Origin of the sequence: Aminipila butyrica (assembly GCF_010669305.1) — a bacterium.
Taxonomy (GTDB): domain Bacteria; phylum Bacillota; class Clostridia; order Peptostreptococcales; family Anaerovoracaceae; genus Aminipila; species Aminipila butyrica.
Genome location: NZ_CP048649.1, coordinates 692057 through 805542 on the forward strand (window position 1 = coordinate 692057; position 113486 = coordinate 805542).

The 113486-nt window shown below is 45.8% G+C and carries 121 protein-coding genes (1 of these 121 cut by a window edge); 102 read left to right on the top strand and 19 right to left on the bottom strand.

The window, feature by feature from the left end; all coding sequences use genetic code 11:
- Positions 1-99: 99 nt before the first annotated feature.
- Positions 100-1167, bottom strand: a complete 1068-nt coding sequence (locus Ami103574_RS03335) for a late competence development ComFB family protein (protein WP_163065276.1) — start codon at positions 1165-1167, stop codon at positions 100-102.
- Between the two features lie 3 nt (positions 1168-1170).
- Positions 1171-1932: a ParA family protein gene (locus Ami103574_RS03340; RefSeq protein ID WP_163065277.1), complete on the bottom strand. Its 762-nt coding sequence runs from the start codon at positions 1930-1932 to the stop codon at positions 1171-1173.
- A 212-nt stretch (positions 1933-2144) separates the two neighbouring features.
- Between Ami103574_RS03340 and fliD the strand changes: the two genes are divergently transcribed.
- The 12 genes from fliD to Ami103574_RS03400 all read left to right on the top strand — a co-directional run bounded on the left by fliD (position 2145) and on the right by Ami103574_RS03400 (position 13784).
- Positions 2145-4538 (top strand): flagellar filament capping protein FliD, encoded by a 2394-nt coding sequence (gene fliD / locus Ami103574_RS03345; protein ID WP_163065278.1) that lies wholly within the window; start codon positions 2145-2147, stop codon positions 4536-4538.
- Positions 4539-4644: 106 nt separating this feature from the next.
- Positions 4645-5076, top strand: coding sequence for a flagellar export chaperone FliS (fliS, locus tag Ami103574_RS03350; protein ID WP_163065279.1), 432 nt, complete (start codon positions 4645-4647; stop codon positions 5074-5076).
- Between the two features lie 14 nt (positions 5077-5090).
- Positions 5091-5522: a hypothetical protein gene (locus Ami103574_RS03355; protein ID WP_163065280.1), complete on the top strand. Its 432-nt coding sequence runs from the start codon at positions 5091-5093 to the stop codon at positions 5520-5522.
- Between the two features lie 31 nt (positions 5523-5553).
- The gene (locus tag Ami103574_RS03360) at positions 5554-6126 is read left to right on the top strand and encodes a xanthine phosphoribosyltransferase (RefSeq protein WP_163065281.1); all 573 of its coding nucleotides are present in this window, start codon (positions 5554-5556) and stop codon (positions 6124-6126) included.
- 221 nt (positions 6127-6347) lie between these two features.
- Entirely contained in the window at positions 6348-7460 is a 1113-nt protein-coding gene (locus Ami103574_RS03365; protein WP_163065282.1) for a BMP family ABC transporter substrate-binding protein, read from the top strand.
- Positions 7461-7599: 139 nt separating this feature from the next.
- Positions 7600-9177, top strand: a complete 1578-nt coding sequence (locus Ami103574_RS03370; protein ID WP_330587164.1) for an ABC transporter ATP-binding protein — start codon at positions 7600-7602, stop codon at positions 9175-9177.
- Positions 9164-10249 (top strand): ABC transporter permease, encoded by a 1086-nt coding sequence (locus Ami103574_RS03375; RefSeq protein ID WP_163065283.1) that lies wholly within the window; start codon positions 9164-9166, stop codon positions 10247-10249. Before Ami103574_RS03370 ends, Ami103574_RS03375 begins: the two co-directional genes overlap by 14 nt.
- 2 nt (positions 10250-10251) lie before the next feature.
- Positions 10252-11178, top strand: a complete 927-nt coding sequence (locus Ami103574_RS03380) for an ABC transporter permease (RefSeq protein WP_163065284.1) — start codon at positions 10252-10254, stop codon at positions 11176-11178.
- Between the two features lie 91 nt (positions 11179-11269).
- Positions 11270-11944 carry a hypothetical protein gene (locus Ami103574_RS03385; RefSeq protein WP_163065285.1) on the top strand — a complete coding sequence of 225 codons (675 nt, stop codon included), beginning with the start codon at positions 11270-11272 and terminating at the stop codon, positions 11942-11944.
- A 10-nt stretch (positions 11945-11954) separates the two neighbouring features.
- Positions 11955-12503, top strand: coding sequence for a DJ-1 family glyoxalase III (locus tag Ami103574_RS03390; RefSeq protein WP_163065286.1), 549 nt, complete (start codon positions 11955-11957; stop codon positions 12501-12503).
- Positions 12493-13308: a PHP domain-containing protein gene (locus Ami103574_RS03395; RefSeq protein WP_163065287.1), complete on the top strand. Its 816-nt coding sequence runs from the start codon at positions 12493-12495 to the stop codon at positions 13306-13308. The genes Ami103574_RS03390 and Ami103574_RS03395 overlap by 11 nt, the downstream gene beginning before the upstream one ends.
- Before the next feature lie 191 nt (positions 13309-13499).
- Positions 13500-13784 (top strand): YdbC family protein, encoded by a 285-nt coding sequence (locus Ami103574_RS03400; RefSeq protein WP_163065288.1) that lies wholly within the window; start codon positions 13500-13502, stop codon positions 13782-13784.
- Positions 13785-14171: 387 nt separating this feature from the next.
- Here the strand turns inward: Ami103574_RS03400 and Ami103574_RS03405 are convergent, their stop codons facing one another.
- Entirely contained in the window at positions 14172-14369 is a 198-nt protein-coding gene (locus Ami103574_RS03405; RefSeq protein WP_163065289.1) for a DUF378 domain-containing protein, read from the bottom strand.
- Between the two features lie 133 nt (positions 14370-14502).
- Between Ami103574_RS03405 and Ami103574_RS03410 the strand changes: the two genes are divergently transcribed.
- The 38 genes from Ami103574_RS03410 (at position 14503) to trmB (ending at position 37967) form a co-directional block, all read left to right on the top strand.
- Positions 14503-16071 carry a nucleoside kinase gene (locus Ami103574_RS03410; protein ID WP_163065290.1) on the top strand — a complete coding sequence of 523 codons (1569 nt, stop codon included), beginning with the start codon at positions 14503-14505 and terminating at the stop codon, positions 16069-16071.
- Positions 16068-17000: a PfkB family carbohydrate kinase gene (locus Ami103574_RS03415; protein WP_163065291.1), complete on the top strand. Its 933-nt coding sequence runs from the start codon at positions 16068-16070 to the stop codon at positions 16998-17000. The genes Ami103574_RS03410 and Ami103574_RS03415 overlap by 4 nt, the downstream gene beginning before the upstream one ends.
- A 551-nt stretch (positions 17001-17551) precedes the next feature.
- The gene (gene rpsJ, locus Ami103574_RS03420) at positions 17552-17863 is read left to right on the top strand and encodes a 30S ribosomal protein S10 (protein WP_163065292.1); all 312 of its coding nucleotides are present in this window, start codon (positions 17552-17554) and stop codon (positions 17861-17863) included.
- Between the two features lie 124 nt (positions 17864-17987).
- On the top strand, positions 17988-18623 hold the full coding sequence (gene rplC, locus Ami103574_RS03425; protein ID WP_163065293.1) for a 50S ribosomal protein L3: 636 nt from the start codon (positions 17988-17990) through the stop codon (positions 18621-18623).
- Between the two features lie 29 nt (positions 18624-18652).
- The gene (gene rplD, locus Ami103574_RS03430) at positions 18653-19276 is read left to right on the top strand and encodes a 50S ribosomal protein L4 (protein WP_163065294.1); all 624 of its coding nucleotides are present in this window, start codon (positions 18653-18655) and stop codon (positions 19274-19276) included.
- The gene (gene rplW, locus Ami103574_RS03435) at positions 19276-19566 is read left to right on the top strand and encodes a 50S ribosomal protein L23 (protein WP_163065295.1); all 291 of its coding nucleotides are present in this window, start codon (positions 19276-19278) and stop codon (positions 19564-19566) included. Before rplD ends, rplW begins: the two co-directional genes overlap by 1 nt.
- Positions 19567-19581: 15 nt before the next feature.
- The gene (rplB, locus tag Ami103574_RS03440) at positions 19582-20415 is read left to right on the top strand and encodes a 50S ribosomal protein L2 (RefSeq protein ID WP_163065296.1); all 834 of its coding nucleotides are present in this window, start codon (positions 19582-19584) and stop codon (positions 20413-20415) included.
- Between the two features lie 15 nt (positions 20416-20430).
- The gene (rpsS, locus tag Ami103574_RS03445; RefSeq protein ID WP_163065297.1) at positions 20431-20709 is read left to right on the top strand and encodes a 30S ribosomal protein S19; all 279 of its coding nucleotides are present in this window, start codon (positions 20431-20433) and stop codon (positions 20707-20709) included.
- Between the two features lie 19 nt (positions 20710-20728).
- Complete coding sequence (gene rplV, locus Ami103574_RS03450; RefSeq protein WP_163065298.1) at positions 20729-21064, top strand: 50S ribosomal protein L22; 336 nt, start codon at positions 20729-20731, stop codon at positions 21062-21064.
- A 17-nt stretch (positions 21065-21081) separates the two neighbouring features.
- Positions 21082-21972 (top strand): 30S ribosomal protein S3, encoded by an 891-nt coding sequence (gene rpsC, locus Ami103574_RS03455; RefSeq protein WP_163065299.1) that lies wholly within the window; start codon positions 21082-21084, stop codon positions 21970-21972.
- Positions 21973-22050: 78 nt separating this feature from the next.
- On the top strand, positions 22051-22485 hold the full coding sequence (gene rplP, locus Ami103574_RS03460; protein WP_163065300.1) for a 50S ribosomal protein L16: 435 nt from the start codon (positions 22051-22053) through the stop codon (positions 22483-22485).
- Positions 22485-22688: a 50S ribosomal protein L29 gene (gene rpmC / locus Ami103574_RS03465; protein WP_163065301.1), complete on the top strand. Its 204-nt coding sequence runs from the start codon at positions 22485-22487 to the stop codon at positions 22686-22688. The genes rplP and rpmC overlap by 1 nt, the downstream gene beginning before the upstream one ends.
- 18 nt (positions 22689-22706) lie before the next feature.
- Positions 22707-22967 (top strand): 30S ribosomal protein S17, encoded by a 261-nt coding sequence (gene rpsQ / locus Ami103574_RS03470; protein WP_163065302.1) that lies wholly within the window; start codon positions 22707-22709, stop codon positions 22965-22967.
- A 15-nt stretch (positions 22968-22982) separates the two neighbouring features.
- Positions 22983-23351 (top strand): 50S ribosomal protein L14, encoded by a 369-nt coding sequence (gene rplN, locus Ami103574_RS03475; RefSeq protein WP_163065303.1) that lies wholly within the window; start codon positions 22983-22985, stop codon positions 23349-23351.
- Positions 23352-23365: 14 nt separating this feature from the next.
- A complete protein-coding gene (gene rplX, locus Ami103574_RS03480) occupies positions 23366-23671 on the top strand; it encodes a 50S ribosomal protein L24 (protein WP_163065304.1) in 306 nt (101 codons plus the stop codon).
- 17 nt (positions 23672-23688) lie between these two features.
- The gene (gene rplE / locus Ami103574_RS03485) at positions 23689-24231 is read left to right on the top strand and encodes a 50S ribosomal protein L5 (protein WP_163065305.1); all 543 of its coding nucleotides are present in this window, start codon (positions 23689-23691) and stop codon (positions 24229-24231) included.
- A gap of 85 nt (positions 24232-24316) precedes the next feature.
- The gene (locus Ami103574_RS03490; protein WP_128744720.1) at positions 24317-24502 is read left to right on the top strand and encodes a type Z 30S ribosomal protein S14; all 186 of its coding nucleotides are present in this window, start codon (positions 24317-24319) and stop codon (positions 24500-24502) included.
- Between the two features lie 61 nt (positions 24503-24563).
- The gene (rpsH, locus tag Ami103574_RS03495) at positions 24564-24962 is read left to right on the top strand and encodes a 30S ribosomal protein S8 (RefSeq protein WP_163065306.1); all 399 of its coding nucleotides are present in this window, start codon (positions 24564-24566) and stop codon (positions 24960-24962) included.
- A gap of 12 nt (positions 24963-24974) precedes the next feature.
- Positions 24975-25517, top strand: coding sequence for a 50S ribosomal protein L6 (gene rplF, locus Ami103574_RS03500; protein WP_163065307.1), 543 nt, complete (start codon positions 24975-24977; stop codon positions 25515-25517).
- 17 nt (positions 25518-25534) lie between these two features.
- The gene (gene rplR, locus Ami103574_RS03505) at positions 25535-25900 is read left to right on the top strand and encodes a 50S ribosomal protein L18 (RefSeq protein ID WP_163065308.1); all 366 of its coding nucleotides are present in this window, start codon (positions 25535-25537) and stop codon (positions 25898-25900) included.
- A gap of 15 nt (positions 25901-25915) precedes the next feature.
- A complete protein-coding gene (gene rpsE / locus Ami103574_RS03510) occupies positions 25916-26422 on the top strand; it encodes a 30S ribosomal protein S5 (RefSeq protein ID WP_163065309.1) in 507 nt (168 codons plus the stop codon).
- Between the two features lie 13 nt (positions 26423-26435).
- The gene (rpmD, locus tag Ami103574_RS03515; RefSeq protein WP_128744725.1) at positions 26436-26618 is read left to right on the top strand and encodes a 50S ribosomal protein L30; all 183 of its coding nucleotides are present in this window, start codon (positions 26436-26438) and stop codon (positions 26616-26618) included.
- Positions 26619-26637: 19 nt separating this feature from the next.
- Positions 26638-27078, top strand: coding sequence for a 50S ribosomal protein L15 (gene rplO, locus Ami103574_RS03520; protein WP_163065310.1), 441 nt, complete (start codon positions 26638-26640; stop codon positions 27076-27078).
- A gap of 7 nt (positions 27079-27085) precedes the next feature.
- On the top strand, positions 27086-28360 hold the full coding sequence (gene secY / locus Ami103574_RS03525) for a preprotein translocase subunit SecY (protein ID WP_163067908.1): 1275 nt from the start codon (positions 27086-27088) through the stop codon (positions 28358-28360).
- Positions 28361-28386: 26 nt separating this feature from the next.
- Positions 28387-29031, top strand: coding sequence for an adenylate kinase (locus Ami103574_RS03530; protein WP_163065311.1), 645 nt, complete (start codon positions 28387-28389; stop codon positions 29029-29031).
- A gap of 3 nt (positions 29032-29034) precedes the next feature.
- Positions 29035-29781 carry a type I methionyl aminopeptidase gene (gene map, locus Ami103574_RS03535; RefSeq protein WP_163065312.1) on the top strand — a complete coding sequence of 249 codons (747 nt, stop codon included), beginning with the start codon at positions 29035-29037 and terminating at the stop codon, positions 29779-29781.
- A gap of 23 nt (positions 29782-29804) precedes the next feature.
- Positions 29805-30023, top strand: a complete 219-nt coding sequence (gene infA, locus Ami103574_RS03540) for a translation initiation factor IF-1 (RefSeq protein ID WP_128744730.1) — start codon at positions 29805-29807, stop codon at positions 30021-30023.
- Positions 30024-30037: 14 nt separating this feature from the next.
- Positions 30038-30151, top strand: a complete 114-nt coding sequence (gene rpmJ / locus Ami103574_RS03545; protein WP_128744731.1) for a 50S ribosomal protein L36 — start codon at positions 30038-30040, stop codon at positions 30149-30151.
- A 100-nt stretch (positions 30152-30251) separates the two neighbouring features.
- Positions 30252-30623 carry a 30S ribosomal protein S13 gene (gene rpsM / locus Ami103574_RS03550; protein WP_163065313.1) on the top strand — a complete coding sequence of 124 codons (372 nt, stop codon included), beginning with the start codon at positions 30252-30254 and terminating at the stop codon, positions 30621-30623.
- A 14-nt stretch (positions 30624-30637) separates the two neighbouring features.
- A complete protein-coding gene (rpsK, locus tag Ami103574_RS03555; RefSeq protein WP_163065314.1) occupies positions 30638-31036 on the top strand; it encodes a 30S ribosomal protein S11 in 399 nt (132 codons plus the stop codon).
- A 22-nt stretch (positions 31037-31058) separates the two neighbouring features.
- A complete protein-coding gene (rpsD, locus tag Ami103574_RS03560; protein ID WP_163065315.1) occupies positions 31059-31679 on the top strand; it encodes a 30S ribosomal protein S4 in 621 nt (206 codons plus the stop codon).
- A 47-nt stretch (positions 31680-31726) separates the two neighbouring features.
- The gene (locus Ami103574_RS03565) at positions 31727-32674 is read left to right on the top strand and encodes a DNA-directed RNA polymerase subunit alpha (RefSeq protein ID WP_163065316.1); all 948 of its coding nucleotides are present in this window, start codon (positions 31727-31729) and stop codon (positions 32672-32674) included.
- A 144-nt stretch (positions 32675-32818) separates the two neighbouring features.
- Positions 32819-33160: a 50S ribosomal protein L17 gene (gene rplQ, locus Ami103574_RS03570; RefSeq protein ID WP_163065317.1), complete on the top strand. Its 342-nt coding sequence runs from the start codon at positions 32819-32821 to the stop codon at positions 33158-33160.
- A 386-nt stretch (positions 33161-33546) separates the two neighbouring features.
- The gene (locus tag Ami103574_RS03575; protein WP_163065318.1) at positions 33547-34386 is read left to right on the top strand and encodes an energy-coupling factor transporter ATPase; all 840 of its coding nucleotides are present in this window, start codon (positions 33547-33549) and stop codon (positions 34384-34386) included.
- Positions 34371-35216 (top strand): energy-coupling factor transporter ATPase, encoded by an 846-nt coding sequence (locus Ami103574_RS03580; protein ID WP_163065319.1) that lies wholly within the window; start codon positions 34371-34373, stop codon positions 35214-35216. Before Ami103574_RS03575 ends, Ami103574_RS03580 begins: the two co-directional genes overlap by 16 nt.
- Positions 35213-36013: an energy-coupling factor transporter transmembrane component T family protein gene (locus Ami103574_RS03585; protein ID WP_163065320.1), complete on the top strand. Its 801-nt coding sequence runs from the start codon at positions 35213-35215 to the stop codon at positions 36011-36013. The genes Ami103574_RS03580 and Ami103574_RS03585 overlap by 4 nt, the downstream gene beginning before the upstream one ends.
- Positions 36014-36167: 154 nt before the next feature.
- Positions 36168-37235 (top strand): L,D-transpeptidase, encoded by a 1068-nt coding sequence (locus Ami103574_RS03590; protein ID WP_163065321.1) that lies wholly within the window; start codon positions 36168-36170, stop codon positions 37233-37235.
- Between the two features lie 93 nt (positions 37236-37328).
- On the top strand, positions 37329-37967 hold the full coding sequence (gene trmB, locus Ami103574_RS03595; protein ID WP_163065322.1) for a tRNA (guanosine(46)-N7)-methyltransferase TrmB: 639 nt from the start codon (positions 37329-37331) through the stop codon (positions 37965-37967).
- Between the two features lie 78 nt (positions 37968-38045).
- Here the strand turns inward: trmB and Ami103574_RS03600 are convergent, their stop codons facing one another.
- Positions 38046-38717: a M23 family metallopeptidase gene (locus Ami103574_RS03600; protein ID WP_163065323.1), complete on the bottom strand. Its 672-nt coding sequence runs from the start codon at positions 38715-38717 to the stop codon at positions 38046-38048.
- 94 nt (positions 38718-38811) lie between these two features.
- Between Ami103574_RS03600 and Ami103574_RS03605 the strand changes: the two genes are divergently transcribed.
- From Ami103574_RS03605 to Ami103574_RS03660, 12 genes are all read left to right on the top strand, one after another.
- Entirely contained in the window at positions 38812-40047 is a 1236-nt protein-coding gene (locus Ami103574_RS03605) for a pyridoxal phosphate-dependent aminotransferase (RefSeq protein ID WP_207710520.1), read from the top strand.
- A gap of 9 nt (positions 40048-40056) precedes the next feature.
- The gene (locus tag Ami103574_RS03610) at positions 40057-40770 is read left to right on the top strand and encodes a lysophospholipid acyltransferase family protein (protein WP_163065324.1); all 714 of its coding nucleotides are present in this window, start codon (positions 40057-40059) and stop codon (positions 40768-40770) included.
- Positions 40771-40816: 46 nt separating this feature from the next.
- Positions 40817-41587, top strand: coding sequence for an IclR family transcriptional regulator (locus Ami103574_RS03615; RefSeq protein ID WP_163065325.1), 771 nt, complete (start codon positions 40817-40819; stop codon positions 41585-41587).
- Positions 41588-41871: 284 nt separating this feature from the next.
- Positions 41872-43239, top strand: a complete 1368-nt coding sequence (locus Ami103574_RS03620) for an amidohydrolase family protein (RefSeq protein WP_163065326.1) — start codon at positions 41872-41874, stop codon at positions 43237-43239.
- Positions 43240-43408: 169 nt separating this feature from the next.
- A complete protein-coding gene (locus Ami103574_RS03625; protein ID WP_163065327.1) occupies positions 43409-44821 on the top strand; it encodes a YfcC family protein in 1413 nt (470 codons plus the stop codon).
- Positions 44822-44959: 138 nt separating this feature from the next.
- A complete protein-coding gene (locus Ami103574_RS03630; protein ID WP_163065328.1) occupies positions 44960-46129 on the top strand; it encodes a M20 family metallopeptidase in 1170 nt (389 codons plus the stop codon).
- 81 nt (positions 46130-46210) lie between these two features.
- Positions 46211-48331 carry a PTS sugar transporter subunit IIC/EAL domain-containing protein gene (locus tag Ami103574_RS03635; protein WP_163065329.1) on the top strand — a complete coding sequence of 707 codons (2121 nt, stop codon included), beginning with the start codon at positions 46211-46213 and terminating at the stop codon, positions 48329-48331.
- Between the two features lie 345 nt (positions 48332-48676).
- On the top strand, positions 48677-49981 hold the full coding sequence (locus Ami103574_RS03640; protein WP_163065330.1) for a 4Fe-4S binding protein: 1305 nt from the start codon (positions 48677-48679) through the stop codon (positions 49979-49981).
- 18 nt (positions 49982-49999) lie between these two features.
- A complete protein-coding gene (gene nifJ, locus Ami103574_RS03645; protein ID WP_207710521.1) occupies positions 50000-53542 on the top strand; it encodes a pyruvate:ferredoxin (flavodoxin) oxidoreductase in 3543 nt (1180 codons plus the stop codon).
- A 1-nt stretch (position 53543) separates the two neighbouring features.
- Positions 53544-54392, top strand: a complete 849-nt coding sequence (locus Ami103574_RS03650; RefSeq protein ID WP_163065331.1) for a sulfide/dihydroorotate dehydrogenase-like FAD/NAD-binding protein — start codon at positions 53544-53546, stop codon at positions 54390-54392.
- On the top strand, positions 54385-55779 hold the full coding sequence (gene gltA / locus Ami103574_RS03655) for an NADPH-dependent glutamate synthase (protein WP_163065332.1): 1395 nt from the start codon (positions 54385-54387) through the stop codon (positions 55777-55779). The genes Ami103574_RS03650 and gltA overlap by 8 nt, the downstream gene beginning before the upstream one ends.
- A gap of 51 nt (positions 55780-55830) precedes the next feature.
- Positions 55831-57495: an MBL fold metallo-hydrolase RNA specificity domain-containing protein gene (locus Ami103574_RS03660; RefSeq protein WP_163065333.1), complete on the top strand. Its 1665-nt coding sequence runs from the start codon at positions 55831-55833 to the stop codon at positions 57493-57495.
- Positions 57496-57621: 126 nt separating this feature from the next.
- On the opposite strand, the gene Ami103574_RS03665 is transcribed toward Ami103574_RS03660, so the two are convergent.
- Both Ami103574_RS03665 and Ami103574_RS03670 read right to left on the bottom strand, forming a co-directional pair.
- Complete coding sequence (locus tag Ami103574_RS03665) at positions 57622-58146, bottom strand: transcription repressor NadR (RefSeq protein ID WP_163065334.1); 525 nt, start codon at positions 58144-58146, stop codon at positions 57622-57624.
- Between the two features lie 224 nt (positions 58147-58370).
- Positions 58371-59504, bottom strand: a complete 1134-nt coding sequence (locus tag Ami103574_RS03670) for a M20 metallopeptidase family protein (RefSeq protein ID WP_163065335.1) — start codon at positions 59502-59504, stop codon at positions 58371-58373.
- Between the two features lie 220 nt (positions 59505-59724).
- Between Ami103574_RS03670 and Ami103574_RS03675 the strand changes: the two genes are divergently transcribed.
- The 4 genes from Ami103574_RS03675 (at position 59725) to dapB (ending at position 62798) form a co-directional block, all read left to right on the top strand.
- Complete coding sequence (locus Ami103574_RS03675; protein ID WP_163065336.1) at positions 59725-60657, top strand: DUF5685 family protein; 933 nt, start codon at positions 59725-59727, stop codon at positions 60655-60657.
- A gap of 106 nt (positions 60658-60763) precedes the next feature.
- Complete coding sequence (locus tag Ami103574_RS15930) at positions 60764-61351, top strand: J domain-containing protein (protein ID WP_163065337.1); 588 nt, start codon at positions 60764-60766, stop codon at positions 61349-61351.
- 29 nt (positions 61352-61380) lie between these two features.
- Positions 61381-61905 carry a hypothetical protein gene (locus Ami103574_RS03685; RefSeq protein WP_163065338.1) on the top strand — a complete coding sequence of 175 codons (525 nt, stop codon included), beginning with the start codon at positions 61381-61383 and terminating at the stop codon, positions 61903-61905.
- Between the two features lie 149 nt (positions 61906-62054).
- Complete coding sequence (gene dapB / locus Ami103574_RS03690; protein WP_163065339.1) at positions 62055-62798, top strand: 4-hydroxy-tetrahydrodipicolinate reductase; 744 nt, start codon at positions 62055-62057, stop codon at positions 62796-62798.
- A 204-nt stretch (positions 62799-63002) separates the two neighbouring features.
- Here the strand turns inward: dapB and Ami103574_RS03695 are convergent, their stop codons facing one another.
- From Ami103574_RS03695 to Ami103574_RS03705, 3 genes are all read right to left on the bottom strand, one after another.
- Positions 63003-64691: a S8 family peptidase gene (locus Ami103574_RS03695; RefSeq protein WP_246213187.1), complete on the bottom strand. Its 1689-nt coding sequence runs from the start codon at positions 64689-64691 to the stop codon at positions 63003-63005.
- Between the two features lie 49 nt (positions 64692-64740).
- Complete coding sequence (locus Ami103574_RS03700) at positions 64741-66432, bottom strand: S8 family peptidase (RefSeq protein ID WP_246213188.1); 1692 nt, start codon at positions 66430-66432, stop codon at positions 64741-64743.
- 110 nt (positions 66433-66542) lie between these two features.
- Positions 66543-68270, bottom strand: coding sequence for a S8 family peptidase (locus tag Ami103574_RS03705; RefSeq protein WP_163065342.1), 1728 nt, complete (start codon positions 68268-68270; stop codon positions 66543-66545).
- Between the two features lie 57 nt (positions 68271-68327).
- On the opposite strand from Ami103574_RS03705, the gene Ami103574_RS03710 reads away from it, so the two are divergent.
- The 3 genes from Ami103574_RS03710 (at position 68328) to Ami103574_RS03720 (ending at position 72046) form a co-directional block, all read left to right on the top strand.
- Positions 68328-69629 (top strand): peptidoglycan-binding protein, encoded by a 1302-nt coding sequence (locus Ami103574_RS03710; RefSeq protein ID WP_163065343.1) that lies wholly within the window; start codon positions 68328-68330, stop codon positions 69627-69629.
- 389 nt (positions 69630-70018) lie between these two features.
- Positions 70019-70768: a LytR/AlgR family response regulator transcription factor gene (locus Ami103574_RS03715; RefSeq protein ID WP_163065344.1), complete on the top strand. Its 750-nt coding sequence runs from the start codon at positions 70019-70021 to the stop codon at positions 70766-70768.
- 9 nt (positions 70769-70777) lie between these two features.
- Positions 70778-72046 (top strand): sensor histidine kinase, encoded by a 1269-nt coding sequence (locus Ami103574_RS03720; RefSeq protein ID WP_163065345.1) that lies wholly within the window; start codon positions 70778-70780, stop codon positions 72044-72046.
- Here the strand turns inward: Ami103574_RS03720 and Ami103574_RS03725 are convergent.
- Together Ami103574_RS03725 and Ami103574_RS03730 are read right to left on the bottom strand one after the other, a co-directional pair.
- A complete protein-coding gene (locus Ami103574_RS03725; protein ID WP_163065346.1) occupies positions 72038-72172 on the bottom strand; it encodes an AgrD family cyclic lactone autoinducer peptide in 135 nt (44 codons plus the stop codon). The genes Ami103574_RS03720 and Ami103574_RS03725 overlap by 9 nt on opposite strands.
- Positions 72165-72746: an accessory gene regulator B family protein gene (locus tag Ami103574_RS03730; RefSeq protein WP_163065347.1), complete on the bottom strand. Its 582-nt coding sequence runs from the start codon at positions 72744-72746 to the stop codon at positions 72165-72167. Before Ami103574_RS03730 ends, Ami103574_RS03725 begins: the two co-directional genes overlap by 8 nt.
- Positions 72747-73011: 265 nt before the next feature.
- Between Ami103574_RS03730 and Ami103574_RS03735 the strand changes: the two genes are divergently transcribed.
- From Ami103574_RS03735 to Ami103574_RS03795, 13 genes are all read left to right on the top strand, one after another.
- A complete protein-coding gene (locus Ami103574_RS03735) occupies positions 73012-73449 on the top strand; it encodes a hypothetical protein (RefSeq protein ID WP_163065348.1) in 438 nt (145 codons plus the stop codon).
- A gap of 162 nt (positions 73450-73611) precedes the next feature.
- A complete protein-coding gene (locus Ami103574_RS03740; RefSeq protein ID WP_163065349.1) occupies positions 73612-73908 on the top strand; it encodes a hypothetical protein in 297 nt (98 codons plus the stop codon).
- A gap of 195 nt (positions 73909-74103) precedes the next feature.
- The gene (locus Ami103574_RS03745) at positions 74104-74733 is read left to right on the top strand and encodes a CYTH domain-containing protein (RefSeq protein WP_163065350.1); all 630 of its coding nucleotides are present in this window, start codon (positions 74104-74106) and stop codon (positions 74731-74733) included.
- A 325-nt stretch (positions 74734-75058) separates the two neighbouring features.
- On the top strand, positions 75059-76342 hold the full coding sequence (tig, locus tag Ami103574_RS03750; protein ID WP_163065351.1) for a trigger factor: 1284 nt from the start codon (positions 75059-75061) through the stop codon (positions 76340-76342).
- A gap of 159 nt (positions 76343-76501) precedes the next feature.
- A complete protein-coding gene (clpP, locus tag Ami103574_RS03755; RefSeq protein WP_163065352.1) occupies positions 76502-77086 on the top strand; it encodes an ATP-dependent Clp endopeptidase proteolytic subunit ClpP in 585 nt (194 codons plus the stop codon).
- Between the two features lie 13 nt (positions 77087-77099).
- Complete coding sequence (clpX, locus tag Ami103574_RS03760; protein ID WP_163065353.1) at positions 77100-78377, top strand: ATP-dependent Clp protease ATP-binding subunit ClpX; 1278 nt, start codon at positions 77100-77102, stop codon at positions 78375-78377.
- A 332-nt stretch (positions 78378-78709) separates the two neighbouring features.
- Positions 78710-81001 carry an endopeptidase La gene (gene lon, locus Ami103574_RS03765; protein WP_163067911.1) on the top strand — a complete coding sequence of 764 codons (2292 nt, stop codon included), beginning with the start codon at positions 78710-78712 and terminating at the stop codon, positions 80999-81001.
- A 57-nt stretch (positions 81002-81058) separates the two neighbouring features.
- On the top strand, positions 81059-81664 hold the full coding sequence (yihA, locus tag Ami103574_RS03770) for a ribosome biogenesis GTP-binding protein YihA/YsxC (protein WP_163065354.1): 606 nt from the start codon (positions 81059-81061) through the stop codon (positions 81662-81664).
- A 22-nt stretch (positions 81665-81686) separates the two neighbouring features.
- A complete protein-coding gene (locus tag Ami103574_RS03775) occupies positions 81687-82037 on the top strand; it encodes a YkvA family protein (RefSeq protein ID WP_163065355.1) in 351 nt (116 codons plus the stop codon).
- The gene (gene hpt, locus Ami103574_RS03780) at positions 82027-82563 is read left to right on the top strand and encodes a hypoxanthine phosphoribosyltransferase (protein WP_163065356.1); all 537 of its coding nucleotides are present in this window, start codon (positions 82027-82029) and stop codon (positions 82561-82563) included. The genes Ami103574_RS03775 and hpt overlap by 11 nt, the downstream gene beginning before the upstream one ends.
- 99 nt (positions 82564-82662) lie before the next feature.
- A complete protein-coding gene (gene pduL / locus Ami103574_RS03785) occupies positions 82663-83235 on the top strand; it encodes a phosphate propanoyltransferase (RefSeq protein ID WP_163065357.1) in 573 nt (190 codons plus the stop codon).
- Between the two features lie 288 nt (positions 83236-83523).
- Complete coding sequence (locus Ami103574_RS15795; protein ID WP_246213190.1) at positions 83524-84099, top strand: hypothetical protein; 576 nt, start codon at positions 83524-83526, stop codon at positions 84097-84099.
- 23 nt (positions 84100-84122) lie between these two features.
- Positions 84123-89081, top strand: a complete 4959-nt coding sequence (locus tag Ami103574_RS03795) for a VWA domain-containing protein (protein ID WP_163067913.1) — start codon at positions 84123-84125, stop codon at positions 89079-89081.
- A gap of 103 nt (positions 89082-89184) precedes the next feature.
- On the opposite strand, the gene Ami103574_RS03800 is transcribed toward Ami103574_RS03795, so the two are convergent.
- Positions 89185-89736, bottom strand: a complete 552-nt coding sequence (locus tag Ami103574_RS03800; RefSeq protein ID WP_246213191.1) for a class D sortase — start codon at positions 89734-89736, stop codon at positions 89185-89187.
- 313 nt (positions 89737-90049) lie between these two features.
- Here Ami103574_RS03800 and Ami103574_RS03805 point away from each other — a divergent pair, with 313 nt between their 5' ends.
- The gene (locus Ami103574_RS03805; RefSeq protein WP_163065359.1) at positions 90050-91261 is read left to right on the top strand and encodes a BTAD domain-containing putative transcriptional regulator; all 1212 of its coding nucleotides are present in this window, start codon (positions 90050-90052) and stop codon (positions 91259-91261) included.
- A 71-nt stretch (positions 91262-91332) separates the two neighbouring features.
- On the opposite strand, the gene Ami103574_RS03810 is transcribed toward Ami103574_RS03805, so the two are convergent.
- Positions 91333-92973, bottom strand: coding sequence for an exosporium glycoprotein BclB-related protein (locus tag Ami103574_RS03810; protein ID WP_163065360.1), 1641 nt, complete (start codon positions 92971-92973; stop codon positions 91333-91335).
- 118 nt (positions 92974-93091) lie between these two features.
- On the opposite strand from Ami103574_RS03810, the gene Ami103574_RS03815 reads away from it, so the two are divergent.
- The 8 genes from Ami103574_RS03815 (at position 93092) to murA (ending at position 99674) form a co-directional block, all read left to right on the top strand.
- On the top strand, positions 93092-94051 hold the full coding sequence (locus Ami103574_RS03815; RefSeq protein ID WP_163065361.1) for a transglutaminase domain-containing protein: 960 nt from the start codon (positions 93092-93094) through the stop codon (positions 94049-94051).
- Between the two features lie 147 nt (positions 94052-94198).
- A complete protein-coding gene (locus Ami103574_RS03820; protein WP_163065362.1) occupies positions 94199-95227 on the top strand; it encodes a type II secretion system F family protein in 1029 nt (342 codons plus the stop codon).
- An 18-nt stretch (positions 95228-95245) separates the two neighbouring features.
- Positions 95246-95533 (top strand): hypothetical protein, encoded by a 288-nt coding sequence (locus tag Ami103574_RS03825; RefSeq protein ID WP_330587181.1) that lies wholly within the window; start codon positions 95246-95248, stop codon positions 95531-95533.
- A gap of 9 nt (positions 95534-95542) precedes the next feature.
- Positions 95543-96040 (top strand): DUF4860 domain-containing protein, encoded by a 498-nt coding sequence (locus Ami103574_RS03830; protein WP_163065364.1) that lies wholly within the window; start codon positions 95543-95545, stop codon positions 96038-96040.
- Entirely contained in the window at positions 96033-96431 is a 399-nt protein-coding gene (locus tag Ami103574_RS03835; protein WP_163065365.1) for a hypothetical protein, read from the top strand. Before Ami103574_RS03830 ends, Ami103574_RS03835 begins: the two co-directional genes overlap by 8 nt.
- Positions 96421-96918: a hypothetical protein gene (locus Ami103574_RS03840; protein WP_163065366.1), complete on the top strand. Its 498-nt coding sequence runs from the start codon at positions 96421-96423 to the stop codon at positions 96916-96918. Before Ami103574_RS03835 ends, Ami103574_RS03840 begins: the two co-directional genes overlap by 11 nt.
- A 23-nt stretch (positions 96919-96941) precedes the next feature.
- Positions 96942-98009, top strand: a complete 1068-nt coding sequence (locus Ami103574_RS03845; protein WP_163065367.1) for a type IV pilus twitching motility protein PilT — start codon at positions 96942-96944, stop codon at positions 98007-98009.
- Between the two features lie 402 nt (positions 98010-98411).
- Positions 98412-99674 carry a UDP-N-acetylglucosamine 1-carboxyvinyltransferase gene (gene murA, locus Ami103574_RS03850; RefSeq protein WP_163065368.1) on the top strand — a complete coding sequence of 421 codons (1263 nt, stop codon included), beginning with the start codon at positions 98412-98414 and terminating at the stop codon, positions 99672-99674.
- A gap of 183 nt (positions 99675-99857) precedes the next feature.
- Here the strand turns inward: murA and spoIID are convergent, their stop codons facing one another.
- Positions 99858-100862, bottom strand: a complete 1005-nt coding sequence (gene spoIID, locus Ami103574_RS03855; RefSeq protein ID WP_163065369.1) for a stage II sporulation protein D — start codon at positions 100860-100862, stop codon at positions 99858-99860.
- Positions 100863-100935: 73 nt separating this feature from the next.
- Between spoIID and Ami103574_RS03860 the strand changes: the two genes are divergently transcribed.
- Positions 100936-101778, top strand: coding sequence for a fumarate hydratase (locus Ami103574_RS03860; RefSeq protein WP_163065370.1), 843 nt, complete (start codon positions 100936-100938; stop codon positions 101776-101778).
- Between the two features lie 11 nt (positions 101779-101789).
- Positions 101790-102362 carry a Fe-S-containing hydro-lyase gene (locus Ami103574_RS03865; protein ID WP_163065371.1) on the top strand — a complete coding sequence of 191 codons (573 nt, stop codon included), beginning with the start codon at positions 101790-101792 and terminating at the stop codon, positions 102360-102362.
- A gap of 70 nt (positions 102363-102432) precedes the next feature.
- On the opposite strand, the gene Ami103574_RS03870 is transcribed toward Ami103574_RS03865, so the two are convergent.
- Positions 102433-103650 carry an EAL and HDOD domain-containing protein gene (locus tag Ami103574_RS03870; RefSeq protein WP_163065372.1) on the bottom strand — a complete coding sequence of 406 codons (1218 nt, stop codon included), beginning with the start codon at positions 103648-103650 and terminating at the stop codon, positions 102433-102435.
- Positions 103651-103955: 305 nt separating this feature from the next.
- On the opposite strand from Ami103574_RS03870, the gene Ami103574_RS03875 reads away from it, so the two are divergent.
- From Ami103574_RS03875 to Ami103574_RS03905, 7 genes are all read left to right on the top strand, one after another.
- Positions 103956-104168, top strand: coding sequence for a FeoA family protein (locus Ami103574_RS03875; RefSeq protein WP_163065373.1), 213 nt, complete (start codon positions 103956-103958; stop codon positions 104166-104168).
- A gap of 45 nt (positions 104169-104213) precedes the next feature.
- A complete protein-coding gene (locus tag Ami103574_RS03880; protein ID WP_163065374.1) occupies positions 104214-104435 on the top strand; it encodes a FeoA family protein in 222 nt (73 codons plus the stop codon).
- A gap of 35 nt (positions 104436-104470) precedes the next feature.
- The gene (feoB, locus tag Ami103574_RS03885; protein WP_163065375.1) at positions 104471-106618 is read left to right on the top strand and encodes a ferrous iron transport protein B; all 2148 of its coding nucleotides are present in this window, start codon (positions 104471-104473) and stop codon (positions 106616-106618) included.
- Positions 106600-106770, top strand: a complete 171-nt coding sequence (locus tag Ami103574_RS03890; RefSeq protein ID WP_163065376.1) for a FeoB-associated Cys-rich membrane protein — start codon at positions 106600-106602, stop codon at positions 106768-106770. Before feoB ends, Ami103574_RS03890 begins: the two co-directional genes overlap by 19 nt.
- A 106-nt stretch (positions 106771-106876) precedes the next feature.
- Entirely contained in the window at positions 106877-107437 is a 561-nt protein-coding gene (locus Ami103574_RS03895) for a DUF3793 family protein (RefSeq protein ID WP_163065377.1), read from the top strand.
- Between the two features lie 40 nt (positions 107438-107477).
- Entirely contained in the window at positions 107478-107903 is a 426-nt protein-coding gene (locus Ami103574_RS03900) for a flavodoxin (protein ID WP_163065378.1), read from the top strand.
- Positions 107904-107929: 26 nt separating this feature from the next.
- Positions 107930-108241: a DUF2325 domain-containing protein gene (locus tag Ami103574_RS03905; protein WP_163065379.1), complete on the top strand. Its 312-nt coding sequence runs from the start codon at positions 107930-107932 to the stop codon at positions 108239-108241.
- A gap of 172 nt (positions 108242-108413) precedes the next feature.
- On the opposite strand, the gene Ami103574_RS03910 is transcribed toward Ami103574_RS03905, so the two are convergent.
- The 3 genes from Ami103574_RS03910 to Ami103574_RS15935 form a co-directional block, all read right to left on the bottom strand.
- Complete coding sequence (locus tag Ami103574_RS03910; RefSeq protein WP_163065380.1) at positions 108414-109685, bottom strand: P-loop NTPase; 1272 nt, start codon at positions 109683-109685, stop codon at positions 108414-108416.
- A gap of 12 nt (positions 109686-109697) precedes the next feature.
- Positions 109698-110108: a DUF134 domain-containing protein gene (locus Ami103574_RS03915; RefSeq protein ID WP_163065381.1), complete on the bottom strand. Its 411-nt coding sequence runs from the start codon at positions 110106-110108 to the stop codon at positions 109698-109700.
- A 238-nt stretch (positions 110109-110346) separates the two neighbouring features.
- A complete protein-coding gene (locus tag Ami103574_RS15935) occupies positions 110347-111129 on the bottom strand; it encodes a PocR ligand-binding domain-containing protein (RefSeq protein ID WP_163065382.1) in 783 nt (260 codons plus the stop codon).
- A 245-nt stretch (positions 111130-111374) separates the two neighbouring features.
- Here Ami103574_RS15935 and Ami103574_RS03925 point away from each other — a divergent pair, with 245 nt between their 5' ends.
- Both Ami103574_RS03925 and Ami103574_RS03930 read left to right on the top strand, forming a co-directional pair.
- The gene (locus tag Ami103574_RS03925) at positions 111375-112055 is read left to right on the top strand and encodes a CoA transferase subunit A (protein WP_163065383.1); all 681 of its coding nucleotides are present in this window, start codon (positions 111375-111377) and stop codon (positions 112053-112055) included.
- Positions 112043-112696, top strand: coding sequence for a 3-oxoacid CoA-transferase subunit B (locus tag Ami103574_RS03930; protein ID WP_163065384.1), 654 nt, complete (start codon positions 112043-112045; stop codon positions 112694-112696). Before Ami103574_RS03925 ends, Ami103574_RS03930 begins: the two co-directional genes overlap by 13 nt.
- Positions 112697-112821: 125 nt before the next feature.
- Here the strand turns inward: Ami103574_RS03930 and Ami103574_RS03935 are convergent, their stop codons facing one another.
- On the bottom strand, positions 112822-113486 hold the 3' portion of the coding sequence (locus Ami103574_RS03935) for a GGDEF domain-containing protein (RefSeq protein WP_163065385.1). It continues 409 nt past the right edge of the window; 665 of the gene's 1074 nt are visible here — the last part of the coding sequence; the start codon falls outside the window, past its right edge; its stop codon occupies positions 112822-112824.

The following is a 113486-nucleotide window of genomic DNA, read 5'->3' on the forward strand; positions in this document are numbered from 1 at the left end:
ATTATAATGATTTTACATAAAAAACCGTCTTTTCAGAAGGTTCCAAGTGGTCGGCAAAGGCAGCCGAACCTTGGAATGGACTGGAAAGACGGTTTTTGTTTATCTAGGTGGTGCCGGATGCCTCGGATGAGAGGGGTCCAGTTTTACTTTGATACAGGCTTTGGCCAACTCGGAGTTTAGCCCTTCGCTGTATTGCTCCTGACAGGCTGTCAGCTTGGCGGCAAACTGTTCCGGCGGTACCATGAAATACAGAGGTTTAATGTTGTTTAGGGCCATAGCTACCACATCGTAGAGGCAGTCTTGACAGATGCACATGTTGAAACTCTGCATAATGGGCGGAGCTTGAGCCAGCAGAATGTCCTCTGCAAAATTGTGGAGAACTCGATTTAGCCTACCGTAGGTGGCTTGCCCATAAGCCGCAGCGTTGCATGGAGCTTGTTGATTTGGCTGGCCGCTTGGAGCTTGAATACCCAACTTCTGATAAGCAGCCGTTGCTTTTGCCTCCGTGTTGGTTGCTTGACGGTCTATGGAGCCAAAGCCAGCAGAACTTGAAGCCACTCGCGTACGGAGAGGTTCAGAGGAAGTTTTTTGGCTAGGCCGCTCATTTTCAGCGTCAAAATCTTCTAGTACATAGGGTTCGCTTTTTACTTGATTCAGGGAAACAGGCGATTCACTCTCAACTCGTTTACGAGATGGCTGGCCCTGATCAGTCTGTTCGGCACCTCTTTTGGTTTGCTCGGATTCGGAGTTGTGCGGCACTTCTTTAGCAGCTGGGTTTTGGCCGGGGCTGTTTTTTTCTGTAGGGAAAGCTGGCACGGTATGCTGACCGAACATGGCCATAAAGGTGGGGGAATAAGGTGGCCGCTGGTGCGGATTGCTGTCTTCCTCTTGGCTGTGAAGCAGGTCCTGTTTGCTGCGAATCTGCTTGTCCAGTTCTTTTTGCAAGTCGTCTTTGATAAGATCAGACAACAAGTCTTCTTCTTCAGAACCGGGCAGCTGGACGAGGACTTCCTTTTTAGGTGGCTCAGCTTTCGGTGGTTCGGCAGTAGTCCGCTGTTCCACCGGCAGCGGTTCCTTGTCAAGGGGCCGCTCCTCTTCGGTTAAGTCACTGGTGCCGTTGGTTAGGAGGCTTAAAACGTGTGCGGTCTTATTGCTTTTTTTAGCCATAAATTATAATCCTCCGTGAATCAGTTCTTTTACGAAGTTGGAATAGTCGATGCAGGCATTGGCCTTGGGGGCATAGTCCAACAAGGCTAGGCCATGAGCTGGAGCTTCAGCTACGGCAACGCTGTTGCGGATAAAAGTTTCCGCAACCTTGGTGCCCAGTTGCGCGGCGATTGCTTCTGTCATATCGCAGACCTCTTTGGTTAAAGAAGCCCGTTTATTGTACTTGGTCAGCAGGATGCAGGCCAGGTTCAGTTTAGGGTTGTAATATTTTTTCACGTTTTCGATGGTCTCTTTAATCTGAGAAATGCCCAGCAAACTGAGAACCTCAGGAATCATGGGGATAATCAGATGATCTGCACAAACGTAAGCATTTACAGTTAAAATGTTTAAAGCAGGGGGGGTATCTATGACAATATAATCATAGATGTCCTTTATGTCTTTGATAGCTTCTGCCAGTAAGAATTCACGACCAGAATGGTTAAATTCCAACTCTGCTGTACTGAGCAGGATATTGGAAGAAATAAAGTGCCCGCAATCAATGGAGCGGACCGCTTCGTTAATAGTAGCTTTTCCTTTGAATACGTCATAGAGGGTAACTCCCTCCTCAATGTTGATGCCTAGGCTAAAGCCCAGACTTCCCTGCGGATCCAGATCGATGCCGAGAACCTTATAGCCCATCTTTGAAAGCCCACCTATGAGGGCGTTACAGGTGGTAGTCTTGGCAACGCCACCTTTTTGATTTGTGACTACGATTATTTTCGCCAATTTCTTTCTCCCTTTACGTTTAGTAGTTATGAATCTATTTTACCACATTTTCCGAGATTTTGGCTTAATTATTTTTCGCCTTTGACGATATATAAATATATAAAAATATATAATATTGAAGTTTTTTCGTGTTTTTATGTAAGATTAATATAATGTCAAGGAGCAGACAGGGATGTCAGCAAAAGATAATCAATGATTAGGGAGGATGAATTATGACAAGCAGCGTAAATAGTACATCTACATCCAGTACCGCTAGCACCTATTCGGCAAAAGGGTATACTGGATTGGCGAGCGGTATTGATACAGAGGCCGTTGTAGAATCCATGACGGCCGACATACAGGCCAAGATTGACAAGGTAAAACAGCAACAGCAGACCTTCACTTGGAAGCAAGATGCCTATAGAGAAGTGATCACGTCTCTATTGGATTTTCAGTCCAAGTACTTTTCCTATGCTTCCAGTACTAACCTGTTGAGTTCAAACTTTTATAAATGCACCAGTATGGTAGCTGGAGGCACCAATGCCAGCAAGATTTCTGTCACGGGACTTTCTAACACGAACACGCCCACCTACAGCGTGACGGGTGTGAGCCAGCTGGCCAAGGCGGCGTCCCAGGTAATGGAAGGCAGCAAGACTAGTGCCGACATTCGTACCGGAGAAATCTCTTTCGATCCCCGCCAAGTGAGCCTTGTCAGCGGCGGCACCATCTCCATCAAGTACGGCGGCAGTAAATACTCGGTGAAGATTGCCGATGACGCGGAGATTACAGATAAGCAATCCTTTGCTGATGCATTGAATGTAGCATTAAAGGAGACCGGCTTGTCCATCGGGGGCACCTTGGGGGACAAGCTGCAATTTTCTGTAGCTGGAGAACGGATAGAACTAGGGTGTGTAGATAGTAAGGATACGAACTCTTTCTCTATTGCAGGCGGTTCCAGCGCGGTCTTGAATGCCCTCCACATGAAAAAGGATGATAAGTCTACTGCAGGTATGATAGTAGGCAGTGAGCCTACTACAGAGAGTGATCTGATGAAAACCGTAGATTTTAGTTTGACAGGTAAGAACATGACTTTCAATCTCAACGGTTTGAGCAAAACCATTACCTTTACAGAGGCGGATAATGCAACGATTACAGGGACGGAGTCGGAAAAGCGGGTCAAACTTCAGACGTTGATTCAGGACAAGCTGGACAAGAACTTTGGTAAGACGGAAGATGGCACAAGCAAAATCAAGGTCAACAGTAATGCTGACGGCAGTTTGTCTTTTGCCACATTGAAGGGGACGGACGGCGAAGGCAAGGGGATACCAGATGAGACCGCTCTCTTGCAGATTAACTCCAGTACCACAGATACCATGGGTACCAAAGGCCTCTTTAATTTAGTCAACGGGGCCAAGAATCGACTGGATACATCCATGACTTTGAAGGACTTAGGCTTTACCGCAGATACTGATGGGGAATACAAGCTGTCAGTAAATGGAAAGGAGTTCGGCTTCACAGGGGATACTACTGTATCTAACCTGATTAGCACCATCAACAGCGACCCCGAGGCAGGAGTAAATATTACCTATTTGAGTACCTCTGGCACTTTCTCTATCTCTGCCGACGAAGCAGGCTTCCAGGGCAAGGTAAATTTGACTCAAGTGGGCGAAGGCAATTTGTTGGAGGGTCTGTTCGGAAAAGTGAAAGCAGGATCTGTAACAGAAGGCCAGGACTTGAAGATGACGATTCGCTACGAGGGAACGAATGAAGACGTAGAGGTCATTCGAAACTCTAATGCTGTGAGCATCGACGGTATCAACTTTACAGCTCAAGGTGAATTTACAGCTGCCACGAAAGACGACTATATCACTTTTACACCAAAAGCGGATACGGACAACATTATCACCGCTATTAAGGGTATGGTAGAGGATTATAATAAAATACTGGATTCCGTCAATTCGCTGGTAACCACCAGTAGCAGAAGCAATAATAAAGGTGCCACAGTATATAAACCGTTGACGGATGCTCAGAAGAAAGAGATGACTTCCGACGAGATTAAGACGTGGGAAGAAAAGGCCAAGAAGGGTATTCTTTTTCAGGACAGCACCTTGTCCCAGCTGGCGTCAGATCTTCGATTTGTTTTCTCTACTGCGATTACGGGCATTGGAGGGGCTTCCTCCATCGGGCTGATAGCTTCCTCTTCTTACAGCGACAACGGCAAGATTACCTTGGATGAAAGCAAGCTGAAGGCAGCACTGGAAAGCGATCCAGAAAAGGTGAAGTCCATCTTTACCGCTACTGCTGAATCTGCCAAGAGCAGCAGCGGCAGCAGCAAGTTGGATGGCGGTCTGGTGACCCGGATGAAGACCATCATGGAATCCTATGCCAAGAGCACCGGCGCAGAAAAGGGTTCCTTGGTAAATTTGGCTGGATTGGCCAATAATGCTACCACGAATAACAACTACGTCAGCAGACAGCAGAAAATTTTGTCTCAAAAGTTGGAGTCGCTTCAGACTTTGCTGAAAACTAGACAGGACCGATACCAGAGCCAATTCACGAAACTGGAGAGTTACATTTCCTCTATGAATGCACAGAGCTCCTGGTTGCAGTCCAGCGTCTCTTCCTAATAAGCCCAAGGGCAAAGAAATAAAAATATTGGGATAGGCAGCGAGTAGTGAACCTATAAAACACGTGTGCGTACAGGCTACTAGAAAGAAAGGAAGTTCGTGCTTTATGATGCAGTACGGTTATCAACAGTATAAGACACAATCCGTAGAAACCATGACGAAGGGGGAGATGCTGATTCTTCTCTATGACGAAATCAATAAACGCCTTTTGCGGGCAGGTGCGTATCTTGAAAAAGAGCAGTTGGACTTGTTTGAGGCAGATATTCAGCGGGCGATTGACATCATTAATTACTTGGCAAAGAGTCTTGACCGAAAGTATCCAATCAGTGCTGAATTATATCGGCTCTACGACTTCATGACTGTCCAGCTGACTCGGGTGAAGAGCGGCCGGAACATCAAGCTGGCCGAAGAAATTTTACCCTTAGTCAAAGAGTTGCGAGAAAGCTTTAAAGAAGCAGACCGGATAACAAAAAAAGACCCAAGCGTAGGAGATGGTATTGGTAGTTCTACCAGCAGTGTGACGTTAGGCGTAGGTTGATGGAGGCAAAAATTTTGGATAGTTTTACAGCGACGACAAAGATTCTAGAAAATCTAAACAAAAAATATAAATTCATGGATAATATTATGAACTTGACAAAGGACTTGGAAAGAGCTATGATGGCAGATGATTCCGTATCCTTTGGGCGAATCCTGGACATGAGAGGAGACGTTATGATTCTGGTAGACGAGCTGGATTTGGATAACCGAGAGATGGTTTCCCGTCTGCCGGGTCCCCTGAAAGAGCGCATGTCGGCAGTTATTTTTCCTAGCAAGGGACAGGCCGCCGAATCCCTCACACTGGACAATCCGCTGGAGACCAATATCTATGACACCAATAAGCGGATAGCGATGTTGCTGTCGAAGATTATTAAGTTGGATCAGGAAATTAATCAACGGGTAAAAGGCGAGAATCAGCCCCGCCGTTTAGGCACTATGAGAGGCTAACATAAAAAACAATAGATACCGAGGAGAAAACATGGAACGTTTAAAGCAGAAAATAGTAGCAGAAGGCCAGGTTTTGGGAGAAGACATCCTGAAGGTGGACGGATTTTTAAACCATCAGATTGATGTAAAGTTTATGGAGGAGATTGGCCAGGAGTTTCGGGCCCGGTTTCAGGATGTGAAGCCTAACCGCATACTGACTGTAGAGTCCAGTGGTATCGCTATCGCTTGCGAGACATCCAGGTATTTTGACTACGTTCCAGTAGTTTTTGCTAAAAAGGCAACACCTAACACCATGGCGGAAGGCTGCTATAGTGCAGAAGCTCGGTCTTTTACTAAGGGTACGGTTTCTAACCTGCGGGTATCCAAACGATTTATCCAGCCGGGAGATCAGGTGCTGATTTTGGATGACTTTCTGGCTTCGGGAGAGGCCTCTATCGCGCTGACGAAGATGGTTCGCAAAGCAGGAGCTGAAGTGGTAGGCATAGGTGCTGTCATTGACAAAGCTTTTCAAGGCGGCGGTGACAAGCTCCGAGAGATGGGCTGCCGGGTGGAATCTTTGGCAGTGATTCGCGCTTTTGAAAAAGGACAGATTATCTTTGGGTAATGTGTTGGCGGACAGAACTGTTGTGCTAATGACAAAACAAACTGAAACACGGATATTAAGATAGAAATAAGAGCAAAATGTTCGCGTGAATGCGAACTTTGCTCTTTTATTTTTGTTTTCTTTACGCAAATTTCATAAAAATGACTTTACTAGGACAAAAAGGCTCATTATAATGAGAGTACCAAATAAAATTGATTGTTTCACAAAGAAGGAGAAGTGCAATGAAAAAGTTTTTTGCTATTTTATTAGCATTCGTTATGGTGTTCGGTCTGGCTGCCTGTGGCGGTTCCGATACCACGGATGAGGATGCAGCTACTGACGCGTTAAAGGTAGGTTTTATCTACATCGGCAGTATTAACGATGGTGGATATACGCAGGCGCAGCATGCGGGCACTGTGGCTATGGAAAAGTATTTCAAAGGTAAGGTAAAGACGCTTTACCAGGAAAATGTCAGTGATTCGGACAAGTCTGCTGCCATGACAGCAGCCATTAACCTGATGGATCAGGGCTGTACTGTTATCGTGGGCACTAGCTATGGCTTTATGGATGCCCTGGACGAGCTGGCTAATTCTGATGAGTACAAAGACATCAAGTTCCTTCATTTCTCAGGAAATAAAATGAACGATACGAACTTTGGCAACTATTTCGGTGCAACGGAAGAACCTAGATACCTGACCGGTATTATCGCTGGTATGATGACAGAAACCAACAAATTAGGTTATGTGGGCGCGTATCCGTATACAGAAGTACAGATTGGTATCAATGCTTTCACGTTAGGTGCTCAATCCGTGAATCCGGATGTAGAAGTAAAAGTAGTTTATATTAACAGCTGGTATGACCCAGAAAAGGAAAGAAGTGCTGCGGACGAACTGCTGGCACAGGGCTGCGACATTATTACTCAGCACTGTGATACGACTGGTCCTCAGGTTGCTGCTGCTGAATCTGGCAAGTACGCTATCGGCTATAACGTGGACAACAGTCAGGTAGAGGCTGTCAAGCCGGCTTACTTGACTTCAGCCATCTGGCACCATGAAAAGTTCTTGATTCCGACGGTTGAGAAGATCCTGGCTGGAACGTGGACACCAGAATCTTATTACGGCACTATGGCAGACGGCTACATGGATATTGCTCCGATGACCGATTTGGTACCGGCCGACGTACAGACTAAGGTCAACGAGGTGAGAGATCAGATGATCGCTGGCGAGTTCCACCCATTCTCTGGAGAGATTTATTATAACGATGGAAAAGTTCTCTGCGAAGAAGGACAGACACTGGATCGGGCAGCTATTTGGAGCATTAACGGTCTGGTAAAGGGAGCTAAAGGCAACAACTAGGAAAATAAAAAATTCTTCAAGGGGATGTTCATAGGAACATCCCCTCTTTATTTTCTTTAAAATCCATGTTATACTAAAGGGTACTATACAATAGTGTATTTTGTCATGGGGAAATATCGCTGAAAGCGGCATGGACAGCATGAAGATTTTAAATGATACAGTAGCGGAGGAATTCATGAGCGAAAAGCGAATAGCTATACAGATGAATGGTATAACAAAGAAGTTCGGCGCACTGAAAGCCAACGAAGACGTAAACCTGACTGTTTATGAAGGAGAGGTTCACGCTCTTTTAGGAGAGAATGGCGCAGGCAAGAGCACTTTGATGAATATGTTATCCGGGATATACACGCCGGATGAAGGGAACATCCAGATTTATGGAAAAGAGGTTCATTTTACGTCACCAAAGGATTCTATCCGAATGGGCATCGGCATGATTCATCAGCACTTTAAGCTGATTGACGTGTTATCGGCAAAAGACAACATTGTCTTGGGGCAGAAGACTGGATTTTTTACTAAAGGTAAGGAATTGAGTGCTAAAGTAGAGCAGATTTCCGACCGCTATGGTTTGGAAATTAACCCGAACAAGAAAGCTTATGATATGTCTGTAGGAGAGAAGCAGACGTTGGAGATTGTCAAGGTCCTATATAGAGGGGCGAAGATTCTCATTTTAGATGAGCCTACCGCAGTGCTTACCCCTCAAGAGATTGAAAAGCTATTTCACATTATCCGCAACATGAAGGCGCAGGGATGTGCGGTGGTTATCATCACCCATAAGTTAAATGAAGTGATGGAAATCAGCGACCGAATTACCGTGTTGCGAAAGGGACATTCTGTGGAGACGGTGAAGACCAATGAGGTGGAGGTTTCCAGCCTGATTGAAATGATGGTCGGCAAGAAGATGGATTTGGCACTGACAAGAGAGCCGATGAAACACGAGAAGGTCTTATTGCGGTTGGAAGACGTGACTGTGCTAGACCGAGAAAAGAAACCGGCCTTGCTGGATGCTACTTTTGAACTGAGAAGCGGCGAAATTTTAGGTGTAGCCGGAGTGGCCGGAAGTGGACAGAAGGAGCTGTGTGAAGCGATTGCTGGATTGGCCGCTACGGAAAAGGGCAAGATTTACTTTGAAGGCGAAAGTTTGACGGGAAAAACACCCAAAGATATTATTAAGCTGGGTATCAGCATGGGCTTTATTCCAGAAGATCGACTGGGTATGGGCCTGGTAGGGAGCATGGACATCGTCCACAACTTGATATTAAAGGATTATCAAAATCAGCCGGGGGTGCTGTTAAAGAGGGGCCCTTGTATCGAAAAGGCTAAGCAGATTGTGGAAGATTTGGACATCCAGACCACCAGTATTTATGCGCCAGTAAAGAAAATGTCTGGAGGCAACATTCAGAAGGTGCTGTTGGGAAGGGAAATTGACCTGGATCCAAAGGTGTTGATTACGGCTTACCCGGTAAGGGGTCTGGATATCGGCGCTTCCTATAAAATATATGATCTGCTCAACGAGCAGAAGAAAAAAGGCGTAGGTGTGCTCTTCATCGGGGAAGATTTGGACGTGCTCTTAGAGCTTTGCGACCGGATTATGGTTATGTGTGGTGGTCAGATTACGGGCATCGTCCATGGCGATCAGGTGAGTAAGGAGGAGCTGGGTTTGCTGATGACCGGAACCCGTTTAGAAGAAGGAGAGGTGGGATTCAATGAACTGGCTTAAAATCACCAAAAGAGACAACTTGAATAAAAAGCAGGAGACCATCATCCGAACGCTGGCTATCGTTTTATCTATCGTTTGTTCTGGCCTGATTCTGGTTATCTTCGGATTGGACCCCATTCGGATTTTTCAATCTATCATAGAAGGGTCCCTGGGCACGGAGCTGCGAATTCAGCAGACCATTATTAAAGCAGTACCCTTGACTATTACCGCACTGGGTATTTTAGTGGCCTTTAAGATGAAATTCTGGAATATCGGTGGAGAAGGTCAAATTGTTATGGGGGCTTTAGCGGCAGCTTTTGTAGCTTTGAATTTCGGAAATCTGCCTAAGCCGATTCTGCTGGTGCTGATGGCCGCAGCGGCCATGGTTGCAGGAGGCTTTTGGGCTTTTATTCCGGCCATATTCAAGGCGAAAATGGGAACTAATGAGACTATTTTTACACTGATGATGAACTATGTGGCTATTAAGTTTGTCACGTATCTGCAATATGGTCCTTGGATGGACCCGAATGCCAACGGGTTCCCTAAGGTGGCACCATTCCCGGAAAATGCTATTCTGCCTACCGTGTTAGGCATACATGCTGGCTGGATTCTAGCTATCCTCTGCACTGTGCTGATTTATTTTCTCATGAAGTCTACCAAGCTGGGCTACGAGATTACCGTCGTAGGGGAAAGTTATGAGACGGCTCGCTATGCAGGCATGAACATCAACAAAATTATTGTGGTAGCTATGTTGATTTCAGGGGGACTTTGTGGCCTGGTAGGTATGATTCAGGCTTCGGCTATTGAGAAAACGCTGGTGGCAGGCATCTCCAGCGGATATGGTTTTACAGCAATTATCACCGCCTGGCTGGCTCGCTTAAATGCGGTTGCCACTCTTTTCGTGTGTTTGGCTTTTGCCATGCTCATTCAAGGCGGTGCCTATTTACAGCTGGCCATGAATGTGCCGAGTGCTGTAGCTAGTGTTGTAGAGGGAACCGTATTGTTCTTTGTTCTGGGTAGTGAATTTTTCCTTCAGTATAAGGTTAATATAGCTGGTAGACCGGGCAAAACGACTGAGAAGGAGGTGGCTTAAGGATGGAAGCTTTTTTAGCAGCCTGCATTGTAGCAGGAACCCCTTTGGTGCTGGCCACCGTAGGAGAATTAATAACGGAAAAATCTGGAAGCTTAAACTTGGGCGTAGAGGGCATGATGCTCATGGGAGCAGTTATGGGATTTTCTGCGGCTTATAACACAGGCAGCCCGTTGCTTGCCGTTTTATGTGCGGCGTTAGCAGGAGGCGGGGGTGCGTTAATCTTTGCTTTGGTAACGGTAACGCTGCGAGCCAATCAGACGGTTACGGGACTGACCCTGACCATCTTTGGCACCGGATTCGCCAGCTTTGTGGGACAGCCGATGATTGGCTTTTCGGTACCAAAGTCTGTAAGCGTGTTTTTTGCCAAGATGTCTTTGCCAGTTTTAGGAGATATCCCAGTGCTGGGGCCGATTTTTTTCCGTCAGGATGTCTTCGTGTATTTTGCTTATGCGGTAGTGGTCCTTTCCTGTGTGTATTTGTATAAGACCCGACTGGGTCTGAATATGCGGGCTGTAGGAGAAAATGCCGCGGCGGCAGACGCTTCTGGCATTCCGGTGACTTTGTACAAATATGCGCATATCGTGGCTGGCGGAGCCTTATGCGGTTTGGGCGGTGCTTATCTGGCTTTGATTCGAGTGCCTATTTGGCAATCGGATGTGGTGACGGGACGAGGCTGGATTGCTGTAGCGTTAGTCATCTTTGCCGCTTGGAACCCGCTTAAGGCTTTGGTGGGGGCCATCTTCTTCGGTGGATTGAGTATATTGGGGCTGCGGCTACAGGCGATGGGCTTTTCACTCTCTCAATATTTAGTGGACATGGTCCCTTATGTGGCTACAGTGGTTATTGTTGTCATCAGTTCACATAGAAAGAAAAAGGAGAATCAGCCACCGGCAGATTTGGGTAATAATTATTTTCGGGAGGAACGCTGACAAAAATTTTTACAGGCCCGTGGGGTTTGTATCATAGGATAAACAATATATAGGAATACTATATGGGGGATTAAATTAGGGGAATAGAAATATGAGACTTTTAATGAAGACGCTTTCGGTGGCGTTGACAGTGGCTATACCGCTGACGGTATTTTGCCTGGGAGCTAACATTGCGACCAGGATGCCTGATGTATATCAGTACCAGTTTAAGGCTACCGATTCGCTGAAGAATATTGATTTGAACAAGAATGATGACGAGATGGGCGAGTTCATCTCGGATTTTATGATGGGCAAGGAGGCAGAATTTCAGCTGGCCTTGGACGACGACGACCGCCCGCAGATGATTTTCAATGAGAAGGAGATGGCTGCTGCCGCTCAAGCTCGAAAGGATATGAATGTGGTGGGTATCATTGGATTCATCTCTCTCATTCTTATGGTGGTTGCTTTTGTCATGCTGAAACGGTATGGTTTGGAAAAAGAAATCCGCAAGCGGTTTAAATGGGGAGCCATCATTTACGTGGGCTTACTTATAGCCTACCTAGGGGGATTCTTTGCTGCTGCCAAGACGGGCCACACTTTGCCAGATATGTTAGGCTATGTACCTCAAGAAGAGGACATACTGCCGCAGATTATTACGGCAGAGCTGAGCAGGGGGCTTTTGCTGTCGGTGGCAGCAGTGTCCACTGTAATGATGGCAATCTTATGGTATATTATGTATAAGATTACGGAGCCGAAAAAGATTTTTTCCCGGAGCTACTATGGATGAGGTGAGTTTTATGGTATACGTACATTTGGCAGAAGGTTTTGAAGAAATTGAGGCGTTGGCGTGTGTCGATATCCTACGGAGAGGGGGCATCCAGACACTGCTGGTCAGCGTCAGCGGTGCGCAGCTGGTTCGCAGCGTCCGGGGCGTTGGCGTGGAGGCGGATTTGCTGTTTGAAGAGGCCGATTATGAGGCTTGTGAGATGCTTGTTTTACCGGGGGGAATGCCAGGTGCCAAGAATTTGCAGGAGCATCAGGGGCTGACAAGGCAGATTCACAGGTTTGCGGAAGCGGGCAAAGGAATTGCTGCTATCTGTGCAGCTCCGATGATACTAGGTCATGCTGGGCTGCTATCGGGGCGCCGGGCTACTATCTATCCGGGCATGGAGGCTCATTTGCAAGGGGCATCCATATCAGCGGATCGGGTGGTGGCAGACGGTAATTTGATTACGTCTAAGGGGCCGGGTTCGGCTATGGAGTTCGCTTTGGCTATTGTAGCCGCTCTGAAAGGATCAGAGACGGCAGAGATTTTGAAGAAGGATTTGGTGATGTATGAACAATAAAGTAGATTATCATTTGCATACGTATTATTCTGACGGTTCCTTATCGCCGGTAGATGTGGTTAAGAGGGCTAAGGATTTGGAATATGCAGAGATTGCCATTACAGATCACGATGGGGTGGACGGCGTACGAGAGGCGCAGATTGCAGGAGAAGCTCTAGAGGTTCGGGTTATAGCGGGTATTGAGCTGGCGGCAGCTTATTCTTGGAAGGAAGAGCAGCAGTTGGATTTGCACATTCTCGGCTACCGCATTGACATTAAGAACAAGGAGCTGAAACGAGAGTTGGAGCAGATTCGGCAGAATCGCCAAAATCGTAACGATAAATTGTTGGCGGTGTTAAAGAATCTGGGTTATGAATTATCTGAAGATGATTTGGACTTTGAAGAAAATCAGGATTATGTAGGTAAGCCGTTGATTGCCAGAGCAATGGTTCGGCGGGGTTATATCAGTCATGCCAGCCAAGCCTTTGAGCCTGGGCGATTTTTAGAGGCCCCAGAGGCCAAGGCAGTAAAGAAAGAAAAGATTTCGCTAGAGCGGGCATTAGAGCTCATAAAAGGTGCCGGAGGCATTTCGGTATTGGCTCATCCCATGAAAATCAAAGGACTGGGTCAGCCGGCTACGGAAGAATTTTATGAGAATCTGGACCAATTGTTACGGGCTTTAAAAAAGCAGGGGCTGAAAGGTTTGGAATGTTTCCATCCTTCCTGTGAGAAAGAGGACAGCCTGCGGTTAGTAGATTTGGCGGAAAAATACCATTTACATATTACACAGGGCTCAGACTACCACGGGCCAGAGTTCGAGAAGTGACGGAATATTTTTTATTCCGTCTTTTTTATTATCTACACTGAATTATTTTGATTTTTTCCCATGGGGGTTGTTAGGAACATAAAAGGACTATTGTTAAAAATGGATTGACATATTATTACATATATATTAAAATATAGTAAAATAAAATCAGTTGTAGTCTAAGGCAACAGAAGAAGAAAGGGGATATGAATATGACAGGGAACGAGAAGAGAAGCAATGAGAAAAAGAACGAAGAGATCACTTTTGAGGTAACTGAACACATTGGGGTGATTGCTACTTATAGCAACCGCTGGACGAAGGAGTTGAACAAAATCTCCTGGAACGGCAGTAAGCCGAAATTTGATATTCGGGACTGGGACGAGCAGCACCAGCACATGTCCAGGGGCATTACTTTGAGGGAAGAGGAGATGGCAGCTTTGTTTGATATTTTAAAAGATATTTTGCCAGAAACCTTGAACGGAGAGCAAGCGGTGTAGAACGTTACGACGGGCTGGTGCATATAGTGTAAGGAGTTCAGAGATTGAAGCGGCATGAGCCGTAAGAATTCATTCGCTATCTCGCAGAGTGGCCGAAAGTACCTCTGGAGATAGAAAAAGCCAATCGGTAAATCCCATTTGCAGATTGGTAGAAACATGTATTATAAAGGAGGTAACAAGATGGGACGCTGTGGATGCGATAATAATGTTGGTGGAATTGACGCCAGCTTACTTTTCTTTTTCTTAATTCTGGTATTAATGTTCTGTATGCCAGGTGCCTTTGGATGTGGCAATACATCGTGCGGAAGCTGCTAAGATCGAATAAGAATAGTGGCTACAAAAAATATCTCTGCCTTGAGGCAGAGATATTTTTTCGCTTATTCAAGATCATCCATGAGTAGTGCGCTGGCCTTTAAAGAAGGTGATGGCATAGAGTCCTGAAAGTCCTACCAGGCCGAAAATAATCCGGCTGATGATTTCCAGGTTGGTGCCGAAGATATTGGAAATTAAGTCGTATCGGAAAAATCCGATGAGGCCCCAGTTAATGGCGCCGATAATAATAAGTGCAAGTACCAGTTGTTTCAAAGCTATCACTCCTTTCTGAAGAGTATTTTGCCCATTTGCAGAAAAAATATGTTAATATATATATTACCATACAAGGCACATAGCAAAACTTGCAGATTTATAAACATTATGGATAAAGGGAGGCATAGATTTGATGAAAATTTTGCTACAGACTGGACCGAGAGAAGAAGTGCAAAACGTGGAGGTAGAAAGAGGATGCACTTTGGCAGAGCTGGCAAGTGCATGGCAGGAAAAACTGCCGTATCCGATTTTGGCTGCGCGAGTGGACAATGAAATTGCTGACTTAAACTGGAAAATTGATGGTCCATGCCGAGTCGAACTATTGGATTTGCGGAACCCGTCGGCCAACTTAACCTATCAAAACAGCCTGTCACTCATTTATTTGAAAGCGGTGCAGGATGTGTTAGGGGAAGGCAGCGTGGAAATACAAAATTCCATTAATAAAGGGCTGTATACGATGATTCGTCGGAAGAATCCGGTGACACAGGCCGAGGTGGATGGCATTGATCAACGGATGCGGGAAATCGTGGAAGCGGATTTGCCTATTGTCAAAACGGAAGCTGGTTATCAGCTGGAAGACTTTCAAGCTTTTTTTTGCGGGCTGATGGTTCCTTCCACCAGGTACATTCAGCTGTTTGAGTTGAGAAAGTATCGACGAGGAGTGTTATTGCGGTTTTCTCATCCGAAAAATCCCAACCAGATTCCAGAATATTTGGATGAAGTCAAAATGTACGAAGCCTTTGGCGAAGCGACTAATTGGGGAAAGCTCATGGAAGTTTCTTACGCGGAAGACCTGAATGCTAAGGTGCGAAGCGGAGAATACCGGGAGCTGATTCAACTATCGGAGGCCCTCCATGAAAAAAAGGTGGCAGAATTAGCAGACTTGATTAAGCGAGAGAAAAAACGAATTATTCTCATCGCGGGTCCATCCTCTTCGGGCAAGACTACTTTTGCTAATCGTCTGCGTATTCAGCTTAAAGTGAATGGCTTAAAGCCCATTTACATGGGCACCGACGATTATTTTGTTGAACGAGAGGATACGCCTTTAGATGAAAACGGCGAACCAAACTTTGAGGACTTGGAAGCTATTGATATTGAGTTGTTCAACGCTAATATGAACGCCCTGCTAGCCGGGGAAGAGGTAGACCTGCCTCGTTTTGATTTTATGGATGGACATAAGAAGTTTGGTCACCGGAAATTGAAGATTACGGCCAACCAGCCGATGATTATTGAGGGCATTCATGCCCTGAACGAAGAGCTGACAGCGCTGATCCCCGATTGCGAAAAGTTCAAAATCTACATCAGCCCGCTGACACAACTAAATATCGACGAGTATAACCGCATTCCCACTACCGACTCCAGGATGCTTCGAAGAATGGTGCGGGATTATAATTTTCGAGGGCACTCTGCCAAAAGTACTATCAACGCCTGGCCAAAAGTCCGGGCAGGGGAGGATAAAAACATCTTTCCTTTCAGCAACGAGGCGGATGCGCTGTTTAATTCAGTACATCTATATGAAATATCCGTGCTGAAAAAATATGCAGAGCCTTTGTTACAAGAGATTGGTAAGGAAGAGCCAGAATACAGTGAGGCTCAGCGAATGCTGAGGCTGCTGTCCTTCTTTGAAGTGATAGAGGATGATTCCATGATTGCCAACAATTCTATTTTAAGAGAGTTTATCGGAGGAAGTGTTTTAGTATGAGCGACATAACAGTAATCGGCGGTATTGCAGCAGACATTGAAGGCCACCCTTATGAGGAATTGAAGAAAGGGGAGTCCAATCCCGGGAAAATCTCGGTGGCTTATGGCGGCGTAGGCCGGAATATTACAGAAAATTTGGCCAGGCTTCAGGCGGAGGTGACCTTTGTGTCCGCGGCAGGGCAAGACTTTGCAGGGCGGATGGCAGTTCAGGAGCTGGCAGCTCTGGGCGCCGATGTAGAGCATGTACACTTACTAGAGGGGGAAAATACAGCAATGTATCTGTCCATCTTGAACAGCGTCGGCGATATGGAGATGGCGTTGTGCAACATGGATGTGCTGGAGCGCATTTCCGGGCATATTATCGACAGAGCGCTGCCTCGGATGCGAGCTTCTAAGATTGTGGCCTTGGATGCCAATCTAACCGAGGATGTTCAGGTTTATGTGATGGAGCAGCTGGCAGAGGTGCCACTGTTTTTAGACCCCGTATCAGCGCCCAAGGCAGAGCGTTCCAAAAATCATATTGGCCGTTTCCATACCATTAAGCCAAATGTAGGGGAAGCAGAGATTTTATCTGGATTGGAAATCAGCAGTGAAAAGGATTTGGCAGAGGCTGGGCGGTATTTCCTGTCTCAGGGGGTGAGGCGAGTATTTATTACCTTGAATGCCCGCGGTGTATATTATAAAGATGCGTCTACAGAGGGGATTCTTCGCCCGGGGACGGTGGAACTGATCAGTGCTACTGGGGCTGGAGACGCCTTTTCAGCAGCTATTTTAGATAGTTTTGTCCGGGGGCTTTCTGTGGAGGCGACAGCTCGCTATGGTATGGCGGCTTCGGGGGTGGCTATGGCGTCCAAGACGGCAGTGAATCCACAAATGAGCCGAGAAACCTTGGAAGCGAAGCTGAAGCTTTTGGCACAGGAAGACAAGTGATGTGGCGACCTGCCATAGCTTTCTGTTAATAAAAAACGGAACAATTGAAAAGTATTGAATATAAAGACCTGATAAACCTTGGTTTATCAGGTCTTTTAGTGAGTTAAACAAAAAAATAAAAAAATAATTTTATAAAAAGAAGAAAAAAACAAAAATCGTCAGCTTTTGACTGTGAAACACCAGGAGCAGTGTGCAGATACCGTTTGCTGTGAGCATTGAAATAGGCCAAAAGCAGCAGTAAAAAAACTTCAAAAAACCCTCAACTATTTTTGAAAAAAGTCTTGCAATGAGAAAAAAAATGGTATATAGTATAAAGGCTTGCTTAAGGCGATGAAGTAGGAAGTTGCTGAGCTATCAGGTAATTTCTACGGAGAATTGTCCCCACAAGATGGGGGCGAAGGGATTCGCCAGCTTTTCGTCTGTGCTGATAAAATGAAACACACGGACACGTGTGCAAAGTGAGCAAACATGGGCATGCGTTGAAAAAGCGGGAGTTTGAACCCCTTGTACAGGCATAGCGAAAACGTACAAAAAATTAGGAGGAAGAAAAAATGAGCGAACAACAAAAAATCAGAATCAAGCTTAAGGCATACGATCACAAATCACTGGATCTGTCTGCAGCTAAGATTGTTGAGACAGCTAAGAAGACTGGTGCTGATGTATCAGGACCGATTCCGCTGCCAACAGAAAAAGAAGTGGTGACCATCTTGAGAGCGGTACACAAGTACAAGGACAGCAGAGAGCAGTTCGAACAGAGAACTCACAAGAGATTGATCGACATCACAAACACTACACCGAAGACGGTAGATGCTTTGATGAAGCTTGACTTACCGGCTGGCGTAGACATCGAGATCAAATTATAAGAGTAAGGGTACTCCCCTTAGAAAGATTGCATGAGAGTGAGATCGGCTGGAGACTGCGTCCTGTGTTGCAGAAATAAGCCGCGATTAAAACCAGGGCAATCCGCTGTAAGAAAAGGAGAAAAATATGAAAACAATCTTGGGAAAGAAAATCGGCATGACACAGATTTTCTCAGAAGCAGGAGAAGTAATTCCTGTAACAGTTATTGAAGCTGGCCCTGTAGTAGTAACTCAGGTGAAGACAGTTGAAACAGACGGCTATGAAGCTGTACAGGTTGGATTTGGCGATACAAAGCCTCACCGGGTGAACAAACCCCAGACTGGACACTTCAACAAGAACGGTCTGGCTCTGAAAAAGCACTTGGCTGAATTCAGACTGGACGAAGGCGAAAGCTACGAAGTTGGACAGACCATCACGGCTGCTGACTTTGAAATCGGCAAGAAGCTGGACGTTACAGGTACTTCAAAGGGTAAGGGAACTCAGGGTAACATCAAGAGACACGGACACCACAGAGGTCCTACAACTCATGGTTCCAAGCACAAGAGACTGGCTGGCGCGTTGGCGGCAGGTACCTATCCTTCCAGAGTATTCAAGGGCAACAAAGGTCCGGGAAGAATGGGTCGTGACACGGTGACTGTACAGAACGTGGTTCTGGTAAAGGTTATCGAAGAGAGAAACCTGATGCTGGTAAGAGGCGCTGTACCGGGGCCTAAAGGCGGTCTGGTACGCGTTCAGTACGCAGTAAAAGGTCAGGACAAATAGATAAAACTTCAGAAAGGAGGAAGTAGAAAATGGCAAAAGTAACTATGCTAAACATGGCAGGAACAGAAGTTGGCAGCATTGATTTAAACGATGCGATCTTCGGTATTGAACCGAATCAGAACGCTGTTCATGCAGTAGTAAAAAATTATCTGGCTAACCAAAGACAGGGTACACAGTCAGCTAAAAATAGAGGCGAAGTTCGGGGAGGCGGTAGAAAGCCTTTCAGACAGAAGGGAACCGGTCGTCACAGACAGGGAAGCACCACAGACCCATCACAGGTTGGCGGTGGTGTAGCTTTCGCTCCGAAGCCGAGAGACTACAGATATACCGTTCCTAAGAAGCTGAGAAGACTTGCAATGAAGTCCGCTCTTTCCTCAAAGGTGCAGGAGAAAGAAATCATCGTATTAGATACGCTGAACTTTGAAGCTCCGAAGACAAAGGAAATGATTAAGGTGCTGGGCAACGTAAACGCTGCAAAGAAAGCGCTGATCATCCTGGCTGAGAAGGACGAAAACGTGATTCGTTCCGCAGCTAACATTCCGGGAGTAAGAACTGCTTTAGTAGGCACGATGAATGTATACGAGATTATCAATTACACTAGCTTCATCGTAACGAAGGAAGCAATCAATAAGATTGAGGAGGTGTATTCCTAATGAGAACAGCTTACGACGTAATAATCAAGCCGGTTATCTCTGAAACAAGCATGGATAACGCCCAGGCAAAGAAGTACACTTTCAAAGTTGCTACCAACGCTAACAAGACTGAAGTGAAGTTAGCTGTTGAAGAAATCTTTGGTGTAGAAGTAGAAAAAGTAAACATCATGAATGTTCAAGGTAAAGTAAAGAGAATGGGAAAAAACATTGGCAGAACTGCGGCTTCCAAGAAGGCGATTGTCACCCTTACAGATAACAGTAAGGAAATCGAGTTTTTCCAGGGTCTATAAGGAGGGACGAAAAATATGGGAATCAGAAAGTATAATCCGACCACTCCTGGCTTAAGAGGAATGACGGTTTCAACATTTGAAGAAATTACAACCAGCACGCCAGAAAAGTCTCTGACTGTAACTCTTAAAAAGCATTCCGGAAGAAATGTAAGAGGTAAGATTACAGTAAGACACAGAGGTGGCGGATACAGACCGAAGTACAGAATTATCGACTTTAAGAGAACTAAAGACGGTATTCCAGGCAAGGTTACAACGATCGAATACGATCCGAACAGAAGCGCAAACATCGCCCTGATCGTTTACGCAGACGGTGAAAAGAGATATATCATCGCACCGAACAAGCTTCGCGTAGGAGATGTAATCGTGTCCGGCGCTGACGCAGATATCAAAGTTGGAAACGCGCTGCCGCTGGCTAACATTCCAGTAGGTACCGTGATTCACAACGTTGAACTGAAGAGCGGCAAGGGGGCACAGATGGTTCGTTCCGCAGGAAACGGCGCTCAGCTTATGGCAAAGGAAGGCAACTACGCTCAAGTAAGACTGCCGTCCGGCGAAGTTCGGAAGGTCCGCATCGAGTGCAGAGCTACTATCGGTGAAGTAGGAAACGGCGATCACTCCAACATCCAGATCGGTAAGGCCGGAAGAAAGAGACACATGGGTTGGAGACCGACTGTAAGAGGTTCCGTAATGAACCCGAATGATCACCCACACGGCGGTGGTGAAGGTAAGACAGGAATCGGTCGAGTTAGTCCGGTTACTCCTTGGGGTAAGCCTGCTCTTGGCTTGAAGACGAGAAAGAAGAAAAAAGCTTCTAATCAGTATATCGTAAAGAGAAGAAATGAAAAGTAGGAAGGAGCATAGATAATGGGTAGATCACTTAAAAAGGGCCCTTTCGTAAACGCTAAGCTTTTAAAAGCTATCATAGCGATGAATGACGCGAATGAAAAGAAAGTAATCAAGACATGGTCAAGGCCATCTACAATATTCCCACACATGGTGGGACACACCATAGCAGTTCATGACGGTAAGAAGCACGTTCCTGTATACATTACAGAGGACATGGTAGGACATCGGTTAGGAGAGTTCGCTCCGACTAGAACCTACAGAGGCCACGCTGCCGACAAGACTACGAAGAGAAAATAAGTAAAGGAGATATAAGAAGATGGAAGCAAAAGCAATTGCAAAATACGTAAGAATGTCTCCTATCAAGCTGAAGCCTGTTACTGATTTAGTAAGAGGAAAAGACTTAAACGAGGCACTTACCATTTTAAAGTTCACGCCTGGTAAGGGTTCTGAAGTAATTGAAAAGGTTGTTAAGTCTGCTGCTGCAAACGCTGAAAACAACTTCGATATGAATCCGGATAACCTATATGTTGCTGAGGTTTATGCTCACCAGGGACCAACTATGAAGAGATGGAGAGCGGGAGCACAAGGTAGAGCATCAGTAATCCTTAAGAGAAGCAGTCACATTGGTGTCACTCTTAAGGAAAGAAACTAAGATAGGAGGTTCGTTGAATGGGTCAGAAAGTAAGTCCACATGGTTTAAGAGTGGGCATTATAAAAGACTGGGATTCTAAGTGGTATGCAGGAAAGAATAACTTTTCAGATTTTCTTGTAGAAGACCAGAAGGTTCGGGAATTTACAAAGAAAAAATTATATGTTGCAGGCGTTTCTAGGGTACTGATCGAAAGAGCAGCTGCAAACAAGATTAAGGTAATCGTGCTGACGGGTAAACCAGGTATGGTTATCGGAAGAGCTGGAGACGGCATCGAAGCCCTGAAGAAGGACTTGGTAAAGCTGACTGGCAAGGAAGTAGAAATCAGCATTGTGGAAATCCGCAAGGTAGAGATGGATGCGCAGCTGACAGCAGAGAGCATTGCTCAGGCATTAGAAAGACGTATCTCTTTCAGAAGAGCGATGAAGCAGGCTATCGGACGGACCATGAAGTCTGGTGCTAAGGGTATCAAAGTTCTTTGCTCTGGAAGACTGGGTGGAGCTGAAATCGCTAGAAACGAAAAGTACAGCGAAGGAAATGTTCCTCTGCACACTTTGAGAGCTGATATCAACTACGGCTTTGCTGAGGCGGATACCACTTACGGCAAGATTGGTGTCAAGGTTTGGATTAACCATGGCGAGATCCTGGAAAAGGGCTTGAAGAGTGCTATTCCGGCTGAAAAAGAAGGCAGAAGAGACCGAAACGACAGAAGAGACGGTGACAGAAGACCGAGAAATGACCGAAACGACAGAAGAGACGGTGACAGAAGACCGAGAAGAGATCGGGACGCTAAGCCGGAACTGCCAAAGGCTGTAAACCCAAGAGTTCGTAAGACTCCGAAAGTAACAGCTGCTCCTGTAGCGGAAGCTGCTGAAGCTCCTGCAGTAGAAAACGTAGAAGTGACAGAATAATAGATAGAAGAGCCGGGTGCGGCGAAAGCCTTAGGCTGACACCGTGCTTGCGGCGCATGAGAAGGGAGGAAGACAGCGATGTTAATGCCAAAGCGCGTTAAACGCAGAAGAGTCCATAGAGGAAGAATGAAGGGCGTTGCAACTAAGGGCAACAAAATTGCTTACGGTGAATACGGTCTTGTTTCAGAAGAATGTGGTTGGATCACCTCAAACCAGATCGAGGCTGCCAGAATAGCTATGACCAGATCGATCAAGAGAGGTGGTAAAGTATATATCGATATTTTCCCACACAAGCCGGTTACAAAGAAGCCTGCTGAAGTACGAATGGGTTCTGGTAAAGGTGCTCCGGAGTATTGGGTAGCTGTTGTTAAGCCAGGCCGGGTAATGTTCGAGATCGCAGGGGTCTCCGAAGAAAAGGCCAGAGAAGCTATGCGACTTGCTATGCACAAGCTACCGGTAAAGTGCAAGTTTGCCATCAAGAGCCAAGAAAACACAGAGGGTGGTGAAGCATAATGGAATTAAAGAAGATGAGAGAGATGACAGATACTGAGCTGACTGCTGAGTTGAAGAAGATGAAGAACGAACTGTTCAACTTGAGATTCCAGCACGTTACTGGCCAGTTAGAAAACCCGATCAAGCTGAGAGATACAAAGAAGCAGATCGCACGAGTTAAAACTATTATCAGAGAAAAAGAACTTACAAAGGTTCAGGGCTAATAGAAAGGAGGATGTAATATGACAGTTGAGAGAAACAGAAGAAAGACTAAGGTCGGTATCGTGGTTAGCGACAAGATGGATAAGACTATCACTGTTGCGATGGAAGACTTCGTAAGACATTCCCTTTATGGAAAAGCCGTAAAGAGAACGAAGAAAGTCAAGGCTCACGATGAAAGCAACGAGTGCAATATCGGAGATAAAGTAAGAATTATGGAAACAAGACCTCTGTCCAGAGACAAGAGATGGAGACTTGTGAACATTATTGAAAAGGTTAAATAAAGGAGGCACCAGATTATGATTCAGACAGAAACTAGATTGAAGGTTGCTGACAATTCAGGTGCGAAGGAACTGTTATGTATCCGTATTCTTGGCGGTACTAGCCGCAAGTCTGCGAATATTGGAGATGTAATCGTTTGCGCTGTTAAGGAAGCAACACCCGGCGGCGTTGTTAAAAAAGGCGACGTTGTTAAGGCTGTAATAGTTAGAACGAAGACTGGCGCCAGAAGAAGTGACGGTAGCTATGTAAAGTTCGATCAGAATGCAGCTGTGATCATTAAGGAAGATAAGAACCCAGTTGGAACTCGTATCTTCGGACCAGTAGCCAGAGAGCTGAGAGATAAGAGCTTTATGAAGATCGTGTCATTGGCACCAGAAGTACTATAGGAGGTGTTCTAAGGATGCATATTAAAAAAGGCGATACAGTGTTAGTAATCACTGGTAAAGATAAAGGCAAGAAGGGCAAAGTTCTCAAGGCTATGCCGAAGGAGAACAGAGTCATCGTAGAGGGAATCAACATGCAGACCAAGCATCAGAAGCAGACCAGAACGGCTAAATCTGAAATCAAGCATGTAGAAGGACCAGTTCACGCATCTAACGTGATGTTCTACGACAGCAAAGCAAAGGCTCCTACGAGAGTTGGATATAAGATCGAGAACGGTAAGAAGGTTCGCGTATCCAAGAAGACCGGAGCAGTAATAGATTAAGAAAGGAGGAGACGATTTTGACAGCTAGACTGAAAGAAACATACAAGAACGAAGTATTTAAGGCCATGATCGAAAAGCATGGATATAAGAATGTAATGGAAGTTCCTGTTCTCGAAAAGATTACCATCAATATGGGTCTGGGAGAAGCGAAGGAAAACGCTAAGATTCTGGAGACTGCCGTAGAGGAATTAGCCCTCATCAGCGGACAGAGACCGGTTATCACCAAGGCAAAGAAGTCCATCGCAAACTTCAAGGTTAGACAGGGCATGCCTGTTGGCGCAAAGGTTACTCTGAGAGGAGATAACATGTATGAGTTTGCTGACAAGCTCTTTAATGTCGCTCTTCCTAGAGTAAGAGACTTTAAGGGTGTAAGCAAGAACTCCTTTGACGGCAGAGGAAACTACTCCATGGGTATCAAGGAGCAGTTGATCTTCCCAGAGATGGAGTACGACAAGATTGATAAGATCAAGGGTATGAATATCGTATTTACGACAACAGCTAAGACCGACGAAGAAGCAGCTTCCCTGCTGCAACTTATGGGATTGGCGTTTGAGAAATAGGGAACCGAAGTTTGGACGGCGTTGCCGAGGAGAAGCTTTTAAAAGCTTCCTGGACTTCGCCCAGAGATCATAGTAGGAGGTTAAGATGGCAAAGACATCTCTCAAAGTAAAACAGGCTAGAAAACCGAAGTTTTCTACTCGTGCATATACAAGATGCAAGATTTGCGGAAGACCACATTCTGTATTAAGAAAGTATGGAATCTGCCGAATCTGTTTCAGAGAACTTGCTTATAAGGGAGAAATCCCAGGCGTTAAAAAGGCAAGCTGGTAATTTTTAAAATTGATTGCGGAGGCCCCCAGGGGAACCTCGCAAGGAAAGGAGAACATTCAGAATGACAATGACAGATCCAATAGCAGATATGCTAACAAGAATCAGAAATGCCAATACTGTAGGACACGCAACAGTTGATATTCCTGCGTCAAAGATGAAAAAGTCCATCGCAGGCATCTTAACTGAAGAAGGATATATCAAGGGCTACAACGTTATTGAAGACGACAAGCAGGGCACCATCCGCGTTCAGATGAAGTACGGTGCTGACAAAGAGAGAGTTATTAGTGGAATCAAGAAGATTTCAAAGCCGGGTTTAAAGGTTTATGCAAAGGCTAACGAAGTACCAAAAGTGCTGGGAGGCCTGGGCATCGCCATCATTTCCACATCCAACGGAGTGATCAGCGACAAAGAAGCCAGAAAATTAGGAGTCGGCGGCGAAGTAATTTGTTACGTTTGGTAGGAGGAATAGAACATGTCAAGAATAGGTAAAATGCCTGTTGCCCTTCCTGCAGGCGTAGAAGTGAAGGTTGACGGCAATAATGTGGTTACAGTAAAAGGTCCGAAGGGCGAGCTTTCCGAAGCAATCAGCAAGCTGATTAAGGTAGCAGTTGAAGACGGCACTTTAGTTGTAACCAGAGATAACGATAATAAGAGCGCCAGAGAACAGCATGGTCTGGCTAGAGCTTTGATTAACAATATGGTAACTGGAGTTACTGCGGGTTATGAAAAGAAATTACAGCTGGTTGGTGTTGGTTACAAGGCAGAGAAGAAGGGCAAGACTCTTGTGATGAACCTTGGCTATTCCCACCCAGTAGAAATGGAAGATCCGGAAGGTATCACTACAGAGGTGACATCTCCTACGGAATTAATCATTAAGGGCATTGACAAGGCTGTAGTAGGAAACTACACCGCTAACATCAGAAAGTGGAGAAAGCCTGAACCATACAAGGCTAAGGGTATTCGCTATGAAGGCGAAGTCATCCGTCGTAAAGAAGGAAAGACTGGTAAGAAATAAGGAAGGAGTGAGATCAAATGGCAAAAGAAAGTAAGAATGATAGACGACTGGCTAGACATGCCAGAGTAAGAAAAGCGCTGAACGGAACTCCTGAAAGGCCAAGACTTTGCGTTTACAGAAGCCTTAAAAATATTTCTGTACAGGTTATCGACGATGTGAACGGCGTGACCCTGGCAGCAGCATCCACTGCTGACAAGGAACTGAAGGCAAAGTGCGCTTACGGCGGCAACAAGGAAGCAGCTAAGCTGGTTGGAACAGCCATCGCTGAAAAGGCTAAGGCTAAGGGTATTGAAATCGTATGCTTCGACAGAGGCGGATATTTATATCACGGAAGAGTACAGGAATTAGCAGAAGCTGCACGTGAAGCAGGATTGAAATTCTAACAGGAGGAAATAGGAATGCGACAAAATATGATTGATGCATCCAAGCTGGACTTAAAAGAAAACATCATCAACATCAGACGTGTTGCTAAGACTGTTAAGGGCGGTAGAAACATGCGGTTTTCTGTGTCCGTAGTAGTTGGCAACAGTGAAGGTTATGTTGGCGTTGGTCTTGGAAAAGCTCAGGAAATCCCTGAAGCTGTCCGCAAGGCTACTGAAGATGCAAAGAAGAATTTAATATATGTTCCAACGGTAGGAACTACGATTCCCCACAGAACGCTTGGCGTTTTCGGCGCAGGTAATGTGCTGATTATGCCGGCTGCTCCAGGTACCGGCGTTATCGCAGGTTCATCTGTACGTATGGTACTGGAAGCTGCGGGAGTTAAAGATGTTCGTGCCAAGTCCATCGGTTCTAGCAATACGGTGAACATGGCTTATGCTACTATAGAAGGTCTTAGAGGCTTAAAGACTGTTGAACAAATCAGCAGATTAAGAGGAAAGACTAAGGAAGAAATTTTGGGATAGGAGGAAGATACAAATGGCTAAGATGATTAAAGTAACTTTAACGAAAAGCACGATTGGAGCACTTCCTCAGCATAAAAAAATTGTTGAAGCTTTAGGGTTAAAGAAGATGCACAGTTCTAATGAAATGCCGGACTGCCCGCAGGCTCGCGGTGCCATTAAAAAGGTAGAGCATCTTGTGACCGTAGAAGAACTGTAGGATTGGAGGTGCGGGATAAATGAAACTGCATGAATTAAGAGCAGCCGAGGGTTCAACGAAGAACCGAAAGAGAAGAGGTCGTGGTACAGCTACAGGTCAGGGTAAAACCGGTGGTAGAGGTATGAACGGTCAGAACTCCAGAAGCGGCGGCGGCGTAAGACTAGGCTTTGAAGGCGGTCAGATGCCGTTATATAGAAGAATTCCTAAAAGAGGTTTTACTAATATTTGGAGAACAGAATACACTATTTTAAATGTAGATGACTTAAATCGGTTTGATGCTGGCACAGTAATCACGCCTGATCTGTTAAAAGAAATCGGCATGGTAAAGCAGGTGAAAGCTGGTATCAAGATTCTGGGAGAGGGCACTCTGGAAAAGGGTGTTACCGTTCAGGCTCACAAATTTAGTAAAACAGCCATTGAAAAAATTGAGTCTGCCGGAGGAAAGGCAGAGGTGATCTAGGATGAGCATGTTTGGAACAATTGCTCATGCTTGGAAAATTGCAGAAATCAGAAGAAAGATGATTTTCACTCTTCTGATGCTGGTGGTTTTCAGAGTGGGCTCCAACATCCCAGTTCCTGGCATTAACAGAGAAGTCCTTTCTCAGATGTTTGACGGAGGAACAGGATTATTTGGTTTGTTTGACTTATTCTCTGGTGGTTCTTTCAGCAACTTCACTATATTTGCGCTGAGTATCACCCCTTATATCACAGCTTCCATCATATTACAACTGTTAACCATCGCAATTCCTTCTTTAGAGCGACTAGCTAAAGAAGGAACGGAAGGCAAGAAAAAAATAGCTCAGTACACCCGGTATTTAACGGTTGTGCTGGCCTTGATTCAGGCCATAGGCCTGTCTGTAGGTCTGTTCCGAAAAGCCCTGATTAGCACCGACATTTTCTCGGTGGCAGTAATTGTGCTGACGTTGTCAGCCGGTACGGCATTCCTTATGTGGCTGGGTGAGCAGATTAACGAAAATGGCGTTGGAAACGGTATCTCCCTAATTATCTTCGGAGGTATCATCGCTAGAGTGCCAACTGCAATCCACACAAATTGGGCAAAGCTGATAGCAGGTGAACTACATGTAGTTACTGTAATCCTGTTCTTTGTCTTTGCAGCTGTGGTTGTAGTAGGAATCATCGAGATCCAGCAGGGTCAGAGGCGAATTCCAGTGCAGTACGCAAAACGAGTAGTAGGACGAAAGATGTATGGCGGACAGTCTACGCACATTCCGCTGAAGGTAAACCAGGCCGGTGTTATTCCGGTTATCTTCTCTCTTTCTCTACTGCAGTTCCCGCTGACGGTTACTTATTTCGCACCGAACTCCGGCTTTTCAGAGTTTGTAACGAAGTGGTTATCTCCGCAGGGTGACCCAGGCGTATGGTTTTACACGGTATTCGATGTCCTGCTGATCATATTCTTTACCTACTTCTACACGACGGTTACTTTTAACCCACTGGAAGTAGCAAATAATATGAAAGCAAACGGCGGCTTCATCCCGGGCATTCGGCCGGGCAGACCGACGGTTGAATATTTAAATAAAGTAATGACAAGAATTACTTTTGTGGGTGCACTTTTCTTGGCTGTTATTGCAACTATGCCGACGCTGTTGAGCAATTTCACCGCTATCGACGCCAGATTTGGCGGTACGTCGCTGTTGATTGCTGTAGGTGTTGGACTGGATACCATGAAACAGCTGGAGAATCAGATGGTAATGCGTAATTACCAAGGGTTCTTAAAGTAGCACGCATGCAAATGGAGGAGAATTAAATGAATTTAATTTTATTAGGCCCTCCGGGTGCTGGAAAAGGCACACAGGCGACCAGAATAATAGAAAGATATAGCATTCCGCATATATCTACTGGCGATATATTCAGAAAAAATATAAAGGAAGGAACCGCCCTTGGCAAGAAAGCTCAAGAGTACATGAACAAGGGCGAGCTCGTTCCTGACGACCTGGTAATAGAAATAGCTACTACCAGACTGCTAGACGAGGATTGCAAGGACGGTTTTTTACTGGACGGCTTTCCGAGAACAGTGCATCAGGCTGAAAAGCTCGATGAATTTCTGGCAGCTCACAACAAGAAGGTCGACAAGGTTTTGGATATTGCCGTAGAGAAAGAGGAGTTGATGACCCGGCTGATTGGACGGAGAGTCTGCCGATCCTGCGGTGCTACCTATCACGTAGTAAGTATGCCACCGGCTAAGGAAGGCGTTTGTGACGTCTGCGGCGGTGAGTTGTATCAGCGAAGTGATGATACGGAGGCTACAGTAGCTAACCGTATTGAAGTGTACAACTCACAGACCATGCCTTTGGTAGATTATTACACCGAAAAAGGAAACATCGCTCATATCGATGGAGCAGCAGGCCTTGAAAACGTATTTACTGCTATTGTAAATGTGTTAGGAGAATAAGCAATGATCATCATCAAATCAGAACAAGAGATTAACATAATGCGGGAATCCGGTAAGGTGACAGGCTACATTCTCCGGGAATTGGAAAACTTTATTAAGCCAGGTCTGTCTACTATGGATGTGAACAACTTTGTGGAAGAAACTATTTTGAAAAATCATATGATTCCTTCTTTCAAAGGCTATTACGACTATCCGGCTTCGGCCTGTGTATCTGTAAATGAGGAAGTAGTCCACGGGATTCCTTCCAAGAAGCGGATACTGAAGGAAGGGGACATTGTCAGCGTAGACGTAGGGTCTACCTACAAGGGCTACGTTAGTGATGCAGCCAGAACCTATGCCGTAGGGCAGATTAGCGAAGAGGCCGCCAAGCTGATTCGGGTCACCAGAGAAAGTTTCTTTGAGGGACTTAAATTCTGTAAGGTAGGATATCGGTTGTCGGATATTTCTCATGCAATCCAGAGCAAAGCTGAGGGAGAAGGGTTCTCTGTTATCCGGGATTTCGTGGGCCACGGTGTGGGCCGCAAAATGCACGAAGAGCCGCAGATTCCAAACTACGGCAAGCCGGGCCGAGGCCCTAGGCTGGCCAGTGGGATGGTATTTGCCATTGAGCCCATGATCAACCAGGGGACTTATGAGGTGGAAACCCTGCTGGACAACTGGACCGTAGTTACGTTGGACGGCAAGTTGTCAGCGCATTATGAAAATACTGTTGTTATTACAGATGGTGAGCCTGAGCTGCTTACCTTATAAATAAGGAAGGTGTAATTGATATTATGGCGAAAAAAGACGTCATCGAAGTATTGGGTACCGTTGTAGATGCTCAGCCAAACGCGATGTTTGTGGTGAAGCTTGAAAATGGATACGAAGTACTTGCACACATTTCAGGAAAAATAAGAATGAATTTCATCCGCATCCTTCCCGGCGATAGGGTGAAGGTGGAGCTTTCCCCTTATGACCTGACCCGGGGCAGGATTACGTGGAGAGATAAATAAATAGGAGGTTTAAGATGAAAGTTAGAGCATCCGTTAAACCAATCTGCGAAAAGTGCAAGATAATCAAAAGAAACGGCAAGGTCATGGTTATCTGCGAAAATCCAAAGCACAAGCAGAAGCAAGGTTGATCGATAATTATTTAAGTTTAATAAGTTTAAATTGTATTACCCCGTTTATATTACGCTGCCGCAGGGTTTGCGTGACGGAAGATGGGAGAAGGAGGAATTTATGGCTCGTATAGCCGGAGTAGATTTACCTAGAGAAAAAAGAGTAGAGATTGGACTGACATACATTTTTGGTATTGGAAGAAAGTCTTCTAACGCTATTCTTGAAAAAGCTGGCATCAGTCCTGACACAAGAGTTAAAGATTTAACTGAGGACGAGGCTGGTAGAATCAGAAAGATCATTGAACAGGAATACCTTGTAGAAGGTGATTTGAGGAGAGAAGTTTCCTTGAACATCAAGAGATTGATGGAAATTGGCTGCTACAGAGGTATCAGACATAGAAGAGGACTTCCTGTTAGAGGACAGAAGACCAAGACAAATGCCAGAACTCGTAAAGGTCCGAAGAAGACTGTAGGAAGAAAGAAGAAGAAGTAAGGAGGTAGGAAATCATGGCTAAGACTGTAAAGAAGACAGTTAGAAAAAAGAGAAGAGAACGCAAGAACATTGAAAAAGGCCAGGCACATATCCAATCCACCTTTAACAACACTCTTGTTACTCTTACAGATTTAAGCGGCAACGCATTATCATGGTCCAGCGCAGGTTCTCTGGGTTTTAAAGGCTCCAGAAAGTCCACGCCTTTTGCTGCACAGATGGCAGCAGAAGAGGCAGCAAAGGCTGCTATGGAACACGGCTTAAAGACAGTAGAAGTATACGTAAAGGGCCCAGGCTCCGGACGTGAAGCTGCTATCCGAGCATTGCAGGCTGCAGGTCTCGAAATCAATATGATTAAGGATATTACACCAATCCCTCATAATGGTTGCAGACCGCCGAAGAGAAGAAGAGTCTAATTGAAGGGAGGAGTAATTTAATATGGCAAGATATACAGGTGCTAATTGCAGATTATGCAGAAGAGAAGGCCAGAAGCTGTTTTTAAAGGGCGAAAGATGCTATAGCTCAAAATGCGCTATTGAAAAGAGAAATTACGCTCCTGGACAGCACGGGCAGTCCAGAAAGAAAGTGACTGAGTACGGGCTTCAGTTGAGAGAAAAGCAGAAAGCAAAGAGATTCTACGGACTGCTGGAAACACAGTTCAGAAACTTGTTTGAAAAGGCTGCTAAGAAGAAAGGTATCACTGGTGAAAACTTCCTGATTATGCTGGAGACTAGACTGGACAACGTTGTGTTCAGAATGGGCTTTGCATCATCCAGAAAGGAAGCAAGACAGCTGGTAACACACGGACATTTTACCCTGAATGGTAAGAAGGTAGACATTCCTTCCCTAGAAGTAAAGGCCGGAGATGTAATCAAGGTTAAGGAAAAGAGCCAGAGTTCCCCTAAATTCAAGGAAGTGAAAGAGATGTCTATCAGCGTGCCTTCATGGATCAGCGTAGACGTTGAAAAGCTGGAAGGAAAGGTTGTATCTATCCCTAGAAGAGAAGAGATCGATACACCGGTCGCAGAGCATCTTATCGTCGAATTATATTCCAAATAATATCTCATTAGTTTGGTATATTTTGGAAGAAAAGGGAGGGTTTTTTAGTGATAGAAATCGAAAAACCAACAATAGAGTGTATATTCTCAGAAGAAGATGCGAATTATGGTAAATTTGTAGTAGAACCCCTTGAAAGAGGATATGGAACCACGCTGGGAAACAGCTTAAGAAGAATTCTTCTAAGCTCCCTGCCTGGTGCAGCTGTAACATCCGTTAAAATCGATGGAATTCTTCACGAATTTTCAACGATTCCAGGAGTAAAGGAAGATGTTACAGAGATTATCTTAAATCTGAAGAAGTTGGCGGTTCGCCTGAGTGGTGACAACACCAAGCGGGTAATCATCAATGCTGTCGGACCCAAGGAAGTGACTGCCGCAGATATTATCGGCGACATGGACATGGAGATATTCAATCCCGATTTGCATATAGCCACACTGGAAGAAAACGCCACGCTGGTTATGGAGATTAACCTGGCTCGGGGCAGAGGCTACGTCCCTGCTGAGCAGAATAAGACAGAGAGTACCCCGATTGCGGTGATTCCTGTGGATTCCATCTACACGCCGGTAAAAAAGGTAAACTTTACCGTTGAGAATACTCGTGTGGGTCAGGTGACGGACTACGACAAGCTGGTCCTGGAGATTTGGACAGATGGGTCCATCACCCCAGAAGAAGGGGTATCCATTGGAGCGAAGATTATGCAGGAGCATTTGAACCTGTTTATCGAGCTGACGGATGCTACTGATTCTATGGAAATCATGGTGGAGAAGGAAGAAGACCAGAAAGAAAAGGCTCTGGAGATGACCATCGAAGAGCTGGAGCTGTCTGTGCGTTCCTTCAACTGCTTGAAGCGGGCTGCTATCAACACAGTGGAAGAGCTTACTCACAAATCCGAAGAGGATATGATGAAGGTGCGAAACCTGGGTAAGAAGTCCCTGGACGAAGTAAAACACAAACTTGAAGAATTGGGTCTTGGTTTAAGACCTAGTGACGAATAAGCAATGATCGGTGGCGAAGGATTTTTTGCCTAGTGTGGAGAAAGTGACTTGTTAGTACTGTAACATTCATTGAGTGTAGCGTATCAAAGCAAGTTGCATGATCAACAGTAGGCAAAAAAGACAAGCCAGGAAAGGAGAAGAGTTATGCCAGGATACAGAAAACTCGGCAGACCTACTGCTCACAGAAAAGCAATGCTTAGAAACATCGTTACGGATCTTTTCAGAGAAGGACGGATTTCTACGACCGATTGCAGAGCAAAAGAGGCTAGAAGAGAAGCAGAAAAATTGATTACACTTGCTAAGCGTGGAGATCTTCACGCTAGAAGACAGGTGCTTGCATATGTATACGACGAAAACGTGGTAACAAAGCTGTTTGAAGAAATAGCACCAAAGTATGCAGAGAGAAATGGTGGTTACACCAGAATCTTGAAATTAGGACCAAGACAGGGAGACTGCGCAGAAGTAGTATTCTTAGAGCTTGTATAAGAATGAACTGAGAGTGCGCAGGTTACTTGCGCACTCTTTTTTAACAATCTGTCCAGTGCTTCAGCACTGTCGACAGATTTTACACTAGAAAATTCCAAGAGGCGAAGCCGATTGGTAAATTTTCATCGCGTAACAAAAGTGGTCCAGTGCTTTAGCACTGTTGACAGATTTTATAACAGAGGAAATATCGCTTGCGATATGACGACGTTTCAAAAAAAGCTACCGCTTAAATACGAGCAGATGCGAGCTAAGAACGCCTCGCAGAGGCTTTTTTTACACTAAAAATCAAGGAAAATCGTGAAAAGCTAATAGACGATACGCGGCTTGCAGACTGACTTGCAGGCATAATATAGAATAAAACAGGCAAGGCCTGATGGAATAGATAGATGGAAAAAATTATTAAAATAGACAACTTAACTTTTTCTTATATGAGAGAAAGCGATCAGCGGCTGGTGGAAGCCGTAAAAGGCCTGGATCTGGAGATCGAAAAGGGCAGCTTTCTGGCTGTCATCGGTAAAAATGGTTCTGGCAAATCTACCTTGGCTAAAAATATCAACGCCTTGCTGTTGCCGACAGGGGGAGCTGTATATGTTAAGGGGTGGGATACCAAGGCAGATGACCACCTGTGGGATGTCCGCCAAACCGTAGGCATGATCTTCCAAAACCCGGATAACCAGTTGGTGTCCTCCATCGTGGAGGATGACGTTGCTTTTGGTCCAGAGAATCTGGGGGTTCCCCCAGAAGAAATCCGTCAACGGGTAGATGAAGCCTTAAAAGCGGTGAATATGTACCAGCATCGGAAAAAGGCGCCGCACCTGCTGTCGGGTGGTCAAAAACAACGAATTGCCATTGCCGGTGTGGTAGCCATGAGACCCGATTGCATCATCTTTGATGAACCCACCGCCATGCTGGATCCCAAGGGACGAAGGGAAGTGATGGATATTATCCGCAAGCTGCATCAGGAGGGCATCACCGTCTTGCTCATCACCCATTTTATGGAGGAGGCCGCAAATGCAGATCGGGTATTGATCATGGACAAGGGGCAGCGAATTTTAGATGGAACACCTGTAGAAATATTTTCAGAAATTGAGACGATTCGGGAACTGGGACTGGATGTGCCGACAGCGGTAGATATGGCAGATCGGCTTCGAAAGAGGGGTATACCTGTACCCAGTCACATCATCCGTTCGGAGGAAATGGTAGAATATTTATGTCAATACAAATAAGAAATTTGAAACATGTGTACAGTGAAGGGCTTCCCTTTGAATCTGTTGCTTTGGATGACGTGAGCTTTGAAATTGGGGATGGAGAGATTGTCGGCATTATCGGTCATACCGGCTCGGGCAAATCTACTTTGATACAGCATTTGAATGGATTATTGAAGCCTAAGTCGGGGCAGATCCTCGTAGGAGATGTGGATATCACGGGCCCGGGAGTCTCCATGAAGGACATTCGTCGACGAATTGGTTTGGTTTTTCAGTATCCGGAATATCAGCTTTTTGAGGAGACCGTCAAACTGGACGTGGCTTTTGGTCCGCTGAATCTGGGTCTTAGCAGGGAGGAAGCAGAAGCTCGGGCAAAGGAAGCTATAAGTCTGGTAGGACTGGATTATGAAGAAATTGGGGAGAGATCCCCTTTTGACTTATCCGGCGGGCAGAAACGGCGGGTAGCCATAGCAGGGGTCATTGCTATGAAGCCAGAGGTGCTCATTTTAGACGAGCCTACAGCAGGACTGGATCCTAGCTCCCATCGGGAGTTGCTGGCCGTTATTCAGCGGATTTATCGGGAGCAGGGAGGCATTCTGATACTGGTGTCTCACAACATGAGAGACATTGCTAATTTGGCAGACCGGGTGCTGGTCATGGACAAAGGGCGGCTGGCTATGAGCGGAACACCTCGAGAGGTGTTTGCCAGAAGAGCAGAGCTGACGGACATGGGACTCAGCGTGCCCCCAGCAGCAGAAATTTTATACCAGCTGCAAGAGCGAGGTTTTCCAATTGACCCGGAAGTGCTGAATATGGAAGAAGCAGTAGAGGAATTAATGAGGCGGTTATGATTAGAGACATTACATTAGGACAATACTATCCGGGCAATTCCCTCATTCACAAACTGGATCCCCGGATAAAAATCAGCGGCACCTTTCTTTACATTGTGGCATTATTTGTAGTCAGTGATTTTATCGGCTTTGGACTGTCTGCTCTAGCGCTGGCTGCCGTCATCGGCATTTCCAGAGTGCCCTTTGGCTTTATATCCAAAGGACTGAAGCCAGTCTTTCTGATTATTACCTTTACCTTTTTAATCAATATGTTTATGACCGACGGGGAGACTTTGTTTCAACTGGGCTTTCTGCGACTGACAAAAGAAGGGCTGTACAATGCCTGCTTCATGGGTCTGAGACTGGTACTGCTTATCTTTGGTTCCTCTCTGCTGACCTTGACCACGAAGCCTATCAGTTTGACAGACGGCATTGAATACATGCTGAGTCCTTTCAAGCGAATCGGAGTTCCTGCTCACGAGTTGGCCATGATGATGACCATTGCGCTGCGGTTTATTCCCACTTTGCTGGAAGAGACAGATAAGATTATGAAAGCTCAGATGGCCAGAGGCGCAGATTTTGAAAGCGGTAACCTGCTGAAACGAGCTAAAAGCCTGGTTCCTTTGCTGGTACCGTTGTTTATCAGTGCCTTTCGCATCGCGCAGGATTTAGCCATGGCTATGGAGTCTCGTTGCTATAGGGGCGGGGACCAGCGGACTCGTCTTCATGCGATGAAACTAGCAGCTCGGGATGGGGCGGCACTTCTGGCTCTGGTTTTATTCCTGGCATTAATTATTTTCCAATCGCGTATATTGTAATAGGGCACTTCAAGGATCTAGAGGTTTATGGAGCTGCCCCTCATGCAAGTATGTGGCTTCCTAAGAGATAAGGAAGTTGCACAGAGCAAATCGTATGGAAGGAATCACAGCGAAAACCGATTTTCGTTTGTGATTTGTATAAGGGATTGATTAGGTGAAACATTTTAATCTTTTATTGACAGCTCTGTGTCTGGCAGTGGTTTTTGTCTTTCTGCTCATTCTAGGGCCGGATGTGGAAAAGGCGCGGCTGGATAAGGAAAGCGGGACACCTGCTACCGGAGACGCTGTGGTCACTTCTGACCAGGAAACAGAAGAAGCTGCTCTCGTTTCATCAGAGGAGGCAGGGCAAGAGGAGAGTAAGGCACTCTCTTATGGATTTAACTTGAAATATGATAAATATCTGGTGGAAAGGCCGTACACTTATATTGTAAACGGAGAAAAGCGGTACTTTCAGTTTAACCTTATGCGCCAGCGGATTGACACCGTGGAAAAGGCTATGGGCAGCTACCGCATGACGTATATTGATAATTATAAGAATCGAAACGGTCAAGCCCCCCAGTATAAGGGTCGTGATGTGGATCCTCAAGGAGGCAGCCGAGGGGCATCAGCCCCGGCTTACCCAGATATTCGTCAGCCGGAAGAGTTCATTTATTTGGCTGATGGCACGCTAGTTCAAGTATTAGAAGAGGATCAGGATTTCACTTTGGTGGGACTGGTTGGCACTGATGCGGAGTTTTCTGTGCCTAATCGGTATATTCCACAGGAGGACGGGCTGATCTCTCTGAAAAAGGTCATTATCGTAGACCGAAAAAACCAGAATATCGCTACCTTTGAAAAAGAAGGAGAAAGCTGGAATATTACTTCTTACAGTAAGGCCACGACTGGAAAAGAAGGCCGGTACCATCAACTTACCCCACTAGGCTACTATTTCGCCATTGAGAAGAAGCCTAAATTCTATTACTTAAAAGACGGCACAGATCAAATCGAAGGTTATGCGCCTTACGCAGTGCGTTTTACGGCAGGAGCCTATACTCACGGCGTATCCAGTGCTTATACTTATACAGCGGATGGGGGAAGGCTGGACCCTGGCATTCACGAGTTTTCCAGCAGCATTGGCACCGTGCCTTTATCTCATAAATGCGTGCGGAATTATACTTCTCACGCTAAGTTTATATATGATTGGTATGAGCATGGAAGCACTATCGTCATTGTAATCGAGTAACAGTCTCCTACGCTTCTGTTTTGTGGGGAAGCAAAACAGATTGCTATTATTAAGATAGGGATTCGAGCTGAATTCCAGAAGAGGATAAAGAAGATGAGACAACGAAAAGTAAAGAATCTGGAAGAACGGTTAGCTGTCTGTTCCGCCTATGTGGTGGCAGAGGCAAAGGAAAAGAAGGGCTCTTGGAAGAGCCTGTTTGGTAACGAGCAGCCACTGTATATGGAGTTGGGTTGTGGAAAGGGTCAGTTTGTAATCAAACAGGCAGTTCGCCATCCAGAGAGAAACTTTATTGCAGTAGAAGGCCATGATACTGTGTTACTGCGGGCTTTAGAAAAAGCAGCAGAGACTCAATTGCCCAACTTGAAATTTGTTCGGGGCTACATTCAGGACGTTAACGACTATTTCGCAGAGAACGAGCTGGACGGTATTTATTTGAATTTCAGCGATCCTTGGCCAAAGGACCGGCACGTAAAGCGGCGGCTGACTCACGAGCGATTTTTGACAGGCTATCAGACCGTCATTAAAGATAGTGGCACGGTTGAATTCAAAACGGACAATAATGAGCTATTTGAGTTTTCTATTGATGAGATTAAGGCACAAGGCTATGAGATTGTGGAATATACCAGGGACCTGCATAATTCAGCATTTTCAGCCAGACAGGTGACTACAGAATATGAGGATAAGTTCAGCCGACAGAACAAATGCATCAACTATGTAAAGTTTGTCGTGTAGTCATATACAAGTTTATTTTTTAACAAGAAAAAAGTGATAACGCCGGGCGGTTTATCACTTTTTACTTTTTGTACTCATTTAAAAGCTTATATAGTCAGCGGGATTTACTTGGCTGCCGTCCTTTTCCATTTCAAAATGTAAATGAGAGCCGTCAGCTGATTCGAACAGGCTGGTGTCGCCGATGCCTCCGATGATGTCGCCTTGTTTGACTACATCGCCAGATTCCACCAAGATTTTATCGGATAAGTTCGAATAGGTAGTGATGAAACCATTTCCGTGATTAATTTTCACGGACCACCCCAGTCGGTCATCTCGGTAGGTATCTACCACCGTGCCAGCCGCCGCAGCCTGCACTCGACCATCTAAGGTTCCCTGTATATCCACGCCGGAGTGGACCATGTACTGGTTCAGGGTCTTTGAATAAACGGGCATTTCTGTGGAATACTGTAAGGTGACAGGACCATCTACAGGAGCGGTCCACTCAGAAGCACTGGGGGCAGGCGTTTCTCCTTGAGACTGTCCTTCACTTTGCGGATGATCTTTGCTGTCTACCGTGGGTACGCGTTTTGTTACACTTCGCTCTGCTGAATTGCTGTTTTCCGGTACGGACAGACTGTCTCCAGACAGATTGATTTTGTCTAAACTAGATTTTACTGTAAAAACTGAAGCAAGGGCAACCACGCTGAAACAGAGGACCAGGGCGATAGCTGCTTTATCCATTGGCTTTTTCTCTTTTATATGATGTCGCATAATTTACACCTCCTTTATTGTAGTATTGCCGACTTGCAGTTTTTCATACTTTGTAGTATAATATTTTGTGATTTTATATAAGTGAGGTGGCTCTATGAGTGAATTTATAATGGCGCAGAAAAACGGAAGAAGTATTCCGTTAGAAGATAAAATTTTTGGAATCAGTCGGTTGGCCAACGAGATGATTGCCGAAAAAGGAAAAGAATCAGTGATTAATGCCACCATCGGAGCCCTGCTGGACGATCAGGGAGAGCTCGTAGTGCTTTCTTCCGTGGTAGACGTGCTGAAAAATTTAGCTCCAGCAGATTACGCAGCCTATGCGCCTATCGGCGGAACAGCAGAATTCAAAGACAGCATTAAAAAAGCTGCTTTTGGTAAATATGAACCTAAGTGTTTTACAGAAGCGGTGGCTACACCGGGCGGGACTGGTGCTATCCGCAATACAATTTCTAATTATTCTCAAGTAGGTGACCAGATTCTGACATCAGACTGGTACTGGGCTAACTACAGCTCCATTGCTGGAGAACTAGGCAGGGGGTCGGTCACTTTCGAACTCTTCGATGATCAAGGCCATTTCAACATTGGCTCTTTACAGAAGCAAGTCCGCAGCCTGTTGGACAAGCAGGAGAGTCTGGTTTTGATTATTAACACACCAGCCCACAATCCTACCGGCTATTCCTTAACACTGGAGGATTGGGACGATGTACTATCTGTTCTCCAGGCAGAAGCGAAAGGGGACAAGAAGATTGCCCTGTTGGTGGACGTAGCCTATATTGACTTTGCTGGAGATTCGAATGAGTATCGGGCGTTTTTGCCTAAGCTGGAGAACTTGCCAGCCAATATCCTGCCTATCATTTCCTACAGCACATCGAAGACCTTTACCTTATACGGTATGCGGTGTGGAGCGATGATCTGCATGACCCCGGTGAAATCAATTGCTGAGGAGTTTCTGCGAGTCTGCCAATTTTCTTCCCGGGCATCCTGGTCTAACTGTAACAGAGCGGCGATGGTGGTTTTAGCTAAAATTTATGAAGATCCAGCATTACTGTCAAAGGTCGATGAGGAACGGGACTTTTATCGAGAGCTGCTTGTGAAACGAGGCAAGGCTTTTGAAGAGGAAGCAGCTAAGGCTGGTCTAAAGATGGTGCCTTTTGATGCCGGATTTTTTGCCTCTATTCCTTGTAAGGATCCAGATGCTGTCTGTAAAAATCTGCAAAAAGAAGGGATTTTTGCAGTACCTTTGGCAAAGGGGCTACGCGTATCTATTGCTTCCATCAACGAGAATCAGTGCAGGCTGTTGCCGGCTAAAATCGTGGAAGCGCTGGGTTAGGAGCGGTATATGAGAACGATTATATGGTTTATATATTTCTGGTTCTACTTGCTAGGGCTCTATCCTTGGCAGAAATATTATGAAAAGCGTAAGGCCGCAGGGTTGGAGTACATTTCTGGTGTTGACCGAATCGTGCAAAACTGGGCCAAGCGGTTGTTGATGGTGGCAGGTGTGTCCGCAGAGGTTAGCGGGCTGGAGAACATTCCTCGGGACCGGGCAGTGCTGTTTACGAGCAATCATCAAGGCAATTTTGACATTCCGCTGATGCTCACCAGCTTGGATCAGACCCATCCGCTGGTTGCCAAGGACAGTCTGGCTAAGATTCCGTTTCTATCCAGCTGGATGCGGCTATTCGACTGTCTATTTCTGGATAGGACAAACGCTCGACAATCTTTAAAGGTTTTTGCAGAAGCAGAAGCACTTATTAAAGAAGGTAAGTCTGTGATTATTTTTCCGGAAGGAACCAGAAGCAGGAAGGATGAGGCTGGAGAGTTCAAGGAGGGGGCTTATAAAATTGCCCTGCGAACTGGAGCGGCTGTCGTGCCAGTAGCCATCGACGGGTCTTACCGGGCCATGGAGGCCAACAAGGGAATTTGGATTCGTCCGACTAAGGTGAAAATTACCATCCTGCCCCCTGTGGAAACGGCTGATTTAACCAAGGAGGAGTCGAAACACCTAGGGGCTCACATCCGGGAACAAATCATGGCTTGTAACGGTCGCTAAGAAACAGTAAAATTCCCTCTGCCATGCAGAAGAAAAGGAATAAGACATGGATAAAAACGAAGAGGACACCGCCCGAAAAGCGGGAGCCATAGAAAAAACGCTGATGGTGCTGAATACCCTGACGGAAAAACCATATAGCTATTCAGCCAAGGAACTCAGTGCTAAATTGGGGTTTACTAAGCCTACGGTACACCGGATTCTCAATACCCTAGAAGAGGAACGCTATGTAGGACGTACCTACGATGGGAAATATTCCATCGGATACAAGGTTTACCAGATTGGCATGGTGTATGCGAACAATATGGATATTTACCTGGAAATTCGTCGGGTTATTGAAGCTATTGCTACCGCTACCGGTGAACAGGTGGGCTATGCCATTCTGGAGGGGACGGAAGTGGTTAGTCTCTACGAGTCTCAGATGCAGGATTCTCGAATCCGTTACATAGCCGGAGCAACTTATCCCATCAACAGCGGTTGCTATGGCAAAGTACTTATGACCTTTTCTCATACGGAATCGGAGCTTGATCAAATTGTTCCTCACCTGGAGCTGAAACAGGTTTCTCACGGTGCTATCATGGATCACCAGGAACTACGCGAGGAGTACCGACGGATTCGGGAAAGGGGTTACGGTCAGAGCGAGGATGAATACTTGGATGGAACGGTCGGTCTGGGCGTTCCAGTGTTCAAACAGGATGGCAGTCTGGCGGGCTGCATCGCCTTAGGAGCTATTAAGTCGGCCAAGTTTTATCGGGATAAGGAAGACTACGTAAAGGAAATTTTTAAGGGAGCACAGGAGCTGAAAGGCATTCTGGTATAGTGCGCTTGAAATACTGCAAGGAGCAGCTGCATCCGAGCGGTATTTTTTTTATTCAAGAATGGAAACTATGGTGGTTATAAAAATAAGTGATGGCAAATAAAAATACCTATCTAAATTTTCGGAAATTTGTTGACCCAAACAAAGAATAGTGCTATACTTATAAAAAATTTCACTATGGTCCATATTACAAAATCAAGTCCACAATATGGACTTGATTAAGTTTGAGGCAAAAATATAAAAGTGCAGCCACAGACAACTAGTGGGCGGTAAAGGTTGGTAGTAAAATGTTGGATTTATTAATTCGGGGAGGGAAATATCCCGACTATAGAGAAAACAAGTTTGTACAGGCAGACTTGGGCATCCGGGATGGAAAAGTTGTGCAGATTGGTTCTATTACAGAGCCTGCCCAGCAGGAAATTTCTGCGGAGAATCGTATCGTCTCACCGGGTTTTCTGGATATTCACATGCATGAAGAGAACTTTCAGGAAGAAGGGGATCAATTTGTGATTGCAGAGATGATGGTCAAGATGGGGGTTACCACTTGTCTGGGAGGAAACTGCGGCGTGCAGTATCAAGATCTGGCCCTCTTTAAAGATACCATCCAGCGGCTAGGAGGCGCTCCAGTAAATTACTTGATGCTGGCAGGATATAACGCCTATCGGAAAAAGTTAGGTGTGAATACATATGCAAAGGCAACTGGGGAGCAGCAGGAAAAACTGTTAGAACAGATGAAGGCGCAACTGGCAGAAGGGGCCTATGGTTTCTCTTTTGGCATTGAATATGATCCAGGTATGGACGAAGAAGAAATCATGCACCTGTTGAGTCACTTTGAGGACAAGAACCTGTTTGTCTCCGCTCATTATCGCTCTGATGCCACCGAGGCTATTGCTGCGATACAAGAGATGGTGGACATTGCAGAACGTTCTCAGATGAAGTTTCAGATTTCTCATTTGAGCAGTTGCTCCGCTACCGGACAGATGACGGAAGCCTTGGCGTTGATAAACCGAGAGATAGAACGAAACCCTAAGCTAAATTTTGATACCTACCCTTATTGTGCTTTCTCCACAGAGATTGGCTCGGCGGTCTTTGACGAGGGCTGCTTTGAGACTTGGGGCAAGTCCTATGACTGTGTATTGATTACAGACGGAGAATACCAAAATCAATATTGTGATAAAGAAATCTTTGAAAAGGTTCGCAAGGAGCAGCCCCAGATGCTGGTCGTAGCCTTTGTCATGAATGAAGAAGAAATCGCTGAGGCTATTGCCAATCCCACGGGGATGATTGCCAGCGATGGCATCATCAGTCACGGAAAAGGTCATCCTCGGGCGGCAGGGACCTTCCCACGCCTTCTGGGGAAATACGTTCGGCAAGAAAAGGTCCTATCGCTTCTAGATGCCTTACGGAAGATTACTTTGGAGCCAGCCAAGCGGCTGGACCTTCACGGAAAAGGCCAGATTTTCTTAGGCTGTGATGCGGATTTAACGATATTTGATCCAGATACCATCTTGGACAAGGCAGACTTTTCCCAACTGGATCTAGCACCGGAGGGTATCGATTATGTTATTGTAAATGGTCAGATTGCTGTAGAGCATGCTCAACTAAAAAACGGCAAGTCCGGTCGGTTCATCTCATACAATAGAGCAGAAGATTAAGCACTTAGAATATGCAAACTTCTGATTTTCGCTATCAATTTGCAGGATGGGAGGTAAAAAACAGTGACATTCCCGTTAGCGAGGAAAAGAAGGCCAAGACAGGAGCATCCCAATGTACAGGCTCCAGTCTGACATAGATATATTCCACATAGAAGAAAGGAACAACATTATGGGAAACCAACAATCCGCAGAGAATTTAGACTCTAAAAAAGAAAAGAAAAAAGGAATTAATACATTTGTTTTATTATTTGGCGTACTTATCGCCATGGCCATTTTATCGTATATCCTTCCGGCTGGCCAATATGAGCGGCACGAGGTAGATGGCAGAAATGTGGTTATAGAGGGTACTTATCACATTATAGACCGGACTCCGGTTGATGCCTTTCACTTATTTACAGCGATTCATGAAGGCTTGGTAGAAGCGGCACCTATCGTCTTCTACGTTATCATTATCGGTGGTATGATTAACGTGATGAACGCCACAGGTGCTCTAAACGGACTGTTGTCCACCACGGCAGAAAAGCTGGCGAAACAAAGACTGGCCTTTATTGCTATTCTGATGCTCCTGTTCGCCTTAGGTGGTGCCTTTATCGGTATGGCTGAAGAAAGTCTGATGTATATACCGATTATTATTCCGTTTGCGCTGGCATTAGGCTTTGACGCCTTTACAGGCTGCGCTATCGTGCTTATGGGTATGTCCATTGGGTTTACGTCAGCAGTTATGAATCCCTTTACCATCGGTTTGGCTCAAGGGATTGCGGAGCTGCCGTTATTCTCTGGTCTGCATTTAAGACTAGCCCTTTTCGTTGTGTTTTACATGGCTTGTGTCGGTTTTGTTTATCACCACGCTAATCAGGTTGCCAAAGACCCGTCCAAGGGCATCTGGGGTGACCGGAGATATGAGGGCGTGGCCATCATTGACAAACCGCACTTTACCACTCGTCACAAGTTGATTCTATTGGCTTTCGTAGGTGCCATTGCCTGTCTGGTCGTGGGCGTTTTGAAGTATGGCTTCTATATGGGCGAGTATTCTGGTGTATTTATTATCGTATCTATCATCTTTGCCATCATTGGTAAGATGTCTTCTCACGAATATATTGATAAATTCATGGAAGGTGCGCAGGGCATTCTGTCCGGAGCGCTAATCTGTGGTTTTGCTAGAGGTATTGTAGTTGTTCTTACCAACGGAAACATCATTGACACCATCCTAAACGGTGCTGCAACCATTTTGGAACAGACCTCCTCCGCTGTGTGCGCGGCCGGTATGTTCGTCGTTCAGGCTTTAATCCATCTGCTGGTACCTTCCGGCAGCGGCCAGGCGATGTTGACTATGCCAATCATGGTGCCGCTGGCAGACCTGCTAGGCGTAACCAGACAGACTGCTTGCTTGATCTTTACATTGGCAGACGGTATCGGAAACACGATTTTGCCGACTTCCGGGTATTTTATGGCCGCTCTGGCTGTAGCCGGTCTGTCTTGGGGACAGTGGGCTAAGAAAATCTGGCCCTTCGTCCTGGCTGAATATGTGATTTCTATAGTAGTAGTAGTTCTGGCCAATATGGCAGGCTACGGACCGTTCTAAGGCACAGCAAGCCTAGAATGGAGATCAATACAAAATAAATGAATAGGCAGAGTGCAGGTCCAGGGCAGAAAGCTCTGGGCCTGCAATGTTCTGTCTGCAAAAACCTCACGGGACAAAAAAGAAAGGAAGCGGTGCAATATGAGTTTATATGAGAGTTTGAAGAAACAAGCTTATGTAAATGTAGAAAACTATGAAAGTTTGTGCAGAGAATTAAATGATTTTCTGGCTGACAATCCGGAGATTTCCGGGCAGGAGTTTCAATCTTCCCAAAAGCTGGTAGATTTACTGAGGGAACAGGGCTATCAGGTAGAATACCCCTTTGCCGGATACGAAACAGCTTTTAAAGCTGTCTACGGAAAGAGCGGTCACAGCCGCAAAATCGCTATCTTAACCGAATATGATGCTTTACCAGGGATTGGACACGCTTGCGGACATTGTACCAGTGCTGCTATCAGCCTATTGACCGGACTGAGCTTAAAAGATCTTCAAGACCAGCTGGATGCAGACATTCACATCATTGGGACACCCATTGAAGAGACCGACGGGGCCAAGTGCACCATGGTCAAGGGGGGCGTCTTTGATGGCTACGACATGGCTATGATGGTGCATTTATATGGCGAAAACTTACTGGCACCTAAGCTGCAAGCACTAGACTCGTATATGTATACCTTCCACGGGAAGCCAGCTCATGCCTCAGCGGCACCATGGGATGGTAAGAACGCCCTCAATGGCGTTCAGCTCATGCTACACGCTGTGGATATGCTGCGGCAGCATGTAAAGCCCGATGTGCGGATGCACGCCGTAGTTCGGGACGGAGGCCTGGCGCCTAACATTGTACCGGAGACTTCCTCCCTGGAAATCTACATCCGTTCTATGAATCGGGCTTATCTCAATGAATTAGCACAGAAGATTGATGATTGTGCGAAGGGAGCAGCTATTGCTACGCAGACAACCTTTGATAAAGAAGCCACGGCTGAGGCTTATGATAATCTGAAAGCGAATGCCACGGGGGATGCTGTACTGGCAGAGACTTATGAGGAGCTGGGATTAGAGATTGGAGACACGGAAAAAATCTTTGGTTCTTCCGATGCAGGAAATGTGAGCATGGTTTGTCCGACCTTCCATCCGATTTTGCAGATTGCTGATCCGGAGGTAGCCATTCATACCCGAGCTTTTGCAGATATGGTTAAGAGCCCTCGAGCGCATAAAGGTATCCATATTGGAGCTAAAATTTTGATTTTACAGGCATTAAAAATCTTTACAGATTCGGAAAAGCTTGCAGCCATGAAGGCGGATTTCGAGAAATAACCGAAAAGGAACCCAATTCAGTAAGAATTTGGTTCCTTTTTTCGTGATTATTCGCTATAATTATGGAAGAGGTATTTGAATATGAAGGATATTTGTAGAAAAATTTGCCTAAAGATAGGAGAAGCAGAGGTTTTTCAAGGTATCCGCAGCGGCCTGATTCTGCTGATTCCGGTATTGCTTGCTGGTTCTTTTTCCCTCTTACTGACCTCGCTGCCCATGGATTCCTATCAACGGTTTATACGGAATGCTGGCTCTGGTGCTTTACTTGAGTTTTTTGACAGCATTTATCAGGCTACCTTTGGTCTACTTTCCCTGTACATGGTTCTGTCCATTAGCTGCTGTTTAAGCCGCATGAAGGATATGAAAGATACTGCTGCAGGGGTTATGTTGACCTGCTTGGTGTGCTTTGTTCTCATGAGCGGAGCTGGGTTAGATCAGCCGGGACTGTTGCTGGATTGCCTTGGGGTTAACGGTATGTTCACAGCTATCTTCACAGCAGTGGGGGGCACTTATCTATACATATTCTTTAAGAAAAAAATACATGCTAGGCTTCGGTTTGTGGCGGAAGGGGCGGATATAACCTTCAACGACACCATCACCTCCATTTTTCCGCTATTGGCTGTAGTGACTTGTTTTGCTTTTTTTCATCTGCTGCTAGTCCATCTGGTTCAGGTGGATAGCTTTCACATCCTCATAACTAGTGGGGTTAACAGGCTCTTCTTTCACATGGGCAGATCTTTTGCCAGTGCTTTTCTCTTTGTTTTTATGACTACTTTATTGTGGTTTTTCGGTATTCATGGCAGCGATGCCCTGGAAACAGTCAGTACGGCTTTGTTTAAGCCTGCCATTCAAGAAAATATTCAGCAGGTTCTGTTGGGCCAGGTGCCTACCGAAATCTATTCCAAGACTTTTTTCGATGTGTTCGTCTTTATGGGTGGTTGTGGTTCCAGTATCTGCCTGTTGTTAGCCATCTTCTTGTTTGCCAATCGAAAAAGAAATAAGAATCTGGCTAAAATTGCAGCTTTTCCGATGATTTTTAATATGAATGAATTAATGCTGTTCGGGCTTCCAGTAGTCTTCAATCCACTGATGCTGGTGCCTTTTCTCGCGACTCCGCTGGTTTCTTTTCTTCTAGCCTATGCCGCCATGAGCAGCGGCTGGCTGCCTGTGGCTTCCGTCCAGGTGGAATGGACAACCCCCATCTTGTTAGGCGGCTACTTGGCCACTGGTTCTCTAAAAGGCAGTGTGATTCAGTTGCTGAGCATTTTTTTAGGCACGCTGATCTATCGTCCTTTTGTTCGTGCCTACGACAAAGCGATGCTGGCCGATAGCCGTAGAAATTTAGAGATATTGACTAGCTTGCTAAAGAAAAGTCAGGACGATAATCTGCCGGTGACGTTGACTGAATTAGCTGACGCGAGGGGGACTCTGGCTCGGTATCTATCATCTAGCTTAAAATCCACTATCCGCAAGGATGATATCTGTATGTATTACCAGCCCCAGCATGATCATAAAGGGGTATGCATTGGCGTGGAAGCACTGCTTCGGTGGAAGCATCCGTTGTTTGGCATGATCTACCCACCTCTTGCCATTAAGCTGGCAGAGGAAAATCAGCTGCTGGAGGAGCTGGAACAATGCATTTTTCAGACGGTAGCTCGAGACCTAAAAGACCTGCTGCTTCAGCGGGTGCCATCTTGTACGGTCAGCATCAACATTTCCGCCCAGACCGTACAGAAGCAGTCTTTTATTCTTTTCCTGCGACAATTTACCAAAGAACATGGCATTCAAAAAAACCGCATTTGCATTGAAATTACTGAACAAGATACGATTCGAATCAATGAAAGTCTGCAAAATATCTTAGCAGAGATTCACAGATTGGGTTATCTTCTAGCCATAGATGACTTCTCCATGGGCTCTACCTCGGTGAAGTATTTACAAAATAATCTTTTTGACTTGGTGAAGCTGGACGGAAGTCTAGTGCAGCAAATTGATACTAACAGCCGGAGCAGGGATATTGTGGCCTCTATTGTCTATTTAGCTAAGGCCTTAGAAATATCTGTGTTGGCGGAGTATGTGGAGGACCGAGAGAAGCAGCAGGAGCTGGAACGTTTGGGTTGCTTTAAGTATCAGGGCTATTTGTATAGTCCGGCTATCCCAGTAGGGGAATTAAAAGATTATCTAAACAAGGCTCCGATGAAATAAGTTTGGAGGCTTAGAGGATATTAAAAGCTTGATGAAAACCTGTATTTTTGTATACAGCAAATCAGTTCCAATAGCAGTCAATTTAATAGCAAATTAAAGAAAACAGGGAGTGTACTCCCTATTTTTTTTGCAAATACACAGGTTAAAACTTGTGTATTTTTCATTATAACCATTAAAAGGAAAATCTTTTGACGAAAAAAGTTCAGTTGATTTTTGGTAAAGCTATGGTATCCTAGAGGTGTAAAAAATCAGCGATATTGTGCACATTATTATGTATACAGTATTCAAAATAAAAATATAAATGTAGGAGAGTTGCACAGGGAATCTATTGTAGGAGGAAAGGACATGGATAACATTCGGGAAATGAATCGTATTTCTGGGTCAGCCAACCAATCGGTCCAGAAGTGGATTAGCGCAATCCTGGCTCTTTTGCCGGGGAGTAATTGTGGTGGACATGGGGGCTGCGGACTGAAAAGCTGTCAGGAATGTGCGGAATCCATCGCACAGGGGGCTGCCGTGGCACTTTGCCCAGCTTGTTCTCAAGAAGCGGTGGACGCTATTGCCGGCATTGTGGGGACAGAGTCTATGCCTGTGGTGGAACGGATAGCTTACATTCGCTGTAGCGGTGATGCGGCTGGAAAAAAGCGGTTGTCCGGTGAAGACAGCTGTCAACAGGCTAGAGAAAAGGGCTTTCTAAACAGCGAATGCAGTTATGGCTGTATTGGCTTGGGCTCCTGTGTAGAGCGATGTACTTTTGATGCGATGAGTGTGGAAGATGGCCAGGTGAAAATTGATCGAGAAAAATGCAATGGCTGTGGCGCTTGTATAGATTTGTGTCCTCAGCAAGTTATCCTTCTGGTTCCCAGGGAAGCCACCAACTTCATTCCTTGTGCTTCGGAAAACGATGAGGAAACCACCAGAAAGCTCTGCGGCAGCGGTTGCATCGGCTGCGGCGATTGTCAGGAGGTCTGTCCTCAGGATGCTATTTCTATGGTTAATAATTGTGCAGTTATCGACTATGACAAGTGTGTGGGTTGTGTGGCTTGTACGGTTAAGTGCCGCAAGAAGATTATCGTAGATGAGCTTCACGACTTACGAAAGCTGAAAGAGACAGTGGCTTTTGTGCGCTGCCGGGGTGGGAAGAAGGCTCAGGCAAAGTTCAAGGCTTTGGGCGTAGAGACCTGCACTAATGCAGAAAAGATTAGAAGTCGGGCGATGGGATTGTGTCAGGTAGGCTGCATCGGATTAGGGGAATGTGTGGAGGTCTGCCGATATGATGCCATCGCGGTGGTGGATGGAACAGCACAGGTGGACCCGGAGAAGTGTGTGGGTTGCTTAGATTGTGTGGCAGTCTGTCCAAGCAAATTAATAGTAGAAGTTCCTTACGGAGGCAGTAAGCAGGTGGCCTGTGCTTCTACATGGGACTGGGAGGAAAAGCTTCAGGTCTGTGGAAGCGGCTGTATTGGCTGTGGCGACTGCGCAGCTAATTGTCCAAACGGAGCTATCACCATGGAAAACAAGCGGGCGGTGGTAGATAGCCAGCTATGCGAGAATTGCAAGATCTGCTCCTATCTATGCTCTAGAACGGCGTTGGTAGAGCTGGAGGTGCCGGAAGAGACCTACTTGCAGCGGCGGGCCATGGGTATATAAGGGAAAGGATGTGATGATATGAGAATGTTAAAAACCATGGACGGAAACACGGCAGCAGCTCATGTGGCTTACGCCTTTTCAGAAGTTGCGGCCATTTATCCGATTACGCCTTCGTCGGTTATGGCAGAAAATATAGACGAATGGGCTGCAGGAGGCCGCAAAAATATCTTTGGCGAAGAGGTCAAGGTCCTGGAGATGCAGTCAGAAGCCGGGGCGGCAGGAGCTGTCCACGGTTCCCTTATGGCAGGGGCCTATACCAGTACGTTTACGGCCTCTCAGGGGTTGTTGCTGATGATTCCCAATATGTATAAGTTGGCAGGTGAGGAGACGCCTGCGGTGCTTCACGTGGCAGCCAGAGCGCTGGCGTCCCATGCATTATCCATTTTTGGCGACCATTCCGACGTAATGAGTTGCCGTTCTACTGGCTTTGCCATGTTGGCAGCGGCCAATCCTCAGGAAGTCATGGACTTAGCTGCAGTAGCGCACCTGTCGGCCATCGCCGGCAAAGTCCCTATGCTGCACTTTTTTGATGGGTTTCGAACCAGTCATGAACAGCAGAAGATTGAGGTGTGGGATTACGACCAGCTGAGTTCTATGGTGGACTGGCAGGCTGTAGCTGAATTCCGGCGCAGAGCCAATCATCCATTACATCCCCACAGCCAAGGCTCCGCTGAGCAGCCGGAAACCTTTTTCCAGCACCGGGAAGCCAGCAATAAGCGGTATGAAGATACGGTGGGCATTGTGGAAGCTTATATGAATCAGATCAATGAAACACTAGCTACCGATTACAAGCCGTTCAATTACTATGGGGCACCGGATGCAACGGAGGTTATCGTAGCTATGGGATCCGTCTGCGACGCCATTGAAGAGGTGGTGGATTACCTGAATCGCCGAGGCAAAAAGGTGGGCTTGGTAAAAGTACGCTTGTATCGCCCGTTTTCGCCTTCACATCTGCGCCAAGTGCTGCCGGAGACCGTCAAGAGCATAGCTGTGCTGGACCGAACAAAGGAGCCGGGAGCCATTGGCGAGCCTCTTTACTTAGATGTGGCGGCAGGTCTGCGGGATACAGTCTTTGAAAAAGCCTTGCTGGTAGGCGGTCGGTATGGGTTGGGATCCAAAGACACCCAGCCGGGAGACCTGATTGCCGTATACGAAAACTTGTGGTCCGCTGAGCCGAAAAAACAGTTCACCATTTCTATAGAAGATGATGTGACCCATTTATCTTTACCCGTTTCCGGCAATCCCGATACGACGGCAGAAGGCACCGTATCCTGCAAGTTTTGGGGACTGGGAGCTGACGGTACCGTAGGTGCCAATAAGAACAGCATCAAGATTATCGGTGATTACACAGATAAGAAGGTACAGGCCTACTTCCAGTATGACTCCAAGAAATCCGGGGGACTGACTATCAGCCATTTGCGGTTCGGAGACCATCAGATTAAATCCACCTATTACGTAAAACAAGCAGATTTTGTGGCCTGCCACAATCCATCTTACATGAAAAAATACGACATCGTTCAGGACGTCAAACCGGGAGGCTTCTTCCTGCTAAACTGTGCCTGGAGTGATCAAGAGCTGGAAGAACATCTTCCTGGAGGGGCTAAACGGTATATGGCAAAGAACAAGGTCCAGTTCTATACCTGTGATGCCGTGGAGTTGGCTATGGGTATTGGCTTGGGAGCTAGACGAATTAATACCGTTCTTCAGGCGGCCTTCTTCAAACTGGCAAACATTATCCCTATTGAAGATGCAGTAACGTATATGAAAGAAGCCATCAAGAAGACTTATGGGGCAAAGGGAGATAAAATTGTCAATATGAATCTTCAGGCTGTGGACGCGGGCGTGAAAAACATTCATCGGGTAGAAATCCCAGAATCTTGGCTACAGGCCGTGGATAAAGAGGATGAAATCCAGGTACAGGGTCGTGATTCCGCTCATACTGCCTACATACGGGACATCCTGATTCCTACCAACGCCATGAAAGGAGACTCCCTGCCGGTGTCTGCCTTTGTAGAGACGGCCTCTGGTTTTATTCCAGCGGGGACTGCCGCTTTTGAAAAGCGGGGGATTGCGGTAGAGATTCCAAATTGGCTGCCGGAAAACTGCATGCAGTGCAATTGGTGCTCTTACTCCTGCCCACACGGTGTCATCCGTCCCTTTGTTCTGACAGAGGAAGAGGCAGAAATAGCCGGAGCTAAACATATCAAGCTGAAAGGCGGGGAAGAGAAGCTGTTTTCGATAGCTATATCTGCCCAGGACTGCACTGGCTGCGGCTCCTGTGCTAGCGTCTGTCCGGCTCGTATAAAGGCCCTGGAAATGATTCCAGCAGAGGAAGGCATGGGAGAAGCTCAGCAGGTATTTGATTGTGTGTCTAAACAGGCAGAGGAAAAGACAAATCTCTTTAAAGAGGATACGGTCAAAGGAACCCAATTTAAGAAACCTCTTTTGGAGTTCTCAGGAGCCTGTCCGGGCTGCGGAGAATCCCCTTATGCGAAGCTGATTACCCAACTATATGGAGAGCGGATGTTTATTGCTAATGCAACCGGTTGTTCTTCCATCTGGGGGTGCAGCGCTCCTAGTACACCATATACGGTTAACCGTCAAGGCAGAGGACCGGCCTGGGGCAACTCCTTATTTGAAGATAACGCAGAGTTTGGCCTGGGCATTGCTATCTCCATGAAAGCCCGTCGTCAGGCCATGAAATCTGCTGTAACTCGTCTGGCAGAGGAGCCAGAGTTTAAAGAGGCGGCTTGGCACTGGATTCAAGGAATGGAGGAGGCAAAGACGGCCCAGGAAGCTGGAGACGTCCTGCTAAAACTGTGTCAGAGTCAGCCAGACCGGACAGAGGCTAAATACGTCCTTGATAACAGCGACATGCTGCCAAAGCCATCTATCTGGATGTTTGGTGGAGACGGCTGGGCTTATGATATAGGCTACGGCGGCCTGGATCACGTAATCGCTTCTGGGGAAAACGTAAACATCTTTGTCTTCGATACGGAGGTGTATTCCAATACCGGCGGGCAAGCATCTAAAGCTACACCAGTAGGCGCTATCGCTCAATTCGCTGCCAACGGAAAGGCCATTCGCAAGAAGAACTTAGCTCAGATGGCGATGTCCTATGGGTACGTATATGTAGCTCAGGTGGCCATGGGAGCTAACCCGGACCAGACCTTGAAAGCCATTCGGGAGGCGGAAAACTATGATGGACCGTCGCTGATTATTGCCTACGCCCCTTGCATTAACCACGGAGTCAAGGCAGGTATGAACAATGCCATGCTGGAGATGAAAAAGGCTGTTCGCTCTGGGTATTGGAACCTGCTTCGATATAATCCGGCCCTAGTAGCTGCCAGGAAAAACCCACTGTCCGTGGATAGCCCGGTTCCTACAGAAAGCTACAAAGACTTCCTCATGGGTGAAGTCCGCTACAATTCTCTGGCTTTAAAGTTCCCAGAACGGGCTAGCAGCCTGTTCGACGAAGCAGAGGATATCGCCGACCAGCGATATAAGGACTTGATACGCCAGCAGAAAAGTTTGGAGCCGCAAGAAGGAGGGAGCTACTGATATGTATGAGATTATAAGCAAACGCCGTTTAAATTCGACGATTACTTGGCTGGTAATCAAAGCACCGCTGGTGGCAAGGAAGGCCAGACCAGGCCAGTTTATTATTCTGCGTACGGATGAATACGGAGAGCGGATTCCCCTGACCATGGCTGGGCATGATTCAGAGAAAGGGACTATTGATATTATCTATCAGGCGGTGGGCAAGACTACTTTACTATTAGATCAGTTTGAAGTGGGAGATGCTCTTCTAGATGTGGTAGGTCCTTTGGGACGGCCTACAGAGATGGAAGGACTGAAACGGGTAGCCGTAGTAGGCGGCGGCACCGGCAACGCTCTGGCTTACCCTATTGCCAAGGGGATGTACGATACGGGAATCCAGGTAGATATGATTGCCGGATTTCAGACCAAGGATGTGGTCATCCTGGAAGAGGAATTCCGGGCAGGAACCAGCAACCTATATATCACCACCGACGACGGTTCTTATGGGGAAAAAGGGTTTACCACCGACAAGCTGAAAGCTCTTATTGAATCTGGGGAGAAGTATGATGAAGTGGTGGCTGTAGGCCCCCCTGTGATGATGAAATTTGTCTGTCAGCTCACCGCCAAGTACGGCATCAAGACCGTGGTATCTTTGACGGCTTATATGGTGGACGGGACCGGTATGTGCGGTGGCTGCCGAGTCGTCATCGGCGGAGAAAATAAATTTGCCTGCGTGGATGGGCCGGAATTTGACGGCCAGCTGGTCAACTGGGATGAGCTGATTCAGCGGAATTCATTTTATAAGGAGCAGGAGCAAGAAGATATGGTTCATGTTTGCCGTTTGACAGGAGGTGTCCGCTGCCATGATTAACCTGGTAAAAGAAAAGAATCCCATGCCGGAGCAGGACCCAATGGTCCGCAATAAGAATTTTAAAGAGGTCTCCACCGGTTATACGGCGGATATGGCTATAAATGAAGCCATGCGCTGCCTGCAATGCCGGAAAAAGCCGTGTACGGGCGGATGTCCGGTACGGGTACGCATCCCGGAATTTATCGCCAGGATTGCGGCAGGGGAATTTGAAGAGGCCTATCAAGTAATCAGCACCACCAGCTCCCTGCCAGCCATCTGTGGCCGGGTCTGCCCCCAGGAAAATCAGTGTGAGGGCCGGTGCGTTCAGGGTCTCAAGGGGGAGCCGGTGGCTATCGGCCGGTTGGAGCGGTTCGCCGCAGACTGGCATCGGGAGCATGGAAGCGGGGAGGCTGCGGCCCAAGCAGACAGCAATGGCCGCAAGGTAGCAGTGGTCGGTTCCGGACCGGCGGGGCTGGCCTGTGCCGGAGACTTGATTGCCAAAGGTTATGGGGTGACAGTCTATGAGAGTCTCCACAAGGAAGGAGGTGTGTTAGCTTACGGTATACCGGAATTTCGCCTGCCAAAGGATATTGTGTCTTCTGAGGTTTCTGCGTTGAAGGACCGGGGCGTTTGCTTTATCAACAACGCGGTTGTGGGCATGTCTATGACGGTGGATGAGCTCTTTGAAGATGGATTTGAGGCGGTGTTTGTGGGGACGGGTGCTGGGCTGCCACAGTTTATGAACATTCCTGGTGAGAATTTGCTGGGTGTTTATTCGGCCAACGAGTATCTGACCCGAATTAACCTGATGAAAGCCTACAAGCCGGAGTACGACACACCGATTCAGATATCCAGAAAGGTGGCTGTTATCGGCGGAGGCAATGTGGCCATGGATGCAGCCCGCTGTGCGAAGCGTATGGGCGCGGAGGAGGTCCATATCGTCTATCGTCGTTCCATGGAAGAAATCCCTGCCCGTCAGGAGGAAATCCACCATGCTATCGAGGAAGGCATTCATTTTCAACTGTTGACCAACCCGGTGGCTATCCGAGGCACAGAAAAGGGTTACGTCTGCGGACTGGAATGTGTGGAAATGGAGTTAGGGGAACCGGATGCCTCTGGCAGGCGCAGACCGGTAGAAAAAAAGGATTCCAACTTTGTCCTAGAGGTGGATGCGGTGATTATGGCTATCGGTACGAGACTGAATAAGCTGATTTTAGAGACTACGGAGAACCTGTCGGCCAACAGCAGAGGAGGCATTGGCGCAGAAGAAGAGACAGGAGCCACTAGCTGTCCAGGGGTTTTTGCCGGGGGTGATGCTGTCACCGGAGCCGCTACGGTGATTTTGGCCATGGGTGCTGGTAAAAATGCGGCAGACAGTATTGACCGCTATCTGGAAAAAAGGGTATAATTGAATCGTCAATACATTCTGATAATAAGCGATACTAGGAGGTTCCAGAAAATGAAGATTCAATTTTGCGGAGCAGCATCTGGCGTAACAGGGTCCTGCCATCTCATTACCACAGAGAAACATAAAATCCTATTGGATTGCGGACAGTTTCAGGGGGGCAAGGCCATGGAAGCCATGAATTTTGAACCCTTCCCTTTTAATCCGGCAGAAATCGATTACTTGATTTTGAGCCACGCCCACGTTGACCACTGTGGACGGATTCCCCTGTTGGTGAAGAGGGGGTTTAAGGGAGACATCTACTGTACAGATGCTACAGCAGACCTGGTAGATGTTATGCTCAAGGACAGCGGGTATATTCACGAGAAGGAAGCGGAATGGAAAAACCGTAAAGCTGAGCGGGCCGGCAAGCCCCTGGTGGAACCTTTATATACGTATAACGACGCTTTAGATGCCCTTAAATATTTAAAGCCAGTGCTCTATGACCAACTGGTGGAATTAAATGAAGAGATGAAGATCGTTTTTAATGATGCCGGTCATATTTTAGGCTCGGCTATCGTGGAGTTGTGGGTAGAGGAGAATAACAGCGTATCGAAGCTGGTTTATTCCGGAGACTTAGGGGTCGCAGGCCGACCAATCTTGAGAAATCCGACTATTATTAAAAAGGCTGATTATGTAATCATGGAAAGCACCTATGGAAATCGGCTTCATCCACAGAATTCAGCCAGCATCGACCAGCTGATTCAGGTGGTACTAAAGACCATTCAGCGGGGAGGTACGGTAGTGATTCCTTCTTTTGCGGTGGGCCGGACTCAGGAGCTGATTTATCAGTTTAACCGAGTTTATCAAGATAATTCTCAGTATAAGAAGCAGTTGGAAGATCTGATGGTTTACGTGGATAGTCCCATGGCTACCACGGCTACAGAGGTTTTTCGGCGAAATGCCCAGGTCTTTGATGAGGAGACCAAGGCGTATATCCTTAACGGCGACAACCCGTTAGACTTTAAAAATTTAAAGTTTACCAGGAGTACAGAGGAATCGATGTTTCTCAATCTGGATAAACAACCGAAAGTCATTATTTCTGCCAGCGGCATGTGTGAAGCAGGACGAATCCGGCATCATTTAAAGCATAACTTGTGGAATCCAAAATCCAGCATTGTCTTTGTGGGCTATCAGGCAGAAGGGACCCTGGGGCGGATGCTGGTAGATGGAGTCAAAGAAGTGACGTTGTTCGGGGAAGCTGTTCACGTTAATGCAGAGATTCACAATCTGGAAGGGTTCTCCGGTCACGCAGACCGAAACGGGCTTATGTCCTGGCTGGCTGGCTTTCGAGAAAAGCCAAAGCAGATATTTTTGGTTCATGGGGAGACAGAGGCCAAGCACGATTTTGCCGCTTCTATCAAAAAGGAGCTGGGATACGATGCAGTGGCCGTGGATGGGGTATCAGAGTTCATCCTGGAGAATAATCAAATTGTCAACATGGAACAGGCACTTCAGGAGGCGGTTAGCCAAGAGAGTATCATGAACATCAAAAAAAGGATTGCCGACATTCACGACAATCTGGAAACGATTCTCTACCACACTCAACTGGCCGTAGACGACGAAATGTCTGTTCAACGGGTGGCAGAGATCAATAACATGGTGCTGGAATTGGAGAAAATGTCTCTGAATCTGGGTTCTGCTGTTACCCAGCAGGAGCGGGTAGAAGAGTTGAACTAATGAGCCAAGAAAAGAGAAACCCTAAAGGGTAAGAAAACAATAACAATCTTTAGATGACGTCAACTGCTCAAAAGTAGTTGACGTTATTTTTGCATAAAAGGAAAAACCCGGCGTGCGCCGGGAAATTTAGTGAAGCAACAGATGCTTTTCCTCTAGAGCCTTCTTGATCCGTAAAAAGGTGGCTTCATCCCGGCATCCTACTCGATGGAGATGAACTCCTTCCGTCAAGCTGCTCAGGGGCAAGTCGCCTTGGAGTTGAGATTTCTCCAGAAACAAGTCTACCTCGTAGCGGGAAGTCAACTGAAGAGGACCGGAAAGCTGGCCATAAAGAGCATGCTCAATGGTTACATCCAATACTTCTCCCCCAAAATCCACGATGGTGTACAGCTCTTCCTGGAGCTGCTCGTCGGTATGCTTGCAAGCCAAAATTCCTTCAAAAGGATGACCGCTGACAGGCTCCCCATCTCCCGTCAGCACATAGCCCCTAGGCGTGGCAGAAATATCGGCTCCTCCCGCTCGAAGCAGGGCCACATCGCTGACGATAATCTGGCGGCTGACGCCCAACAAACCTGCTAGCCGGGCAGCGCTGACAGGGGTGGAATGAGACTTTAAATGAGAAAGGATGGATTCTCTTCGCTGAGCTGTGTTCATGGTTGTGATACTCCTTGTATGAATTTAATTTAGTTCCATGTGGCATTGGAAGTGTTTCCCTACGGCCATCATATCATCTGAGAAGAGCCGGGTCAATGGGCAAGTGGCTCAAAACATGCTCCTGGATGCGGGTAGAAGGTCTCCGTGAGTGCTCCCGAAAGCAACGTGCAACTGCTGGGATGCTCCATGGGAGGACAAGCCTTTTGGCATCCAAGGGGGCGCTTTTAACTGATATGAGACAGCAGTTTAAAATAGTTATAGCCTGATAGTAGAATTTCTTCATCGAAGTCAAAATTATTGCTGTGCAGCGGGATTTTAGCTCCGGTTCCCAACAGGGCAAAGACGGAGGGGGCTTTGGTACCATAGTAAGAGAAATCCTCAGAAATCATTACTGCTTCCGGCAGCTCCTGATAATAGCTGAGGTCGTTCAGCTGAGGCTTAATCAATTGGTACAGCTCCTTGTCATTCACCACCGGGAGGTATCCGTCAGAGCAATGAACGCTGATTTTACAACCATACCGCTCTTCGTATTCCCCGGCGATAGCCTTTAAACGCATTTCCATAAAGTCGAATGTTTCTAGCTTGAAAGCCCGCATGGTACCCAACAAAGAGGCGCGTCCGGCGATCACATTGCGGGCAGTCCCACTGTTTAATCGGCAGATTTTTAACAAGGTCCGCTGATCGGCAGGAATCTCCTCTGCTTGCATCCGGTAGATGTCAGCGATGTACTGGGTGGCAAGGTAAAGGGCATCAATTCCCTTGTGAGCAGTGGCGGCATGGGTGCTTTTACCCTTTATTTCGATACTAATTTCGGAGGATTTAGGCATCATTGGGCCGCCTTTGGTAGCTATCTGGCCTTTTGGTAGATTCGGCCACAGGTGAAGGCCAAAGGTGCGAATTACCTGATATTTTTCAAAGATACCTGATTGCGTGATAGGCCTGGCTCCGCCGGTAGTTTCTTCGGCAGGCTGAAAAATTAGCAGCACATTGTAGGGCAGATCTGGTGTGCGGTGTACATATTCGGCAAAGCCTAACAACATAGACATATGGGCATCGTGTCCGCAGCCGTGCATTTTACCGGGGTGTTGGGAAACAAAACGATGGGTGTTAACCTCGGGCATGGTGAGGCCGTCCATGTCGCTCCGGTAGGCAACCGTCTCTTCTCTTCCTTTGTCAAAGAATGCACAAATTCCGGTATTGACCACCGTGGTGAACTCGCAGTCCATGTGGCCGATGATGCTCATAATGTATTCCTGGGTCTCAAAGAGCTGGTCACCAATCTCGGGGATCTGATGAAGGGTACGGTGGTGTCGAATCAGGGTAGTCAGCATTTCCTGATCGTTGAATGGGGTGGTCATGGTTGTCTCCTGTCTATAGGAAGCCTCAAGGCTTCAAATATTAGCTTAAAAGTTACATAAAACTCCAACTATGATATACCGTTTTACTTCTTCTGTCAAATGATGGGCTGGAGTATAATTGTAATAAGAATGCAACATAAAAGCATCACAAAGGTGTGGTATTATGGTAGTATATATAGTGCCCATGTTTGGGAAATAGATGAGGAAAAGGAGCGTTTTTATGCTGGGCTATGTAGTTCCCCACAAAGGTGAATTGAAGATACGGGAATACGAGATTTACCGCTCCTACTATTGCGGCATATGCAAAAGCGTAGGCCGTCGATATGGTCAGCTGCCTAGACTGGTGCTGAGCTATGATTTTGCTTTTCTGGCGTTGCTGCTAGCAGCCTTGGAGCCAGAATCGGAAAGTCTCAAACGAGAGCATTGTCTGGTTCATCCGGTTCAGAAGAAACCAGTAACAGAAGAAAATCACGCTATCCGCTATGGGGGAGATGTGATGCTGATTCTAGCTTATTATAAGCTTATGGACGACTATCTGGATGATAACAGCTACAAAGCTCGGGCCGCTGCTTTGGGTCTGGAACCTACTATCCGTCGGATACGAAAAGAGAAAGAGGGCTTGTGCCAATTAACAGAAACCAACCTCCAGGCGCTGGCTCAGCTGGAAAAAGCCAACTGCCCAGAGCTTGACCGAGTAGAGGAACCCTTTGCTCAGATTATGAAGGCTATTTTTCAACAGGGAGCTTTGGAGACGGGAGGCACAGTGGATGTGGCTAATTTGGAAAAGCGCCAGAAATTGCTGGGACACATAGGGTATCATCTGGGCAAATGGATCTACTTGATGGACGCTTATGAGGACATCGATGAAAATATTGCCAAGAAAACCTACAACCCACTCTTATACCGCTTTGATTATGATTCGGATAAGGAATCTATCTCTAGTTTTAGAGAGCGGATTCGGGATGAAGTAGAGTTCAATTTGATACATTACCTGGCAGAGCTCAGCAATGGACTGGATTTGCTGGATATAAAGAAAAACAGAGGGATATTGGAGAACATTGCTTATCTGGGGCTGCGCAGGCGCACAGAGCAAGTGTTAGCCGGTGAAAAACCATCAGAGCCAGATTCCCCTTCAGTCCATGAGGAGCAATAGCGGATTCGGTCTTTAGATAAAAACAGACTTTTAGGGAAAACTATAAAATTGAAGAAATAGAAATCATAAGAAATTTAGATAGACGAAAGAAGAGGAGAAGAAATAGATGAGCAATCCATATGAAGTATTGGGTGTTCGGCAGAATGCCAGCGAGGAGGAAATCAAGGCTGCTTACCGGGAGTTGGTGAAAAAATACCATCCGGATAAGTATCAGAATAATCCCTTGGCGGATTTAGCCCAGGAAAAACTGCAAGAGGTTAACGAGGCTTACGATACGTTGATGAAAAATGGGAGTGGCAGCTATAGCAATTCCTATAGCAGTACTGCCCAGAGCAGTTATCAAAATCAGACGTCACCGGAATACAACGATATCCGCCATATTATTGACTCGGGGAATCTGGGTTATGCAGAACAGAAGTTGGCGCAGGTGCGGAACCGAGATGCGGAATGGTTTTTCCTATCCGGCATGATTTCTTATAAAAAGGGCTGGTACGATGATGCGGTTACCAAAGTACGTACAGCAGCCAGCATGGCCCCTGGCAACTTTGAATATCAGAGTGCTCTCAATAACATCATGAATTCCGGCAGAATGTATCAGAATCAGTCCTATGGCAGAGGGTATGCTAACGACGATATGATGTGTAAACTCTGTCAGGCATATATCTGTGCAGACTGCCTGTGTGACTGTATTTAAGGTATAGGTGAAATATGGAGAAGATGAAAATGGAAACGGATAGAAAGCGGAGCAGCGGTCGGAGAGCAGCCCTGGGAGGCTTGCTGTTGGCACTGTCCTTGATTTGCATCTATGGGGCGTCTTTTGTGCCTGGATTTGAAATCACCCTCTACACCCTCAGTTCCGTGTTTGTTCCCATCATGATGATTGAGACAAAGGGAAAGGGGGGCTGGGCCCTGTATGGAGCCTGTTCTATTCTGGCATTGGTGCTGTTGCCTAACAAGCTGGCGGCTTTCCCATATATCTTTTTCTTCGGTATCTATGGTCTTATCAAGTTTTACGTGGAGAAAATCAAGAATCCCATCTTGCAGCTGAGTCTGAAATTTGTGATTTTTACAGTCATCATGGTAGTGGTCTACCGATTCTTCTATGACCTGTTCTTTAGTGTTATTACACTGAAAGAGGGTCCGGCTATTGTGCTCCTCCTTCTAGGTGAGTTTCTATTCTTCTTATATGATATTTTGCTGACGGGAGCGATTAACTTTTACTACAAACGGTTTTATGGCCGCATATAAATTGATTCATCAGATGCGAAGGAAAATTCTCCGGTTCTCCTTCGCATTTATATTTTTTTGGTTATATTCTGCCCTGCCAAACAATACTTTATTGGGAGTCCGGTCTTCCAAGTCCGGGTCTGGAGTATAGAGAAGCAGGAGGCAGGTATATGAACATAGCTATTGTAGGGGCGGGAGCCATGGGAAAGGTTCTGGAGGATGCCGCGGTTCGTCGGCAGGGCACCCGATGCGTGGGGGTCATAGAGCCCTTGCAGGGGCTGCGTCTGAGAGATATTCGAGAACGGGTGGATGTGGTGGTGGACTTCAGCCATCCGGTGAATTTAAACCGGATTGAAGAATTTGTCCGAGAGGCGGCCTGCGGATTGGTGATGGCCACTACTGGATTCAGTCAAAAGCAGGAGCAGCAGATTCGAGAATTGGCGCAGCTGGTGCCGGTTGTTCAAGCTGCTAACTTCTCTTTAGGCATTGCTGTCATGAAGAGGGCCTTGGAGCAAATTACGCCAGTGCTTCAAGATAGTTTTGACATGGAAATCATTGAAAAACATCACCGCAATAAGGTGGATGCTCCCAGCGGCACAGCCAATTTCTTGGCTCAGATACTCAATCCCGATGGAGCGTACCGCCTAACAGCTGGGCGCCAGGGAGAAAAAAAACGGGGTAAAGAAATTGGCATACACGCTGTGCGAGGAGGAAGCATTGCTGGAGAACATACGGTGATTTTTGCAGGAGAAGATGAGATGCTGGAGATTAAGCACACCGCCTTATCCAAAAAGGTTTTTGCACTGGGAGCGTTGAAAGCTGCTGAATTTCTTTACGAAAAGCTGGAAGTAAGCCGGGCCGGTGGGGAGAAGGCCGCTGGTTTATACAGCATTGAAGAGGTACTGTTCTCGTAGAGCTTGGAGAGACCTTATGAGACAGCAGATTTGTCAGGAGAATAAAAAAGACCGTTCCCGAAGCAGTCAAGCTGAACAGCTTTGGAAACGGTATTTTTGCAGCAAATTTTATGTTTCTAGCTAATGAATTAGCAGGTATTTACAACTTATTTGGTAGCAGACTGTCCTGCCTTTTCTGATTTTGACATAGGTTCGTGCTTATAACTATAGTTCCCGCATGTAGAAGAAGGTTTGCATCAGATTTAGGGTGCCGAAGCCCCATTGGGGGCTGGGATACTGCATGGCGTCTGTACGCCCGCAGCCTCGAATTAAATAGGCCCGGAGCACAGATGTATCAAACCCTAGGTTATTGCCTCCAATTAGGCCCCACTGCATCATCAGAGCACAGGCTCCAGCGGTGATAGCCGTGGCTACACTGGTGCCGCTCATGGTGCCGTAACCGCTTGGATAGTAGCCGCCAATTTGATAGCCAGGGGCTACGAGGTCGGGGATATCAAATGCTGACCGGGTAGGGCCCCAGGAGGATTCTGGATACAGGCTGTTGCGCAGGCTATTATAAGCCCCACAGCGGATACCTCCCGCAGAATTGGCTGGCGAGGTAATGGTATTGTAGGGATTGGCGGAAAGGAACTCCACTTCTGGCGAAACAAATCCTGTCAGCGGTAGCCAGGCGTCAATCCGCCCGCCCAGCAAAATATCTCCGTAAAGGGTGATACTCCAGATACCAGGGGTGGCATCTCGTATGCGCAGAATGGTTGCCTGATCTCCACTGCCGCCGAGAGGGAAGTAATAGGTAATGCTTACTTCGGATCGTTCCAGAACTAACTGGGTGGTGAAGGTCGACATGGATTTAGCAGGAACACGACTGACTAACTCTCCCGTAGGAGAACGGACCGATATGGAGATTCGGTCACTAACGCTATTGGTAATGTTGATGAAAACATTGCCGGCATTCTCTCCTATCTTTACATCAATAGTGTGGGGCAGTTCTGCCAGATAAAGCTGCTCTGCATGATGATGACGGGCTTGGCTTTCGTTGCCTACGGCTATGCAGAGGCAGACACCAGGAATATTGGCGATGTTAAATAAATATTCTTCAATAATGCCAAACCCGTCGTGGCTATCATAATTAGACCCTAGCCCCACGCAGAGAACCACGGGGCGGTTAAGGGCCCTTGCTTTTTCAAGAATGTATTGGACGCCAATCATCAGGAAGGAAGATTCAAAGGCGTTCTGTTGATTTTCTGGCACGAAAAAGCGCTCTAGATAATAGGGATAAGCTTTTTTCAGTTTAACCATGATAATTTCTGCATCCGGAGCAGCGCCAATAAAGGAATCAATCGGATTTCCGGCAGCTACGGAGGCTAGAAAGGTGCCATGCCCATCCAAATCCATGTGGGGGACCAGCGCTTGGGGGTCATCGGAAGCCAGGGCTGCATTAATCTGAGCATTAGTGTATTCGGTGCCCAGAGGAAAGCCTTCAGGCGGCGCCCCGGGAATGCTTTGATCGTAAATATATCTAATCTTACTGGTTCCATCTTCATAGCGGAAGACCGGCAGGGTATAATCAATACCAGTGTCTACGAAGCCTATTAAGACATCTTTTCCTTTCAAGTTTAGGTAAGGCTGCTGCTGAACTTGGATGATACCGGAGGCTTCTAAGCTCTCTCGATCCAGAGTGCCCAATACCTTAGGTGTGCAGTTGATGAAATCAGCACCCAGATAAGGAATCAGTTGTGTGTAGACGTCTATTGTGGTATAGCAGACAATATATATGCCTACCTGATAATGGGCAAGGAGCCCAGGATGATTCAAAATCAAGGGTTCATATGAAGAACCTTTGCGAATGACGAAATCTACCACATTTTCTGAATATAAGATGTTTTCATCCAAAGGGATGTACCTCCTGATTAGCATAACGGGACAGCGGTTGCCTTAGCCTTTATATTTCCCGCATATTGATAAAGGCTCGAATCAGATTGAGGATGCCATAGCCCCACTGCGAATTTGGATATTGGATGGCATCGCTGCGGCTGCAACCACGTATTAGGTAAGCTCGAATAATTGGCGTGCTGAGTCCGAGATCGTTCCCCTCCACAACACCCCATTGTAGCATAAGAGCGCAAGCCCCCGCTGTAATGGCAGCAGCTACACTGGTTCCATCCATGGTGCCGTAGCCGATGGGATAATAGCCCCCGACTTGGTAGCCAGGGGCTACCAAGTCGGGTACGTTGGCAGCCAAGCGGGTAGGCCCCCAGGAAGACCGAGGGTACAGGCTGTCCCGCAGGCTGTTATAAGCACCACATCGAATGGAGCCTGAAGCCGTGGCTGGATAGGTGATGGTCGTATAGGGGTCATAGGACAGAAATTCTACGGAAGGGGATACGAATCCCGTCAGAGGCAGCCAAGCATTGATCTGCCCATCAATGATAATATCTCCGTAAACAGTCAGAGTCCAGACCCCTGGGGTGGCACTCAGTATCCGCACGATGGTCAACTGGTCACCGCTGCCTTCGATAGGAAAGTAATAGGAGATGGAAACGCTGGCTTTTTCTAACACCAAGGAGGTCTCAAAGGTGAAACCGGATTTGGATGGAATCCGATTAATCACCTCTCCTGTAGGGGAGCGAAGGGCTACAGAGATTAAGTCGCTGACCCGATTGGTCAAGGAGATAAACAAATCTCCAGCATTTTCTCCCACCCGGATATCGATGTTTACTGGTGGGTTTTGCGGCATCATTTTGTAAGAAAAATGATGCCGAGACTGACTTTCATTGCCTGCGGCTACGCAGGAGCATATTCCTGGAACGTTAGAAACATTAAATAAATATTCCTCAAAGATACTATAACCATCGTGACTGTCATAGTTGGAGCCCAAACCAATACAAATAGCTACAGGCCGATTTAATTCTCTGGCTTTTTGTACAATATATTGTATCCCCAGCATTAAATTCGTGGAACTGAAAGCATTCTCCTGGTCTGCCGGGACACAGTATCGCTGCAAATAAAAGGGATAAGCTTTTTTTAACTTGACCATGATGATTTCAGCCTCAGGGGCAGCGCCGATGAAATCGTCTACGGCCCGGCCTGCGGCCACAGAAGCCAAAAAAGTACCGTGACCGGCCACGTCCCGCTGTGGCACGATATCGTAAGGGGTAGAAGAGGCTAGGGCGGCGTTAATCTGCTCTTGAGTGTACTCCGTGCCGATAGGGAAGCCTGGAGGTAGAGGTCCGGGTTGAGTTTGATCATATATGCAGCAGATTTTACTGGTGCCGTCTTCATAGCGAAAAACATCCTTGGTATAGTCTATACCCGTATCCAAGAAACCCATGAGAACTCCCCGGCCCTTGAGGCTCAAATAGGGCTGTTGTTGCACTTCTGTAATACCAGAAACTTCTAAGCTGTACCGATCGGTAAGGCCTACTACATTAGGCATGGTATTGACAATATCGGCACCGACATGCTCCCGTATTTCCTGGAAGCTGCTGATTGTGGTGTAGCAGATTTGATACGTGTTAGCTACCGTGTGATGAGCCAGTAACCCTGGATGGTTTAAAATGTAGCTTTCGTAAAAGGAACCGATGCGGATGGTGAAGTCCACGATATCCGGCCCATATAGGAGTTGGGGATCCAAAAATGCACCTTCCTTTCCAATCATTTAAAGTGGTTAAGCTGCAGCCCAACATGGTAGGCCGTTGGCAATAGGTATTGTTTAAGGTCTTCATTGGTGAATAAGCCCAGGGGTTATGTCAGGGCAAATCCGGATTGGTTATATTCTACTAATAGATCCATGGTATCACATAAGCTTAAGGAGCCGTAACCCCATACGGGATTCGGATAAGCCAGGTTGGGCAGCCGTTCTGCTCCTTTCCAGAGAAAAGCTTTAATCCGCTGACCGTATAAAAGGGGATCGTTGCCTTGCAAAAGCCCCCATTCCATCATCAAGGCAGCAGAACCAGTGACAAAGGGAGCAGCTACGCTGGTGCCCGTAAAACGGTCATATCCCCCTCCAGCCTTGGTGGTGAGAATGTTTACCGCAGGAGCAACCAAGTCTGGTTTGATAAAATCAATGTTTCGCAGGGTTCCTTGACCGGAGAAATCCGCCATACTGTTAAGCGTGGAATTGTAACCTCCCACGGAAATTACTTGGTGAGCAGTGGCAGGTATGGTAATCGTATTGGTAACGGTAGGACGCAGGAAATCTGTCTCTTGGCCCACTTCTTCCAAAGGTGGCAGCCAGATGTCAAATAACCCGTATGTAATATCCAGGCCGCGGACTGACAATGCCCACAGGCCGGGTGGCATGGGGCCAGATACGCCGCGGAAGAGGATGTAGATTTCCTGGGCGGTATTGTAGTGGGTAGGCTGGCCGTAGAGCACCGACACCAACACCCCATCCATAGTAAAGCGGGTAACCCGCTGGAATGGAGAAATTTCTCCAGTAGAGCGGCCGCTGGGAGAGATCACTGAAAAGGTCATGGTGTCCACAAAATTTTTCCAGATAGTCATATAAAGACTGGAAATATTATCGGAAATAGAAAATTCTACCCGGTCCGTGGCACCTTGGGTCAGCAGATTGCTATAGTGGTGCCCAGCAGAGGCTTCATTGCCAGCAGCTACACAGATGCACGAGCGCCACCGTTCGGTCATGTTGTCAATATAGCCTTCGAAAAGAGAACTGCCGTCATGAGAGCCGTTATTGGTACCGTAGCTGATGTTGATGGATACCGGCATGTTAACTTCCTGAGCTTTAGCGTAAATGTATTTGATAGCTCGCATGATTTCCGTGGTTCGAGTAAAGGCAGCATGACCGGTATGGCCTAATTTCACCACAATGAGCGAGGCATTGGGGGCTACGCCTTTTTCTACAGAATCGGATCCCCGGCCGTTGCCCGCAGCGACGCCGGCTACAGCGGTCCCATGGCCTTCTGTATCCCGGCTGGGTACAAATTCATAGGGCGTATCGCTGGCTAGGGCTTCGTCAATTTGTGCTTTGGTATATTCTGAACCATTGCGGAAATCCATAGGTGGATTGCCGTCGATGGTTTGATCCCAAAGAAAAAGGATGCGAGTGCTTCCGTCTTGGTTTTGAAAATCGGAGTGGGTGTAGTCAATACCGGAATCAATGATACCGATGGCTACGCCGGCTCCGGTGAGGTTGAAAGAAGTAGGCCGCTGAACTTGAGAAATGCAAGCACTGTTCAAACTTTCTCGTAAAAAATAGGTGAGATTTTTTGGCAGCTCCACGTATTCTACTTCATTATATTGATAAAGCTTGGCCAGATTAGCCAGGGAAATGGTTAGAATGGCATAGTTCACATCTAAGATTTCCACAAAGGCGTCCAGCTCAGCGCCTACGGCCATGATATCCCCAGAGTATTTCACGATGACTTCCAGCATGTCTGAATCGCTGTACTGGTCAGAGGTAAAACGTGTCAGCTGATCAAGGGGTAGGAATGGCTGGTAGATCATAGACATTACCTTCCTTTCTAAAGCATATACATATTATATTGAAAGGGGGTGTAAAATATGAGACATTTTAATCGGTTTAAAAGCCAGCTGATTGATCAAGGGCAGCTGCAAATCAACGTCCGGGAAGAAAATCAGGTCAGGCCCATCGATAACGTAAAGGTGGAAGTCATCCGGAGGGCGGATTCCACTGTGGTGGAAGAGTTATACACCAATTCCTCGGGGCAGACGGAGACTCTGGAGCTGGCTGCGCCGCCCCTGGAATATTCTTTGACTCCGGAAAGCGGCAAGCCTTACAGTGAATATGACTTGGCAGTCAGTGCAGAGGGGTTTGAACCTGTTGAGATTGAAGGGGTGCAGATTTTGCCGGAGACCAAGTCTTTCCAGAATGTGCAGCTGAAACAGAGCCAGCAGCCGGATGAAGCCCAGCAGACGATTCTTATTGATGAGCATACGCTGTGGGGGATTTTTCCGCCAAAGATTCCAGAAGATGAAGTGAAGCCGCTGCCTGACGCAGGGGGATTTATTGTGCTGCCTGAGCCAGTTATCCCAGAATTCATCGTGGTTCATCTGGGGGTACCAGCAGACTCGTCAGCGCAAAACGTGTGGGTACCTTTTAAAGATTACATAAAAAATGTAGCCAGCTCGGAGATCTATTCTACTTGGCCTCGGGAAACCATCACCGCTAATGTGTTGGCCATTCTCTCCTTTGTGCTGAATCGCGTGTACACAGAATGGTATAGAGGAAAGGGCTATGAATTTACGATTACCAATTCCACCGCATATGACCAGGCATTCTTCTATGGTCGGAACATCTTTCAGGAGATTTCCGATGTGGTAGATAATATTTTCAATATGTATATCACCCGACCAGGTATTCGTCAGCCGTTGTTTACCCAGTTCTGTGATGGGGTGCGGACAGTTTGTGAAAAGGGTATGGCACAGTGGGGATCTAAGGAACTGGGTGACCAGGGCTATGATCATCTGAGCATTTTACGCAATTATTATGGGTTTGACGTCTATTTGCAAGAGGCAACCCAGGTAGAAGGGGTTCCGCTGTCATTTCCAGGGGAAGCCTTGGCTCTGGGTTCTACGGGTCCGGCAGTACGGACCATTCAGACCCAGCTGAACGCTATCGCAAATAATTATCCAGCTATTCAGAAGGTTCGGGTGGACGGCGTCTACGGACCGGAGACTGCGGCGGCAGTGACGACATTTCAGCAAATTTTCAATTTGCCGCAGAATGGGGTGGTGGATTTTGCTACGTGGTATCGGATTTCCAACATTTACGTGGCGGTAACCAGAATTGCAGAGCTATCAATGCGGCGAGGGCCGGATATAAATCAGCCTTATCGGTATTGAATAGGCATAGACCGCAACAAATCGGTTAGGAAGAAAGAAAATATACCAAAGTAGTAGGAAAAGAAAAATTTGGGGGAGAAAAACAGAAACGAAATCGTTGAGACCATTGACGTTTCTGTTTTTTTCATGCTTTCTGTCAGTTATTAGGGTTTTATGGTAAGGAAGATTATGGTATAATAAACTTTATAGATTGTATTCAGTATTGACGCAAGGGATGGGTCATTACGCAGAGATACGATGACGCTTATATGATATAATAAATGCGTTGATTGTATATACAGCGTTGCCGCAGAGAGGCATTTAGAGAATCACACGGCGATGCAGCTGGTGTGATATCATAAAAAATTAATTTTAAATATAAACATAATTGATATATATGAGGATAATTAATGATAAAAGTAATGGTTGTAGAAGACGCAGTTGAGGATCTATTACAATATAAAAACACTTTAAGTAAGATTCAGGGGATTCAAGTCCGTTATGCGTCGTCGGCGGAAGAAGCTCTGGTACAGGCTAGGGATGAGTATTTCGATATTTTTATTCTGGATATTGAACTCCCCGGGATTAGTGGATTGGAACTGGCGGCAAGGCTGCGAAAGCGGCCGGAATATCTGTTGACACTTATTTTGTTCATTACAGGCTATGAGAAGAATCAATTGGAAGCATTTCGGCAGTTTCACTGCTACGATTATATATTAAAACCTTTCAATATGAACGAATTTTATAATAAAATTGTATCCCTGATTCAGACACTGGAGGTGGAAAAGCAAGGGCGAACCCGGGTGCGGATGCTTTTATACCCGATGATGAACAGTGAGGTGCTGATTCCTATTCGGGACATTAAATATGCAGAAGTGGTGTACCGAACCTGTCGGCTTTATACGGAGATGCAGGAAGAACCCTTTGAAAGCCATACCCTGTCGTTGAAAGATCTTATCGAGGAGGTGGATGAGCCTTACTTTCTGCAATGCAGCAAATCTTGTGCTGTCAATACGCAGAAGGTTCAAAAATTAGAGAAGATTAATTACCGGACTTGGTCTATAGTACTGCGCACCGGAGAGAGCGTCCGAGTTAGCAGCAAATATTTTAGTTTAGTAGAGGAACAGATTAAGCTATTGTTCATCAGTAAGAAAGTGTAGTGGAGTAGGATGAGTTTTACAGAAGATTTAATTGGTACTTTGGCAGAGGTACTCATGACTGTATTTATAATGAACTTATTTAGCCAGCAATATTTAAGACATAAAGTGAGACTGGCAGCAGCTATTGTTTCCATCGCCTTAATTGTAAGCTGTTTAGATTTATTGGAACTTTCTATTACGACTATCCTAAATTTTGTAGTAGAGGTAATTGTCTTTAGGCTGATTGCGAAACAGCATATTTTTCGCGTGCTATTTGAGGTTATTTTTGCCTCAGCCATTATGTTGTCCATAGAATATGTACTAGCGGTGATTTTTTACAAGATACAAGGTATCGAATCGTTAGACTTTGCAAACAGATGTATTCAATTGGCCATTGGATTGATAATTTGTGGCCTTGCAGGTGGAAATCGGTCTTTGCAAATAAGAGTTTATACTTTTTATAAAAGATATCAGGAAGAAATTTATTTTATATCGGTAACTTTATTTAGCTTTTGTGCGATTAGTTTATATCTATGGAAAAGCGATAGTCATACTATTTTGAATCAATCACCAATCATTTCAGTATACACGGCTATATGGTTTTCCTTAAGTGTGTTTTTGTTAAAGAAATTGATTGAAAATCGAAAGCAACGGGAAAATATTCTTCTGCATGAGCAGTATATGGAAACAACGGAAAACTTACTGGACAGTCTTTACAGCGAAAAACATGATTTTAACAAGCATTTGCAGGCCATTCAAGGCCTTTGCCAATATGGGGATCAGCAGGCCGCCAGTGAAATTGAGCGGTATATAGGGGAGTTAAGAAGTAAAGAGTTGGATAAGAAAAAGAGTACAGTGTCCATCAGTACTGGCAACGGTGTAGTTAATGCTCTGCTTTATTCCAAGGCGAAGGAGGCAGAGAAGCGCAATATCCAGTTTTATTATGTACCTGGAGGCAGCTTTCCGGATTTTCCTTGCGAACCTTACGAGATGGTGCAGATATTAGGCAACCTGTTGGATAATGCCTTTGAGTACCTAGAAGGACTGGAGGAGACTGAGCGGGTGGTCACCCTGGTTATGGACGAGTGGGAAGGAAAGCGGCGAATAGAAACAAGAAATACCTGCCATTTAGAGAAGAGCTTTACGGCAGGTATTTCCTCGAAGAGTAATTGTAGCACAAAGTCCGGTGAGAGACGAGGCTACGGGCTGCGCAACATAAAAACTATTGTTTTGAAACACCATGGAAAGTTGCGCATTTTCCAAGAAGGAGATCAATTCATTGTGGAGGTCTTATTTTAATAAGGCTTCCGGGCACTCTGGTTCTCCATGATAACCCAATGAAGCTACAGAAATGGCCGATGTGGCTACTCCGATTAAAAATAATGCGGTTGTGCTCAATAAGATGGCTTGAAATTTCTTAAACATAATGATGTCCTTCCTTTCTTTTGTACCATTTTAGAAACAGCATTTCGACTGAATGTAAGATTAAAGCCCAAACATTCATGGCCACAAGCACCTCATCCCTTATGACCACCAGCAATAGCACGGCGAAAAAAAATAAATAAACCAAGGAAAAGTATTTGTTTTGCAGATACTTTTTTCTGCTTTTTATAGGCCGCCTTTCGGAAGGGGCCAGAGGGCACAAACCGCTTACCAAGATACCACATCCCAACAGAATCCAGTAGACTTGTATTGGCAGTGCCAGCAAAGGCAGGAGGCATATAGCCGCTAAAAAGTATCCTAGGCTGAATACAAAGCAGGATATATTGTCCTTAAAATGAATGCCGCCGGTGCTGAGCCGGATGGGCAAGATTAAGAACATAACCAACAGGAAAGGCCCTAGTTGGCCGGATAAGGCGAAGATTCCGGTCAACAGTAGCGTCTTTACTAATTCGTTCCGCAAGACAGCTAAGGCATATCTAATCTTCATGATTCCCAACTCATCGATTGTGTTACTTTCCTGTAACCTTGCAATGTAAGCTTCTGAAATACTCTTCATAAATCTTTTACCTTTTTTACTTTTTTTATGTCATTACCCCTTTTTCTTTTGTGCTTGTGATATCATCATAAATTTCCTGCGGAAAAAAGCAATCACTCCTGCGCTAAATGTTGCTTTTAAGACACAAAATGTGCGGAATTCACATTTTGTGAGGCTAAAACGGCATTTCAGGAGGAAATAGTTGAAATATTTTTGTCGACCTATATGATAAGGTTAAATAAAGATTAAATAAAAGTTAAAAAAGAGATAATAAACGCGCCTTAATATGCACCAGATTTATCGTTATCGAAAGAAGGTGAACCTCCTGTTATATGTTTCTTTGATTCTATCGGTGTTTTATATGATGACTTGCCCGCTTATTGCGATTTTAAACCTGGAGGACTTGGAATATGTCTATTCCTTGTACCCGCTCATACAAGCGGCCGCTTTTGGTATGTATGTAACGGATGAACTGATTGTTAGGTGCAACAAAAGGGAGGAGCCAACAGAGGAAGAGTATCGCATTGACTATATGGACAATATTTTTAGTGGTATCTATGTCGCTGTCATCGTGGTTTTGGTGGTTATTGCGTATTGTACCAGAAGTGTGATCCTTTTGAGCTTTGTTCTCTATCCGCTGGGCTTGAAAATGCTTCTCATCGATACGTGGATAGATAGTCATGTTCGTTATAAAATGCTCTTTGAAGAAATCAAAGGGAGGTAGAATGACTATGGGGGAAGGAGATGTTTTATGCTGGAGCGAATTAGATGTCCTAAAATTGTATCTTTTATCTTGTGTTTTCTCCTATGCTATCTTTTAATGTGCAATTTATTGATTAATTCTTTCTATCACTTAAAGGCTAATCAAAAAGTGGAGAGAGTGGTAGTGCGTACAGCGCAAGGAGAGTTCAGTATTACATCAAAGGACCGCATTGAACAGATTAACCGCCAATTTCACATGCAGGTGTTGTTTTCACTGGGCATGGGTAATTTGAAGGAGGATAGCGGTGACAGCGTTCAGATTTTTTTTTACAACAGCCAGAATAAAGAAATGAAGGGATTTGGCTATAACCCAGGCAACAAAAAGGTCTACCCGGGAGAACTCGGAGTGCCGCCTGATACGCAGAAGGTTTTAGATCAAATTGTTCGCCTAGCGGACACCAAGTATTACCATAGCTCATGAGTGTTGTCATGGGCTGTTTTGTTTTTTGAGGGCCGCGTTTCTTACTTTGCTCCTGCCTTGTCAATACCAAAGCACTTGATTTTTCATGAAAAAAGTGGTATCATAACCTCTATGTAGTTTGTATAAGCTTTAAACAGCACACAGGACAGGCATACAGCAGATAAGTGACAAACAGAAGAAGGTAAAGGTACAAAGATGGAAATTGAAATGAAATACGGCATTGGGGATGAAGAGACAGCCGCTAACATTTGGGATGATGAGTATCTTTCAAGTATTGAAGAACCTGATACGAGAGAAAACGTGGGGATGAGGGCTGTATATTTTGATACAGAGGACTTTGTCCTTTCAAAAAACGACATTGCACTGAGAGTACGCATGGAAGGCAGCCGGATTGTTGCTACACTTAAGTGGGGGGGAAAGAATGAAGGCGGGCTTCACATTCGAGGGGAAATTAATGTTCCTGTCAATGATGAAGCATATTTTAGTGTGCCGGACCCGCAGATTTTTAAAGAAAGCGAGATTGGCCAGGAAGTAATCGCTTTGATTGGATTTAAAAAGCTCCATGAGATTATGGAAACCAATTTTGTTCGCAGCCGTTTTCGCATTGATAGTGGTGAAGGCATCATGGAGGTTTCTCTGGACAAAGGAGAAATTATTACAGCTAAGGGCAATGCACCTATCCGGGAAATTGAGATTGAACTGTTTTCGGGAGAGCAGGAAGCCTTGGAGGCTGTGACTGCAACCATTGCAGAAAAGTACAGCTTGCAGCCTGAGACTAGAAGCAAGTACGCTAGGGGGTTGTCCCTTTTAGGTTTCCAGCGTTGAGCAAAAACGGAAGAAGAAATTTAATTTTTATAGAAAATAGGTATAAACGAAGAAAATGGCTTTACAAATGAGCCATTTTTTAGTTTTCAAGTGTTTTTTTGCCCTATTACGTGGTATTTTTAAGTTTTTTATCAGGTATTTTTGTGATAAATCTTTACTTTTAGCCAGTCAAGGGGTATAATAATGTGCATTGTGTGCAGAGATTCTACTGCACTGAATTAAAAGAAAAAGAATGAACTGATTACCCGCTGAAAAAAGAGGTATATATAATGTAGCTTGTCTCGTATGAAGTTTGCGGGTTTGATATGTAGGAGGAAAATATAGAATGAAATCAACATTTATTTCAAGGGAAAAGAATGATGTAAAGTTTACCATGGAGTTCACAGCTGAGGAGTTTGACAAGGCTGTAATCGCAGCTTATCAGGCTAACAAAGGCCGATTTGCCATCGACGGATTCAGAAAGGGTAAGGCACCGAGAACCTTGATTGAGCGGCATTACGGAGAGGATGTTTTCTACGAGGATGCTATTAACGAGATGTTTTCACAGAATTATTTTCAGGCCCTTACCGAGTTGAACATCAATGTGATTGACCGGCCAAATGCAGACTTCAGCGATATTAAAAAGGGAGAGCCCCTCACGGTGGCTATTACGGTGACTGCTTATCCAGAATTTGAAGTAAAAGATTATAAAGGCGTAGAAATTCAGAAGGTAGACAATGCTGTTACTGATGAAGATGTGGATAAAGAGATTGAAGCCTTACAGAAAAGAAATGCCAGAATGGTACTGGCAGAGAGAGCTGCTAAGGAAGGGGACACCGTACTGATCGACTACTCCGGTTTTGTGGGAGAAGACCAGTTTGAAGGAGGAACTGCTGAAAGACAGCCGTTAAAGCTGGGTTCTAACAGTTTCATTCCGGGATTTGAAGAGCAGCTCATCGGTTGCAGTGCTGGCGATGAAAAAGATGTGTTGGTAACCTTCCCGGAAGAATATCATGCACCAGATTTAGCAGGCAAGGAAGCAGTCTTCAAGTGCAAGGTTCATGAAGTGAAGGAAGAAGAGATGCCGGAACTGAATGACGACTTTGCTAAGGATGTCAGTGAGTTTGATACGCTGGAAGAGCTGAAGAAAGATAAGAAAGAAAATCTGGAAAAGGCTGCGCAGGATAGAGCTGTAAACGAAATGAAGAATGCTGTTTTGGAAAAGATTTATGAAGCGAATGACGTTGAGATCCCTCAGGTAATGATTGAGGATGAGATTGATGGCATGGTGCAGGAGTTTGATCAGCAGCTGAGATATCAGGGCATGGATTTACAGACATATATGCAGTATCTGGGCAAGGAAGCAAAGGATTTCAGAGAAGAGCTGAGAGCCGATGCGACGAAGAAGACGAAGACCAGAATGCTGATTTCAGCCATCGCTGATGCGGAGAAGCTGGAAGTTGCGCCGGAAGAGCTCGATAAGGAACTGGCTGCTATGGCGGAGCAGTATAAGATGGAAGTGGAAAAGATTAAGACCATGTTGGGATCAGATAATTTTGCAGCGCTGGAGAAAGACTTGAAGATGAGAAAAGCTGTAGACTTTGTTTATGACAATGCTGTAATTAAATAATAGGTAAAAATATTTATGTGCAGTTGGTTAAAATAGGAATCAACTGCACATAATATCTAAGGTATGTGAAATAATGACAAACACATAGAAATTTTCACCGGATACCTGCAAAGAAGTGGGAACCGAAGTGAAATGACAGAGAAGAAGGGGGTATAGCGAATGCCAATGATACCTTATGTCATCGAGAACACCGGAAAAGGTGAGCGTTCCTATGACATCTATTCCAGATTATTAAAGGACCGGATTATATTTATAGGGGAAGCCATCGATGAACATATGGCCAGCCTGATTGTGGCCCAGTTGCTGTTCTTGGAGGCTGAAGATGCCACAAAAGATATTTCCATTTATATCAACAGCCCAGGGGGCTCTGTTACGGCGGGAATGGCTATTTATGACACGATGCAGTATATCAAGCCGGATGTATCTACAATCTGTATCGGTATGGCTGCCAGTATGGGCGCCTTTTTATTATCCTCGGGAACTAAGGGCAAGCGGTTTGCTCTGCCAAATGCAGAGGTGATGATTCACCAGCCGTTAGGCGGAGTCAACGGTCAGGCTTCCGATATAAAGATTCACGCGGATTGGATATTGAAGACCAGAGAAAAGCTGAACAAAATCTTGAGCAACAACACAGGACAGGATTTGACTAAAATTGACCACGACACAGATAGAGACAATTTCCTGAGTGCAGCAGAGGCCGCGGAGTACGGCTTGATTGATAAAGTAATTGAGTTTAGACCATAACTAAGGGGGATATATGAGCAGGTATGACGAAAGCAAACAGCTGAAGTGCTCTTTTTGTGGAAAACCTCAGGATCAGGTGAGGCGATTGGTAGCAGGCCCGGGAGTTTATATCTGTGATGAGTGCGTAGAGCTTTGTCAAGATATTATAATGGAAGAGTTTGCATCCATGGAAAAAGACAAGAAGATGGAAGAAGGCTTTAAACTGCTGAAGCCTATGGACATCACACGGATTTTATCGGATTATGTGATTGAACAAGACGATGCGAAGAAGGCATTGGCTGTTGCAGTATATAATCATTATAAGAGAATTAATGCCACCAAGAGACGAATTGACGATGGGGTGGAGATTCAGAAGAGTAACATCATCATGATTGGCTCCACTGGGTCGGGAAAAACCTTGCTGGCTCAGACATTAGCGAAGATTTTAAACGTACCTTTTGCCATCGCAGATGCTACCGCTTTAACAGAAGCTGGCTATGTGGGTGAGGACGTGGAGAACATCTTGCTAAAGCTTATTCAGGCAGCTGATTATGACATTGAGAAGGCCCAAAAGGGCATCATCTATGTGGATGAAATAGATAAGATTGCCAGAAAGTCAGATAATCCGTCCATTACCAGAGACGTCAGCGGAGAAGGTGTACAGCAGGCTCTTTTAAAGATTCTCGAAGGCACTATCGCCAGCGTACCGCCACAGGGCGGAAGGAAGCATCCGCATCAGGACTTCATTCAATTCGATACAACGAATGTGCTGTTTATCTGCGGAGGCGCTTTTGACGGACTAGACAAAGTGATTCAGCGGCGTATCGGGGAGAAGATTATCGGATTTAATTCGGAAATTACCCATACTCAGGTAGAGACTAAAGAACTTTTGAAAAAGATTCAGCCGGAGGATTTGATGAAATATGGGCTGATCCCGGAGTTTATAGGCCGATTGCCAGTGATTGTTACCTTGGAAGAACTTTCTAAGGAAGCCTTAGTACGCATCATTACAGAGCCGAAAAATGCTTTGTTGAAGCAGTATAAAAAGCTGTTCTCTATGGATGATGTGGAACTGGAGATTGAGCAGGAGGCAATTGAGCGGGTAGCGGAAAAGGCAATTGAACGAAAGACCGGGGCCAGAGGCCTGAGAAGTATACTAGAACGCATTATGACAGACATTATGTATGAAATTCCGTCAAGAAGCGATGTGCGCAAGTGCATCATCACAAAGGGTACAATCGACAATGACATAATGCCAACATTGGTGCTTGTAGATTCCAGCGAAGAGGAAAATCGAGAATCTGCATCTTAAGAAAAAGACAAGGCGGCAATTATGTCGCCTTATTTTGGTTCAAAAAGGATTGCCTGTGCCAGACCGAAATAAGGATGTATACGGACAGAGTCGCTTATCTTATTTTGTTTGCAGGAGGAAAAGATATGACAGATCAAAAAAAGAAAGAAATTTTGGATAAATTAAAGGATGAACTGGAGAAAGCACTGGATGAATCAGACCGGCTGCTTTCTGGATTCGGCGATTATGAGGAAATCGGCGATTTCGGTGACGAGGGCCAAAATCAGGAAGAGGAAGAAGACGACGAAGAAGACCCACAGGATGTGGCAGAAGATGGCAGCCGAGTGCTGCCGATGATTCCGCTTCGAGGCATATGCGTTTTCCCGACCATGGTGCTGCATTTCGATATTGGACGGGAAAAGTCTATTCAGGCTTTAGAAAAAGCGATGATTATGAATCAGCGAATCTTCCTGGCCACTCAAAAGGATGAAAATACAGACTTACCAACCATTGGTGATTTCTATCAGGTGGGTACTATCGCCAAGATTAAACAGATGCTTAAGCTGCCTGGGGATTCCATTCGAGTTTTGGTAGAAGGAGTCAGCCGAGGAGAAATTCGGGAAGTAGTTCTGGAAGTACCGTATTTTAAGTGTCGAGTGGTGGCAGCCCCAGAACCGGAAAGTGAAGAACCTAGCAGCCGGACGACGGCCCTTATGCGGGCTACCTTGGCCAGCTTTGAGGAGTACTTGTCCCTGCACACGAAGATTGCGAAGGACGTACTGCCTAGTATTTCGTCCATCAACCAGCCGGGGCGTATGGCGGATTTAATCACCTCACACTTGTCTATTCGTTTACAGGAGAAGCAGGAAGTTCTGGAATGTTATGATGTGTACGAGCGGTTGGAAAAAGTGAATCAAATCCTCATTCGGGAGATTGAAATCCTCCATATTGAGCAGGATATCAATTCCAAATTGAAGACTGCTATTAACAAGCATCAGAAGGAATATTACTTGCGGGAACAGCTGCGGGTGATTCAAGATGAGCTGGGACAGGGCGAGGAAGTGGAAGACGAGGTAGATGACTGGAACAAACAGCTGAAAAAGCTTAAGCTTCCGGCCAAAACGGCGGAAAAGGTCAGCAAGGAGATTAAGCGTTTCAGCAAACTCCAGCCTTCTTCGGCGGAAAGCAGTGTTATTCGCACCTATGTGGAGACTATTTTAGCTCTGCCTTGGAACAAGGCGGCTAAATCCAATATAGACTTGAAAAAGGCAGAGAAAATTTTAAATACCGATCATTACGGACTGGAAAAGGTCAAGGAGCGGGTGCTGGAATATTTAGCAGTCATTCAGCTGTCTAACAGCATCAAGGGACCTATACTCTGCTTGGTAGGCCCTCCGGGAGTGGGTAAGACTTCGATTGCCCGGTCGGTAGCCAGAGCTATCAATCGAGATTTTGTGCGTATGTCTCTGGGCGGAGTCCGGGACGAAGCAGAAATCCGAGGACACCGGCGGACGTATATTGGTGCTATCCCGGGCCGGGTGATTTCCAGCATTAAGGAAGCGGGTACCAATAATCCGGTATTCCTCTTCGACGAGGTGGATAAGATTGGTACGGACTTTAAAGGAGATCCGGCCTCTGCTCTGCTGGAGGTGTTGGACCCAGAACAGAATAAGGAATTTATGGATCACTATCTGGAGGTGCCTTTTGACTTGTCCAAGGTGATGTTTATTACCACGGCCAATACCATCGACACCATCCCGCGGCCGCTTTTAGACCGAATGGAAGTAATACACGTATCTGGCTACACCGAGGAGGAAAAGGTCAACATTGCGGAGAAGTACCTAGTTCCTAAAAAAATAAAAGAACATGGTTTAAAAACCACGGATATCAGTGTTTCTGAAGCTACGGTCCGGGATTTAATCAACTATTACACCAGAGAATCCGGGGTGCGGAATCTGGAGCGAGAAATTGCTAACCTGTGCCGAAAAGTGGCCAGAAAGATTGTCTCTAATAAGGAGAAGAGCTATCGCATTACGCCAAAGAATCTGGAAAGCTATTTGGGTAAGAAGCGGTTCCGCTACGATATCATCCAAGGAGAAAATGAAGTGGGTGTAACGACGGGGCTGGCCTGGACCAGAGTAGGCGGCGATACGCTGTTTATTGAAACTACTTGTGTACCGGGAACAGGAAAGCTGGTGCTGACTGGCCAACTAGGTGAGGTTATGCAGGAGTCGGCTAAGGCCGGAATCAGCTATATCCGTACCGTGGCCAAGAAGCTGGGTATTGCAGAGGATTTTTACAAGACTCAGGATTTACACATACACATTCCGGAAGGGGCCACCCCGAAGGACGGCCCATCTGCTGGCGTGACCATGTGTACGGCCATTATTTCCACCCTTACCAATACACCAGTGCGGAAGGATATTGCCATGACTGGTGAGATTACCTTGCGCGGAAAGGTTCTGCCTGTGGGCGGTATTCGGGAAAAGGTTATGGCAGCTCACCGGGCTGGTATCACTAAAATATTGCTGCCAGTGGACAACGAGAGGGATATTGAGGATATTCCAGCTAACATTCGAAAGAAATTAGAGTTTGTTCTAATCAAGACCATAGATGAAGCTTTGGAGCATGCCTTGGTGAAATAGGGCAGCCAGAGACGGAAATGATGCTAAAGAACATTGAAAATAAAAAGGAAAAGTGATATGATTATAAAGAAGGCGGATATTGAGACAGTGGCGGTAAAGCCCAGCCAATATCCAGAGACGGATATACCGGAGATTGCATTTGCAGGGCGTTCCAATGTGGGTAAATCTTCCTTGCTGAACCTGCTGACCAACCGTCGAAACCTGGCTAGGACCAGTGGGAATCCCGGTAAGACCCGAACCATCAACTTCTACCGGGTCAACGATGACTTTCGTATTGTAGACCTGCCGGGATACGGTTACGCCAAGATTTCTCGGTCTCAGTCCGAAGGTTGGGGACAGATGATTGAAACCTACCTAGAGGGACGGACCACCTTATTAAAGGTGGTCCAGCTGGTGGATATCCGCCATGAACCTTCCGCGCAGGATGTGCAGATGTACAATTATCTGCGCCACTTTGGGTTGGACGGCATTGTGGTGGCTACCAAGGCGGACAAGGTTTCGACGAATGAAAAGCAAAAATGTATCAGCGTTATCAGAAAGACTTTAGGATTATCCGCAGAAGATAAGGTGATTCCAGTTTCTGCGCTGAAGCGAACGGGCCATGAGGTCCTGCTGGAAGAGCTGGAGCATCTGCTGGCCTCTTCTGCCAATGTAGCTGAGTGAGGCTAGAGGCGAAGGAGAGCAAATGTATCAATTTATTGGTTTCAATGTGATCTTTAAACGAATCAAGGCCATTCGTTCCATGATGGCGGATAAAACGGTGCCTCGACGGAAAAAACTGTTGATTATTTTAGGTATTGCCTATTTAATTTCGCCCCTTGATCTGATTCCGGCGGTACTTTTTCCTATCGCTTGGATGGATGATTTGGTGTTGTGGATTTGGATTCTCCTGCATCTGAAAGATGAATTGGACAAATATTGGTTAGGCGAGAAGGCAGAGGACTTATCTAAAAGCTATAAAGGAAAAGATATTATAGACGCAGAGGCTTATGAAGTGGACGCGGATGAAAATAAGGAGTCAGACAATGGAAAATAAGTATCAGGACAAAATCGGCACGGTAATGATCACTCAGGAGGAGATTCAGCAGCGGGCGCAGGAACTCGGTGCGCAGATTACCGAAGACTTTGCCGGCGAGGAAGTCCTCGTGGTGGGCATCTTAAAGGGTGCAGTGCTGTGGATGGCCGATATCGTCAAGAACATTAAATTGGATTGTGCCATAGACTTTATGGCCTGTTCTAGCTATGGAGCGTCCACCAAGACCTCCGGTGTAGTACGAATCTTAAAGGATTTGGATACTTCCATTGAAGGCCGAAACGTTATCATCGTGGAAGATATCGTGGACTCTGGCATCACCTTGAAGTACCTCCGGCAGAATTTGGAGGGGAGAAAGCCAAAATCTATTAAGATATGTTCCCTGTTGGATAAGCCCTCGGGCAGGAGTACTGAGCTGGAGGCTGATTATGTGGGATTTACTGTGGAGGACAAGTTTATTATCGGCTATGGACTAGACTTTGACCAGAAATACCGGAACCTGCCATATATCAGCTATCTGGAGTCCTAGAAGCAATACTAGCCTCAACAGCTGAGCAGCATCGTTAAAGGTTATGCCTGGGAATGGCTTAGGCGTGATTGATTCATACATAATAAGGAGAAGAGAAAAATGAGCTATGAAGTAAAAATTGGATTGTCAAACAAACACCTGCACTTAAGTGATGAGCATATCGCTGCCCTCTTTGGAGCCGACCACAAGCTGACCCCTACTAAGGACTTGGTGCAGCCTGGTCAGTTTGCTTGCGAGGAAAAAGTGGATATCGTGGGGCCTAAGGGTACATTAAAAGGCATTCGGGTATTGGGACCTGCTAGACCAGAAACTCAGGTAGAACTTGCTATGACTGATGCCAGAACCATCGGCATTAAGGCTCCAGTACGGGAATCCGGTAAGCTGGAAGGAACGCCAGGGTGCAAACTGATTGGCCCTAAGGGTGAAGTGGATTTAGACCATGGGGTTATGGTAGCCTTGAGACACGTTCACCTGTCTGATGCCCAAGCCAAGGAAGCTGGTGTAAAGGATAAGGACGTAGTCAGCATTAAGATTGGCGGTGAACGAGGCCTGGTATTTGATAACGTGTTGGTTCGCGCAGGTGATAAGCATGAGCGGGAAGTCCACTTGGATACGGATGAAGGGAATGCAGCAGGCTGTGGTCCAGATGCGGTCTGTACTATTATTAAATAATAGCATTTGAGAACAATATAAGAAAACAACGAGAACAGTCTCTTATCTGAAAAGATAAGGGGCTGTTTTTTTGTTAGCCGGTTTTTGCATGTTTGTGGATGAAAAGACGAAAAAAGACGGAAAAAGGTCGGAAACCCTTGTAAATGGACAAAATTGCCGGGTATTTTGCGAACAAATTTGCTGGAATGTATCTAAAAGACAGGGTACTATAATAAAGGCTTCTTTTTCCTTGTATAAATTTTTAAAATTTTTCCAAATGTGACCGGTTTGTGACCAGGGTCTGACATAATGGAAAAGTGGAATAAAGAGGATAAAATAAAAGAATGTCCACAGGCGAAAGGAAACGATATGGGCGAATCAGAAAAGCTCTTAACCTTTTTACCTAGATACCGGGTCTGCATTGATAGCAGATATAAAGGAGCTCTAGAAGGCCGGGTGTTTTTCGGCTACAGGAAGTGGGATGGGATGAGGTTTGCAGACGTTCACGAATTGCTTTTCCTGCTGGAAAAGGTTATGGACCAACTGAACTGTCCGGCGGCAGCAAATGAAATGCGTCATTTCCGCACAGAGAAAGAGAGCTATAGAAAAAAAGAGAAAAATGCCAATAGCAGCAGTGCAGAAATTAGGGAGGCAAAGAGAGCTATGAGAAAATTTGATACTGGTAGTGAAAGAGGTCAGAAGGCTACTTTCATTTTGCAAATAAAATTCAGGCAAAACGCCAGTTGGCAAGGAACTGTCCAATGGGTTGAAAAGAAGCAGGAACTGAACTTTAGAAGTGCATTGGAGTTGATTAAGATTATTGACAGCGCATGTGAAGAAGGTTATCAGACCGAAGTCCTTGGACTGGACGATAAAATAGGTTAATTAATTTTAAAAGGAGGTCTAATATGAGAAGGATACCCAATAAAAGATGCAACAAGATGTTGGCCGTAGTATTGGCGCTAGTTGTAGCTTTTTCTTATTCCATTCCGATGTCTGTATTTGCATCAGCCGTTTCAAATACTGCAAATGTTGTAAAACAAGGCAGTGAATTGTTTTACGACAAGAGTGGACAGAAAGTTAATAGTTTTGACTCAGCGGCTGTTGCGGTGAGTAAAACTATTGCCAAATTGTCTGGCGATAATGAATTTCAAATTACGTTGCAGGTAAAAACAAAGGGCGAGGTCCAAACCGAAACGAAGGAAAAGGATGCAGCCGTAGTTTTAGTAATGGATGTATCCAATAGTATGATTACGAATAAGGATGGTTCTATTACCCGACTTCAATCCGCTAAGAATGCGGCAAATGATTTCCTGACAAATTATGTGAAAGACGCAGGGGATGCAAAGCGGATGGTATCTGTAGTGGAGTTTGGCACTTCAGGGAAAACGGTAAGCAGTTGGATAAATGCTAACGGTGGGAATGGAACAGTTTCCAATGCTGCGAAAAATGCCATCAATGATGTGTCAAATAAGTATTCAGTAAACTATACAAGAGCAGAAAATTATATTAAATGGAACTGGGAAGGTGACTGGTGGTATTGCGATTATAATAAATGTGCACTCGCTTATGATTGGCATCATAAATCTGACAAAAGATATGAAAATCATACCCATAGTGTAACCAGAAGCTACAAAGATGATGGCGGCACTAACATTGAAGCAGGAATGATGCTGGCTAGAAATTTATTAAATGCAGGCCAGCAAACTGGCGGAAGTTTAGGTGAGATAGAAAATAAGAGCGTGATTATGCTGACAGATGGGGTCCCAACCTCTTCAGTAGTTGATTCCAACGAAGGGGCCACGGATTTTCTCCTTGGAGAAGGTGGAACAAAGGTTGATCAAGAAGACTACGAAAACGTTCCATCTGTATGCAGTACCATCAAAAGTTATAATTCAAGCGTATATACTATTTCCTATAATGTAAGTGATGAAAAAGTAAATGGAAAAACCGTGCCAAACTGGCTGACGAAGGACGTACAAGTAACGGGAAACTACCAAGCCAACAATGCGGCAGCTCTTTTTGAGGCTTTTTCAAAGATAAATGAAAAAATTGAAACAACCATTGAAACGTCTAGGTTGAAAATTGAAGATCCGATGGGAGCATTTATTTTATTTGATGGGAGCAATGCACTTGATGAAAATGCAACTTTTTCAGGAAATAAGCTTACCCTTAATTTAGTAAAAGAAAATGCAACTATTGAGGGAAGTGTAAAAGAATACACGTATTCTTATAAAGTAAAGCTGGATACAAGTGCACAAGGCTTTGCAGACCAACAAGAGTACCCGACAAATGGAGCAACAACCTTAACGTTCCAATATGGAAGTGATCCTGACGCAAAAACTGTAGATTTTACGATACCAAGTGTAAGTGGAAAAGCTCCAGAAGTTGCGTATACCATTGAATACTATAAGTGGGATAAAGAAACAAAAGATTATCCCGCAGAACCAACTAAAGTAGATGATGGAGGAATCGCAAGACTTTGGTCACAGGTTAATGCGCCGGAGGGGTATGCTCAGAAGTATGTAAATGACAATTATCATTTTGTAGAAGGGGATAGCGTATTACAGCTTATTGCCTCTCAGAGTGGAAATGTTCTTAAGCTAAAGTATATGCCAGACTTAGCGGATGTGACGGTGGAACATTATTATAAAACAGATATTATCCGTGCTGATGGCAGCAAAATAGAAGGTACAGATTATGTGCTGAAAAGTACAGTGAAAAAAGAAAATTTATATGTGGGAGATCAATTTGAAGCCCAATTGATTTCAGAACTTGATGGTGTAAAATATCAGCTGAATCAGAAATCGGATTCACAAACTATAAGTTCTATTCCTAAAGCTGGAAAAGTAATAAAGCTGTATTATGATGGACAGCAAGACTTAAGAGCGAAGACTTCCGTTGTGGTAAATAGAATTTATAAAACTGGGAATTATGCCATTAATACAGATACCGGAAGATATGAGGAAGTTTTTACCGTTTCTGAACCTCAGGAATATGAAAAAAATACGGAGGTAAAAGCTCATTCCACCTTTGCCACGTCAACCGTAAATGGTGTGACAGCTGGTTATTCTTTTGAAAAAACTGATAATGGAACGTACGATGCGGATAAAAATCAAGTAGAGTTAAAGCTTGGCGAAGATACAAATGTAATAAATATTACCTTTATCAAGCATGCAGATAAATCTACGCTAAAAGAAACGAAAGTAATTGTTTCCCACAATTACTATTTGACCGAAAAGAAGATTGTAGATGGAAAATTGCTGACCGTGGTACCTGAAACTCCGGTTACGGAAAAAACGGAATACACCGAGTATTATGTAGGTGAGCACTTTACCCCAGAAGAAATTCTAAGTTATGACGGGACTGTTTACCATGCTGACAGCGAAAACGCTGGTAAGCTTAAAGCATATGAATTACCTTCTGGAACTTTAGAAATTAATTTGTCTTATCATTGCACTGTAGCACCTGAAGCAACATCCGTAACCGTAAATCACATTTATCGAACCTACGATAAGGTTTATAACGAAACGGTTGATGAAGAAACAGGAGAGGTCACAAGCAAGGTAGAGACTGTTGTAAGAGAAGATGGCAGTGTATCCCAAGATATTAATCAAATAAAAGTTGGCGATGCAGATGAAAAGTTATACGTTGGTTTTGTTTATACCGCAGATAAAGATGGCGAGTATGAAGGGAAGGCGTATACCTTTAATGAGAAAGAATCTACTAAAGATGGTAAGATTACTTTAAATCAAAGCAGCAATGAAATTAATTTATACTATGACATTACGGAAGATACGAGAGAGGCTGCTGATATAGAAGTTCACCATACGTATATCACAAAACTTACTACCGTAGAAGATGGTAAGATTGTGACCAAGGACATTATAGCTTATCCAGGTATCATCGACGAGAAGACCGATAAATATGCAGGGAAGGCGGGAGATGTCTTTGATGTTACCCTGCAAGAGGAATGGGACGGAGAGACTTATACACTAAAGAGTGAAAACCTTGAAACCATCACTCTCAGAAAAGGAACCAATGAAACGATTACAATTGTATATGAACGGGAGCATAGTGATTTAAAGGCTACAACTTTAAAGGTTATTCACAAATATGTGGAAAAGGCCATGAGTGTTGTCAAAGGAGTTGCTGGATATTACGATGAAGGAACGGCAACGGTTGCTGAAGTGGAAGCCTTTACGGTGGACGGAGGAAAAGCGACTCCTGAAAAAATGTATGTAGGCGAAAAATATACGGTTGATATGGTGCCGATATACAATGGTGTCACTTATACCGCTGATGCGGCAAATCCAGGAGCAGATATTACTTTAGCAGAGGCAGAGGACGGAAATTCAGTAGAATATAAATATATTCACACGACGGAACTGCCGAAGACCTCCGTGGTGGTCAACCATCATTACAGTCATAAGACCATTAATAAAGTTGGGGAAAGTACTGTAACGACAGAGGAAAATCAGGTGACAATGCCTCAGCCTTATGTAGGTGAAGATGTAAAAGTAGTAGCAAATGAAGCGGGATATACGTTCCAGAACGTTCAGGTGTCGGGAACAGATACTCATAATCAGGATGCAGAACATGATGTGGCATTGACTGTGTCAAATGCAGCAGTTACTGTAGATTACTATTATACAAAGGTTACTGACAACAGCGTGGCTTCATCCTGGAAAATAAATCACTACTATAGAACTGTAGATTGGAATGACAACGCAGATAAAGAATATGTGTTGGATGAAGTAATCTCTTCAAGCGGAAATAGTTATGCAACGAAGACTATTACTGGTGTGCCGAATTTAAAGCCGGATGATTCAAAAATCCCAACAGTTGAATTAGATAAAGCACAGGCTACCTCTGATTTTTCAGACGGATATACCATAACCTTGCAAGAGGGCAATGAGAATACGATTAATTTCTACTATACCCAAAGAATTGATTCTCGCGTGGGAACAGTGGTAAAAGTTGTTCACAATTATTATAAGCACGACGTAAGTGAGTTAGTGCCTGACACCATTATTAATCCAGAATCAGCAGAAAGTGCTGTAGTTTTACCTGGTGTTCTTGCCGGAACTTATGAAGAGGTATTTACAGGCAAAACAGAACAGGCCTGGGTAGGCAATAAATTTATTGCTGACAAGAAAAACGTATTTGGTGAGGGTGAAAATGCCTTGACCTACCAGTTTAAAGATGCCAATCCAGAAAACTGCACCATTGATTATTTAAAATTAGCAGATGCTGAAAATCCGAACTTAATCGTAATTAATTATGTGTATAATTATGACGCAAGTGAGAATGTGGAGATGAAAGTAAACCATGTTTATAAAACCCATGACTCCTACAACGATAAGACAACGGATGAGGTTGAAACGGCAATAGCTAAATTTGGTAATGAACAGTTTGGTAGCTGGAACAAGTCGGATAAAATATTTACTGCAAAGGAAATTGCGAAATCCGGGTTCACTCGCCAGACTTCCGATGAAAATATGTCGGTAAGCTATAATGCAGGCGAAAATGAAATGACGATTGTTTATACGAAGACGGTTAGCTCGAAGCCTAGTGGCGGCGGAGGCGGAGGAAATGGCGGAAAAAATAATCCAAGTAACCCTACGCCTAGCACAAATATTCCTGATGAGCCTGTACCTCTTGCCGATAATCCTGTTATTATCGAAGAGGAGGCAGTGCCTTTAGCGGAAGCACCGGGAAATAATGAACAAATAATTTTCGATGAAAAAGTACCTTTGGCAGTGCTGCCTAAAACTGGCGGATTTGGCATGGCAGGTTACTTTGGAGTAGGAGCAGTAATATTAGCATTAGGTGCAATGATTAGAAGAAAAGAAGAAAAACAATAGTATTCTAAATATCAATTATTAATGCATAATAAGAGAGCTACAGTCTGAGGGTTAACCCACTGGATTGTAGCTCTCTTAAATAGGTGTTTATTTTAGGTTAAATTTATTGTAATATTCCTTTGATGATTAGTCTTTGTTCATTAGATCCTTTTGGGTGACAAGTAATAAGTGTAAGCGTTGAAAGATTAGGCGTGCTGGCTAGAATTGACACATCGTCAGGTTCTACTATAAAACTTTCTGTAACTATATAGGTAAAAGTGGCGTTATTATATTGAATAGTAATAAGGTCATTTACTTGTACCTCATCAAGACGATTAAAGTATGAACCAAACGTATAGTTGCGATGGCCCGCTATACTACAATTGCCAACGTCACCAGGGAGAGCCGTGCCAGTAACATGACCCGCACCATATTTTAATTGTTTAGAACTGGAGCCTTCAAGTAGAAGCTGATCTGATGAAATGGAAGGAATCGAAATTCGACCAATAACATTTTCAATCTTTCGAGGAGATACGGGTTTGCTTTCTACTGAAGAGGGGATTATTACGGAAGAACCACTTGTCACAGTATCTTCAAACGTTTCATTAAGTGCTGAATTTTCAATTTCTAAAGCAGCAATGTATTGTTGATACATTTTATCCTGTTGATAGCTCATATACAGTCTGCCGCCAAAGGGAATCAGGCATATGATTATGCCAATTATAATTAACCAAGTAGATACTCTTTTCATAAATATCACATGTATGCCGATAAAAGCAAGCGGTATACCTTTTCCTTTCACAATTAAAAAATATTTGTTTTCAGTTAGCTTATATTAAAAACAAGCATGATATAGAACGATTATATTATAATTTATAACGTATTGAAATAGGAAGTTAAAAAATAATCAAATGTAATAACTCGTTGAAATTACGTAATTATTAGTATATAATGGGAGTGATTTACAAGATTCTGGAGAGGGAAACTATATGTCGACAGAAGAGAAAAATCCAATAATTAAAATTTATATGCTAGGTCGGTTCGCGCTAGAATACGACGGTGAAATCATACTGGAAGATGAAGGGAAAATTCATAAGGTATGGTCTCTGTTGGGATACCTGCTGGCCAACCACAGCAGAAAGCTGGGCAGTCAAGAATTGCCGGAGCTTTTATGCGCAGATGAGCGCAGCGGAGATCCAGCCAAAGTAGTAAAAAATCTGGCATACCGGTTGCGGTGTTTACTTTCGGATAGCGGCCTCCCAAAAGAGACTTACATTGTTCAGTCCGGCGGCAGTTACAGCTGGAATGAGCGCCTCAATTACACCATAGACACGGACGAATTTTTAGCGTCCTATAAACGGGCCAGACAAGGAGGCATTGATGAGCAAACCGCCATCGATTGCTATCTTCAGGCCATTTCTATCTATCAAGGCAAATTCTTGCCTCATGCAGTGTATGACCAGTGGGCAGCACATTCTACTACATATTACCATCGATTATTTACAGACAGTATCATATCTTTATATCGGCTCTTAGAGAAAAAGGAAACTTATGAACTTATGCTGCCTGTATGCGAAAAGGCAATAGGTATCGATGCTTATGATGAAGATATTTACAGAATCTATATTCATTGTCTGACAAAGATGGGAAGACACAAAGAAGCACTTTTATCTTATGAAACCATAACAAACCGGCTTTATGATGAGATGGGTGTAAACCCGTCAGGTGAATTGAGAAGTTTATATCGAGAGATTATGAAAACGTTGAAAAGTGTAGAAACGGATTTGATAATTATCAAAGAAGATCTGAATGAAGGTGGACAGGCTGAATGCTGTTATTTTTGTGAATATCAGATATTTAAAGATATCTATCGGTTTATTGCTAGACGTGTCAACCGTACAGGAGAGTCCATTTTCATCATGCTGTGCACCCTAACAGATAAAGAGGACGAAATTCCATCAAAAAAATATTTGGCTGAAGCGATGGAATCCTTGAAAGTTTCTATTGGCAAAACTCTGCGTAAAGGTGATTTGTTTTCTAGGTATAGCCATTCGCAATTTGTTGTGATGCTTCCGGACATTTCTTATGAAAATGGATATATGGTAGGAAAAAGAATTCAAGCAGCCTATAAGAAAAATAAAGTAAGCAAAGTGGTAACCATGCATTATAAACTGCAGCCTTTAGATCCGAAACATTTCTAAAAAATAACCGCCGGAATCTTCCGGCGGTTACAAAACTCAATAGTAAAAGGTTTTACTGGGTCGTTTTATTCTTATGAGATGCCAATACCAGCACTTGCGTAACCGGTTACAGTGTTCAGCAACGTTATTCCCTCTGCAGTAATAGAGAACACTAACATGAGACGTGTTCCTGCAGTCACTGGAATAGCTAACCCCGTCGTTGTTCCAGAACTGATATCACCAATGGTGACAATTCCGGTGAGCGGTGGAGCTAAATTAACCAGAGCACCTGGAATAGGTGAGAATACATTGTCCGGTGTAACAGAGCTATAAAGCTGTGCATTTACAGTAACGGTGGTGCCAGTCAGAGTCAATGCCAGCGTTGTACTGAAGAAAGCACTCAAGTCGGTGATAATACCGTCACGCGGCACTGAAAAAGCAAAGTTAGACAGTGTTCCTGCTGCATTGGTAATATCAATGGTTGATCCCAGTACGGTTAAGCCTGGTGCGGAATTGCCAAATCCTACAAAAGCAGGTAAACCAGCCAGACCGCCTAAAATGGAGGTCATGGTAATCGGAAGACCAGAGGCAAATGGGATAATGGCGCCTGCGCCCGGTTCACCAGTAGGACCGGTAGGGCCGAGAGCACCAGTAGGACCAGTAGGGCCAGCAGGGCCGGCTTCGCCTTGAGGACCAGTAGGGCCTATTTCACCGGCAGGACCCTGAGCACCGGCAGGACCGGCAGGACCTTGAGCGCCAGCAGGACCAGCATCACCCTGAGGGCCAGCAGGACCGATATCACCAGCAGGACCAGCAGGGCCTTGGGCACCAGCAGGACCAGCAGGGCCAACAGGGCCAGCAGGACCGATATCACCAGCAGGACCCTGAGGACCGGCAGGACCGGCAGGACCTTGAGCACCGGCAGGGCCAGCAGGACCGATATCACCAGCAGGACCCTGAGCGCCGGCAGGACCGGCAGGACCCTGAGCACCAGCAGGACCAGCATCACCCTGAGGACCAGCAGGACCTATAGCGCCAGCAGGACCTTGGGCACCGGCAGGACCGGCAGGACCGGCAGGACCGGCAGGACCGGTAGGACCGATATCACCAGCAGGACCTTGAGCACCGGCAGGACCGGCAGGACCCTGAGTGCCAGCAGGACCGGCGGTTCCCTGAGGACCAGTAGGACCGATATCACCAGCAGGACCTTGAACACCGGCAGGACCTTGAACGCCAGCAGGACCAGCAGGGCCTTGGGCACCGGCAGGACCAGTAGGTCCGAGACCTCCAGCAGGGCCTTGGGCACCAGCAGGGCCGGCAGGGCCTTGGATACCGGCAGGACCGGCATTTCCTTGAGGACCGGTAGGGCCTATAGCTCCAGCAGGACCTTGGGCACCGGCAGGGCCGGCAGGACCTTGGATACCGGCAGGACCGGCATCACCCTGAGGGCCCTGCGTTCCCTGAGGACCTTGCGGACCCTGAGGACCTTGTGGGCCCTGTGGACCTCTCGGACCAGTAGGTCCGGTTGGGCCAATACCTGGAGGGGTTGGAGGTCCTGGAGGGCACGGAGGCCCTGGAGGACGCGGATAGCACGACTGACCAGGATATCCCGTTGGAGAGAAACAAGGGGAGTTGCAAGCTTTTACCTGCTGAGAGGCCTCGAGCTTCTCCTGGAGAGCGGAACTGAGAATCTGAGTTTCAGAGTTATCAGCTAAATGTTTGTTTATAAGCATATTATCAACGCTCCTAAAATAGTTTAATACAAGTATTTATAGGGTATAAGCCCTATATACTACTATATGAAATTTTTATATAAATGTTAAAATTTTGCGAATAAAGGAGGCGATTTTTATGAAAAAAACAAAGCTTGTGTTAGTGGGTCTTGTTAGTGGATTGATGGTGATAACAGGATGCGGCGCTGCTTATAATCCGAGTGGCTTGGAAAATGCGCAGATTGCAGAAGTGACTATTGAAGATGCGGCTGTGCCTCTGGCTAATTCCCCAATAACAGTATTGACTCCTGCGGCGCCAGGAACGGTGTCCTATACGGGCGGAAGTGTGGTGCTGGATGCTTCCAACAGCAGTCAAGGATACGTGATGATTAAGTACAGCGGAAAGAACCAGAAAATCAAGATTCAGATTACCAAGAGTTCTGGTACGACATATACCTACAACTTGAACGCTAGAGCCGCCTATGAGGTCTTTCCGCTGACTGACGGTAACGGCACTTATTCCATCAAGGTCTTTGAAAATGTCGCTGGAACCAAGTATTCCCAGGCATTTAGCAAAGATATTTCTGTTAAGCTGGCCAATCAGTATTTGCCGTTTCTGTACCCAAACCAGTATGTAAACTTTACAGCTAACAGTAATACGGTAAAAATAGGGGCTCAGGTGACCAGCAGTACTACTGATGACCTAAAAAAGGTAGAGCTCATTTATGACTATGCAGTGAAGAATATTACCTATGATACCACCAAAGCCGTCAACGTACAGTCTGGATATTTGCCGAACGTTGATGCGGTACTGGTAGCTAAAAAGGGTATCTGCTTTGATTATGCATCTGTCATGGCGGCTATGCTTCGCTCTCAGAAGATACCGTGCAAGCTGGTGGTCGGTTATTCTGGAAAAGTGTATCACGCATGGATTAATGTATATACGGCAGAGACGGGCTGGGTAGACGGCATGATTTATTTCGATGGCAAGCAATGGCAGATGATGGACCCGACTTTTGCTTCTTCGGGGAAGAAGAGCGAATCCATCATGAAGTATATCGGCACGGCCAGCAACTATTCGGCGAAGTATATTTATTAGCACCAATCAGTTACAGATTAACAGATTTGTAACTCACTTACATAAGTTTGTCAACAAGCTGTTTGACAGCTTGATAGGTTATTAAACACACAAAGGGCAGATAGAAATATTTGCCCTTTTGTGGATATAATTGCGCGAGGAATAAGTATGAAAGCAAAAGAATTATCATCATTTTGTATGCAGATTGCCTTCTTGCTGGGAGCAGGCCTCTCTATCGATACCGCCCTGCTTGTGTTGGCAGAGGATGCAGAACGGCAAGGGGATAAGGCTTTGTTTACCAGCATGTCGGAAGACGTAGAGGTCGGTATACCTTTGGCAGATACAATGGCTAAAGCAGGGCAATTTCCAGATTATCTAATTCAGATGACTAGGGTAGGACAACAGACCGGGAATCTGGAGATTATCATGGAATCTCTATCTAATTATTATGAAAAAGAGAGTTCACTAGCTCAAACCATTAAAAATGCCCTGACGTATCCCTTGATTATGGTGACTATGCTGATGGTGGTACTGTTCGTGCTGCTCACTAAGGTCATGCCTGTGTTTGAGGAGGTCTATAGGCAGCTGGGGGCCCAGTTGTCGCCTATTACCAAAAGTGCGGTACAGATTGGAACCATTTTTAGTGGAGCTGTAATCGTGGTGATTCTATTACTACTGTTGCTGGCCGCTGGAGTTATGGTTTCCTCTCGAAAGGGAAAAGGTCAGTTGTGGGCAGAGCATGTTTTACAAGTTATGAAGGAGAAAAGCGGCATTGCTGGAACCCTGGCCAAGCGTAGATTATCTGCGGTGCTGGCCATTTCTTTAAAGAGCGGATTGGAAATTGAATCCGGTATGGGGCTAGCCCTAGCGTTGGTATCTCAGAAAAAGCTTCAAGACAAACTGCTGATTTGCAAGGAGCAGATCGAGCGGGGGGAATCCCTCTACGATTCCTTGAAAAAGGCGGATATTTTCAGCGGTTTGGATATGCAGATGATTAAGGTAGGCGTTCGCTCCGGAAAGGCAGACGCGATCTTTGACAAGCTGGCTAAAAAGTATGAAGAAGAAGTGGATACTTCCATCGACAACATGATTCTTCGTTTTGAGCCTACCATGGTGGTGATTTTGGCCTCTGTTGTCGGATTGATTCTGCTATCTGTCATGATGCCACTGGTTGGAATTATGGCATCCATAGGCTGATGTAAGGTGGTGAAAAATTTGAAGAATTACATAATATCCATAGCAGTTTTTATAGGGGTTGTTGGTAGTTTTGTGTACGCCATCAATGGGATTTCCCAGCGAACAGATCAGGAGGGTGCTGCTGCTTTGCAGCAAGCTATCCAACGAGCTTCCGTTCAGTGTTACGCCATAGAGGGTCGGTATCCGGCGTCAGTAGATTACTTGGTGGAGAACTATGGGGTTCAGGTTGATACGGACAAGTATGCGGTATTTTATGAAGGCTTTGCTTCCAACATCATGCCGGATATTACCGTTTCCCGGGTATAGGAGAAGTTGATGAAGAGTAGAGGATTTTATAATAGTGGTCAGTCTATCCAGTTTCTGTTTACCATGGTACTTCTATTTTCGTTGGTTATCAGTGCGGTCTTTACTATTTTGTTTGGAGCGCAGGTGTACCAGAATATTCAAGACCGAATGGATGAGAACTTCGGCGGGACGACGGCGTTATCTTATATATCGAACAAGGTGAAGCAGAGTGACAAAGCGGGAATGATTTCTGTGGAAAATATAGAAGGAACACCAGTTTTAAAGCTCGTGGAGCAGTACGATTCGGGAGATTACAGCACCTTAATATATTGCCAAGATGGGCAGTTGAAAGAGTTATTTTCCAGTGAAGACAGTGGACTATCACTGGCGGATGGCATGGATATCATGAAACTGAAGGACCTGAATCTGGAGATGGTCGGCGAACAGCTGCTGCGGATTGAGACCCAGGAGGTCGGCGGTGAGTACTTGCTGCTGTCCCTGCGGAGTCAGGAGGAGGCTTATGAGTAGGAAGCAATCTTCGGCGCAGCTATTCCTCATGGAATTTATTTGTGTAGCAGCCTTTTTTGCCCTTTGTGCGGCATTGTGCCTCAATGCCTTTGTTAAGGCTGACAACATGAGCCGGGATGGGCGGGCCTTAAATCAGGCCCTGCTGACGGCACAGTCCATGGCGGAGACCATCAAGGGTATGGAAGATCCCAGCAGCTCGGCTATAGCTCAGGCAGCGGAAGAAATCAGTACAGCAACGGCGGGACGGTTTATGGTAGGGGTTCAGGAACAGACAACGGATCAGCTGTTGGAGGCAGAGATTACGATCTATGAGGGAGCAGATGAGAAACAAGAAGTATGTACACTTTCTGTAAGCCGATATTTATCAGGTGAGGTGCGACATGGAGAGTAAAAAAGACAACAAACAGAGAATTCAGATTGGAGTTAGTTCTCTGGTGCTGATTTTCACCGTGTTGTGCCTAGTGGTGTTCGCTACCTTATCTTTAGCCAGCGCTAAAGCAGACTATCGGTTGGCGGAAAAGAACGAGCAGAGTGTTCAGGCTTATTATAAGGTCGATGGGGAAGGGGAGAAGCTTAAGCGGCAGGTAGACAGGAAGCTGGAGGAGCTGGCACAGCAGGCGGGCAGTTCCGCACAGTTTCAGGAGTTGGTGAAGGAGTCCTTTCCGGAAGCCTTTGACCAAGAAACCGATTGCATCAATTATGCACTAGATACGGATACGGAGCAGTTTCTGTCCATTCAGTTGCAGCTGAAAAGTTTTGAGGAGATCGGTACCGGCGGAGAAAACTTTATTGTAAGGTCCTGGAATATCCAGAATAAAGTGGATTACCAGATAGATGACAGCATGCCGGTATGGGATGGCGGCGATATCTTTGAATAAATACAATGGACGGAGAAAAGGAAATGAAGGCATTAAAAGTATTAAATATAGCGGTGGAACAGAATGCGTCGGATATTTTTTTAATTCCTGGGGTAGGTTTCACTTTAAAAATTAACGGAAAAATTTCTCCCTATGAGGAGAAAAAGCTGCTGCCAGAGGAATTGGCCAGCATCATAGAGGAAATTTATGAACTAGCTGGGAATCGGTCTATGGATAAGATTAACCAGTTGGGAGATGATGACTTTTCCTTTTCCGTGAAGGGCCTCTCCCGCTTTAGAACCAGTGTCTTTAAGCAACGAGGCTCTCTGGCGGCAGTAATCCGGGTGGTAAACTTTGATTTACCGGATTTCCGGGAGCTGCATATACCAGAGACCGTTATCGATATTGCCAACATGAAAAAAGGTTTGGTCCTGGTTACAGGGTCAGCCGGAAGTGGCAAGAGCACCACGCTGGCCTGTATCATTGATCGAATTAATAAAACACGAGATGTTCATGTGATTACGCTGGAGGACCCGATTGAGTACCTTCACCGACATCAGAAAAGTATCGTCACTCAGCGAGAGATTACCACGGATACGGTAGGGTATGTATCTGCTCTTCGAGCGGCACTACGTCAGGCCCCTGACGTAATTCTGCTGGGGGAACTGCGGGATTATGAGACCATTCGTACAGCTATGACAGCCGCAGAGACCGGGCACCTAGTTATCTCCACCTTGCACACCACTGGAGCAGCCAACACGGTGGATCGAATCATCGATGCTTTTCCGGAAAATCAGCAGAGTCAGATTCGAATTCAGCTGGCCATGGTACTCCAAGCGGTGGTATCTCAACAGCTTCTTCCAGCAGTGGACGAGAGTACGCTGCCGGCTTTTGAAATCATGTTCCTAAACAATGCTATTCGCAATATGATACGGGAGCGAAAAAATCATCAGATTGATTCGGTCATCGCTGCCGGTCAGGAGGAGGGCATGATTTCTATGGACAACAGCCTGATGAATTTGTACAGGGCTGGTGCCATCACCAAAGATATAGCGCTGAACTATAGTACCAATCGTGAATTTTTTGAAAAGCGCTTAGAAAGAAACCAATAAGATGTTTATTTTCTGACGCACCGGTGCATAATAAACTTGTAAAGAAAGAAGCTATTAAAATAGTATGTTTTGTCCCCCTTTAGCATCGAAGACAGCTTCTTTCTTTATTGTTTGCAAAGGGTGACATACAGACCCAAAAGGTCTGTTTTTTTTGTAAAATCCCAATTTTTTATAACTCTTTTGTGGTTTTAGCATAAATTGGAAAAACTTGTTTGCGGATAACTTTCTGAGATGAAATTATTTTTCTTGTAAAATAAAATAATGATGGTATAATATTTAAAGTGCGCTGAAGGAAACTTTTTGCATAAAAAATAGAGGCGCACCACTGAAAAAAGACTATTGAATTACAGCAGAAAATAATGACGAGAAGGATACATAATATAGACTGTTTTGGAGGGAAAGTTGGCTAAATATTTAATTCAGAAAAGTGGGCCCCTTAGAGGAGAAGTGACGATAAGCGGCTCGAAGAATGCCGTTCTTCCTATTATGGCGGCGACTGTTTTAACAGGCGAATCCTGTGAGCTGACAGAAGTTCCGGCACTTCGGGACGTAGACGTGATGTGCAGGCTGCTCAGAAGCCTGGGCGCAGAGGTAAAAGAAGAGTACAAAGACAACATGCTTACCATAGAAGCCAGAGAGGTAACCACCTGTGAGGCACCTTATGAGCTGGTAAAAAAGATGAGGGCATCCATCTTAGTCATGGGGCCTCTTTTAGCTAGGACGGGAAGGGCTCGAATTGCGCTGCCAGGCGGCTGTGCTATCGGAGCTCGGCCTATTGATTTGCACTTGAAAGGCTTCCAGGCACTGGGAGCGACGATTAAAGAAGGCCACGGCTATGTAGAAGCGGTGGCAGAGCGACTGGTAGGGAATAATGTCTATCTGGACTTTCCCAGCGTAGGAGCGACAGAAAACATTATGATGGCCGCTGTGCTGGCGGAAGGAACCACCATTTTAGAAAATGTAGCAGAAGAACCAGAGATTGTAGATTTGGCTAATTTCCTGAATCGCATGGGAGCCAGAATCAAGGGAGCTGGTACGGATACCATTAAGATTGAGGGGGTAGCTGCCCTTCACGGAGCGAAGCACTCTGTTATTCCAGACCGGATTGAAACGGGGACCTTCATGGTGGCGGCAGCCATCACCAGAGGGTGTGTGCTGCTGAGAAATGTGGTTCCGGATCACGTGAAGCCGGTGATTGCCAAATTAAAGGAATGTGGCGCCGCGGTAGAGATTACAGATGAAGGAATGATTGTGCGGGGAGATGTAGGGCCGCTGATATCTACGGATATTAAAACCTTGCCTTATCCAGGCTTTCCTACAGATATGCAGTCTCAATTTATGTCTTTGCTGGCCACGGCAAAAGGTTCCAGCATTGTTATCGAAACCGTGTTTGAAAACCGCTATATGAATGTAGGGGAATTAAACCGTATGGGTGCCAACATTAAAATTGAAGGCCGAAGTGCTGTTATCCAAGGAGAGAAGGTTCTTCAGGGGGCACAGGTGATTTCCACCGACTTACGAGCGGGAGCGGCCTTAGTGCTGGCTGGATTGACGGCAGAAGGAACGACGGAGATTTCTGAGATTTACCATATCGAACGAGGCTATGAGAAGTTTGTAGAGAAGTTCCGGGCGTTGGGAGCCACCATTATTCGGGTGGAAGAGTGAACAGAAAAGCAAGCAAGACAATCTAAGCTTTGTATAAAATTAAAAAGTTAATAGAAGATATGAAAAAATAGAAAAGGACAAAGGCTAATAAAAGGGCCTTTGTCCTTTTTGTGATGTGTTACGCCAATATAGAAAGAAGCAGGTTGTCAGACCCGAAAGCTGACTTGTCAGAAGTGAGGTCAATCAGTAGATCTTAACACCAGTGTAGTAATGAGACAGAATCTCTTTGTAATTGGAACCCCGTTCAGCCATGCCGTTGGCTCCGTACTGACTCATACCCACTCCGTGGCCAAAGCCGTTGCTGACAATCGTAATCGTGTCTCCACTGATAGACGCTTGAAAGTCGGCTGAGGATAGGCCCAGGGCATCTCGAACTTCCCGGCCCTTATAGGTGGAACTGTTAATCTGTATATCTTCCACCCGTCCGCCGGAGCTTTTAGAGACAATCGATAAAGAGGTCAGCGGCAGAGACAATTTGCGGTCCGGGTATTTCAGGTTCATGAGATAAGCCAAATCCTCACTGGAAAAATACTTTGTTTCCTGTTGATGGGTGGCGCCTTCTTCATAGGGACTGTCTACACTTCTCAGGTAGGGCACAGCGGAAGCGAAGACATCTTCTGAGTTTTCGGTATGGCCGCCGCTAGAGGAGTGAAATAAGGCTTGCTCCGCCAGTTGACCATTGTAATACATCAGTTGTCCCTGGGTAGCATCGACCGCATCGCAGATTTTTTGCCAGCTTTCCGCCATCCACTGATCCCCTTTTAGAGCGGCCAGGTCGTAGACGCTGCGATATACCTGACAGTGGGTGTCATCGCAAAGGGGCGCATCCGGATGGGCAGGTGGATTGCCACCGTCGCCTGAACGGACGATTTTAGACAGGGAATAGGTTCGGGCGGCCACTGCCTGAGCTTTCAATGCTTCCGGTTCAAATGTGGCAGGCATTTCTCCGGCCACTACCCCTTTTACATAATCCTCAAAAGGCACCACTTCTGTGACCCCGTAGGTATGACGATAGACTCGTATGGTTTCCGGAGTCTGGAGCCGGTCTCCGGTTATCTTCGGTACCGAAGGAAGGTCGGGCAGCTGATGAAACAAGCCGTGTACACCCAACAGGCCAGCAGGCAGAATAAGGAAGACAAATACCTCCGCTGCCAGTATAAATAAGATGATTTTTTTCGTCATTCGCATAGTAAATCCTCTCTGTTTGGTTTATTATATTAAGGAGAAGGACAAAGTATGCCAGACAAAAAGGAGTCAGACCATGAGAGAAATTGATGTTTGCCAGATTACAAAAGCTGTTCGGGAGATGGCCGTTTCCACCAACCACCGGTTGAGTGGAGATGTGTGCCAACGAATCCAGGAATATAGCCAGAAGGAGCAGTGGCCAGTAGCCCGGGAAATTTTAAAAAATATTCAAGAAAATATGGATATCGCCCAAGAAGGGGTGTTCCCCTTATGCCAGGATACCGGTATGGCTTGTGTGTTCCTAGAGGTAGGACAAGAGGTTCATTTTATAGGAGGCAGCTTGGAGGAGGCCGTTCATCAAGGAGTACGAGAAGGCTATACAGAAGGCTATTTGCGTAAATCTGTGGTCAAAGATCCGGTTCGTCGGGGAAATACCGGTGACAATACGCCAGCCCATATTCATTATGAGATTGTGCCGGGAGATCGGGTAAAAGTGACTTTTGCACCTAAAGGATTTGGCTCGGAAAATATGAGTCAGATTAAAATGTTTCCGCCTGCTGCCGGGGAGAAGGGGGTCAAGGACTTCGTGGTGCAAGTGGTAAAGGATGCAGGGGCTAACCCCTGTCCGCCTATTGTGGTAGGCGTGGGCATCGGCGGAACCTTTGACAGGGCGGCTCTGATGGCAAAACAGGCACTTTTGATTCCTTTTGATCGAAGCCATCCAGACCCTTATTACAGGGAAATGGAGGAGGAGTTGCTGCGGCGGATTAATGAGCTGGGCATCGGCCCTCAGGGCCTGGGAGGGGTTACCACTGCGCTGGCAGTGAAAATTAAGACATTCCCTACCCATATAGCAGGAATGCCAGTAGCGGTCAATATTAACTGCCATGTTTCCAGACATGAAGAGCGAGTGTTATAGGAGGTAGAGATATGAATGAGCGGGAAGAAAGCGTGAGACGGCTAGTGTATCCTTTTGACAAGGAAAAGCTGAGCCTGCTTAGAGCTGGAGACAGTGTGTTGATAACAGGAACCATTTATACGGCCAGAGATGCAGCTCACAAGCGTCTGACAGAAATGCTGGACAGGGGAGAGACCCTGCCCTTTTCTTTGCCGGGTTCCATCATCTATTATGTGGGGCCTACACCGGAAAAGCCAGGGCAGGTTATTGGAGCCGCAGGACCTACGACCAGCTATCGGATGGATTCCTTTGCGCCTCGGTTTCTGGACCTGGGGCAGGCAGCTATGATTGGCAAGGGACAGCGGTCAGCAGAAGTGGCGGCAGCGGTAGTCCGAAATGGGGCCGTCTATTTTGCAGCTATTGGCGGGGCCGGAGCGTTGATTGCTAAAAGCATTGCCGCAGCTAAGGTCATTGCCTTTGAGGACCTTGGTGCGGAGGCAGTGCGTCAATTAGAAGTCGTAGACTTCCCAGCAGTAGTGGTGCTGGATAGTATCGGAAACAATTTGTATGAAAGTGGTCCAGCCAGCTACTTGCAGCAGGCTTGAAGAGGAGAAAAGCAGGCCAAGAGTTTGGCCTGCTTATGCAAGTGATTTTAATGAGTTTGACCATTTTTCGTTATTTGGTGGATAGTAGGATTTCGGAAGCCCAGTCCAGGGCTTTCATATAGATGGAAACCATATTTAGAGAGTGCAGTCTCAGTGTTTGACGAGTATTTTCTACTTCGTGCCAGTTACCCTTTTCGTAGGCTAGAATCAGTTTAAGAGGAAGACCTAGGGCGTTTTTTTGATGAAGGATTGCTTCTTTGGATTCCTGAGACAACGGTAGTTCATCCAAGGCTTTGACGATGGGTTTGTCCGTGAGCACATCCAGCATAGAGAAAAGGCCTACTAGGAAACATTCTGATGAACGGTTGGCCAAGCCTACACTGGTTGACAAAAGTTCCATCATCTTGGCTCGCTGGAGTGACACAGATACTAAGTCACTGTTCTGGCTACTGGAGATGTAGCGGAGCAGAATCATATACATACAGTTGCGGATGTTTCCAAAACCTAAGCGGACCAAGGCCCGGTTGATGGTGCTGATCTGTTCCATACTGCCATACATGGGTGAATTTGCGTATTTAAATAATTTATAGGTCAAGGCGATGTCTTGTTCAAAAAGAACGGTCAGAGCTCTGTAATCAGGATTTTTAGCATCCAACATTTTAATAATAGTGAAGAGGTTGGTACTAATCGTGCTCATGTCTTTATATTTGAAGACAGAGGGCTTAGCAAAGTAATAGCCTTGAAAGTAGTCATAATTTAAGGCTTTTGCTCGGTTAAAGGCCGAAGAGGTCTCCACCTTTTCTGCTAAAAATTTAAGTCCTGGCCGCTTATATCTTTTGATAATCTGCTGCTGTTCCTCCCTGGTGGTTAACAGGAAATCAACTTTGATGATGTCAACTAAATCGATAATTTCTTTATAAGGGTAATCAGCAATAAAATCATCCAGGGCTAAAGTGTAGCCTTTTTCCTTTAGCTCCCGCAGTCGTTGGATGAAAGCTTCATCTGGGACGATGTCCTCTAGAATTTCCACAATCATGTATTTGGGAGAAAAGAGCAGCGGTGTACCGTCATTTATTAAGTTTTTGGTGAAGTTAATAAAGGCCAGCTTCCCCTCTACCAATTGCTCAAAAGAGGCCACCAGGATGCTGCCCATGAGGACAGAATTGGTGGCGGCATCTGCGTCGCTGATATTGGCTGTCAGAGTTTTCGGATCTCGGTATAAAAGCTCATAAGCGATGACATCCTTCATCTGATTAAAGATTGGTTGTCTGGCAATATATATGTGCATAAAATCCTCGTTTCTGAAAGAACTTTTTCGTGTCGACTTTTCAGATTTATTATAAGATTCTTTTATTATAGCATCTTTTAGCAAGGAAATTAAAGAGGCAATTTGTCTATAAAACGAATAATTTGTCTCTTATTTTACGAATAAAAATGGCGAAAATATATTGACAAGGCAAGTTAGCCATGGTAAACTCAAGAAAGATAAGAAGTTAGTTCGAGCTAACTTTTTTAAAAGATCTAAGGTTAGCGAAAGCTTACTTTTTAATAAAGATTACAAAAGGCCGAAAGACCATGGAAGGAGGGAATAGCATGCCATTAACAATGACGACACCTGGGACACAGGTTACTGTATCCACCATTAAAGGAAGGGACAACACCAAGCGGTTCCTCGAAAACTTAGGGTTTGTAGAAGGGACGTCCGTCATGGTTATCTCCGAGCTGGGAGGCAATGTCATCGTCAATGTGAAAGAAGCTAGAGTAGCCATCAGCAAGGCCATGGCATCGAGAATATTCATTCACTAGAAACATGGAAGCGGCTTTTCTGCTTTCAGGCAAAACGGAGGGAACATGAGAAATTTAAAGGAAATTAAGTGCGGCGAAACCGTGACCGTAGCAAAGCTACAAGGAGAAGGCGCGCTGAAAAAAAGAATTATGGATATGGGTATTACAAAAGGGGCAGAAATTTTTGTCCGTAAAGTAGCACCATTGGGTGACCCAATCGAAATAACGGTCCGAGGATATGAGCTTTCAATTAGAAAAAGCGAGGCCGAAAATATTATTATCGCATAAACGCTTAAAGTATAGTTGAAACTGGAGGAAAGAACATGAAGAAAATGACCATTGCCTTGGCAGGTAACCCGAACTGCGGTAAGACCACGATTTTTAACAATTTGACCGGGTCTAGTCAGTATGTGGGTAACTGGCCGGGCGTAACTGTAGAAAAGAAAGAAGGGAAGTTCAGAGGGAATAAGGATGTAATCATTGCCGATTTACCGGGCGTTTATTCCTTATCCCCTTATACTTTAGAAGAAGTCATTACCAGAAATTATTTGGTACAAGAATCGCCAGATGTAATTATCAACTTGGTAGATGGAACAAACCTGGAAAGAAACTTATACTTAACTACACAGTTGCTGGAATTAGGCATTCCAGTGGTTTTAGGCGTTAATATGGCGGATTTGGTGCGAAAGAACGGCGATCAGATCAATCTGGAAAAGCTGTCTCAGGAGCTAGGATGCCCAGTAAGAGAGGTTTCGGCCTTAAAGGGTGAAGGGACGAACGAGTTAGTACAATGTGCCATAAAGTTAGCTGGGGCTAACCAGGAACGTCCTTACCAATTCTCCAAACAGGTGGAAGAAACGATTGGTGCCATCGGAGGAGTTGTTCAATCTCGAGTAAAGGCGGAGCATCTGAGATGGTACGCTGGAAAGCTCTTTGAACGCGACGAAGAGATCCTTAAGGAAATGAAACTGCCGGAGAATTTGCAGCTCCAGGTGGAAGACATTATCACAAAGCTGGAGAACCAGCTGGATGACGACAGTGAGAGCATTATCGCCAATGCACGGTATGAGTTTATTGGCAAAATCGTAGGGAAAGTCCTGAAGAAAAAGCAGCGGGGACTAAGCACCTCTGATAAAATAGACCGGGTTGTTACTAACCGGCTGTTGGCTCTGCCTATCTTTGTAGCTATTATGTTTATCGTATATTATGTGTCTATCTCTTGGGTTGGTGCTATCGCTACCGACTGGACTAACGACGTACTCTTCGGAGAATACATACAGGGCGGCGTAGGGACCTTTATGGAAAACGCTGGTACAGCAGCATGGCTTCAGAGCCTAGTAGTAGACGGTATCATCGGCGGCGTAGGCGCTGTATTGGGCTTCGTACCGCAGATGCTGATCCTGTTTTTCTTCTTATCTATCCTGGAGGACTGCGGCTATATGGCGCGGGTAGCCTTCATCATGGACCGGATATTCAGAAAGTTCGGTTTGTCTGGGAAGAGCTTTATTCCCCTTTTGGTAGGTTCCGGTTGTGGAGTTCCGGGTATTATGGCTACTAAAACCATTGAAAATGAAAAGGATCGTCGCATGACGATTATGACGACGACGTTTATTCCATGTGGTGCGAAGCTGCCAGTGATTGCGCTGATTGGAGGCGCCATGTTCCCTGATATTCCTTGGCTGGCTCCAGCTATGTACTTCATGGGAATTGCAGCGGTAATTTTCTCCGGCATTGCTTTAAAGAAGACTAAAATGTTTGCAGGAGACACGGCTCCTTTCGTTATGGAACTTCCTCAGTATCACATGCCGGCGGCAAAGGGCGTTTGGATTCACATGTGGGAGCGAGGCCGGTCCTTCATCATCAAGGCCGGTACTATTATCTTCCTAGCTTGTGCAGCCATTTGGTTCTTATCTAACTTTGGGTTTACCAATGGTGGTTTCGGTATGGTAGAACAGGGAAACAGCCTCTTGGCAGTTATCGGTTCTATGGTAGCTCCGATTTTCGCTCCGTTAGGTTTCGGAAATTGGCAGGCTACAGTAGCTACTTTGACTGGCTTGGTAGCCAAGGAAAACGTAGTAGGTACTCTGGGTGTGCTCCTGGGTCTTGGAGGAGACGTGGCAGAGGACGATGCTGGCCTTCTCTCCAACATCGCCATGATGTTCCCGCACAGTGTGGCAGCGTTATCATTCTTAGTGTTTAACCTGTTGTGTGCTCCGTGCTTCGCGGCCATCGGTGCTATCAGAAGAGAAATGAATAATGCAAAATGGACATGGTTTGCCATTGGATATCAGACTGTTCTGGCCTATGTGGTAGCCCTGATTATTAATCAGCTGGGTGGAGTCCTGACAGGGGTAGCGTCTTTTGGCGCAGGAACTGTAGTGGCTATCGTACTGCTGGGAATTATGATTTTCATGTTGGTAAGACCTATGCCTAAGGAAAGAGGTGCAGAGGTATGCTGTCAACAATCATAATTAGTGCAGTTTTCGTAGTATTGCTGGTCTTCGCAGGAAGGTATGTATTCCGCAATGTGAAAGCTGGTAAATGCAGCGGATGCAGCGGGTGTGACGATACATCCCATGAAAGCGGTTGCAGTTGCTGCGGCAGTGAAACTGTAAAAAAATAGAAGTATAATGCCGTAAGGCAGTTTAAAAAAGGATAGGGTGGCTTGCCGGCCACCCTAAACTTTAACCATACGGTTAGCTTAAGCTAACTAAAAAAGAGGTAAGCAGATGCTGGAAAAACTGATTATTGAAAATTGTGCGCCTACGCTGGCCAACTTGAAGACCGGAGAAATTGTCAATTACCGGTTTACCAATTCCACACAGGCGAAAAAGGAAATAGACCGATTGCAGGAAAAGCTGAAAGAAAAGGGCATCGATATCGAAATCTTGCAGGAGAGAGAAAAGAGCTTTCTATTGTATGTATATCGACGGACACGTCTGGCTCGAGATTTATCATGTCCTGTGGCTCGGGAGCTGCTGCATAAGCAGGGTTATCGGGCCGGGGAGCTAAACGAGATGGTCGGCTGGCTTCGGGCTAGGGTTAATGACAGCACCCAAAAAGGCTGTTTCCCCCATGAGATTGGCTTGTTTCTCAGTTATCCCGTACAGGATGTCAAAGGTTTTATGGAAAACCAAGGGAAAAATTGTAGATGTTGTGGTTATTGGAAAGTTTATCAGGAAGAAGAAGCCGCTGTGCGGATGTTCGCTAAGTTCGATAAGTGTCGGGCGGTGTATCGGAAACGGTGCAGTGAAGGTGCAGGCATCTATCGGCTGACAGTCGCTTGTTAAACGCAAAAACCCGTGAGAGAAAGGAATAGGTCGCAAAGATATGAAGAAGATGGCAGTAGTTTATTGGAGCGGAACAGGAAATACAGAGCAGATGGCAGAGGCTGTTTTTCAGGGAGCCAAAGAAGCTGGCGCAGAGGCTGAGCTTTTCCAGGTAGGTCAGTTCTCCGCGAAATCGGTGGAAGACTTTGATGTGGTGATTTTCGGTTGTCCGTCCATGGGAGCTGAGGTTTTGGAAGAAGCAGAGTTTGAACCGGTGTATGAAGCCTGCAAGGGTAAGCTGTCCGGCAAGACTCTGGGGCTCTTCGGCTCTTATGGCTGGGGAGACGGCGAATGGATGAGAGATTGGGAACAGGACGTGCTTCAGCTTGGAGCTTTACTTCCTCAAGGATATTTAATTTTAAATGAGACGCCAGACCAAGAGGGGCTGGAAGAGTGCAAAAATTACGGAAAGAATCTAGCCGGATAGGCGGATAAGAGAAAAGGAGTGTTGATATGAGCGTTGTGATAGTAGGCGGAAATGAGCGGATGGTAACCCAATACAAGGGCATCTGTAAGGAGTTTGGGTATAAAGCGAAGGTATTTGCCAAGATGACCACTGATTTCAAGAAAAAAATTGGATCGCCGGACTTAATCATCCTCTTTACCAACACGGTGTCCCACAAGCTGGTGCACAGCGCCGTCCAAGAGGCGGAGCGATGTAATTCTCATGTGATTCGCTGCCATAGCAGCAGTTCTTGTGCCTTGAAGAAGGTACTGAACGATCATTGCAACGGCAATTGTAAAGAGTGCCAGTATCATAACTAGGGGAAGACTGAACATTGGGATAGGACCTAAAATGGGGTAAAGAGCACATCGAGGAGATAGTCAATAAAATGAAGAAAAGCCTGATTGGATTATGCCAATCAGGCTTTTGTGATATGCAAAATTAAATTTATTCAATAGAGGAGTGGGCCAGAGGAAGGGATTTAGTTCTGCCTTAGTGGCAGCTGCCTCCACAAGAACCCTGTCCGCCGCAAGAGCCTCCTGTAGCGTGTTCGTGTCCGCACTGGTGCTCACCCTGAGCCGACTGGTGTTCCTTCTGGTTGTGACGATCACAGGTAGGCTGATTGCTGACGGTTAAGGCCCCTTTTAGATACAGCTCAACCTGCTCTTGGCTGGGGCCAGCAACGCCTGCCGCTACAGTAATGCCGGAGCCTGCCAGGGCTTGAATGGCACCATCACCGATGCCTCCGCAGAGCACTGTCCGGACCCCCTGATGGGCTAGGAACTCTGCTAGCGCGCCATGGCCTCCACAGTCGGCTGTAATCAGTTCTGAGCTCTTTATTTCACCTCGCTGGATGTCAAATAGCTGAAATTGCTTTGCGTGGCCGAAATGCTGAAAAATTTGCCCATCTTCATAAGGAACAGCCACCTTGGCATTCAGTAGGCCTTCCAATAAATCTGCCAATTCATCCAGCCATGGCCCTTCCACGGATTCGATAGCTCCGCGGTCTACAGCAGATGCCAACTGGGGTTGAATCGGCAGTCGAGCAACCTGATCGATGCCATACTCCTCCGCTACCTGCTGAATACGGCTTTCTCCAAAGATAGCATGAGATTGGCCGCAGTCTGGACAGACGAAATAAGACATATTTTCCACAATCCCCAAAATAGGAATATTCATCAGCTGTGCCATCTTTACCGCTTTGCCTACAATCATCGATACCAGTTCCTGAGGGGACGTGACAATGACAATACCATCTACTGGCAGCGATTGAAAGACGGTTAGGGGTACATCGCCGGTTCCCGGCGGCATGTCGATAAACATAAAATCTACGTCATCCCCCCAGATTACGTCAGACCAAAACTGCTTGACTGTCCCCGCGATAATCGGTCCGCGCCAGACCACGGGATCGCTGTCTTCTTCCAACAAAGAGTTGATAGACATGGTGCGGATGCCGGAATCTGTATCCACGGTCAAGATACCCGCCTCTGTACCCAGTGCTTTTTCCTGGAGGCCAAAGGCCTTGGGAATGGATGGACCGGTAATATCCGCATCCAAGATAGCTGTCACATAGTTTCGCCTGTTCATAAGCACGGCTAAAAGGGAGGTGACCATGGATTTGCCTACGCCGCCTTTGCCGCTGACGATACCGATGACTTTTTTCACTTGGCTTAAGGAATTGGATTCTTCCAGAAAGCTCTCAGGGGCAGTCCGGTCTTTGCAGTCCGCACTGCAACTTCCGCAGTTATTTGTACAATCGCTCATTTTTCTTCTCCTTTAATCCTCTATATGGGGGGTTCCTGATCGGTGGCATTTTTTGGTGCAGCCCCGTCCGCAGCCTGATTCAAAGTTTTCGCATAGAATGTAGTCGCCTCCAGTGATGGTCAGCAGCTTGCCGTGTACGAGGGCATCGGCTAGCTTTTGACGGGCATCGTTGTAGATGCCTTGGACGGTGGTTCTGGCGATGCCCATTTGACGGGCACACTCTTCCTGGGTGCATCCTTCCAGATCCATGAGACGGATGGCCTCGTATTCGTCTACGGACATTTGGATACCGTGGCAGCTTGGATTGCCTTGGCCGCAGAGGTAATTTGTTGGAGCCGCTCCAGAGGGACTGGACCAAAGGGGCCCAAAACACTGGATTCGAGGCATACAACAGACCTTTCTAAACTTTCGTGGTCTGGGCATGAGGACCTCCTTCGTGAGTTTATGTCATATGACATTTATTCTTTGTAAATCATCATATCACATTAACGACATATGTCAATAACTTATTCTATGCGTTTTTTCTTTTTCAATACCTAATGAATGCAAAAAAGAAAGCCCCCTTGACTAGGTGAAAGAGTAGTCAAGGGGTGGTGAAAGGAGTAATTATATAAAATATCAAAAAATATTTATATATGATAGAGGATGAATGGGTTCGGTTTTACAGTTCAATTTTACTCATGGCCTGGATAGCTTTTCTTACTATGGTAGAGTAATCTTGAATCTCCGAATATATCCTGGCAGCATTGGTGGATATGGATTCAATCTCCTGGGCTACGACGGCGAAGCCGACACCAGCTTGTCCGGCCCGAGCGGCTTCTACAGAAGCGTTCAGAGCTAAAATCTTTTCCATAGCTGCTACCTTTTGAAGTTCTTTAATTTTATTGTTGATGGAGTCAATCGACTCTACTACGTAGTGCATCTGCTCATCAAAGACCCGCATTTTTTCTTTGTTCATGGCCTCAAAGTAGCTTAAGTTGACTAATTGATTCATGAACTCACCCAACATCTGTGCTCCGGCTCGAATTGTTTTTTCATCCCGTATAGGGACCTTGCGCAGAGCCGCAAGGTAGGTCTCTTCAGGTATGTCAAGCTCTTGAGCAATTTTCCGAAACTTTTCTTCATCAGGTGGTGCCGGGAGCACTTGACCGCCGATGATAGCCCCCACCTTTTCGCCATGGATAATTAAATCGGTGGAGAAATCCATGAGACCAGCGTGGCAGTAGTAAGCTCCTGTGCACTCATTATCACATTTGACACAACGCCTGAGCCCCTCTTCAGAGCCTCTGGTATACTTGATACAAAAATCAGTAAAGTTGCTGCCTTGGGAAATGTAGTTGCCCTGAGCGTCCACAGCGATGGCTGCTAAGCCTGTAGCATCTGAAAACAAATCTTGAATCTGCTGGAATTTCTTTAAATCTAAAAACTTTTCTAATTTAATCATTCTCAAAACTTCCTTTGCCTGTTCAGCACCGAGTATTTTCAAATAGCTTGTTTTCATCATACGTAAAATCTAAGTAAAAGAAAAGGTAAAATTTTGCTGAAAAAAGATACTTTCTATATTGCTGGGAGCACGCAAGAGGATAAAAATGTTCCATAGAGGGGTAGAACGGATTGACGGTAAGACAGACACTATGATAAGATGTACAAGATAATGTATATTTTTTCATCAAAGGAAAAGGTAGGTTTATGAAGAACAAGATTAAAACAGCTGCAGAAGCGGTCCAGGACATTCAGGACGGCGCTGTCATCATGGTAGGCGGATTTATGGCCTGCGGCACACCAGAAATTTTAGTAGATGCGTTGGTGGAAAAAGGTGTTAAGGACCTGACTATCATTTGTAACGATGCAGGGGTACCTGGCAGAGGCGTTGGAAAGTTGTTATCTAACGGTCAGATTAAGACGCTGATTGCTTCTCACGTGGGATTAAACCCAGAAGTTGCCATGCGTATGAACACCGATGTAGAAGCAGATAAGCTGGAATGTATTTTAATTCCCCAGGGAACCTTGGCAGAGAAGATTCGGGCAGGCGGAGCCGGTCTGGGCGGATTTTTGACTCCTACAGGAGTAGGTACTCTGGTGGCTGAAGGGAAAGAAGTCATCAACCTCAAAGGCAGAGACTATCTGCTGGAAGAACCACTGACGGCTGATTTTGCCTTAATTAGAGGCTCGGTAACGGATACCTTTGGTAACACCATTTACAACGGAACTACCAGAACATTTAATCCAATGATGGCTACGGCAGCCGGTCATGTCATCGTAGGTGCCTGTGAAATCGTTGAAGTAGGTGAAATTGATCCCAACCATGTAGTCACTTCAGGCATTTTTGTAGATTCGATTGTAGGAGGAGAAAAATCATGGGAGATATAAAGGTAAGAATTGCTAAGCGGGTAGCCCGGGAATTGAAGGACGGCGATGTCGTAAATCTAGGAATCGGCGTACCTACTCTAGTGGCTAACCATCTGCCAGAGGGCGTGGAAATCGTGCTCCAGTCAGAAAATGGCATTATGGGCATGGGCGCTGCACCGGAGGCAGGCAGCGAAAATGTAGATATTATCAATGCAGGGGCTCAGCATGTGACCATCAATACAGGAGGGCAGTTCTTTGATGCGGCTACCTCCTTTGGCATTATCCGTGGTGGTCACGTAGATGCCACCATTTTAGGAGCTTTGCAGGTGGACAAGGAAGGAAATCTGTCCAATTGGATTGTACCGGGTAAAATGGTACCAGGCATGGGCGGAGCGATGGATTTGGTAGTCGGTGCGAAGAAGGTTATCGTAGCCATGCAGCACACCCAAAAGGGAAACCATAAGATTCTGGAAAAGTGTACCCTGCCTTTCACAGCCTTGAAGGTGGTGGATATGATTATCACAGAGATGGGTGTTATGGAAGTAACGCCAGAAGGACTGCTGTTGACAGAGCTGCACCCGGATTTTTCTCTGGAAGATATTCAAGCGGCCACCGGCTGCACACTGATTCCGGCAGAAAACCTGAAGGAAATGGTTGAATAATAAGAACGCAAAACAAGTTTTGGCGACAATAAAAAACAGACCCTATAAGGGACACCATATAAAAGAGCATGCTCGCTCAAAAAATGGATTTTACCTTTTAGGGTCTTTTGTTGTATTTATAAAGGTCATTGATTTAAACCTAAGTAACCTTCCACTCGGTTGCGGCCTTGCTCTTTGGCTTTATATAAAGCTTGATCGGCCATATCGATTAAGGCTTTATAATTGGAGGCCTGACAGGCTTTTGCTTCGGCAAAGCCTATGCTGACGGTGATAATGCCTAGAGGTGATTCTGCGAAAGGAATCTGCAAGCTCTGTATGGTCTCCAGCAGTTCCCCACAGATGGCTCGAAGCTCTTCGTATCCGTAATCCTGGCCTAGAGCGATAAATTCTTCGCCTCCGTAGCGGAATATATCCAACCCGTAGGGCTTAAAGAAGGAAGAGAAACTTTTGCCCAGTTCTTTGAGCACGGCATCTCCTTTTTGGTGCCCGTAATCGTCATTGTATTTCTTGAAGTGATCAATATCAATCATAATCACTGCGTTCAACGAAAATAGCCCGTAGCTGTCTTCGCTGGTTTTTAAGGTATCTGACAGCTTCCGGCGGTTCGATAGGGTGGTGAGAATATCCGTATCCCGCTGTTTTGTCAATTTTCGGTTCATTTCGATGTTGTTGATGCGGATAGATGTCATGAACTGGCCGATAAAAAGACCGATGATGCAGAAGGCCGTGCAGTTGACCAAATCAACGTGAGCAAAGGCTGGAGGCTGATAGAAAACGGACAGAGCGCAGA

What these genes read in the sequence shown, in the direction of transcription:
- Ami103574_RS03335 (WP_163065276.1), bottom strand. Translation starts at nt 1,167, where the DNA reads ATGGCTAAAAAAAGCAATAAGACCGCACACGTTTTAAGCCTCCTAACC.
- fliD (WP_163065278.1), top strand. Translation starts at nt 2,145, where the DNA reads ATGACAAGCAGCGTAAATAGTACATCTACATCCAGTACCGCTAGCACC.
- fliS (WP_163065279.1), top strand. Translation starts at nt 4,645, where the DNA reads ATGATGCAGTACGGTTATCAACAGTATAAGACACAATCCGTAGAAACC.
- Ami103574_RS03360 (WP_163065281.1), top strand. Translation starts at nt 5,554, where the DNA reads ATGGAACGTTTAAAGCAGAAAATAGTAGCAGAAGGCCAGGTTTTGGGA.
- Ami103574_RS03365 (WP_163065282.1), top strand. Translation starts at nt 6,348, where the DNA reads ATGAAAAAGTTTTTTGCTATTTTATTAGCATTCGTTATGGTGTTCGGT.
- Ami103574_RS03370 (WP_330587164.1), top strand. Translation starts at nt 7,600, where the DNA reads ATGAAGATTTTAAATGATACAGTAGCGGAGGAATTCATGAGCGAAAAG.
- Ami103574_RS03375 (WP_163065283.1), top strand. Translation starts at nt 9,164, where the DNA reads ATGAACTGGCTTAAAATCACCAAAAGAGACAACTTGAATAAAAAGCAG.
- Ami103574_RS03380 (WP_163065284.1), top strand. Translation starts at nt 10,252, where the DNA reads ATGGAAGCTTTTTTAGCAGCCTGCATTGTAGCAGGAACCCCTTTGGTG.
- Ami103574_RS03385 (WP_163065285.1), top strand. Translation starts at nt 11,270, where the DNA reads ATGAGACTTTTAATGAAGACGCTTTCGGTGGCGTTGACAGTGGCTATA.
- Ami103574_RS03390 (WP_163065286.1), top strand. Translation starts at nt 11,955, where the DNA reads ATGGTATACGTACATTTGGCAGAAGGTTTTGAAGAAATTGAGGCGTTG.
- Ami103574_RS03395 (WP_163065287.1), top strand. Translation starts at nt 12,493, where the DNA reads ATGAACAATAAAGTAGATTATCATTTGCATACGTATTATTCTGACGGT.
- Ami103574_RS03400 (WP_163065288.1), top strand. Translation starts at nt 13,500, where the DNA reads ATGACAGGGAACGAGAAGAGAAGCAATGAGAAAAAGAACGAAGAGATC.
- Ami103574_RS03410 (WP_163065290.1), top strand. Translation starts at nt 14,503, where the DNA reads ATGAAAATTTTGCTACAGACTGGACCGAGAGAAGAAGTGCAAAACGTG.
- Ami103574_RS03415 (WP_163065291.1), top strand. Translation starts at nt 16,068, where the DNA reads ATGAGCGACATAACAGTAATCGGCGGTATTGCAGCAGACATTGAAGGC.
- rpsJ (WP_163065292.1), top strand. Translation starts at nt 17,552, where the DNA reads ATGAGCGAACAACAAAAAATCAGAATCAAGCTTAAGGCATACGATCAC.
- rplC (WP_163065293.1), top strand. Translation starts at nt 17,988, where the DNA reads ATGAAAACAATCTTGGGAAAGAAAATCGGCATGACACAGATTTTCTCA.
- rplD (WP_163065294.1), top strand. Translation starts at nt 18,653, where the DNA reads ATGGCAAAAGTAACTATGCTAAACATGGCAGGAACAGAAGTTGGCAGC.
- rplW (WP_163065295.1), top strand. Translation starts at nt 19,276, where the DNA reads ATGAGAACAGCTTACGACGTAATAATCAAGCCGGTTATCTCTGAAACA.
- rplB (WP_163065296.1), top strand. Translation starts at nt 19,582, where the DNA reads ATGGGAATCAGAAAGTATAATCCGACCACTCCTGGCTTAAGAGGAATG.
- rpsS (WP_163065297.1), top strand. Translation starts at nt 20,431, where the DNA reads ATGGGTAGATCACTTAAAAAGGGCCCTTTCGTAAACGCTAAGCTTTTA.
- rplV (WP_163065298.1), top strand. Translation starts at nt 20,729, where the DNA reads ATGGAAGCAAAAGCAATTGCAAAATACGTAAGAATGTCTCCTATCAAG.
- rpsC (WP_163065299.1), top strand. Translation starts at nt 21,082, where the DNA reads ATGGGTCAGAAAGTAAGTCCACATGGTTTAAGAGTGGGCATTATAAAA.
- rplP (WP_163065300.1), top strand. Translation starts at nt 22,051, where the DNA reads ATGTTAATGCCAAAGCGCGTTAAACGCAGAAGAGTCCATAGAGGAAGA.
- rpmC (WP_163065301.1), top strand. Translation starts at nt 22,485, where the DNA reads ATGGAATTAAAGAAGATGAGAGAGATGACAGATACTGAGCTGACTGCT.
- rpsQ (WP_163065302.1), top strand. Translation starts at nt 22,707, where the DNA reads ATGACAGTTGAGAGAAACAGAAGAAAGACTAAGGTCGGTATCGTGGTT.
- rplN (WP_163065303.1), top strand. Translation starts at nt 22,983, where the DNA reads ATGATTCAGACAGAAACTAGATTGAAGGTTGCTGACAATTCAGGTGCG.
- rplX (WP_163065304.1), top strand. Translation starts at nt 23,366, where the DNA reads ATGCATATTAAAAAAGGCGATACAGTGTTAGTAATCACTGGTAAAGAT.
- Ami103574_RS03490 (WP_128744720.1), top strand. Translation starts at nt 24,317, where the DNA reads ATGGCAAAGACATCTCTCAAAGTAAAACAGGCTAGAAAACCGAAGTTT.
- rpsH (WP_163065306.1), top strand. Translation starts at nt 24,564, where the DNA reads ATGACAATGACAGATCCAATAGCAGATATGCTAACAAGAATCAGAAAT.
- rplF (WP_163065307.1), top strand. Translation starts at nt 24,975, where the DNA reads ATGTCAAGAATAGGTAAAATGCCTGTTGCCCTTCCTGCAGGCGTAGAA.
- rplR (WP_163065308.1), top strand. Translation starts at nt 25,535, where the DNA reads ATGGCAAAAGAAAGTAAGAATGATAGACGACTGGCTAGACATGCCAGA.
- rpsE (WP_163065309.1), top strand. Translation starts at nt 25,916, where the DNA reads ATGCGACAAAATATGATTGATGCATCCAAGCTGGACTTAAAAGAAAAC.
- rpmD (WP_128744725.1), top strand. Translation starts at nt 26,436, where the DNA reads ATGGCTAAGATGATTAAAGTAACTTTAACGAAAAGCACGATTGGAGCA.
- rplO (WP_163065310.1), top strand. Translation starts at nt 26,638, where the DNA reads ATGAAACTGCATGAATTAAGAGCAGCCGAGGGTTCAACGAAGAACCGA.
- secY (WP_163067908.1), top strand. Translation starts at nt 27,086, where the DNA reads ATGTTTGGAACAATTGCTCATGCTTGGAAAATTGCAGAAATCAGAAGA.
- Ami103574_RS03530 (WP_163065311.1), top strand. Translation starts at nt 28,387, where the DNA reads ATGAATTTAATTTTATTAGGCCCTCCGGGTGCTGGAAAAGGCACACAG.
- map (WP_163065312.1), top strand. Translation starts at nt 29,035, where the DNA reads ATGATCATCATCAAATCAGAACAAGAGATTAACATAATGCGGGAATCC.
- infA (WP_128744730.1), top strand. Translation starts at nt 29,805, where the DNA reads ATGGCGAAAAAAGACGTCATCGAAGTATTGGGTACCGTTGTAGATGCT.
- rpmJ (WP_128744731.1), top strand. Translation starts at nt 30,038, where the DNA reads ATGAAAGTTAGAGCATCCGTTAAACCAATCTGCGAAAAGTGCAAGATA.
- rpsM (WP_163065313.1), top strand. Translation starts at nt 30,252, where the DNA reads ATGGCTCGTATAGCCGGAGTAGATTTACCTAGAGAAAAAAGAGTAGAG.
- rpsK (WP_163065314.1), top strand. Translation starts at nt 30,638, where the DNA reads ATGGCTAAGACTGTAAAGAAGACAGTTAGAAAAAAGAGAAGAGAACGC.
- rpsD (WP_163065315.1), top strand. Translation starts at nt 31,059, where the DNA reads ATGGCAAGATATACAGGTGCTAATTGCAGATTATGCAGAAGAGAAGGC.
- rplQ (WP_163065317.1), top strand. Translation starts at nt 32,819, where the DNA reads ATGCCAGGATACAGAAAACTCGGCAGACCTACTGCTCACAGAAAAGCA.
- Ami103574_RS03575 (WP_163065318.1), top strand. Translation starts at nt 33,547, where the DNA reads ATGGAAAAAATTATTAAAATAGACAACTTAACTTTTTCTTATATGAGA.
- Ami103574_RS03580 (WP_163065319.1), top strand. Translation starts at nt 34,371, where the DNA reads ATGTCAATACAAATAAGAAATTTGAAACATGTGTACAGTGAAGGGCTT.
- Ami103574_RS03585 (WP_163065320.1), top strand. Translation starts at nt 35,213, where the DNA reads ATGATTAGAGACATTACATTAGGACAATACTATCCGGGCAATTCCCTC.
- trmB (WP_163065322.1), top strand. Translation starts at nt 37,329, where the DNA reads ATGAGACAACGAAAAGTAAAGAATCTGGAAGAACGGTTAGCTGTCTGT.
- Ami103574_RS03600 (WP_163065323.1), bottom strand. Translation starts at nt 38,717, where the DNA reads ATGCGACATCATATAAAAGAGAAAAAGCCAATGGATAAAGCAGCTATC.
- Ami103574_RS03605 (WP_207710520.1), top strand. Translation starts at nt 38,812, where the DNA reads ATGAGTGAATTTATAATGGCGCAGAAAAACGGAAGAAGTATTCCGTTA.
- Ami103574_RS03610 (WP_163065324.1), top strand. Translation starts at nt 40,057, where the DNA reads ATGAGAACGATTATATGGTTTATATATTTCTGGTTCTACTTGCTAGGG.
- Ami103574_RS03615 (WP_163065325.1), top strand. Translation starts at nt 40,817, where the DNA reads ATGGATAAAAACGAAGAGGACACCGCCCGAAAAGCGGGAGCCATAGAA.
- Ami103574_RS03620 (WP_163065326.1), top strand. Translation starts at nt 41,872, where the DNA reads ATGTTGGATTTATTAATTCGGGGAGGGAAATATCCCGACTATAGAGAA.
- Ami103574_RS03625 (WP_163065327.1), top strand. Translation starts at nt 43,409, where the DNA reads ATGGGAAACCAACAATCCGCAGAGAATTTAGACTCTAAAAAAGAAAAG.
- Ami103574_RS03630 (WP_163065328.1), top strand. Translation starts at nt 44,960, where the DNA reads ATGAGTTTATATGAGAGTTTGAAGAAACAAGCTTATGTAAATGTAGAA.
- Ami103574_RS03635 (WP_163065329.1), top strand. Translation starts at nt 46,211, where the DNA reads ATGAAGGATATTTGTAGAAAAATTTGCCTAAAGATAGGAGAAGCAGAG.
- Ami103574_RS03640 (WP_163065330.1), top strand. Translation starts at nt 48,677, where the DNA reads ATGGATAACATTCGGGAAATGAATCGTATTTCTGGGTCAGCCAACCAA.
- nifJ (WP_207710521.1), top strand. Translation starts at nt 50,000, where the DNA reads ATGAGAATGTTAAAAACCATGGACGGAAACACGGCAGCAGCTCATGTG.
- Ami103574_RS03650 (WP_163065331.1), top strand. Translation starts at nt 53,544, where the DNA reads ATGTATGAGATTATAAGCAAACGCCGTTTAAATTCGACGATTACTTGG.
- gltA (WP_163065332.1), top strand. Translation starts at nt 54,385, where the DNA reads ATGATTAACCTGGTAAAAGAAAAGAATCCCATGCCGGAGCAGGACCCA.
- Ami103574_RS03660 (WP_163065333.1), top strand. Translation starts at nt 55,831, where the DNA reads ATGAAGATTCAATTTTGCGGAGCAGCATCTGGCGTAACAGGGTCCTGC.
- Ami103574_RS03665 (WP_163065334.1), bottom strand. Translation starts at nt 58,146, where the DNA reads ATGAACACAGCTCAGCGAAGAGAATCCATCCTTTCTCATTTAAAGTCT.
- Ami103574_RS03670 (WP_163065335.1), bottom strand. Translation starts at nt 59,504, where the DNA reads ATGACCACCCCATTCAACGATCAGGAAATGCTGACTACCCTGATTCGA.
- Ami103574_RS03675 (WP_163065336.1), top strand. Translation starts at nt 59,725, where the DNA reads ATGCTGGGCTATGTAGTTCCCCACAAAGGTGAATTGAAGATACGGGAA.
- Ami103574_RS15930 (WP_163065337.1), top strand. Translation starts at nt 60,764, where the DNA reads ATGAGCAATCCATATGAAGTATTGGGTGTTCGGCAGAATGCCAGCGAG.
- Ami103574_RS03685 (WP_163065338.1), top strand. Translation starts at nt 61,381, where the DNA reads ATGGAAACGGATAGAAAGCGGAGCAGCGGTCGGAGAGCAGCCCTGGGA.
- dapB (WP_163065339.1), top strand. Translation starts at nt 62,055, where the DNA reads ATGAACATAGCTATTGTAGGGGCGGGAGCCATGGGAAAGGTTCTGGAG.
- Ami103574_RS03705 (WP_163065342.1), bottom strand. Translation starts at nt 68,270, where the DNA reads ATGATCTACCAGCCATTCCTACCCCTTGATCAGCTGACACGTTTTACC.
- Ami103574_RS03710 (WP_163065343.1), top strand. Translation starts at nt 68,328, where the DNA reads ATGAGACATTTTAATCGGTTTAAAAGCCAGCTGATTGATCAAGGGCAG.
- Ami103574_RS03715 (WP_163065344.1), top strand. Translation starts at nt 70,019, where the DNA reads ATGATAAAAGTAATGGTTGTAGAAGACGCAGTTGAGGATCTATTACAA.
- Ami103574_RS03720 (WP_163065345.1), top strand. Translation starts at nt 70,778, where the DNA reads ATGAGTTTTACAGAAGATTTAATTGGTACTTTGGCAGAGGTACTCATG.
- Ami103574_RS03725 (WP_163065346.1), bottom strand. Translation starts at nt 72,172, where the DNA reads ATGTTTAAGAAATTTCAAGCCATCTTATTGAGCACAACCGCATTATTT.
- Ami103574_RS03730 (WP_163065347.1), bottom strand. Translation starts at nt 72,746, where the DNA reads ATGAAGAGTATTTCAGAAGCTTACATTGCAAGGTTACAGGAAAGTAAC.
- Ami103574_RS03735 (WP_163065348.1), top strand. Translation starts at nt 73,012, where the DNA reads ATGCACCAGATTTATCGTTATCGAAAGAAGGTGAACCTCCTGTTATAT.
- Ami103574_RS03745 (WP_163065350.1), top strand. Translation starts at nt 74,104, where the DNA reads ATGGAAATTGAAATGAAATACGGCATTGGGGATGAAGAGACAGCCGCT.
- tig (WP_163065351.1), top strand. Translation starts at nt 75,059, where the DNA reads ATGAAATCAACATTTATTTCAAGGGAAAAGAATGATGTAAAGTTTACC.
- clpP (WP_163065352.1), top strand. Translation starts at nt 76,502, where the DNA reads ATGCCAATGATACCTTATGTCATCGAGAACACCGGAAAAGGTGAGCGT.
- clpX (WP_163065353.1), top strand. Translation starts at nt 77,100, where the DNA reads ATGAGCAGGTATGACGAAAGCAAACAGCTGAAGTGCTCTTTTTGTGGA.
- lon (WP_163067911.1), top strand. Translation starts at nt 78,710, where the DNA reads ATGATTCCGCTTCGAGGCATATGCGTTTTCCCGACCATGGTGCTGCAT.
- yihA (WP_163065354.1), top strand. Translation starts at nt 81,059, where the DNA reads ATGATTATAAAGAAGGCGGATATTGAGACAGTGGCGGTAAAGCCCAGC.
- Ami103574_RS03775 (WP_163065355.1), top strand. Translation starts at nt 81,687, where the DNA reads ATGTATCAATTTATTGGTTTCAATGTGATCTTTAAACGAATCAAGGCC.
- hpt (WP_163065356.1), top strand. Translation starts at nt 82,027, where the DNA reads ATGGAAAATAAGTATCAGGACAAAATCGGCACGGTAATGATCACTCAG.
- pduL (WP_163065357.1), top strand. Translation starts at nt 82,663, where the DNA reads ATGAGCTATGAAGTAAAAATTGGATTGTCAAACAAACACCTGCACTTA.
- Ami103574_RS15795 (WP_246213190.1), top strand. Translation starts at nt 83,524, where the DNA reads ATGGAAAAGTGGAATAAAGAGGATAAAATAAAAGAATGTCCACAGGCG.
- Ami103574_RS03795 (WP_163067913.1), top strand. Translation starts at nt 84,123, where the DNA reads ATGAGAAGGATACCCAATAAAAGATGCAACAAGATGTTGGCCGTAGTA.
- Ami103574_RS03800 (WP_246213191.1), bottom strand. Translation starts at nt 89,736, where the DNA reads ATGAGCTATCAACAGGATAAAATGTATCAACAATACATTGCTGCTTTA.
- Ami103574_RS03805 (WP_163065359.1), top strand. Translation starts at nt 90,050, where the DNA reads ATGTCGACAGAAGAGAAAAATCCAATAATTAAAATTTATATGCTAGGT.
- Ami103574_RS03810 (WP_163065360.1), bottom strand. Translation starts at nt 92,973, where the DNA reads ATGCTTATAAACAAACATTTAGCTGATAACTCTGAAACTCAGATTCTC.
- Ami103574_RS03815 (WP_163065361.1), top strand. Translation starts at nt 93,092, where the DNA reads ATGAAAAAAACAAAGCTTGTGTTAGTGGGTCTTGTTAGTGGATTGATG.
- Ami103574_RS03820 (WP_163065362.1), top strand. Translation starts at nt 94,199, where the DNA reads ATGAAAGCAAAAGAATTATCATCATTTTGTATGCAGATTGCCTTCTTG.
- Ami103574_RS03830 (WP_163065364.1), top strand. Translation starts at nt 95,543, where the DNA reads ATGAAGAGTAGAGGATTTTATAATAGTGGTCAGTCTATCCAGTTTCTG.
- Ami103574_RS03835 (WP_163065365.1), top strand. Translation starts at nt 96,033, where the DNA reads ATGAGTAGGAAGCAATCTTCGGCGCAGCTATTCCTCATGGAATTTATT.
- Ami103574_RS03840 (WP_163065366.1), top strand. Translation starts at nt 96,421, where the DNA reads ATGGAGAGTAAAAAAGACAACAAACAGAGAATTCAGATTGGAGTTAGT.
- Ami103574_RS03845 (WP_163065367.1), top strand. Translation starts at nt 96,942, where the DNA reads ATGAAGGCATTAAAAGTATTAAATATAGCGGTGGAACAGAATGCGTCG.
- spoIID (WP_163065369.1), bottom strand. Translation starts at nt 100,862, where the DNA reads ATGCGAATGACGAAAAAAATCATCTTATTTATACTGGCAGCGGAGGTA.
- Ami103574_RS03860 (WP_163065370.1), top strand. Translation starts at nt 100,936, where the DNA reads ATGAGAGAAATTGATGTTTGCCAGATTACAAAAGCTGTTCGGGAGATG.
- Ami103574_RS03865 (WP_163065371.1), top strand. Translation starts at nt 101,790, where the DNA reads ATGAATGAGCGGGAAGAAAGCGTGAGACGGCTAGTGTATCCTTTTGAC.
- Ami103574_RS03870 (WP_163065372.1), bottom strand. Translation starts at nt 103,650, where the DNA reads ATGCACATATATATTGCCAGACAACCAATCTTTAATCAGATGAAGGAT.
- Ami103574_RS03875 (WP_163065373.1), top strand. Translation starts at nt 103,956, where the DNA reads ATGCCATTAACAATGACGACACCTGGGACACAGGTTACTGTATCCACC.
- Ami103574_RS03880 (WP_163065374.1), top strand. Translation starts at nt 104,214, where the DNA reads ATGAGAAATTTAAAGGAAATTAAGTGCGGCGAAACCGTGACCGTAGCA.
- feoB (WP_163065375.1), top strand. Translation starts at nt 104,471, where the DNA reads ATGAAGAAAATGACCATTGCCTTGGCAGGTAACCCGAACTGCGGTAAG.
- Ami103574_RS03890 (WP_163065376.1), top strand. Translation starts at nt 106,600, where the DNA reads ATGCTGTCAACAATCATAATTAGTGCAGTTTTCGTAGTATTGCTGGTC.
- Ami103574_RS03895 (WP_163065377.1), top strand. Translation starts at nt 106,877, where the DNA reads ATGCTGGAAAAACTGATTATTGAAAATTGTGCGCCTACGCTGGCCAAC.
- Ami103574_RS03900 (WP_163065378.1), top strand. Translation starts at nt 107,478, where the DNA reads ATGAAGAAGATGGCAGTAGTTTATTGGAGCGGAACAGGAAATACAGAG.
- Ami103574_RS03905 (WP_163065379.1), top strand. Translation starts at nt 107,930, where the DNA reads ATGAGCGTTGTGATAGTAGGCGGAAATGAGCGGATGGTAACCCAATAC.
- Ami103574_RS03910 (WP_163065380.1), bottom strand. Translation starts at nt 109,685, where the DNA reads ATGAGCGATTGTACAAATAACTGCGGAAGTTGCAGTGCGGACTGCAAA.
- Ami103574_RS03915 (WP_163065381.1), bottom strand. Translation starts at nt 110,108, where the DNA reads ATGCCCAGACCACGAAAGTTTAGAAAGGTCTGTTGTATGCCTCGAATC.
- Ami103574_RS15935 (WP_163065382.1), bottom strand. Translation starts at nt 111,129, where the DNA reads ATGATTAAATTAGAAAAGTTTTTAGATTTAAAGAAATTCCAGCAGATT.
- Ami103574_RS03925 (WP_163065383.1), top strand. Translation starts at nt 111,375, where the DNA reads ATGAAGAACAAGATTAAAACAGCTGCAGAAGCGGTCCAGGACATTCAG.
- Ami103574_RS03930 (WP_163065384.1), top strand. Translation starts at nt 112,043, where the DNA reads ATGGGAGATATAAAGGTAAGAATTGCTAAGCGGGTAGCCCGGGAATTG.